Source organism: Muricoprocola aceti, assembly GCF_025567005.1.
GTDB lineage: Bacteria > Bacillota > Clostridia > Lachnospirales > Lachnospiraceae > Marvinbryantia > Marvinbryantia aceti.
On the sequence record NZ_JAOQKE010000012.1, the window covers coordinates 1 to 89,171 of the forward strand.

Below are 89,171 nucleotides of genomic sequence, written 5' to 3' on the forward strand. Positions count from 1 at the left end.
AAAAAGAAGCTCCCTCTTCATGTTCCTTTAACACCTTCAATTTGAATTCCTTGCTATATTTCTTTTTAGACATAAAAATACTCCTCATATGATAGATTTTGGATATTTCCATTGTCTACCATATGGGGAGCATATCAAAATACGGCATTTTTGTTGTTAAAATAAAGATTACGAACTTGTTTCGCAATTATCAGTTTATACTTATAAGATAGCACAAAAAGGGCTTATTATCAACTCTCATGAGAACCTCAAAACTTCTTTCAGCTTTCCCTTTGTCCCTGACTATTGTATTTGCTTTCAACGCCAGCTCTTACTCTCTTATATACGATTGGATCATCATATCCAAATGTCCTCTTCCCATTAATTTCCATGCTTTCAGATACTTCCAAAAAACTATTAGAAAACCTTTCCCAAAGCTTAAATGTCATGACTGGTGAAAACTGGCTTGTGCTGCCCCCTTCCCAAACGCCATTCTTTTCATGATAAAGTGCTGGAGTAAACTTTTCGGATTTTTTCAATTCACTATAATCTACATTTTTCATAGTCTTGTATGAAAATGTATTTTTGTCTTCTCCTTCTGGAATTTCATATGAGGAAAGCAGAATCCCCTCCTCATTTTCAGTAATAAGAAAAAGATGTGGTGACGCATGGCGTTTGCCATTGGTCTCATAATAACTTTCTTCAACAACAAATTTACCATTGAAATCCTTAGGAAGATTTTTTATTTTATCATTACAAACGGTATTTACATGTTCCGCATAAGGATATATTTTTCCTGTAGCCTGCATCATATCAAATTGCTCTTTGTTATCAAAGTGTCCTGTCATCATACTAACAAAATTATCAAGTTGTATCATATAATTTTACCTCCAAATTCGAATTCTCTCATTATCAAACCAGTCACAAAAACCTGCTGTATATAGTGTTGCAGCATCCGCCATGGTAAATGAATCATTGTTCTATATATTTTGTGATGACAGATATTAAAATACTCATATCAATAGATTCTGCTCTTTCCTGTGTATAACTGACACTTCCAAGTATATTTATTTCTCCATCTGCCAGCATATCCAGACACTCTTTAAATGAACCATAAACATATTCATACTTCCAGCCGGTTATATAAGAAATTTTCTGAAGATACTCATAGCCTGCCCCCTGCTTATGTTCCCCATAACCGCTTTCCTGAAAATTGGCATATGGGAAATAGCCAACTCTCACCGTTTTATTTTCTTCCTCCATTGCCTGAGTTGTTTTCTCATCACTTTTCATTTCAGACGCATAAACAGAAGCTGATACAAAAAGCAGCATAATAATTGCAAAAATGCTCAAACATAATCTTTTGTTCTTCCCAGTCTGTCAGTTTTCCTGTTTATTCAATACAGAAAAAATGACCGCTCTCAGTTTCTCCATATCAATCGGTTTTGCAATGTGTCCATTCATGCCGGCATCAAATGCCCTTTTCCTGTCTTCCACAAAAGCATTTGCTGTCATGGCAATGATCGGGATTGTCCTTGCATCCTCTATATAAAAAAGCACTGCCAAACAGACAGTGCCCCCTCATTTCATGCAACTGGCTGCCATTTTACAGGCCCTGTAGCTTTGCGTCCCAGACTTTCATCTGTTTTGCCGATTTCCTTATTATAGCTTTTAAAATTATGTAAAAGAACTGATTTTATTATACTTCCTAACTCCACTTTACACAAGAAAAAGCATCACCGCTTTAAAAAAATGGGCTTGCCTATTCAATTCCCCTACACGGATGACGAGATTAAAGGCAAGCCAACTGCAGGATAATCGCCTCTTTTTCTCAAAGATGATTTGAAAACATCCCCAAAAAAGAAGACCGTCTCCGATCTTCTACGTAAGCAACCGCTATGTGATTTTCCCGTTTCTCTATTTTCCCTTATTTTCGGCGTTTTTCCCTGTAAAATCCGGTGTTCCCATCAGGTTATATGGTGTGATCTGGTATACGTAATAATTCAGCCAGTTGGTATACAGATTGTTGGCATGTGCTCGCCACATCAGCAATGGTGCATTCTGCGGATCATTATCCCGGTAATAATTTTTCGGCAGATCGATTGGCAGTCCCTTACTGACATCTCTTTTATATTCCCCATCCAGTGTCACACGATCATATTCCGGATGTCCCATGATGAAGATCTGGCGTCCGTCCTGTGTCATAGTCAGGAATACACCTGCTTCTTCAGATTCTGCCAGTATGATCAGATCCTTGCATTTCCGAATCTCTTCAATCGGTGTCTCGGTATGTCTGGAATGTGGTGCCAGGAACATATCATCAAATCCACGTACCAGTGGAATCTTCCGGTTCAGGACTTTGTGCCAGAACAGACCGAACATCTTATGATCCAGCATACGCTTCCTGATTCCATAATGATAATAGAGCCCTGCCTGAGCCCCCCAGCACAGATGAATGGTGGAAGTCACATGAGTCTTCGTCCATTCCATGATCTGAGTCAGTTCTTCCCAGTAGTCTACTTCTTCAAATGGCATCTGTTCCACCGGCGCACCGGTGATGATCATTCCATCGAACTTTTCCTTTCTCACTGAATCAAAGGTCTCATAGAATTTATTAATATGGCTGGTGGAAGTATTCTTAGATTCATGCCCTTTCACCATCAAGAATGTCACATCGATCTGAAGCGGTGTGTTAGACAGAGAACGCAGCAGCTGCAGCTCTGTCTCCTCTTTCAGTGGCATCAGATTCAATATGGCGATCTTAATCGGACGGATATCCTGATGGATCGCCCGGTTCTCGTCCATGACGAATATATTCTCCCGTTCCAGGATTTCTTTTGCGGGCAGCTCGCCCTGTACTTTAATTGGCATTATTTCTATTCTCCATTCTTTTACTTACATCAACGGCGCAAACAGTCTCAGCAGGCTGCCCGCCAGTTTTTTCCATAACGGCTGACTTCGATATACTTCTCCTGTAACCTTCTCGCATTCTTTCAATGTATTCTGGAAATCTTCTTCTATAGTATGAATCTCTTTATTCCTGTACAGGAATGCTGCGCATTCAAAGCTGAGATACATACTGCGGAAATCCATATTGATGCTTCCCACTACCGCTTTTTCATCATCCGAAACAAATATTTTAGAATGTACAAAACCTGGCAGGAATTCATAGATCTCCACTCCTGCTTCCAGCAGTTCATTATAAAACGTACGAGCCAGTATAAATGCGTATTCTTTATCCGGAATATGGGGCATGATAATCTTCACATCCACCCCTCGCTTGGCTGCATAAGTCAGCGCTACCATCATATTATGATCCAACACCAGATACGGAGTCATAATATGTACATATTTTTTCGCAGTATTCAGGATATCCAGATATACCAGTTCACCTACCTGTTCATCATCCAGTGGATTATCATCATATGGTATGACAAATCCTTTCCCTGCTTCTTCACACTTTGGAATCGGCATCTGAATATATCTGCGGTATTCATCCAGAAGATGATTCTGCGCATTCTCCCTTTCTGCCCGTGACAGCTTCACGTATTCTACCACATTCCACATCTGCAGGAACATCAGGGTAAAGTCCTGGACTGCATCCCCTTTGAGCATCAGGCAGGCATCCTTCCAGTAGCCAAACCGCTCCTTTTGATTGATATATTCATCTGCCAGATTAATTCCACCGGTAAATGCAGTGTGACCATCCACCACCATAATCTTTCTGTGATCCCGGTTGTTCTGCACAGTAGACAGCAGCGGCACAATTGGTGAAAATACCTGACACTTGATTCCTTCTTCATTCAGGTGTCTGGCATAGTGAATCGGAAGCCTGAAATAATCACTCATGCCATCATACATGATCCGCACTTCCACTCCCTCTTTCACCTTTGCACGCAGAATCTCCAATATGGTCTCCCACATATATCCCTGATCTACAATAAAAAACTCAATAAAAATATAGTGCTTTGCTGCGGAAAGTTCTCTTAAAATCACATCAAATGCACTTTCCCCACTGGGATAATAGCTCGCCGTAGTATTCGTATGCACAGCACTGTTGCTCACCTTTCTCAGATAAGATACCATATTCGCTACCTGAGGGGACTCTTTCTCCAGCGCTGCACGGTCTTCCTCCTTCTGTTCCGAAAGCTCTGCCGTTCTGGCTACTTCCTTTACCACCTGCTGATTCAGCAGACGGCTCTCCATCTGCAGATGAAAGTACAGATAAAACAATGCACCAAATACCGGAACAGTCAGGATCGGTACCATCCAGGCAATCTTAAATGCCGGATTCCCCTTCTGATTAATCAGATATACGGACAGCAAAAACCCCAGTACCATCGCTCCGCCATAAATAGCAAATACATAATTACTCAAAAAACGGAATCCAACCAGCAGCAATCCGATCTGCAACAGGATCAGTATCAGCAAAATACCGGTTCTTCCAAAGATCACGCTTAAAATGCCTCTTTTACCGCGGTTCAGATGCTCTTTCTGCTTCATCAAAAACTGTTTTTTCTTTTCCACTCGAGCTCCTCGATTCTTTCTCTTAACTGCCTTTTATTCGTGTGCTTCTCCGATCATATCCAGGAATTCTTCCTCTGTAATCACCGGAACTCCAAGCTGCTGTGCTTTTGTCAGCTTGCTGCCTGCATTCTCTCCAGCCAGTACATAATCCGTCTTTTTGGAAACCGATCCGGCAGTTTTTCCTCCATACTGAAGGATCTTGTCCGTAGCCTCTTTTCTTCCCATTGTCGGAAGCGTTCCAGTCACTACAAAAGTCTTTCCCGTCAGTACACCGCCTTCTGACGTTACTTCTGTCTCCATCTTCACGCCTTCTGCTGCCATCTTTTCCAGCAGTCTGCGATTGTCTTCATCTGCAAAGAAATCATAGATAGAGCATGCACTGATCTGGCCAATATCCGGTACCTGTTCCAGATCTTCCACAGTGGCCGCTTCCAGCTTCTCCATAGAGCCAAAATACTGCATCAGCTCTCTTGCAGTTGCTTTTCCTACATTCGGGATGCCGAGCCCTGCCAGCAAATGCTGAGGCTCTTTTTTCTTGGATTCTTCGATGGCTGTCAGCAGCTTGTCCGTATTTTTTTCCTTTCCGATCAGCCCCTTTTCGATCAGCTCATCCCGATAGTTTTTCAAAGTGAAGATATCTGCCACATTTTCCAGATATCCCTGGCGTACCAGTTCTACAATATAATTCTCACCAAAGCCCTTAATGTCCATGGCATCTCTGCCCACAAAATTGATAATATGGCGTTCTTTCTGAGCCGGGCAGCTGATGCCGGTACACTTGATATCTGCAGTCTCTTTCTCCCGCACTGCAGGTGCTCCACATACCGGACACCGATCCGGGATCTGGAATCTGACGGTGCCTGTCGGTCGTTTTTCTTTTACCACCGACTTGATCTTCGGAATAATCTCTCCTGATTTATATACTACAATCGTATCTCCAATACCGATATCCAGATCATCAATAAAATCTTGGTTATGCAGTGTAGCTCTGGATACGCTGGTACCACACAGGCGAATCGGATCAAAAATCGCCGTCGGTGTGATTCTTCCAGTCCGTCCTACGGACAGTTCGATATCCCGCAGTACAGTCTCTTTTTCCTCCGGTGGATATTTATATGCCACTGCCCATCTTGGTACTTTGGATGTCTCCCCCACCGTCACACGGTCCTGCAGATTATTCAGCTTCACCACTGCACCGTCAATATCATATCCCAGTTTTCCACGCTGCTCACCGATCTTCTGAATCGCTTCCCAGACTTCTTCTCCTGTGGTGCAGACCTGATAATTTTCAATCACTTTCACACCATTGCTCTTTAAATATTCATACCCTTCTGTATGGGTTGTAAAGGTACGTCCCTGCGTCTCCTGAATATTGAAAATAAACATAGACAGATTTCGCTCTTTCGTGATCTTGCTGTCCAGCTGACGCAGAGTTCCTGCTGCACAGTTTCGTGGATTGGCAAAGGTCTTCTTTCCCAGCAGTTCCTGCTTTGCATTCACTGCATCAAAGGCTTCATTGGTCATGTAAACCTCCCCACGAATCTCAATATATGGAATCGGATGCTTCAGCTTCTTCTTCACATCTTTGATTACCCTGGCATTCTCTGTGACATCCTCGCCCTGGATAATACCATCACCCCTGGTAATGGCTGTCGTCATGACACCGTCCGTATAACGAATCGCCATAGACAACCCATCAATCTTCGTCTCAACTACAAATTCCGGATGATCTAACTGCTGCTGCATACTCTCCACAAACTGCATGACTTCTTCTTTGGAAAACACATCCTGAAGGCTGAGCATCGGCACTCTGTGACGCACCAGCACACCAGCTTCTCTCTTAGCCGTTCCACCCACATGCTGTGTGGGAGAATCTGGCGTAATCCGCTCTGGATGCTCTGCTTCCAGCTTCTTCAGTTCCTGCATCAGCATATCGTATTCATAATCTGTGATCTCCGGATCGTCCTGATTATAATAACGATCAATATGATAATTGATAATTTCCCGTAATTCGTCAATTCTGTCTTTCATGATCTGGATTCCTTTATTCTTTCATATAATTCTTCTATTTCCGCATCGGTCACTTCCCGGTACTCCCCTGTCTTCAGATTTCCAAGCGTAATATTCATAATTCGCACCCGCTTCAGCCGCAGCACTTTACAGCCACAGGTCTGGCACATCCGGCGAATCTGTCGGTTCAGTCCCTGGGTCAGGATAATGGAGAACTTCTTCTCCCCAATCTTCTTCACTTCACATGGCCTGGTCATCTGTTCCAGTTCCTTCAGCCATACCCCCTGCTGCATCTTTCGAATAAGCTTCTCCGTCACCGGGCGGTCAATCTCTACTTCATACTCTTTCTCATGATAGTTTCCCGCCCGCATGATTTTATTCAGAATATCTCCATGATTTGTCATCAACAGCAGACCTTCAGAGTCCTTATCCAGCCTTCCGATCGGGAACACCCGCTTCGGATACTTCAAAAATGCATCAATGGTAGTATCCCCCCACCTGTCATCTGTACTGCAAAGCACACCCCGTGGCTTGTTCACCGCCAACAGGATCATCTCTTTTTCCCGTTCTGCCCTCTGTCCTTCCACGATCACTTTCTGAGTCGGAAGCACCTTCTGCCCTGTGGCAGCCACCTGTCCATCCACCAGAACCTTTCCCATCTCAATAAGCCGGTCTGCTTCTCTTCTGGAGCAAATTCCGGCTTCGCTTAAGTATTTATTCAGCCTGACAGGCCTGTTCTCATCTTTTTGTTCAAACTCTGACTGCATTCGATTGTTATGCATAAGTATTTTTCCACACTCCTCAATAATTTATTAAGTATAACATTTCATTGCAATAATTTCAACACTCGCCTATACTGGTTTTATATGAGAAAATAAGGAGATACGGTCATGAAAGAGTCTATTTATACCATTCCTCTGATGGATGCTTTCCGTTCCGAAGATGAATGTCCGTTCTGTTTTCTGGAACGTCAGATTGAGAAGCATTCCATTGATTTTGTTCTGGGAAGCGGAGCTTCTTATATGGAAGACGATATCCGTTCCCAGACTGATGCAGCCGGTTTCTGCCGCCATCATTATAAGAAGCTTTACGATTATGGCAACCGCCTGGGCGCCGCTCTGATCCTGAGCACCCATTTTCACAAATTAAATGCAGATCTGGATACTGAAATCAGGAAGTTTACTCCTGGGAAAAGCGGCCTGATGAAACGGCTGAAAAAGAGCAGATCGGAAGATACACCCGCCACTTCCATCGGTCAGTGGGTGCAGAATCAGACCTCCCGCTGTTATATCTGTGACCATATCCGTTCTGATTATGAACGTTATCTGGATACTTTCTTTGAATTGTACAAAAAGGATCCTTCCTTTAAAGAACTTTTTGAGCACAGCAAAGGCTTCTGCCTGACTCACTTCGGTGATCTGACTGATCTGGCTGACAGCAAGCTGGGAAATAAAGAAAAGGACGCCTTCTATCCTGCACTTTTTCAGCTCATGCAGGAAAATCTGAAGCGTCTGGAAGAGGAAGTGTTATGGTTTACCGAAAAATATGACTATCGAAATCGAGATAAAGACTGGGGTACCTCCCGTGACAGCATTCAGCGATGCATGCAGAAAGACCGGGGAGGGCATCCGGCTGATCCGCCATATGAATCTGATCGATAAAAAATGAGCATCGAGATTGATCCTGAAATCATTTCCCGATGCCATTATCTGCTTTTCGTGATTCTTTATATTATTTTTTTCAGTTCACGAATGTAGTCCGGTGTAGTGCCACAGCATCCACCTACAATCTTTGCGCCTTTTTCCAGCAGCACTTTCATGCTCCTTCCAAAACGCTCCGGGGTCATATCATAGCTTGCTTCACCAGTATCGGAGATCTTCGGCATACCTGCATTGGGCTTAACAATCATTGGAATATGAAGCCTCTGATTCAGTCCTTCTACGATAGATACCAGCTGTTCCGGACCTACGGAACAATTGATGCCCACGGCATCTGCTCCCATCTCCTGCAGGGTTTCTGCCGCTTCGAAGATATGCCCGCCTGCGTAAATGCTGCCATCTGCATCAATCGTCATACTGCAAAGTACCGGCAGATCACATACCTGCTGCGCTGCTTCCAGTGCAGCCATCGCTTCATCCATGCTGGTCATAGTCTCCATCAGGATCACATCTACGCCTGCATCCACCAGATATCTCATCTGCTCTTTATAGCGCTCCATGGCTTTTTCATAAGTTGCTTCCGGTGACATACCGATCATCTTCACAATAGCCGTCACATCTCCAGCCACATATGCTTTGCCATCCACCGCTTTTTTACTGATCTTTACCAGTTCATGATTCATCTCTTCTACCTGTGCGCCCAGTCCATGACTGCTCAGATTAAAACGATTTGCGCCAAACGTCGGTGCACACAGAATCTGGCTTCCAGCTTCTACATAAGCCTTCTGAAGTTCGACCAACACATCCGGATGATCCAGAATCCACTCTTCCGAACAGATTCCTCTTGGCATCCCCATTACGAACAAGTTCGAACCGGTGGCTCCGTCCAGAAGTATTGCCTTCTCTGCCAGCTTCTGAAATTCTTCTTTTGTCATATATCCTCCTATGCAGCCTTCTTCTCATCTTCAAAGAATACCTGATACCATACCAGGAAAGAATAGATAGTCCAAATCTTACGGCTGTTGTCTTTTACTCCGTTTTTGTGATCATCCAGCAGGCGCATAATCGGTTCGGTATAGAAGTATTTCTTTGCTGCCGGGCTCTGGAATGCTTCTTTTACTTTTCCATATCCGGTATCTTCTTTTAACCATACACGAATCGGCACCGGAAATCCCAGTTTCTTCTTATTTGTAGTGAATTCCGGCAGACATTTTTCAGCCACACGACGGAATGCAAACTTGGTTGTCTTATCCTTCAGCTTCATATTGGTACGAATCTGTCTGGCCACCTGGAACACTTCTTTATCCAGGAATGGTACACGCAGTTCCAGGGAATGTGCCATACTCATCTTATCTGCTTTTAACAGAATATCTCCCGGAAGCCAGTTAGTCAGATCAATGTACTGCATCTTGGTCGTATCGTCATATTTACTCATCTTCTTATATTTTTCAGCCAGAAGTGCTTCCGGTGAAGGTGCATTGGTCTTTATCTTCAGCAGTTTCTTCCGTTCATCTTCAGTGAAAATATTAGCATTTCCAATAAACCGTTCTTCCACAGACTTGCTGGCACGGATAATATAGCTACGTCCCTTCATACCTTCCGGCAGCTTCTCTGCCAGATTGGCCATGCTCTTTCTCCAGCTCTTCGGCAGCCAGCTCATCCAGCGCAGAGACAATGGCTCTCTGTAAATGGTATATCCGCCAAAGAATTCATCTGCGCCTTCTCCTGATGTGACTACTTTTACCTGCTTTGCCGCTTCCCGTGCTACAAAATACAGCGCAATAGCTGCCGGGTCTGCCAGCGGTTCATCCATATGATACATGATCTTTGGCATCTCACCCCAGTATTCCTCTTCCGTAATCTGATGACTGTAGTTCTCAAGACCCAGGAACTTGGCACATTCTTCTGCATACTGTGTCTCACTGTACTGATTATTCTTATCAAAGAATCCAACCGTAAAGGTCTTCTTTCCAGAATATTTTGCAGCAATATAGCTGGAATCTACACCGCTGGAAAGAAACGCACCTACTTCAACGTCTGCCAGCATATGCTTGTCCACAGAATCTTCCAGCACATCAGTCAGTTTCTTTACCAGCTCTTCCTGGCTGTCCTTGGATACAGGCTCCAGCGTCGGATCGAAGTACTGTGTCACATTCATCTCACCATTCTGATAAGTCAGATAATGTCCTGGAAGGAGACGATATACTCCTTTGAAAAAGGTCTCTGTCAGATTGGAATACTGGAAAGACAGATATTCTTCCAGAGCCTCATTATTGACTTCTTTTTTGAATCCCGGGAATTCCAGAATACTCTTAATCTCAGATGCGAATACCAGATTTCCGCGAACCATTGCATAATAGACTGGCTTGATTCCGAAAAAGTCTCTTGCCATAAACAGTCTTTTTTTCTTATTATCCCAGATGGCAAATCCAAACATTCCACGCAGTTCATGCACCAGTTTCTCACCATATTCTTCATAGCCATGAATCAGCGTCTCTGTATCCGAACTGTTCTTGAAGACATGTCCCTTAGCCAGAAATCGTTCTCTTAATTCCGGGCTGTTGTAGATCTCTCCGTTGAATACAATGCCTACTTCTCCATCTTCATTAAACATTGGCTGAGATCCGTTTTCCAGGTCGATAATGCTCAGGCGACGAAATCCCAGAGCCACCTGATCATTCACATATTTTCCTGCGGAATCCGGACCACGATGAACAATCACCTTCATCATATCATCCAGCACCTGTTCTTTATTTCCCTGTTTTCCAACAAATCCAACTATACCGCACATATTTTTTCATTCCTCTTTTACTTGTCTCTCATCAATGAGCTTCTTTTTTCATCGATTTTTTTCTATTTTTTCCAAAATTTCAAATTTTAGTATAGCAAAGATATGGAGGTTTGGCAAATTTTTTATTATGATGAATTCTGATTGCACTACTTTCTTTTTTGCATAAGAAAAAACAGGAAACTGTGGGTTTCCACAGCCTCCTGTTTTACTTTTCTTCTTTTTTATTACAATCTGCGCTTTTATACAATACCCTGTGCGGTCATAGCATCTACTACTTTTTCGAAACCTGCAATGTTGGCACCTGCCACATAGTTGCCTTCCATTCCATAACGTTTTGCAGCATCTACCATGTTGTGTGTGATATTGATCATGATCTGCTGAAGCTTGCTGTCTACTTCTTCGAATGTCCAGCTCAGTCTCTCGCTGTTCTGTGACATTTCCAGAGCGGATGTTGCTACACCACCGGCATTGGCAGCTTTACCTGGTGCAAAGATAACACCATTCTTCTGCAGATATTCAGTAGCTTCCAGTGTGGTAGGCATATTAGCACCTTCGCATACAGCAGTTACGCCGTTTGCTACCAGCTGCTGTGCATCTTCCAGATGCAGTTCATTCTGTGTTGCACATGGAAGAGCCAGGTCTACTTTTACACTCCATACGCCGCGTCCTTCATGATATTCTGAATTTGGACGATATTTCTTGTATTCTGTCAAACGTGCACGATTTACTTCTTTGATTTCTTTTAATGCAGCTACATCGATTCCTTCTGGATCGTATACCCATCCATTGGAATCAGAGCAGGTTACTACCTTTGCTCCCAGCTGCTGTGCTTTCTGAATTGCATAAGTTGCAACGTTACCTGATCCGGAAACAGCAACGGTCATACCTTTGAGTTCTTTACCATTCAGTTTTAACAGCTCCTGTGTCAGATATAACAGACCGTATCCGGTAGCTTCTGTTCTTGCAAGAGATCCGCCATAAGAAAGTCCCTTACCTGTCAGGACACCTTCATACAGACCTGTCAGTCTCTTATACTGTCCATACATATAACCGATTTCTCTTGCGCCTGTTCCGATATCACCTGCAGGAACATCTTCGTTTGCCCCGATGTATTTGCTCAGCTCTGTCATAAAGCTCTGGCAGAATGCCATCACTTCTCTGTCTGATTTACCCTTAGGATCAAAGTCTGATCCACCTTTACCACCACCGATTGGCAGACCTGTCAGAGAGTTCTTGAAAATCTGCTCAAATCCAAGGAATTTGATGATACCTAAGTTTACAGATGGGTGAAGTCTTAATCCTCCCTTGTAAGGTCCGATTGCACTGTTAAACTGTACACGATATCCGGTATTGACCTGAACCTGTCCCTTATCATCTACCCAAGGTACACGGAACTTGATCTGTCTTTCTGGTTCTACCAGTCTTTCCAGTAATGCATCTTTTCTGAATTTTTCTTCATTTGCTTCGATGACTACTCTCAGGGACTCCAGAACTTCTTTTACTGCCTGATGGAATTCAGGTTCTGCTGGATTTTTTTTCACTACCTGTTCAATTACCTCATCAACGTATGACATTTTTCATATCCTCCTTAAATCCGGGCTAATAAAAACAGGTAGACGAAGGTCTACCTGCTCGATCTCTGACGCCCTTGTCTGACATTATTATATACGCTTCGTTTTTTTGTGACAAGCATTTTTCCGTCTCTGGCATACAGATTATTATGATTAGTATTATCGAATTTATGAATTATTACTTTATCTGTTCTTTTGCGATCTGCACATCCATGGCTGCATCGTATTCCTCTTCTTTCGGAGGCATACAGATCTCTTTTCCAGTCCATCCGGAAAGCTGGGCTGCTGCTGCAATCTGATTTTCCAGTAATCCATCCTGGTAATCACTGTACAAAGCTTCTCCGCTCAGAATATGTTCTGCGAAATTGCGCAGTGCTTCGCTGTGATCATTGCCATACGTAGTCTCCACTTCCCGAATTTCCATGTCATATAGGGCAGCTTCATTTTCCCGCTTCATATTCTGGAAAGTATAATGATCATAAGTATGGTTCCATTCCTTCTCATCCTGATGGAAACGGTATATTGTCAGTTTCTTTCCATTTTCCAGAATGATTTTTCCCTTTGAAAAATCCAGTTCCAGACGGTTGGTGCCCAGTGGATCATGAGTACAGGATACAATCGTTCCGGTAACTCCGTTTTCATATTCCGCCACAATGGTAATATCGTTCTCTACCGGAATATCCCGATAAGCTCCCTGAATGCATTTCGCAAAGATCTTTTTCGGTGCTCCGCAGATCCATGCCCACAGATCCAGATTATGAGGAAGCTGGTTTACCAGGATCCCGCCCCCTTCTTTGCTGTAAGATCCTCTCCATGGACCGCTGGTATAATACTGGTCTGGTCTCCACCAGTCATTGATCAGCCAGTTAGAACGACGAAGACTGCCCAGTTCTTTCTTTTCTGCCATTTCTTTGATGGAGCGATATAACGGATTGGCACGCTGGTTAAACATCATAGCCAGCGTAAGCTCCGGATGCTCTTCCTTCACCTGTACCAGTTTTTCTGCATCAGACAGTCGAATACACATCGGTTTTTCACAAAGTACATGCTTGCCATGTTCCAATGCATACATGGCAGGCTCATGGTGAAGCAGATGCGGCAATGTAATGATCACTGCATCACAGCAGTCACTCTCGATCAGCTTTTTCCAGTTTTTAAAAACGGTTATTCCAGGAATCTCCTGAAATGTTTTCGCTGTATCGGAATTGGATGTCGTTACTGCCGTCACTTTACAATTGCCCGGAGCCTTTTTGATCCCATATCGCTCCAGATCCACCCCATCAATAATGTCACGATAAAATTTTCCCTGAATTCCACATCCAATAATACCGATTCGTAATTTATTCATCTTCTTTCTCCCCTCGTCAAATATGTTAAAAAGACCTGCGATCTCTCGCAGGCCTTGTATCTTTCTCTTATGCTGCTGCCTCTGTCTCCGGAGTCGCATCTGCATTATAATCTGGTGAGAAATAATCAGCTTCATCACTCTGATCGGATGCATCAGTGCTGTCAGTCGCATCTGCTGAGGAAAGGAATTCACTCTTTACATAAGCATTCTGACCATAGAAGTCAATCTCTGTCCATCCATCATCTGTCTCACCAAGCTTTGTTACACTGTCACCAATCGTCAGACCACCAATTACGTTATCATCTGACTCTGTGCTCGGCTCAGAACGTACATTACAGGAATCATTGGCAACCATCTCTGCCGGTTCTTCTGACTGAGCTTCTGTCTCTGTCTCTGCTTCTCCATCCTGTGAATTGCCATACTTACTCATAAACTCTTTCAGTACCGGATCGGAGTTCTTCGCATCCTCGCACGCTTTGTTTACGGTATCGATCAGATTCTGCACTTCTGTGCTCTTTCTGGTCTCTTCAATAAAACTCTCTGCAGCCTGGTCTCCTGTAGGATCTGTGATCACATAGCTGCCATCTGCACCTTTCTTCAGATAGAACTGCGTCAGGCTTGGAACCAGTGTATCAATGTTCTGCACCTTTCCATCATAGCATACATAGACTACACAGCTGTCATCGGCAGGTCCCTGTTTGGAGTAGGTCTTGATGTTACTGTAGCTTTCCACGTAACTGCTGTCCAGATTTGCTTTTTCCTCTGTCTCATCCAGTGACGGATCCAGCTTCTTTAATGTCTCAAGATCCTTATTTGTCTTTGCTGTATAATAGGAAGTCATCACGGTAAGTACATCTGCATCATTCTGCACCAGTGTTCCTGATGAAGCACTTCCATCTACAATGGTATCTGTGCTTGCGGATGTTTCACTCTCCGTCTCAGCCTTTGTGGAACTACTTCCCTTACCCAGATGACTGATTGCTCTGATACCTGTCACGGCCAGAATAATCACTAAAATCAAGGCAACTCCTAATAATATGTATCTCAGATTATCTGAGATCCACTCTCTGATATCGTCCATAATAATTCTGCCTCCTGTTCATTTGTTTTAACGCACCTGGAGGGATTCGAACCCCCGACACGTGGTACCGGAAACCACTGCTCTATCCCCTGAGCTACAGGTGCAATATGGACAGTCCACAACAATCATTATAGTACAATAGAATTAATCAAAAGTCAAGACTTATGATTCTCCTTCTGTGGTGCTGCATACCTCTACTCCGGCCAGGCGGTGCATGGCAGTCTGATAATAATAGATCTGATCAGACAGATATTCCTCTACAGATACTTCTTTCTGATTTACTTCTTTTACCAGATCTGTCATCTCATCTGGCGGCATGGCGCATCCGGCCGGAATGATAATGCATTCATGAATACTGCTCGGCAAAATCCAGAAGTCATCTTTCAGTGCCTTTCCGATCTTTTCCAGTACACTGTCAAAGATCATGGCAGACGCCCCAAAATAGTTTTCTTCATTGGTCAGTATGTACATTGGTATGGTTGCTTCCTGGTGATATCCATATGTCTCCAGCATTGTTCCGATTCCAAGGAACTTAACCGGAAGGATTTTCTGTGTGTTTTCTCTGGCACACCGAATTACTTCTTCCTCTTCCACACCCCAGCTTTTACAGTGGCTTTTCCGAACCAGAATAGTCGCTTTGCCAATGATCTCATCCTCTACTTTATAATAGGCTACCACAGCCAGATTCAGGAAATCCTGATACGGCACCTCCCGCAGAAGCTTTTCATTCTTTTTCCGGTTGATCAGCTTGCAGGCCAGATGTTCCTTTACTTTTTCAAAGTCCAGATAATCCTCTGCCCGAAAATTTTCTGTGGTAACGGCATTCTGATACAGACTGACGATCTTGTCCACAATTTCCGGCATGGTCTTTCCATCCTCATACTCTGCATAAAGATCATTCAGGTAAATCGTTGGTGCCATATGATTGTCTTTGCCATAGAAAGAAAGTCCGTCGAGTTCCACAGAATTGTTTTTGATTACCTGATGGAGTTCCACTCGCACCTCCTCTCCCAGTTTTTCTTCGATTTTGGTCTGCACGTAGCCGACAAATTCTTCATACTTCAAATCTTTGTCCTCTTTTCTTATAATCTTTCATAAAACTGCTTGGAAATATTGTGCGAATGCACGAGAATTATTCAGAAGTTTTACATCACTTATAGTAGCATAATTCCATCACATATGCAATGGGTTTATTTTGTTATTATTTGTGGATTTTTGTCAAAAAAAGGATCTCAGAAAATTCTGAGATCCTTTTTTGCGAAATATCATATGTTATTCTATACTCTGGACAGGTACTCTCCTGTACGTGTGTCAATCTTGATCACATCGCCCTGTTCTACGAACAGTGGAACGTATACAACTGCGCCTGTCTCTACAGTAGCTGGCTTGGTCGCACCTGTAGCTGTATCACCCTTGAATCCTGGCTCTGTGTCTGTGATAGCCAGTTCTACGAACAGAGGTGGCTCTACAGCGAATACATTGCCGTTGTGTGAACAGATCTTAACCATTTCGTTCTCTTTTACGAACTTCAGTGCATCACCGATATCCTCCTGGCTCAGTGCGATCTGATCATATGTCTCAACGTTCATGAAGTGGAACAGGTCACCATCTGAGTATAAGTACTGCATATCTACACGGTCGATACGTGCTGCAGGGAACTTCTCAGTTGGTCTGAAAGTTTTTTCTACTACACCACCGTTGATAATGTTTTTTAATTTGGTTCTAACGAAAGCAGCGCCTTTTCCAGGTTTTACATGCTGGAATTCCAGAATCTGGTAAATATTTCCCTCGATCTCCAGTGTTACGCCATTTCTAAAATCTCCTGCTGATATCATTCAAATATTCCTCCTTAGATTACGAATACGGGTTGCATCCTCTTCCCATAGATACGATTAATTGTATAATATAATATCATTCATTTCAAGTTTTTTTTCTATAATTCAATCAATTCTTTCGGAGAATGTGCCAGATTACGGCATCCTTCTGCTGTGACAACTACCATATCCTCAATTCTGACACCACCAAATCCCGGCACATAAATACCTGGTTCTACGGTTTCGATCATATTCGGCAGAATGGTTTCTTTGCAAAGCATGGACAGGCGTGGTTCTTCATGAATATACAATCCTACACTGTGTCCCAGTCCATGTCCAAAATATTCTCCATACCCCGCTTTGGCAATGATATCTCTCGCCACTTTATCCACGTCACATCCACGCATGCCACCCTTTAATGCATCCAGGGCTGCCAGCTGTGCTTCCAGTACTGTATTGTAAATCTCTTTTTGTTTGTCATTTGCCTTGCCAATCATCACAGTTCTGGTCATATCGGAGCAGTAGCCCTGATACAGACATCCAAAGTCCATGGTAACAAAGTCGCCTTTTTCCAGCTTACGGCCAGACGGCATCGCATGAGGCATGGCAGAGTTCGGACCAGATGCCACAATAGATTCAAAGCTTAAATTCTCTGCTCCATGTGTCTTCATAAAATATTCCAGTTCCGCTGCCACTTCCAGTTCGGTAATACCAGGCTTTAATACATCTAGGATGTGGGTAAATGCCTGATCTCCGATTGATTCTGCTCTGGCCAGATATTCCAGTTCCCATTCTTCTTTCACTGCACGAAGCAGATCCAGAGAATCTCCCAGTGGAATATCAATCTTTCCTTCGCAGGCTTCCTGCAGTCCCTGATAAGTCTTGCACAACATATAAGCGTCTTCATAAGCTACATGCTGTGCACCTTCTTCGGCAATCAGTGCATATACCATCTGGCCATAAGTCTGACCGGTAGCAATCTCCTGTACCTCAAAATCTGGTGCTTCCTCTTTTGCCATAGTCGTGTAACGGGAATCTGTCATCAGTACCTGTCTTTTCTTTGAAATGTACAGATAACCGGTAGCTCCGCGAAATCCACTTAAATAACGCATATTATATCCATCAGATACCAGAATCGCATCTGCTTTTTTCTCATCCAGTACGGCATACGCCTTTGTATAATAACCCTTCATTGATCCTTAAATCCTTTCTTTCCTTTTCTCTGCCCGGCACTTTCTCCGGTAGAAAAAGAGTACGATTTTTTCCAGATAACGCTTCAGCACAATCTGGATCTCCTCTTTTGGGTGAATCGGCTTTACCAGAATACTGGTAATCCCGGTTCTCCTGGCTCCATATACATCTGTGAACAGCTGATCTCCCACAAACAACGTATTCTCTGTGGTCGTTCCCAGCTTCTTCATAGCCATCTGATAGCCCTTTCTGGAAGGCTTGTGTGCATCCTCCAAAAACATTGCTCCCACTTCATCAGCAAAAGGCTTCACCCGTGGCAGCTGATTGTTAGAGATCAGACAACACTGAAATCCTATGCTGCGCAGCCTCTCAAACAATACCTTTGCCCGATCATCTGCCGGTGCCCCATGGGGCACCAGCGTATTATCAATATCAAATAGGATCCCTCTGTATCCTCTCTGATACCATTCTTCAAAATCTATATTATAGGTAGAATCCAGATACTCATCTGGATAAAACATCTCTAACATTCACTGCCCGCCTATTTCTGTCTGTATTTACTCAGGAAAAGTTCCAGTTTATTCATGGTCTCTTCCAGCACTTCTTTTCTTGGAAGGTATACCACACGGAAGTGATCCGGATCCGGCCAGTTAAAAGCTTTTCCATGAGTAACCAGTACTTTCTGCTCTCTCAGGAAATCAAAGGCAAACTGCTCATCATCTGTAATGTTGAACCGTTCCACATCCAGCTTCGGGAAAATATAGAACGCTGCCTTTGGTTTCACCGCTGATACACCTGGAATGCTGTTCAATGCCTTATAGATAAACTCTCTCTGTTCATAAACACGTCCTCCAGGTATCAGCAGTTCCTGAGAACTCTGATAACCGCCAAGAGCCGTCTGTACTACAGACTGTGCCGGCACATTGGAGCAGAGTCTCATATTAGACAGCATATTGATTCCTTCCAGATAGCCTTTTACATAAGACTTATCCCCACTCAGACACATCCATCCCACACGATATCCTGCAATACGATGAGACTTGGACAGTCCGTTCATGGTTACACAGAACAGATCCGGGCAGAGGGATGCAATCGAGATATGCTCCACACCGTCCATCACCAGTCTATCATAGATCTCATCCGCAAAAATAATCAGCTGATGTTCCCTTGCCACCTGTACAATCTCTTCCAGAATTTCTCTGCTGTATACTGCACCCGTCGGATTGTTCGGATTGATGATGACAATTCCTTTTGTACGGTCTGTGATCTTTTTCTTAATGTCATCAATATCCGGGTTCCAGTCTGCCTGTTCATCGCACATATAATGTATCGGCGTACCTCCTCCCAGTGATACAGATGCTGTCCAGAGTGGATAATCAGGTGCCGGAACCAGAATCTCATCTCCATTGTTCAGCAATGCCTGCATAGACATGGTAATCATTTCACTGACACCGTTGCCGGTATAGATATCATTCATCCCCACATTTGGAATTCCCTTGATCTGACAGTACTGCATGATCGCTTTTCTCGCAGAAAACAGTCCTCTGGAATCAGAATATCCCTGGGTACTGGTCAGATTCATCATCATATCCTTTACCACTTCATCCGGTGCACGGAATCCAAATGGTGCCGGATTACCAATATTCAGTTTCAGAATAGTTTCACCATTTTCTTCCATACGATTCGCTTCATCCAGGACAGGTCCTCTGATATCATAACAAACGTGGTCGAGTTTTGTTGATTTATTAAATGTTCTCATATTTTTCTCCACTCCTTGTCAGTTTTCCTAACATCGTACTAATTTCCGCCAGAGAAATCAGCACTTTTCTAACAGTATAGCACCATATATGTTAAAAATCAAACAGAGATAGCTGATTTGACTCCGGCAGATCGCCCAGAATGCCCAGATCATCCATCACATCTATGACGCTCTTGCTGACTTTGGTCCTCTGCCAGAAATCATCTTTTGATAAAAATGGTCCGTCTTTCACTGCTGCCACGACCGCTTCTGCAGCCTTATCACCCATTCCGTCAATGGTGGACAGGGACGGCATCAGCTTGCCGTCTATGACCTGGAACCTGCTAGCCTGTGCTTTCTCCAGTTCAATCGGCAGGAATTCAAATCCTCTTGCATAGAATTCCTGCACACTTCGCATATCTTTATATGTGTCCTGTTCCTTTTTTGACAATGTATCACTGCGTTTCTTGTAGTCCCGCATATGCATCTTCAACCGGTCTTCCCCCTGACACATCAGCTCATAATTAAAATCATCCGCACGGATACTGAAGTAAGCCGCATAGTACGCCAGTGGATAGTATACCTTGCAATAGGCAATTCTCCAGGCCATCATAACATAAGCTGCTGCATGGGCCTTTGGGAACATGTATTTGATCTTTTTACAGGACCAGATATACCAGTCCGGTACATCATGCTTCTTCATTTCCTCTTCCCATTCCGGTTTCAGACCTTTTCCTTTTCGTACACTTTCCATGATGGTAAAAGACTGTTCACTGTCCAGACCTTTCTGGATCAGGTAAATCATGATATCATCTCGGGTACAGATCGCAGTGGAAATCGTTGCCTTTCCTTCCTGGATCAGTACCTGGGCATTACCCAGCCACACGTCAGTACCATGAGCCAGTCCGGCGATACGCACCAGATCAGAGAATTCCTTTGGCTGAGTATCAATCAGCATCTGCATAGCGAAATCTGTACCAAACTCTGGAATCCCCAGAGAACCAAGGGGACATTCTACCAGCTGATCCGGTGTAATACCCAGTGCTTCTGTGCTGCTGAACAGAGACATCACCGCCTTGTCATCCAGCGGAATATTTCGGGCATTCAGTCCGGTCAGGTCTTCCAGCATTCGGATCATGGTCGGATCATCGTGTCCCAGGATATCCAGCTTCAGCAGGTTGTGGTCAATGGAGTGATAGTCAAAATGAGTGGTAATAATATCCGTTTCTGTATCATTGGCCGGATGCTGTACCGGTGTAAAGGAATAGATCTCCTCACCATGAGGCAGTACTACGATACCGCCAGGGTGCTGTCCGGTGGTTCTTCGTACCCCGACACATCCTTCCACGATACGGTTGATCTCACAGACACGTTTTCTCTGTCCCCGTTCTTCAAAGTAATTTTTCACATAACCAAATGCCGTTTTATCTGCCAGGGTTCCAATGGTTCCGGCTTTGAATGTATGTCCGGTTCCAAAAATGACCTCCGTATAACGGTGAGCGTTTCCCTGGTATTCCCCAGAGAAGTTCAGGTCGATATCCGGTTCCTTGTTTCCCTTGAATCCAAGGAATGTCTCAAACGGAATATCAAATCCTTCTTTTCGCAGGGAGGCCCCGCATACCGGACATTTTTTATCTGGCATATCACAGCCAGCTCTTCCGGAATAAGCTTTTACTTCCTCCGAATCAAAATCATAATAATGACATACTTCGCAGTAATAATGTGGGCTTAAAGGATTTACTTCCGTGATTCCTGCCATTGTTGCTACGAAAGAGGATCCTACCGATCCACGGGAACCAACCAGATAGCCATCATCATTGGACTTCCACACCAGCTTCTGGGCGATGATATACATAACGGCGAATCCATTGGAAATAATGGAGTTCAGTTCTCGTTCCAGACGTTCTGAAACGATCGGCGGCAAATCCTCCCCGTAGATCTCATGAGCCCGGTTATAACAGATTTCGCGCAATGTCTTGTCTGAATTCTCAATCACCGGCGGACACTTATCCGGCCGTACCGGTGCAATGTGCTCACACATATCTGCAATTTTATTCGGATTGGTAATGACGACTTCCTCTGCCTTTTCCTGTCCCAGATAGGCAAACTCCTTCATCATCTCTTCTGTTGTGTGTAAAAACAGCGGTGCCTGCTGATCTGCATCTTTAAATCCTTTTCCTGCCATAATAATCCGGCGATAGATCTCATCCTCCGGATTCAGGAAATGTACGTCACAGGTAGCCAGAACTGGCTTGTGCAGCTGTTCTCCCAGTTTGACAATCTTCCGGTTCAGATCCTGAAGGTCTTTTTCTGTCTTAATATCTTCCCGGTCTTCTTCCCGGATCATAAATGCATTGTTCCCGATCGGCTGAATCTCCAGATAATCATAAAAGTTGGCAATCCGAATTACCTCCTGTTCTGTCTTTCCTTCCAGAATGGCCTGAAACAGTTCTCCGGCCTCACAGGCTGACCCGAGGATCAGGCCTTCCCGATACTGCTGTATGGCACTCTTTGGGATACGCGGTCTTCGGTTATAGTACTGCAGATGAGACCAGGACACCAGTCGATACAGATTGATTCTTCCGATCTCATTCTTCGCCAGAATAATGGCATGATACGTCGGCAGCTTCTTGATCTGTTCCAGAGATGTACTTCCCAGCTCATTTATACCATCCAGATCAAATACATCCTGTTTTTCCAACATCTCTGCGAATTTCAGGAAGATCTCTGCCGTACATTCTGCATCGTCCACTGCCCGGTGATGATGATGCAGATTAATATGCAGTGCCTTTGCAACCGTATCCAGCTTGAAACGATTCAGCTGTGGCAGCAAAATCCGGGCCAAAGCCACAGTATCCAGATAAGTGAAAGTCTGTTCCTGTCCCAGTCGGCGACAATTTTCTTCAATAAAACTGACATCAAATCCCGCATTGTGAGCTACCAGTACCGCATCTCCCACAAATTCCAGAAACTGCGGCAGAATCTCTTCGATCGCCGGTGCATCCATGACCATATTGTCATTGATACTGGTCAGTTCTTCGATACGAAACGGTATCGGAACCTGAGGATTGACAAAAGTAGAAAAACGGTCTGTGATCTCCCCATGTTCCACCTTTACTGCACCGATCTCGATAATCCGGTTATTCACCGGACTGAATCCGGTCGTTTCCAGGTCAAAAACTACAAAATTTCCCTGCAGATTCTGCCCCTTAGAATGCATAACAACATCCTTGGAATCATCTACCAGATAGGCTTCTACCCCATAGATTACCTTGAAAGGGTCATGGATCAGCTTCAGTTCTTCTTTCGTCACATCCGGGTGTTCCGCCTGATATTTCGTGCGGTATGCCCGGTCAATATCTTCAATAAAATGATTGGCATCCGGGAAAGACTGTAGTGCACCATGATCGGTAATCGCAATTGCCGAATGTCCCCATTTATAGGCCTGCTTTACGATATCTTTCACCTCAGATACACCATCCATATCACTCATCTTGGTATGACAGTGAAGCTCTACCCGTTTCTCCGGCCAGGTATCCATACGTCCGGTACGAAAATCACTGATTTTCTTGATTCCAACCACCGATCCTATCGTCAGCTGACTGTCAAAACGGTCGATCGTGGTGACACCTTTTAATTTCACAAACGCACCCTTTTTCAGATTCTCTGTCAGTTCCGGCACCTGCTCTGTGGCCAGGAATATTTTTACGGTAATAGTATCTGTAAAATCGGTAATGTCCATCATGATAATCGTCTTTTCATTTCGAATATCTCTGGTCTCCAGGGAACGGACGCATCCACGGATCACCACTTCACCCATTTCTCCTTCAATGGTTCGGATCTCGATTGCTTCATCGTCGATATCTCTTCCGTAGATCACATCTGGATTGTCAGAACGCTTCAGAGCACGGCGGTAGTCCCCGCCTCCTTTTCTGGAAAATCCGCCGTTTCCAAACGACTTCTTTTGCTCCTGTGCTGGCTTTTTTACTTCTGCGGCTTTCTTTGTTTCTTCTATTTTTCTGTCTGCTGTCTTTGCCTCTTTTTTCTCCAGTTTTGCAGCCGTGTCGATCATCAGTTCTTCCTTGTCAGCTTCTTCCCCCACTCCTGCTTCCCGGTTTTTACGAAGCCGCTCTGCTATCGCTGCTACTTCCTGTTCAATAAGCAGGTCACTGTTCTTCCTTGCCTTGCTCATCTGTGCTACTTTCTGTTTCAGCGTAATCTTCAGATGCAGACCACAGCGTTCACAAAAGATCTTCTCCAGAATCCGGATCAGTTCTTCCGCCTTACCTTCCAGAACCACCGATTCCTCAATCGTCAGAATCATCTCATCCGGTGCTGTAAATTCATACTCTGCCTGCCTCAGCAGATTGTATTCAAAGATACTGTAATCCCTCAGTTCCAGAAGGACGCTGTCACGGTAGTCCGGGAAGAAATTCTCTGCCGTATACTGACCGGACAGGTGAAACTTCTCAATGATCTTCACATCAATCTCTGTATCGGAAAAGCACTGATCCTTAATGGCCTTTTCCGCCATACGGATATATTTTTTATGAATCCAGGTTTCACTGATGATATAAACGCGCAGAAGCTCTCTGGAAGAAGTCACGGCAACTTTCGTTACCGCGACTTTTTCAAAGAGCTTTTTTACGGAATCTCCTATCTGCAATTCCGGAAATACTTCCAGAAAACGTTTCTCCATACTTATTTCTCCCAGTTTAACAGTTCTTCCCGAAGAGCCTCAAGGAGCTGATCTTCCGGAAGTTTTTTTATAATCTCGCCTTTTTTGATCAAAAGACCTTCTCCTTTTCCTCCGGCAATTCCAATATCTGCTTCTTTGGCTTCTCCAGGACCATTTACTACGCAGCCCATAACAGCTACTTTAATATCCAATGGAATATCCTGCACCATGTTCTCTACTGCATTGGCCAGTCCGATCAGATCAATGCTGGTTCGTCCACAGGTCGGACAGGATACTACTTCAATGCCGCCTTTACGCAGCCCTAATGTTCTTAAAATCAGTTTGGCAGACTTGATCTCTTCCACCGGATCTCCAGTCAGAGACACACGAATAGTATCTCCAATTCCCTGATTAAGAATCAGTCCCAGACCAATGGCTGACTTAATATTGCCGGATAGCAATGTTCCCGCTTCTGTAATTCCAACATGAAGCGGATAGCTGATCTCTTTTGCAATCAGCTCATGGGCTTTCACACACATCATGACATCAGAAGACTTAATGCTGACTACAAGATTATCGTAACCCAGATCTTCAATACTGTGCACCTTATCCAGTGCGCTTTCCACAATGCCTTCTGCTGTTACACCATTATATTTCTTCACCAGATCTTTTTCCAGAGAGCCGCTGTTCACGCCGACACGGATCGGGATATTACGCTCTTTTGCAGCATCCACGACTGCTTTTACACGCTTCACATCTCCGATATTTCCCGGATTAATTCGAATCTTATCTGCTCCGTTTTCTATAGCAGCCAATGCCATGCGATAGTCAAAATGAATGTCTGCCACTACTGGAATGCTGATCTCTTTTTTGATCTCTCTGATCGCCTGTGCTGCTTCCAATGTAGGTACGGTACAGCGGATAATCTCACATCCTGCTGCCTCCAGGTGATGAATCTGTTCCACGGTTGCTTTTACATCTTCGGTTCTGGTATTGGTCATGGACTGTATCAGAATCGGATTGCCGCCTCCAATGACTTTATTTCCGACATGCACTGTTTTTGTATGATCTCGATACATATTCCTCTCCTCCATTTTCTTCTGAACTGCTGCCGTTTACTTCTTCTTTCTTTTATACATCAGGAACTGGTATTCCAGATCAAAATAGGTCTGTTCATCACTGTCAGCCGCAATATACCAGTCTTCCATCTCATCCAGATTCGGGAAATAAGCATCCGCTTCATAGGCATGATCAATTCTGGTAATATGAGCCACATCACAATATGGCAGCATCTGACGATACACACTGTCTCCCCCGATCACATAGATCTGTTCACTATTGTATTTTTTCAGTTCTTCCAGCAGTTCCTCCATAGAATGTACCACAATTGCTCCTTTGACCTGGTAGTCCCTGTTGCCGGTCAGAACAATATTCGTCCGATTCTTCAATGGCATACCGTTCGGAAAGCTCTCCAGCGTTTTTCTTCCCATGACTACTACATTTCCGGTTGTAGTCTCACGGAAAAACTTCATGTCTGATGGAATACTGACAAGAAGCTTATTATTACATCCAATTGCCCAGTTTTTATCTACAGCTACGATAATATTCATTCTTTTTTCCTCTTTTTCTTACACTGCTACCGGAATATGTTTGATCTGCTCTCCGGTTACATAATTTTCTACGATCAGATCCTTTGTAGTGAACTGATAAAAGTCCTTCACATCTGGATTCAGACTTACCTTTGGTGCCGGGTGTTCTTCCCTCTCCAGTAATTCCTGAATCATTGGCACATGCCTGTCATAAATATGAGCATCTGCGATCACATGCACCAGCTCTCCAGGCACCATATCATTGACCTGTGCCACCATCATCAGTAAAATGGCATACTGGCATACATTCCAGCCATTGGCAGCCAGCATATCCTGACTGCGCTGGTTCAGCACCGCATTCAGCACCAGTCTCTGATCTGCATCCTCCGTCCGCGGTGCCGTCACATTGTAGGTCATACTGTAACAGCACGGATCCAGTCCGCCGGAATGAAGATATTCAAACTGATACATATTCGTCATGATCCGGCGGCTGAAAGGATTTTCCTTTAACTGGCGGAGTACATAATCCATCTGGTCTGTCTCTTCCCCTTTATAAAGGAACTTCCTTCGGATCACATCCCCATAGCAGGTTCCGATGCTTCCATTCTCATCTGCCCAGCTGTCCCAGACATGACTGTTCAGATCATGAATATTGTTGGACTTTTTCTGATAAATCCACAGTACTTCATCCATGGCGCTTTTCAGCGCAATCCGTCTTAATGTAATGGCCGGGAACTCTTTTCGCAGGTCATACCGATTTACTACACCAAATTTTTTTATCGTATAAGCTGGTGTTCCGTCTTCCCAGTGTGGCCTTACCAGTTCTCCTTTTGTATCTGTTCCATGCTCCAGAATCTCTCTGCAGGTCTCTTTGAATAATTTATCTGCGTAACTCATAATGCCTCCTTATCTCCAGTTCCAACTGCTTCAGGATTCGCTGGCCAGTGCCAGCTTTGCCACACTGGCATCTTCTGCAAATCCTGCCGCATTATATAATACCAGAATATCGGTATACTCTTTTTCTTTCATATAATCTCCCAGATTCTCATTAAAATAACGCAGATCCACAATATCTATCTGCGAAAAATCCTGCATGGCAAAGCTCAGGAAACAGTTGGCATAAGAATCCTTGATGATCAGAAGCTTCCTGTCTGAAACTGCCCTGGTTCTGGCCTCAATCAGTGGCTGGTTTCCTCCGAAAAAGACTGCGTATTTATCTCTTCCTTCCAGATAAGAATCATCATAAAGACTGGTTCGTTCCTGTGAATGATTGTAAGTCAGTGTATACGGAATCTCTGTTACTGGCTTATAACACTCTATGCTGTCTCCCGGAATCTTAATATTTACCTTGGCATCGATAGTTCCATGAAAATCCTCCGTCAGAGTCTCTTCCCGGTACTCCGAAATCGGCACGATCGGCAAATCAATGCTGTCTGCCCATGCCTCATAGACATACCTGGCTGCCAGTGTTTTCCAGTGATGGTCGGTCTTATAATAGATTGGTTCTTCCTTATGGGCTTCCAGTATCGGTTCAGCATCAAAAAACAGCTTCTCCGGAATCTGCGTACGGATTTCTTTCAGATAATTGCCCTCTTCCTCTGCGACTGCATAATCTGGCAATTTGTCCTTTAATATCTCCACCGCATTGGGAACAATCATGGCTTTCACATGATCTTCGCCGTATTTCTGTGCCTGGGCTTTCAGGAAATTGTCAAGATACGTAATGTTTCTCTTCGCCGTATCCGTGGAGAAAGAACCGGAATGTTTCTCGATCAGATAACCATCCCTGGCAAAATAGACATCATTGATCTCCGTCTTGCCTTCTGCCCGTTCCGCCTGTGTCTTTACCCCAATCCATTTATCCCTCCAGAAAAACTGATCTGATAAATAAGTTTCATAATTTTTTTCAAATGTGCCATTCAGAATATCGGACAGATCCACCTGTGGCATCTGTACCAGCACACGATTCTCTTTTTCCGAAAAAGACGTATCCGGCTTCAGGAGACTGGCTCCGGCACATCCGAACACCATCGCCAGAAACACACCTGTCAACACGCCGCTTTGTATCTTTGTCATGTATCTTTCTCCTCTTAAAAACGGAAGTACAGGAATGGATTATAGGTGGCATCTACCAGATAAGCCACTCCCAGGAAAAAGATTCCTGCATAAAATACCATTCGTACCATAGTCAAAATCCAGCTGTCCGCTCCCATTTTTCTGCTGACCGCTGCTGCCAGCCTCTTTGGCAGATCTGTGGATGCCAGAATCAATATCACCAGCAGTACTCCATAATTATACAGCAGATAAATCGTTGTATTATCCACCAGACCCACACCAGCTCCGCCAAACATGGAACCAATATATTGCACACCGAGACTGATCTTGTCAAAAGCAAAAATCACCCATCCAATCAGTACAAAAAACAGTGCATAAATATGCCGGAATATTGCCGGAAGCTTCTTCAGTATATCCTTTAATACAAACTTTTCCACAATTAACAACATACCGTAATAAACGCCCCACAGTACAAAGTTCCAGCTGGCGCCATGCCAGATACCGGTCAGCATCCAGACAATGGCAATATTTCTAATCTGCTTCGCTGTTCCTTTTCTGTTTCCTCCCAGCGGAATGTAAACATACTCCCGGAACCAGGAACTAAGTGATATATGCCATCTTCTCCAGAATTCTGTAATACTGGTAGATATGTAAGGATAATTAAAATTCTCAAGAAAATGAAAGCCAAACATCTTTCCCAGTCCAATGGCCATATCAGAATATCCGGAAAAATCAAAATAAATCTGAAACGCATAAGCGGCGGCTCCCAGCCAGGCGGTTGCTGCCGGAAGAGTCCCTGCTCCCATGGCAGAAATGGTATCCCAGAGGACACCAATATTATTCGCCAATAATACCTTTTTTCCAAAGCCAATCATAAAACGATGCACACCTTCCGAGAAATCGGACAGATTCTCCCGTCTGGTCTCCATCTGCTGCGCAATGGTCTTGTACTGCACAATCGGTCCCGCAATCAGCTGAGGGAACATAGATACATAGGTACCATATTTGATCCAGCTGGTCTGCACCTCTGTGACCCCAAGATATACATCAATTGTATAGGACATCGTCTGGAACGTAAAAAAAGAAATCCCGATCGGCAGTGGAATTCCGGTAAGGGGAATCGCCGTGCCAAATATCCCATTGACAGATCCAATCAGAAAATCCAGATATTTAAAAAAACATAATACAGAAATATTGTAAATCAATGACACCATCAGCCATTCCCGTGCTGATGCCTGTCTTCCTCTCTTCTTACACCAGTCTACCTTTTTTCCTACGAAGAAGTCTACGGTAATCGAGCAAAGCATCAGAAGCACATACTTTGGCTCACCCCATGCATAGAAAAACAGACTGAATAACAAAAGAATCACGTTCCGCACCTTGCGCGGTGCCATATAATATAGAAGCAATACTGCCGGAAGAAACCGGAACAGAAACAATAAACTACTAAAAACCATGCTATCTCCTGTCTTTTGTACAAATATAAAAACTTTTAATTATTTTGAAAATCTATTTACAATAATTTAAATTATTATATAATAGAGTATGTCAAAAAACAATGTTTTTTCATGACATCTAAAGGGGAAACTAATTCAAAAAAACGAGGGGAATTCATGGCTCAGAAAAAAAAGCGGCCCACCGCCAAAGAACGGCGTAATGGGTTTATTATAAATGTACTTACGCTAATCGTTCTGATCCTTCTGGTATTCGAAGGAAAAAGTCTGATTAGCTTATTTTCATCACAGACCATTCAGGAACGGATCAAATCCGAGGAATCAGAAGTCTTTGCCGGAGCGAATCTGACAGAAGCACAAAGTGAAGTCCAGACAGAAGCTGGCAGTGAAAAACAGACAGATGCCTCTTCTGCTCAGAGCGAAGCTTCCACCGAAGCGCAGACAGATGCCGTTGTCACTGATCTTGCTACCGGACTTCCTAATGACGATGCATCTTACCTGGATGTGGTTGTTCCGGCTCAGGAGACACCAGTAGATGACAGTTATTTTGAAGATGCAGTCTTCATCGGTGATTCCCGTATGCAGGGCTTCCGCAACCTGTCCGGCATTACCAAAGGCAGCTTTGTTACAGCAGTCGGCATGGAGCTTGAGAACTTCTATACAGATGATCAGATTGCCACAGCCAATGGCAATGTGAAAGTTCTGGATGCTTTGAAGAATCTGAATTTTTCCAAGATCTATATGATGCTGGGTACCAATGAACTGGGCGCCTATGATATGAGTCAGGTAGGTGATTCTTACCGTCAGGTACTGAATGATATCAAACAGTTGTCCTCTTCACCAAATCCGATCGTGTATGTTTATTCCGTGATCTATGTGGATGAATCACTGGTCACCACTGGAGATTATGTGAACAATGCCAATGTGGATGCAGTAAATGAAGAGATTCTGAAGATGTGTCGGGAAGAAGGTTATCATTACATAAACCTGAATGAAGTCCTATCCAACGGTTCTCACGGACTGATCTCCGGATCCGCTGAAGATGGTATTCATCTGAATGCGGAATACTGCAAGGACTGGTTGAATTACACAAAAACACACTATATACCAGGTGTTTAAGAAAAGGAGAATATCTATGAAAAACAAAAAGAAAGCACTGATTCTCACAGTTCTGTGTGCATTTGCCGCATTACTACTGACCGCCTGCGGAGGCAAGTCTTCTGGAAATTCTGATATGTCAGCAGATGTCAGCAAGCTCTGCCAGGATCTGGAAGGAACCATTGACAGCGAAGTCAGTGAAGTCAGCAATGAAGTGATTGCTTCTACTTATTTCTTTGATATGGATAAGATCGAAGAAGCTGCTGCAGCACTGAATTCCGGAAGCAATGCCTGCGAAGTGGTTGTTCTGAAATGCAAAGACAGCTCCTATACCGCTGAGGCAGAAGAACTGCTGAAGAAGCGTGTCGAATCTCAGTCCACTCTGTTCGCAAGCTACAATGCACCAGAAGTAGCCAAACTGGATGCCGCTATTCTGAAAACCAAAGGCAATTACGTAGTATTCTGTGTGACAGATGACACAGCAAAAGCAAACGAAATCATAAAAGAAGCCGGATTTTAAAATCCGGCTTCTTTTTGTTCTGCCTCTGCTATTATCCACAAATCCTTACAATCGCATCTGCAAAAATCTTTGCACTCATCAGCAGCATATCGATTACCATGAACTCATCGTCTCCATGCATATGATTGTCTACTTCCGGAACCATGCAGCCAAATGCAACTCCACGTTCCAGATCATGTACATAAGTACCGCCTCCGGTAGACTGGGCTTCTCCTTTTACACCGCTATAGACTTCATAACTTGCCAGAAGCTTTTGTACCAGTTCAGAATCTGCAGGCACATAATGTGGCGCAATCATCTTTCCTTCTTCAATTACAAATCCTTTTCCTGTAAAAGTCTGATCCAGCACCGCTGTCACATTGTCATCAGATCCGCATACTGGGATACGGCTGTCAAATACACCTTTGATCTCATTTCCATCATAATTCAGGATTCCAAGATTCATCGTCAGTTTACCGGAAATCTCATCTTCCATATTCACCTTCAATGCTTCTCCATAGAAGTCATCATCCGGGAACATTTCTGCAATGGCTTTCCAATATCCAACACCGGTATCAAGCGGCAGATCTGCCAGAAGATTTACCAGACCACAGATCGCATTATGTCCTGCTTCTGGTGTGGATGCATGTGCAGCCAGTCCTTTTGCTGTAATCTCAATTCCTTCCGATGTCTCCTTCAGCAGATAAGTAATATGATTCTTTATCTTTTCTGCTGCACACTCTACTTCATCCTTTGTCAGTCCTCTGACTACTGCTACTGCAGTATCCGGAACCACATTCACCTTTGTTCCACCCTGTACTTTCACAACTGCCGCCCCTGTACTTCCAGCATCCAGCTTCACAGTAAAATCTTTCTGAAGGCGTCCCTTTTCCAGGTTAATTACCGGGAAATCTGCATCCGGTGTAAAAGTCATCGGTGCCTCTTTTTCTCGCGCATAATAGTATTCCAGGTCTGCTGATCCGCATTCTTCATCAGAGCCAAGAATCAGCCGCATACTGTTCTTCAAAGGTACACCGCACTCCTTGATTGCTCTCATGGCATACAATGCTGCAATGGCAGGACCCTTATCGTCTGCAGTACCGCGGCCATAAATCTTTCCATCCTTGATCACAGGCTCAAACGGCTGTGTCTCTTTCCAGTTCTTGGTAACTGGTACTACATCCAGATGTGCCAGAATATCCAGCTTTTTTTCCTGATCGCTGAAGTCTGCGGTCACCACATAATGATCATAATTCTGTGTGGAAAATCCATACTTTTTCAGCATCTCTTCCGCTGTATCCAGCACCTTTGCAGGACCTTCTCCAAACGGTTTGCCTTGCTGGCTTTCTCCCTTCTGGCTGTTGATACGTACCAGCGTCTTCAGATCTTCCAGCATGTCTTCTTTATGTGCATCAATATATGCATCCAGTTTTTCTTTGTACATGACATCTACTTCCTTTATTGTTTTTTGCGATCCTGTCTGTGCCTGTTGCTTTGCAGTCATCCTAATCGCCATTCGCCGCTTATTATACCATATCCCTATTTTTTCTACAACACTGTTCCACCTGATATACTTCCACGTATTTGACAGGGCAGACTGCTTATGCTATAAAGTTAATGGTGCTGTGCTCCATTTTATTTACGATAAGGGGGAAATCACTTGAAACTTCAGAAACTTTTCAGCCTGACCAGACAGGCTATAGATGACTATCAAATGATCGAGGAAGGGGACCGAATCGCCATCGGTATCTCTGGTGGAAAAGACAGCCTGACACTTCTCTATGCCATGCAGGGACTGCAAAAGTTCTATCCAAAGCGCTTTGAGCTGGAAGCCGTAACTGTCGATCTGGGATATCCTGGCTTTGATCTGGAACCCATCCGACAGCTGTGTCAAAAACTCCAGGTTCCCTATAACGTCATTCCAACTCAGATCGGTAAAATTGTCTTCGAAGAGCGCCAGGAATCCAATCCATGTGCCCTTTGTGCCAAACTGCGAAAAGGAGCCTTTAACGACCGTATCAAAGAACTGGGCTGCAATAAAGTGGCTTATGCACATCACAAAGATGATATGGTGGAAACTATGCTGCTTTCCCTGATGTACGAAGGACGTTTTCACTCTTTTTTGCCAAAAACTTATCTTGACCGCATGGATCTGACCGTGATCCGTCCACTGATCTATGTTTCCGAATCCGAAGTCATTGGCTTTCGCAATAAGTATCATCTTCCTGTTGCCAAAAGTCCATGTCCTACCGATGGCTATACCAAACGGCAGTACGTAAAGGATTTACTCCGAAAATTAAACCAGGAAAATCCAGGTGTGAAAGATCGTATGTTTTCAGCAATTGTAAATGGACATCTGGAAGACTGGCCAGAGTCATAAAACGGAGTTTTGCAGCTCTCAAAAAGCCACAAAACTCCATCCCCAATGGTCTACACTCTCTGTTTTGGAATCAGCAGTCTTAATGTAACCGGATTCAGCATCACGCCCTTGATCTGCTCTCCCATCATACCTTTTACCTTACTGCTGTCTACTGCAATTGCCTTAAACATCTTATTCTTATTAAATCTCTGGAATTCTGAAGCATCTGCACATACCGGCTGGTAGATGTCGCCGTTATTCAGCTTGATGAACGGGATCTTCATATCCTTCGGTTCTACCTTCTCAGCACCTTCAGGAACCTGAACAGGTACCAGTACTTTGCCTCTGTGAAAGTTCACGATCATCTCTTCTTCCAGATCATGAAGTGCCTCTTTATCTCTCTCTTCTTCCGGCATTTGTCTTTCCTGTGCAAAATAGCATCCGGTCAGCAACAGCTGTGGATTCTGCAACGGACGCTTTTCTGGTGGAATTGCATCAAAATCTGGCTTTTTAACCAGCTGTTCCAGTTCAATCTCCACGGCATTCACGCCCTTATCCAGTACAAACGCATTCACACTCATAGCAAAGAGACCGGTCAGGAATGTGAGGAACTGCTTGTTCTCCATCTTTACCACAATCAGCTCTACATGCTTCTGACGCTGTACCATGGCCAGCTTCTGTGCAAAACGTTCTTCCGTAAACAGCCAGATCTGATCATTACAGCTATCCGGATCACAATATACATAAGGCAGATTCGTTGCCTTTGAAAATACGCAGAATAATGTCTCCATCTTCTGAATACGTCTTAAAATCATATGTAAGAAAAAGGATTCTCTCTTTTCAAAGAACACCCCAACTTTTTCCTGCTCCGGGTTCTTTGTCTTCATGATGGCTGCAGAGTTCTTCAGAATGATCAATTCCTGTATCGGAAGATTTCCGTAACTCTCCTCCTTGAAATCTGCAGATACCAGTAATTTTTTCAATTCTTCCTCGTTAATGTTCGCCATACCCATATTCCTTTCTGACTCGTATTAAATTTCCGGCCACACATTGAAAAAATCTGTCTTAGCCAGAGAATACTCATCTATTATCATACAACTTTGGCGAATAATAATCAAGCAAAGATGGCAATTATCTGTCTTTTTTAGTAACAGTTCAGCCTTGCAGCGAAACTGTTACATTTTATTCAATATTTTTTCAGTTATTACTTGACAATTTGTTTCTTGTATCCTATAATATTTATTGTTCGTTAGGACATGTGCGTTTAGCTCAGCTGGATAGAGCGTTTGGCTACGGACCAAAAGGTCGGGAGTTCGAATCTTCTAACGCACGTATTTAGAAATCCGAAGAATTCAGATTATTGAATTCTTCGGATTTTTGTTTCATATACATACATCCTACCTGCCTGCACCTCTTTTTAAAATCCCATTAAAATTACTCAAAAATACACTCGTTGTCACGGTAGCAGCCAGAATATCACTGACTGGCTCAGCCAGAAATACTGCAAAAACTTTATTTTCAATCAACATCGGAAGCAAAAATATCAGCGGGATCAGCAATATCAATTTTCGCAGCACAGCCAGAAACAGACTGACCTTCGCCTGTCCCAATGCCATAAAACTCTGCTGGCAGCACAACTGAAATCCTATAGCAAATATACCTGCCATATAGATGCGCAATGTCCAGGCTGTGTATGTCACAAGTTCTTCATTGCCAGAGAACATTCCCGCAAAAATCTGTGGTGTAATCATCAGAATTCCCCAACAAATCGTGCTGAACAGCACACATACTTTAAACTGGGTAAAGAACGCTTCTTTTACCCGTTCATTATTGCGGGCTCCAAAATTGTAGCTGATAATTGGCTGACCACCCTGGCAGATCCCCTGTATCGGCATAGTAACCAGCTGGCTGACGCTGTTGATAATGGTCATGGCTCCCACTGCCATATCGCCGCCATATCTGGCCAGACTGGTGGTAAAACTGATCGAAAGAATGCTCTCTGTCGACAACATGGTAAAATTGGAAATTCCAAGTGCCAAACATGGTAATATCACAGTCTTCTCCAGTCGCATATTCTTCTTTTTCAACTGAAGAATTGACTTTTTCCCAGACAGAAACTTCAAAATCCACATGGCGCCAGCAGCCTGACTGATCACAGTAGCCAAAGCCGCCCCGCGCACCTGCATGTCAAATACAAAGATAAATACCGGATCCAAAAAAATGTTGATAACTGCACCAATCACGGTAGTCAGCATACTGATCTTTGCGAATCCCTGAGTAGTAATAAACGGATTCATTCCCAGTACCACCAGCACAAACGCACTTCCCAGAATATAGATTCTTGCATATTCCACTGCATATGGCAAAGTTACCTCGCTGGCTCCAAATGCCTGTAACAGCTGCGGTGCAAACAGATAAAATACGGTTGTCAGTATTACCGACAGGACGAGAATCAACGCAAAACAGTTTCCCATGATCTTTTCTGCTTTTTCTTTCTCCTGTTGCCCCATGGCAATCGCTGCTCTTGGTGCCCCACCAGAACCTGCCAGCATGGCAAACGCATTCAACAACATCAGAATCGGCGTAAACAGTCCTACTCCCGTCAGTGCTGATGCTCCAATTCCACTTATATGTCCAATATAGATACGATCCACGATATTATACAGAAGATTCACTACCTGAGCCACCACTGCGGGGATCGCCAGCTGCGCCAGTAACTTTGGAATCTTCTCCGTTCCCATGGTCTGCGTATTTGAATTTGCTTTCATGATTCACACCTCTTTATAAATTTCCTTTCTCATTGCAACAAAAAAATCCGGAACTCTCAAATGAGAATCCCGGATCAGGTACGTGCGTTAGAAGATTCGAACTCCCGACCTTTTGGTCCGTAGCCAAACGCTCTATCCAGCTGAGCTAAACGCACATCGTTCTGACGAACAAATAATATTATAGGCGGTAAGTGTCAATTTGTCAAGTGTTAAATTAAAATTTCTGTATCGGAAGATAAAAGACTGTTTTACACAGCTTTTTTCTTCCGGTACAGGCCAAGACAGACAATTGCAAAAATCACTGCTGCTGCCACAGTAGTTCCTATCACCCATACATTTCCGGCACCCATCAGCATTTCCAGTCCTTCTCGTAATGTCAGGATCCCAAATACAAAGAAGATACAGAATGCCACGCTATTTAATACACCCTCCGGCATTTTGTTTTTCAGCAGATACCCTACCAGCATACCAATGATATCTGCTGCAAAAAGTCCAATGGAACAGGCCAGCCATACAATCAATGCTGCTTCCATTCCTTCATTGGCTCCAAAGGTAATCGCTGTCAGCTGTGTCTTATCTCCCAGCTCTGCCACGAAGAAAGTGGAACAGACAGATAATGCTGCAATTTTGCCTTTTCCGCTGTCTTTTACCTCTTCTTCGTCATCCTCACCTTTTAAAGTCGTCACTGCAAAAAACAAAAATGCTCCAGCTGCAATCAGTCGGATCAGCCAGGTCGGGATCACTTCACTGACCAGACCTCCGGCCAGTACTGCCAGACCATTCAGAATCAGTATGGCTACACCGGTTCCCAGCAGGATATCTTTCATTTTATACTTAGAAGTCATGGCCACCAGCATCAGCTGTGTCTTATCTCCCATTTCCGCAATAAATTCTGTCAAAAGTACTTTCCAAAACAATAACATAACCGTTGCCCCTCATTTATCTTAAGATAATATAAACTGCATACACCAGATACAGTCCAGCCATGGCAATCCCTTCTTTCCGTGTGATCTTTCTTTTTGTTGCAGCAAATGCCCACACCAAAATCGAAAATCCCACCAGGATCATGATATCGACCAGATTCTCAGTTAAAATACTGATTGGATTGATAGCAGAAGCGATTCCAAGCACCATCAAAATATTAAAAATATTGGATCCAACCGCATTTCCTACCGCCATATCTACTTCATCTTTTCTGGCCGCTACAATGGATGTTACCAGTTCCGGAAGAGACGTTCCGATAGATACAATGGTCAGCCCTACCAGCGTCTGGCTCATTCCCAGCTCTATGGCAATCCGGCTGGCGGTATCTACCGTGAGATCACCGCCTGCTGCAATGGCGATAGCTCCGCCTGCAATAAAAAGAAAACTTTTTGGATAAGACAATACTTTTAATTCTTCTTCGCATTCAATGGCGACTTCTTTGCCTTCTGCTCTTGCTTTTCGTGCGCTTCGGATCATCATGACGATATAGCAGGCAAACAGTGCCAGGAAAATCACACCGTCCAGATGTCCCAGAATATAAGGGCCTTTATCTCCTATAGCCAGTACTCCCAGGCCTGCCAGCAGCAGTGCGCAAATCACGGATAACGGAATATCCCGTACAACGGTATCCCGCTGTACTGCAATGGGAGTAAGGATCGAACAAACTCCTATTACAAACATCAGGTTGAAAATATTCGATCCAACAACATTGCTGATAGCTAACGCATTATTATTCACCATGGATGCAGTGACACTGACAGCAGTCTCCGGAAGGGATGTTCCCATAGCTACAATCGTCAATCCGATAATGATGGATGGCACTTTCAGCCTTTTGGCAATACTGGAGCTGCCTTCTACAAAGCAGTCTGCCCCCTTGATCAGAAGGAAAAATCCCACAACCAAAAGTAATACTACCACTGGGAGCGCTGCTCCCTGAATAAATTCCTGCATATAATTCCTCCTTTTCTTTGCAAATACAGTTTCCGCAAAATTTTTCTTTTCATTCATGCAATAAAAAAGACCCACGCATGCCTTATCATTAAAGCATACATGAGTCTCATTCTTTAAGATTTGCCAGGTCTGCTGACCGGGTCTGTTGACAAATCACGCTTTCACGCGAACTACTCCCTCACGGAATCTGTTTTACTTTTATTCTTATTGTATTTCTTTTTGCATTGTTCTTATGATAACAAACCATCTGGCAAAAGTCAACGCTCACTTTTCACAAAATACTCTTCATACCATACCAGGAAGGTGTAGATAGTCCAAACCTTTCTCCAGTTATCTGAATTGCCTCCTACATATTCGTCAAAGATTTTCTGAATCTCTTCTATATTGAAGAATTTAGTAGCCATTTCACTGTGGAACTTCGCCTGTACATCCTGATTGTAACGTTCGTCTGCCATCCAGATACGGATCGGTACAATGAATCCCAGCTTTTTACGAAAAGCGATCTCTTCTGGCAGAACTTTGGCAGCTGCGGTACGGAATGCCACTTTATTCTGCTCCCCGTTCACTTTATAGCAGGATGGCATTCTGGATGCAATATCAAAGACACGGCGGTCTGTCAATGGCATACGAATCTCCAGACCTGCTGCCGTACTCATCTTATCTACATTCAGGTAAATATCTCCTTCCAGCCAGATCTGAATATCAATATCAGACATCTTCGCCAGTGGATCCAGTCCCTCGATTTCTTCATAAATATCTTTTACCAGGTTAATTGGCAGTACATCTTCATTATAATGTTTCAGAATCCGCTTTTTCTCGTCTTCTTTCATGATATTTGTATTGCCTACATAGAAGGTCTTTAGGTTGTCACCATAACGTGTGGCATTGCGATACATATTATATCCGCCAAAAAATTCATCTGAGCCTTCTCCAGAATAACAAATCTTTGTATGTTTTGCCGTTTCTTTGCAGGCTATCGCAAAGGCAATCGCTGAAGCATCTGCCAGTGGCTGCTCCATCTCATACATAACATATGGCACGATATCAAAATACATTTCCGGTGTAATCAGACATCTGCTGTTCTCTCTGTGTAAAAGATCTGCAGTCTGTTTTGCCAGTCCGGATTCATCAAAGCGTTCTTCTTCATACCCACAGGAATCTGTCATTTTCACATTAGATACCGCCACTACATAAGATGAATCCACACCACCAGACAGGAATGCTTCTGCACTCTCATCCCTGGCCAGTACTTCCGGCATCACATTCTGAACAGTGGTATGAATCTCATTCGCCCAATCCTCCAGCGTTTTACTCTCGTCCGGATGAAATTCCGGTGTCCAGTATCTGGTGATCGTCAGTGTTCCGTTTTTCCATACCAGGAAATGTCCCGGCATCAGTTTTTTCACGCCTTTGAAGAAAGTATCCTCTCCGCCCACATACGTCAGCGTCAGATAAATCTGGAGCATTTCTTCGTTCAATTCTTTCTCAAAGCCTGGCTGTTTCATAATATCCCGAATCATAGTTCCATACAAAAGCTGTCCATCTTTTGTCATATAATAATAAAATGGCTTGGTTCCAAACTGGTCTCTTAAAGCAAACAGCTCCTCTTTTTCATCATCCCACAGTGCAAAAGCAAACATACCATACAGATGGTCTGCCATGTCATGTCCCCACACTTCATACGCTTTGATCAAAATCTCTTTTTCTCTTTTCTCTCTTGTAAGGGATGCATCAATCTGCAGTTCTGCGCACAGACTCTCCCAGTTTCTGATATGTCCTCTGTATTCTTTGATGGTTATCATAAATGTTCACACTCCTTTTATCCTTGGTTTACCTGATCAAAATTCCATTCACTTCTACTTCATCATTCAGTTCAATGACCAGGCATTTCTTTCCATCAATCTCTCTGGTCTCCACCAGATCTGTCCGTTCCGGATTCACCTGAATTACAATATCCGGTGTCTTAATTTCAAACTTTCGTCTGTTCACCACATTGGCTGCCATAAACGATGCATTTTCTCCAGCAGTCTCCTCATAGTGACTGTCAAATTCCTCCAGCTTTTCATTGGTTACTTCGCTCTGCTCCAGAAGACGCTTCACATCATTCTTTTCCAGCTTCAGAGGCTCTGGTTCTTCTTTCTGTTCTTCCAGCATCTCATTTAAATTGTCATAGATTGTTCTGACCATCTCATAACTGCAGTCATCCCCAAGTGTCTGTTCCACCAGCTCCTGAAAGATCTCTTTCTGGTCTCCTGCTGTCATCGGCAGAACACATCCAAGCACTGCGTCCACAAAATCATTTGCAGGTTGTTCTGCTTTCTGATTGTAATATAACAGACTATGTATATCTGCACTGCGGTCATGAAAGGCCGGGAACAAAAATCCCAGCATTGGCATATCCACCACCCAGTCCTGAATATTGTTTTCAAAGCAATGGTCTTCTGCATTGTAAGACAGACATGGCTTCGACAGATTCACCGGGCAGATACAACAAATAATATGTTCATAGATCTCATCGGATGCATCAAACATCTCCAGATTATCTGAAGATTTTCCAGGGATATCATAGACACCATAGATCAGCAGAATCAGATAATTTCCCACATAATAATAAGAGTCTATGATTTTATCATAGAATTCTTCCAGTATTCCGTCATCTTTCAGTTCTGTCGCTTTCAGCTTCATAAGCAGTTCCTGGGTTCCGCCTTCCATCTCTGTATCCAGCGGGAATTCCATAGTCAGCAGATTCTTTCCGATGGTTCCGGACATTGCCTTACGGAAAATATTCAGATATTTAAAAAACTCTTCATCCGGAAGTGACAGAAACGCCTGACGGAATTCTGCCTGCTTCTTTTTTTCTCCATCTACGTAACAGCCACAGATTTTGGTGGCAGGGCATTTTTCCTGCGTATATTGCTTTTTGATCTCTGCAATTTCTTTTTTGTTCATTCCAATTGTGGGACTTTTGCCCCACCCCTCCGTTTCATTCGTTTATTTCGACTTTCATTATAGTTGTTTTTCCATCGTTCAGCAACTATAATCATCCTATAACCTGACATTTGATATTCACGAATTTCGGGATGATTACGGAGGCTGAACATGAAAACTGATTATTTATTTCTTGGTGACAGTATCACTGATTCTAACCACCTCTGGATGCCGGAAACAGGCAGCCTGGGAGATGGCTATGTAGCTATGCTGGCCAAACAGCTTGGTCCAGATGCACAGATTGTAAACAAAGGGATCGACGGTTTCACAGTTGCCGCTCTTCTGGAACGGTTAAACCGCGGATTTCTGAAGGGACATCCTGATGTTATCTCCCTGATGATTGGTATCAACGATATCGGCGTAGCGCTAAACACCAATGTCACTCTGAATGATCTGCGCTTTGCCGAACATTACCGGGAAGTTCTGATGCGACTCCATGACTCTGGCGCCGCTGTGTTGTGTTCCGGTCCTTTTATTTTTCCACATCCGCAAAAATACCAGCTATGGATCCCTTATGTGCTGGAACTGGAACAGATCATGGGCGAGATCTGTGCTTCTCTTTCCCTGCCATTTGTTCCACTGCACGCTTATATGACTTCTCTGGTTCAAAATGAAGATTATGATGCCGTCACCGTAGACGGTATTCATCCAACCACCTATGGTCATGAAGAACTGGCTGATTATCTGCTCCCGCATCTTCTGGATCTGGCTCGTACTCACTCCGTCTGATCCTGTTTATTCTATAACTACCGGCAGCGGCTGATCAATTCGGATACTGTTTTCTGTCATCTGACAGTCATAAGCCAGCAGATGCACACCGGCATCTGCTGCTTTTCTGAGTGCATATCCAAACTCCGGATGTGTATTCCAGTTAGGCTCCACATAACGGATTTGCTTCATCTGTACCACAAAAAACAGATATGCCTCGTAATCATCCGCCCGGCAGGCAGCCAGTTCTTCTACATGCTTCACACCTCGCAGTGTCGGCGCATCTGGAAATCTTGCTATCCCATTCTCTTCCAGTGTTACACCTTTCACTTCTATGAATGCTTTTTTTCCATCTCCGTATTCTACATACAGATCAAATCTGGACTTTCCACAGGTCACTTCCCGCTTTACTTTTGTCAGATTCCGGAAATAGCCACTTTCTTTTACCCATTCTTCCACTACTGTATTGGTCACCTGTGAATCCACATTGATCAACTGCCCCTTTTTATATACTGCAATCAGATCGTATCTTGTCTTACGATTCGGATTGCCGCTTTCCTGAAGAATCGCTTTTACTCCGGGTATAAACAATTCCCGACACCTTCCTGTATTTTTTACATGACACAGGACTACTTCCCCATCCAGCTCGATCTCGGCAATAAAACGATTCTTTCTGGAACGAAATATTCCGGTTGTCACATTCTCATAATGCATGCTTTCCATCTCCTTTTGGTGAGTGCATCTATACACGATTTCTGCAAAAAAGAAAACCGGTGTTTCACATTTACTGATCAACACCGGTCTTTTTTATTTTGCGTAATCCACTGCACGTGACTCACGTATTACACTTACTTTAATCTGTCCAGGATATTCCATCTCAGCTTCTATCTGCTTGGAAATATCTCTTGCCATCAATACCATATCGGCATCGCTGACTTTTTCAGGAACAACCATAATTCGAATCTCTCTACCTGCCTGAATAGCAAATGATTTATCAACACCCTTGAATGAGTTTGATATATCCTCTAACTGTTTTAATCTGTTGGTATATGTTTCCAGAGTCTCTCTTCTCGCACCAGGACGAGCTGCTGAAATGGTGTCGGCAGCCTGTACGATACATGCAATCAGAGTTTCCGGTTCTACATCGCCATGATGTGATTCCACCGCATTGATAACGGTTGTAGATTCTTTGTATTTCTTACAGAGATCTGCACCAATCTGCACATGAGATCCTTCAATTTCATGGTCAATGGACTTGCCAATATCATGTAATAAACCGGCACGTTTTGCCATACGGATATCCACACCGATTTCCCCTGCTAAAAGACCTGACAACTGTGCAACTTCGATAGAATGCTTCAATGCGTTCTGACCATAACTGGTACGGAACTTCATTCTACCAAGCAGACGGATCAGTTCAGGGTGAATTCCATGTACTCCTACCTCTAATGCTGCTGCTTCGCCTTCTTCGCGAATCATTGTCTCTACTTCTTTTTGCGCTTTTTCTACCATCTCTTCGATTCTTGCCGGATGAATACGTCCATCCACAATCAGCTTCTCAAGAGCAATTCTTGCTACTTCTCTTCTGATTGGATCGAAGCTGGATAAGATGACTGCTTCTGGTGTATCGTCAATAATCAGATCCACACCTGTCATCGTCTCCAGTGTACGGATGTTACGGCCTTCTCGACCGATGATACGTCCCTTCATCTCATCACTAGGGAGCTGTACCACAGAAATCGTAGCTTCTGCCACATGATCAGCAGCGCAACGCTGAATTGCAGTTGCCACATATTCCTTTGCCTTTTTGTTTGCGTCTTCTTTTGCTTTACTTTCCAGTTCTTTGTAGAGTCTGGCAGTATCGCTTTTCACTTCGTCTTCAACAGTTTTTAACAGATAGTCTTTTGCTTGTTCGGAGGTTAAACCTGAGATTCTCTCCAGTTCCTGCACTTTTTTCTCATGAATTTCTTCAATCTCTACGCTTTTTATCTTTAATTCTTCTTCTCTGCTGGCCAGATTGCTTTCCCGTCTCTCCAGTGCATCGGACTTTTTCTCTATGGCTTCTTCTTTTGCCAGTACGCGTCTTTCATACTTCTGCAGCTCTGCTCTACGCTCTCTGGTCTCTTTATCAAGTTCATTCTTTCGATTCATCGACTCTTCTTTTGCTTCAAGCAGTGCCTCACGCTTTTTCGTCTCTGCAACTTTCAATGCGTCATCTATTATGTCCCGGGCTTTTTCTTCCGCACTTCCTATCGTCTTCTCTGCTACGTTCTTACGATAAGCTATTGCTGCCACCCAGCTAATAGCTGCTGCAATCAAGGCGACCACAATACAGATAACAAACGTCATCGCATTCACAGGAGCACCTCCTTATTAAATTTTCATTGTACAATACAACACTTCTATTCTATACTGGATTTATTGTTCTGTCAAGCAGATGAACATAAAAGCCGGAATAAGTGATAAAAATTCTTGTCCCTCATTCCGGCTTTTCATCATTTTTATACAAATTCCGCCTTTAATGCTCTCTGAATATTCTCTGGGCAAAATCCCTTTCTTGCCAGGAATGCATACATCTTCTGCTTCTCTTTCAGATCTGCAGATTCTGGATTATAATGTCTCTTTTCCATCCATCTGGCAATCTGTTCTTCTTCAGGAACCTCTCCCGTCACCTCGAAAGCTTCCTGTATCAGTTCCTTATCAACGCCCTTCTGATACAGTTCCTGCTCAATCTGTCTTCTGCTCTTTCTGGATCTCATTGCTTCTATGTACTTACAGGCATATTTGCCATCATCCACATAACGAAAGCTTTTCACATAGTCAATGGCGATATCCATCTCTTCCTGTGTATACTCTGTCTTACCTGCTGTCAGCTTCTGCCGAAGTTCTTTCTCCGTATAGTCCCGTTTCTCCAGCAGATGCATACAGCGAAGCTTCGCCCTTTTTTGCATATCATATGCCATCGCGAATTATTCCTCTTCCGCTTCTGATACAGTGGAAGCCGATGCATTCTGTTCCGCAGCTGCTCCCTGAAGGCCATAATGTTCACGAACCTTGCTCTCTGCATCTGCCATCACGTCTGGGTGATCTCTTAAGTACTGCTTCGCATTCTCACGCCCCTGGCCAATCTTCTCACCATTGTATGCATACCATGCACCACTCTTGTTAATAATTCCAAGATTAGCCGCCAGATCCAACACATCTCCTTCTCTGGAGATACCTTCTCCGAACATAATATCAAACTCTGCTTCCTTGAATGGCGGAGCGATCTTGTTCTTCACCACTTTGATTCTGGTACGGTTACCAATCATCTCTCCAGCCTGCTTCAGTGTCTCAATTCTACGTACATCCATACGTACAGAGGAATAAAACTTCAGTGCACGGCCACCGGTAGTCGTCTCCGGATTACCAAACATGACTCCCACCTTTTCACGCAGCTGATTGATAAAAATCACGGTGCAATTGGTCTTGCTGATACATGCAGTCAGCTTTCTCAGCGCCTGTGACATCAGACGTGCCTGCAGACCCACATGGGAATCTCCCATGTCCCCATCAATCTCTGCCTTCGGTACCAGTGCTGCCACAGAGTCCACAATGATGATATCTACCGCTCCGGAACGCACCAGTGTCTCGGTAATCTCCAGGGCCTGTTCCCCATTGTCTGGCTGTGAAATATATAAATTGTCAATATCTACTCCTATCTTGGATGCATAGACAGGATCCAGTGCATGCTCTGCATCGATGAACCCGGCTACACCACCCCTCTTCTGTACCTCAGCCACCATATGAAGTGCTACCGTCGTCTTACCACTGGACTCCGGACCGTATACTTCAATCACACGTCCCTTCGGAATTCCCCCAAGTCCCAGTGCGATATCCAGGCTCAGGGAACCGGTAGGAATGGTCTCAACATTCATATTATTGCTGGAATCTCCCAGTTTCATAACAGATCCTTTTCCAAACTGCTTCTCTATCTGTGACAGAGCGGCATCCAGTGCCTTCTGCTTCTCATCATTCATTCTCTCAACGCTCCTGACTCGAACCTATGTTCGTTTTTCTAGATTTATACTATATGATTTCCCGTCAAATGTCAACTGGAAGATCTGATATTTTTTCTGTAACTTTCTCTCACAAAAAACATCCTGCAAAACCGTGGCAGTGAACAGTAACATATAGAAACTGACTGCTCTTATCTTCTTATTCTTTTACATCTGATGGAGAACCTGCGGCGAATGCCGCGACAGAATTAATGTGAATTGCATTTATCATAGCAATCTTTTCTCCGTTCTGTCAAGGAGTTTCCATCGACAGGATTCGATGCGCTCTATCTCTTTTCTACAATTTCTCCCTGTTTCTTGTAGATGCTGTTCGCTCTGATCACCCCACGCACACAGGAGGTTGGATAAATCTGTGCATTTCTGCCCACTACAGTACCAGGATTCAGTACCGAATTACATCCTACTTCCACACAGTCTCCCAGCATGGCACCGAACTTCTTCAGCCCGGTCGGAATCTGATCTTCCCCGTCCTTTACTACCACCAGTGTTTTATCTGATTTTACATTGGAAGTAATACTTCCTGCTCCCATGTGTGCACGGTATCCAAGAATGGAATCGCCCACATAATTATAGTGCGGAACCTGTACTTTGTTAAACAATACCACATTTTTCAGTTCTGTAGAGTTGCCGACTACAGCGCCCTCTCCTACAATGGCATTTCCACGGATAAATGCGCAGTGACGAATCTCACTCTCTTTTCCAATGATCGCCGGTCCGTTAATGTAAGCCGTTGGTGCTACTTTTGCACTTTTGGCAACCCATACGTTTTCTCCCCGTTTTTCATATTCCTCACTGCTTAACTGATTGCCCAGCTCCACAATAAATGTGCTGATCTTTGGCAGCACTTCCCATGGATAGGTCGCACCTTCAAAAAGCTTTCCCGCAATCGTTTCTTCCAGATTGTATAAATTACTGATCTTTGCTGCTTCGATTTCCATTTGTTTTTCCTCCTACTACTATTTCTTTTTTCGTGTAACGGCAGTCTTCTTTACAGTTCCCTGCTTTCCACCGGCAGGATAATACTGTGCAGATGCATCAAAGTATTCCCGCAATGCAATGTGTTGGTTCATATGTAATACCGCATCGGTTCTGGTGCGGACAAAATGATTCAGCTTCGTCATATACTCGTCTGATGTGATGGTTCCTTCTGCCACATAAGTCAGCCCTTTCTCCCAGCTTGCCGTCAGCTCCGGATTCAAAAGCGAACGAATGGATACACTCACCACATCAAAGATCATTTCACCCAGAAGTGTAGGTGTCAGAATCTGTGTCTTTTTGTTTAATGCTATATACTGGTTGGAGATCAGTTTTTTCAGAATCTCCGCACGGGTGGCACTGGTTCCGATTCCACTTCCTTTGATCTGCTCTCTCAGCTCTTCATCTTCGATCAGCTGTCCGGCATTTTCCATAGCAAGAATCATAGAACCAGAATTGTACCGCTTCGGCGGTGCTGTCTCCCCTTCTTTGATCTCCAGACCTTTTACCAGAAGCACACTGCCCTTTTTCAGATTCTGAAGCCGGGTCAGCAGATGCTGGTCTGTCTGTTCTTCCCCGCTTTTCTTTCCGTTTATCACTTTCAGATACCCTTCTTTTTCCAGTACACGACAGGCAGAAAAGAATCGTTCTTTTCCAATCATCGTCACCAGCGAGACTTTCTTATAGACTGCTGCCGGATAAAAAATACTCAGAAAACGTCTGGCAATCAGCTCGTATACCTTTGCAGAACGTGCTGACACACTTCGCAGTGCTCCCAGCCCCTGACCAGTGGGAATGATCGCATAATGGTCCGTGATCTGTTTATCATTAACATATCTGGTGGATGCAATTTTTTTATAATTCCCCTGTTCCAGTACTTCCGCTGCAAAGCTTCCGGTTGGTTCAAATCCACACAGTCCCTTAAGATTCTTATGAATCTCTTTTGCTACTGCAGTCGAAAGTACTCTGGCATCGGTTCTCGGATAGGTCACCAGCTTTTTCTCATATAGTTCCTGCACAATCTTCAATGTCTCATCCGGACTGATCTTAAACAGCCTGGAACATTCATTCTGAAGTTCTGCCAGATTAAAAAGCAGCGGCGGATTCTTATTTTCATTTTTCCGTTCGATTTTTTCCACAACTGCCTGAAATGGCTGTGCCTGGGAAAGTACACGAATCAGTTCTTCCGCATCGTTTTTCTCTTTGAACCCATTTTCTTTGTACAGCTTCGGTGACTGATACCAGGCAGATCCTTCCACTGCCCGGAATTCCCCTTCCAGGGTACTTCCCTGGCAGTCTAATGTACTGACTACACGATAAAACGGAGTCTTGACAAACTGTCTTATTTCCCGTTCTCTTCGCACAATCATTCCCAGAACACAGGTCATCACCCTTCCCACTGAAATTACCGTATAACGGGTATTCAGATAATTCGAAATCACATCTCCATATTTTAATGATAAAAGTCTGGAAAAATTGATACCCATCAGATAGTCTTCTTTTGCACGCAAATAGGCTGCATCCCCCAGGTTGTCATATTCAGACAGATCCTTTGCTGTCTCTATTCCACGCAGAATTTCTTCTTCAGTCTGAGAATCGATCCAGACACGTTTTCTCTTTTTCTTCTGAATATCTACTTTAGCCTGTTGTTCTACCAGACGGTAAATATATTCTCCTTCCCGTCCGGAGTCGGTACAGACATAGATGGTATCTACATCTGGCCGGTTCAGCAGGCTACTGACGATTTTAAACTGCTTTTCCACCTGTGGAATCACTTCATACAGAAACTTTTCCGGTAAAAAAGGAAGTGTCGCCAGGCTCCACTTCTTATACTTTTCATCATAGACTTCCGGATAACTCATAGTGACCAGATGTCCAACACACCAGGTCACTATAGCTGTATCACTCTCCAGGAAGCCATCTTTTCTTGTGGTATTTACTTTCAGTGCTTTTGCAAATTCCTGCGCAACACTTGGTTTTTCAGCGATAAATAACGCCTTTCCCATTTTTCACCCCTATTCTGGAAAAATATGATCATAACTGTTCCGTACCTTCACAGTGGATTCTGAATAGTTACTTAATATCATTAAAAAATTCCCTGTTTCCGAAAAAGAAACAGATCAGCCCGATTGCCAGCAAAACTGCGCTTCCGATCAGTGCCAGTATGGATTCCTGTGCAAACCATGCCTGACAGTACAGACTGAATATCGTTACATACTTTAAGAAAAACAGCTGATTTACCCAGTAATAGGCTATATAAATGCCATACATTGCCAATGGAATCAACACCGCTGTTCTGATATAACTTTTCAGGTTGCTGCAACGGGCCGACATCCAGTAGCTAAAGCCTGACAGACCTATCTGTAAGCAGCATGCACCTATATTTAACAGGATATACTCTTTCTGATTCCACTCTCCGGTGAGCCTGTATACACGAGTCAGGCATCCGAGAAGTGCCGAACACAGAATCAGACATGCACCACTTCCATAAATCACCGCTGCTTTACTGCGCAGGATCTTATCAGGCTTTATTCCGGTTGCCAGAATCAGATCCATCGTGCCATCTTCTTTACATTTTGTTATTGTTTCATATGCAAGGATCATCTCCAGCAGCATTGGAATCAAAATCACCGGAATGGTATCCCAGAAAATATCAGAGATCTCTATCAGATTCATTTCGCAGATACCAATAGCCAGCAGCATGCTGCACATCTGCAAAAGAAACAGAACCAGAATTCTGAATTTATTAATCTTTAGATCCTGTCTGATAATCGGATTACTAAACATGAAGTCTGCCTCCATAAATATGTTCAAATGTTTCCTTTAAGGATGTAGGAACCGGCTCGATTTCCGTCACTTCATAGGCTGTTAATGCCTGCAGCAGCGGCTTTACCGCACCTCTGATCGATACGACTACATTCCGATCCTTCATACTTTTGATCTCAAAATCCTCACCTGCGAACTTCATTGCATTTCTTTCGTCATGAAACTGAATCATATATTCTCTGCACATGTTTTCCCGCAGATCCTCGATATCACCAATATATACCATATTTCCATGATCCAGAAGCCCCACTCTGTCACAGGTCATATCTATGCAGTTCACATCATCCGATGCCAGCAGCACCATATGCTCCTTTTCTTTTTCTTCCAGAATAATGTCAATCAGTACACTGCGGCTCTTGGGATCCAGATGATGAAAAGGCTGATCCAGCAGCACCACCTGAGGATTATGCTGCAAGGCACAGATAATCCCTGTTTTTTTTACATCTGACGAGATCATCTTTCCGATCTTCTGATCTACATCCAGGTTCAGTCTGGCTGCCAGTTCAAACAGCCGTTCCAGATTCTTCACCCCTCGCATCTGTGCCATAGACTTCAGGAACTGTCTTCCGGTCAGCTCTGACGGTAATCTCAGATTCTGCGGCAGATACCCTGTAATCCTACGAAGGGAAAGGCTGGCTTTCGCACAGTCTTTCCCATTCATTGCACATCTTCCCTTAGTTGCTTCTTCAAATCCCATAAGCATACGAAGCGCTGTGGTTTTTCCGGATCCAGCCGGGCCAAGCAGCCCAAACACTTCTCCTTCTTCTACTTCAAATGAGAAATCATAGATTCCTTTTCCAGGTCCATAACTTCTGGTAAGATTTTTAAATCGTATCATTGAACCATCTATGCTCCATACTTTATGCTGACAGGCGCGAACCTGTCTGCGTTTTTATTTTCTGGTTATATAACCTAATGCTTTCAGACTTTCTGCGCAGAGAACAGCTCCTCCTGCTGCTCCTCTTACGGTATTGTGTGACAGACCGATGAACTTATAGTCATATACCGTGTCTTCACGAAGACGTCCGATCGAGATTCCCATACCATTTTCATAGTTCACATCTTCCTTAACCTGTGGACGGTTGTCTTCTTCCATATAACGGATGAACTGTTTTGGTGCACTTGGAAGCTCTTTTTCCTGCGGAAGCCCCTTGAAGTTCACCAGTTTTTCAATCAGCTGTTCTTTGGTCGGTTTCTTTCTGAATTTTACAAATACCGCTGCGGTATGTCCGTTCAGAACTGGTACACGTACGCACTGGCAGGTAATCACTGGCTCTTCTGCCTTTACAATCACACCATCTTTTACTTCCCCTAAGATTCTCAGTGGTTCCTGCTCGGACTTCTCTTCTTCTCCGCCGATATATGGAATCACGTTCTCGATCATTTCCGGCCATTCTTTAAAGGTCTTTCCTGCACCGGAAATCGCCTGATATGTGGTAGCTACCACTTCATACGGCTCAAACTCTCTCCATGCAGCCAGACATGGCGCATAACTCTGGATTGAACAGTTAGGTTTTACTGCAATAAAGCCTCTTGTAGTTCCCAGACGTTTTTTCTGGGATTCGATTACTTTAAAATGCTCTGCATTGATCTCCGGAATCACCATTGGCACATCGGGAGTCCATCTGTGGGCACTGTTATTGGAAACAACCGGTGTCTCTGTCTTTGCATATTCTTCTTCAATCGCTTTGATCTCGTCTTTGGACATATCTACTGCTGAGAAAACGAAATCTACGCTTGCAGCTACTTTTTCCACATCGTTTACATTCATAACAACGATATTTTTTACTGCTTCCGGCATCGGTGTATCCATTTTCCATCTTCCACCAACTGCTTCTTCGTATGTCTTTCCGGCACTTCTTGGGCTGGCTGCCAGTGTTACTACTTCAAACCATGGATGATTCTCCAGCAGCGAAATAAATCTCTGTCCTACCATACCGGTAGCTCCTAAAATGCCGACTCTTAATTTTTCGTTCATAATATTCTCCTCTCCTGTAACCTGTAGTATCATCATTGCTCTGTGTGCATCGCAGGATACTCTTTTAAATATGCTTCGTTTATTGCAATCACTTTCTTCATGGACTCTTCCGATGGTGCGCCAATGGTCTGACGTTTTTCTACACAGGTCTTCATACTGATTGCCTCATAAATATCATCTTCAAATACCGGACTGATCGCCTTGTATTCTTCCAGTGACATGTCATCCAGAGAAATATTCTTATCAATGCAGTACAATACCAAACGTCCTACAATACCATGTGCATCACGGAATGGTACCCCATGGTTTACCAGATAATCAGCCGCATCTGTTGCATTGGTAAATCCGTTTTTCGCACTGTTTTCCATTACATCCTTACGAAACTTCATCGTGGAAATCATGCCGGTAAACAATGCCAGACAGCCTTTGGTCGTGTCGATTGCGTCAAAGGTCAGTTCTTTATCTTCCTGCATATCTTTATTGTAGGCAAGCGGAAGTCCCTTCATTGTTGTCAGAATAGAAGTCAGGGCGCCATAGACACGTCCGGTCTTTCCTCTTACCAGCTCTGCAATATCCGGGTTCTTTTTCTGTGGCATGATACTGCTTCCTGTACTGTAGGCATCGTCAATCTCCACAAACCGATACTCATTGGTATTCCAAATAATAATCTCTTCACAGAATCTGCTCAGATGCATCATGATCGTAGATAATGCAGATAACAGTTCGATTACATAATCTCTGTCTGCAACGGAATCCATACTGTTCCATGTAGGTCCATCAAATCCCATCAGTTCTGCTGTATATTCACGATCCAGCGGATACGTGGTACCTGCCAGTGCGCCGCTTCCCAGCGGGCAGTAATTCATACGATGATAAATATCTTTCAGTCTCTGACGGTCTCTCTTGAACATCTCAAAATAAGCCCCCAGATGATGAGCCAGCGTAATTGGCTGCGCCTTCTGCAGATGGGTAAATCCTGGCATATAAGTGCCGATATGTTCCTTCATCATCTTTAATAAGGTATCCAGAAGCTTCTTTACCAGACCATCCATCTCTACAATCTCATCTCTGGTGTACAGCTTCATATCCAGTGCTACCTGATCATTTCTGCTGCGTCCGGTATGCAGCTTCTTACCTGCATCTCCGATACGGTCAATCAGATTGGCTTCCACAAAACTGTGGATATCTTCGTATTCTTCTGTAATCTGCAAAGTGCCATTTTCTACATCTCTTAAAATAGACTCCAGTCCCTGCAGAATCTGTTCTTTTTCTTCTTCTGTCAGAATTTTCTGTTTAGCCAGCATCTTCACATGTGCCTTGCTGCCTTCGATATCCTGACGATAAAACTTGCGGTCAAAAGAGATAGATGCATTAAAGTTATATACCAGCTTATCGGTCTCTTTTGTAAATCGTCCGCCCCAAAGTTGTGCCATATTTCTTCCTCTTCTATTGTTTCTTTTTTATTTTCATTTCTGATACACGGCTTGCTTCTCTGTTTCACAGTTTCCACAGTCCTTGTATCAGAATAGCATACTTTTTTTCCCGTATCAAGCCAGAGTCTGGAAAATCACTGATTTTCCTCCCGTTCTCTTTTCGAAAATACGCATCCGCAATAATTCTGCCTGTACATACCATACTCTGCTGACAGCTCCACCGAACGCTTATATCCGTTCTTCTTCTTAAAATCAGATGGCAGCCAGGTAACTCCCAGCTCTCTGCTTATCTGTTCTCCCACTTCATTTAAGACTTCCGCATTTTTCAATGGACTGATGGTCAGTGTGGTCGTCATACAATCTGCCCCGATCTTTTTTGCTTCTTCGGCTGCCCGCCGCAGTCTGAGTGAAAAACAGACACGACACCTCTTCCCTCCTTCTGGCTCTTTTTCCAGACCTTTGACCGCCTCATAATATTCTTCGGGATGAAATTCTCCTTCCAGAAATGAGATCGGATGCTTCACCGGAAGCTGTTCGATAAAATGCTGCTGTTCTTTTACCCGTTTGTAATACTCTTCTTCCGGATAAATATTCGGATTATAATAAAATACGGTGATGGAAAAGTATTCCGACAGATACTCCAGCACATAACTGCTACACGGAGCACAACAACTGTGCAGCAATAGGACCGGAATCTTCTCTTCTTTCTGGTTTTCTGTAAGGATCTGATCCAGTTCTTTCTGATAATTTCGTTTATTCATAGCAACTTTTCTTTCTTTTATATTCTCCACCCCAGTATAGACATATTTCCTGCAAACTGCAAGAAACATATTTTTATCTTGACAATTATTTATTCCTGCGCTATTATAATGTCCGTTTTCTAACAATTAGATTTCTAACAATTAATTTTTCAGGAAATGAGGTGATTTTATGCCAATGCCCGAGCATATTGGTATCTATATCAATGCAGCATCCAAGCATATCCGTCGGCATCTGGATTCCATATTTTATGAATATGAGCATCTGACTGGCACACAGGCCTGTGTTCTCGGCGAAATCTCCCATGCAGATCAGGAGGGGTGGCCCTATTATCAGAAAAATATTGAGCATCATTTTGGTATGCGCCGTTCTTCAGCTAACAGCCTGATCTCCTCCATGGAACAAAACGGTTATCTCACCAGAGCCCCGGTAAAAGAAGATGCAAGGTTAAAGCGCCTTGTTCTCACAGAAAAAGGACAGAAAACCAGCAATAATATTAAGCAGCGTCTTGATGACTTTGAGGCTTCTCTTTCTGCACTGTATACGACAGAAGAGCAGGCAGAGCTTCTGTCCCTTCTAAAGAGGCTGATTGATCAGGTTCCTGATCCCAAATGCACATCATGCTCAAATTCAACTCATCAGGAAAGGATGTGACGTAATGTTAAAAAATGTTTTAAAGTCTGTGGGAGAATACAAAAAAGAGACTATTCTCTCCCCTGTTACAGTTGCTCTTGAAGTCCTTCTGGAGGTACTGATTCCTTATTTTATGGCAGTACTAATCGATAAGGGCATCAACACCGGCGATATGACAGAAATCATAAAATACGGTATGTTACTTGTTGTTCTTGCCATGGCTGCCCTGGCCTTTGGCGCTCTTTCCGGTCATTATGCCGCAGTAGCCAGTGCCGGATTTGCCAAAAACTTACGCAAACGAATGTTTTATAAGGTACAGGATTTTTCTTTCCTGAATATCGACCATTTTTCCACATCCAGTCTGGTCACCCGTATGACCACCGACATTACCAATGTCCAGAATGCCTATCAGATGATCATCCGTGTGGCTGTACGTGCCCCGATTATGCTGATCATGGCCTTTTTCATGGCTTTCAAAGTAAACAGTGAACTGGCCACAATTTATTTGTGGGTTATCCCGATCCTGGGTATTGCCCTTGCGTTTATCATGACTCATGTGCACCCGATCTTTGTCCGTGTATTTAAGACCTATGATAAACTGAACAATGTGGTACAGGAAAATGTACACGGTATCCGCGTGGTAAAATCCTTTGTCCGTGAAGATTTCGAAGAACAGAAATTCAAGAAAATCTCTTCTTCCATTTATAAAGACTTCACCAAAGCTGAAAAAATGATTGCTTTTAACGCCCCGGTCATGCAGATCTGTGTCTATACCTGCATGATCCTGATTTCCTGGATCGGTGCCAATCTGATCGTTGGAGGCACCATGACCGCTGGAGAACTGACTTCCATGTTTACTTATACGATGCAGATTCTCATGAGTCTGATGATGCTGTCTATGATTTTCGTTATGACTATCATGTCCAAGGCTTCTGTGGAACGTATCAACGAAGTACTGATTGAAGTTCCGGATATTGCCAATCCAGAGAAACCTGTAACAGAAGTCGCCAATGGCTCCATTGATTTTGATCATGTATCTTTTAGCTACAGCCAGAATCCTGAGAAACTCTGTCTGAAAGACATTGATCTGCATATTAAATCAGGTGAAACCATCGGTATCATCGGCGGCACCGGAAGTGCCAAGAGTTCTCTGGTTCAGCTGATTCCGAGACTCTACGATATCACCAGTGGAACCCTGAAGGTAGGTGGAAGGGATGTCCGTGATTATGATCTGGAAGTTCTCCGTGATGCCGTATCCATGGTACTTCAGAAAAATGTGCTGTTTTCCGGTACGATTAAAGAAAACTTACGCTGGGGAAATCCTAATGCCACAGAGGAAGAGCTGATCCATGCATGTCAGCTGGCTCAGGCTGATGACTTTATCCAGACCTTCCCTGATCAGTATGACACTTACATTGAACAGGGAGGTTCCAATGTATCCGGCGGACAGAAACAGCGTATCTGTATTGCCAGAGCGCTTCTGAAGAAACCTGCTATCCTGATCCTGGATGACAGTACTTCTGCTGTGGATACCAAAACCGATGCCATGATCCAGAAGGCATTTATTGACGAGATTCCAGACACGACCAGGCTGATTATTGCACAGCGTATCTCTTCTGTTCAGAATGCTGACCGTATTGTCGTCATGGACAACGGCCGCATCACAGATGTGGGAACCCATGAAGAGCTGTTAGCTTCCAGCAAGATCTATCAGGAAGTATATTATTCTCAGGTAAAGGGGGCTGCTGACAATGAATAACGAGAACAAACCAATCCAGAGAAAATCCAATAACGAAATGAAAAACATGGCAAGAGGCATGTCCAAAGAACAGCGCAAACAGATGATGAAGGAACAGAATCCGATGATTCCATTAAAACGTCTGATGGGATATATCTGGAAAGATTACAAATTCCAGATGCTGCTGGTTCTGGCAGGTATTCTCATGAGTGCCATTACCGGAGTCATTGCATCCCTGTTTCTGCGGACTCTGATTGACAGCTATATCACACCGCTCCTGCAGTCTGCAAATCCAGACTTCGGACCGTTATTCCATACACTGGTCCGCATGGGCTGCATTTATCTGGCCGGTGCACTGGCGACTCTCGTATATTCCCGCGTGATGGCCAATATTTCCCAGGGAGTTCTGCGAGATATCCGTGATGAATTGTTTACTCATATGCAGTCTCTGCCGATTAAATACTTTGATACCCACTCTTTTGGTGATATCATGAGCCGTTATACCAACGATACCGACACTCTGCGTCAGATGCTTTCCCAAAGCTTAACCCAGATGCTCTCTTCTGCTGTGACGATTATCTCAGTTGCAGTGGCTATGCTGATTACCAGTATTCATCTTTCCCTTGTTGTGGCTGTTTCCGTTTTCTTTATGCTGAAGGTTACCGGCAAAGTTGCCGGCAACAGTGGCCGTTACTTTGTCAAACAGCAGGAATCCCTGGGTGCTGCCAATGGTTACATTGAAGAGATGATTAATGGACAAAAAGTTGTCAAGGTTTTTAATTATGAGCATCGTTCTGAAGAAGCCTTTGACCGCCTGAATGAAGAGCTGTGCAGCAATGCCACTAATGCTAACCGTTTTGCCAATATTCTGATGCCAATCATGAATAACCTTGGTAACCTCCAGTATGTCGTTCTGGCTATTGTCGGTGGTATTCTTGCTTACAACCATATTGGAAATATCACCATTGGTGTAATCGCCAGTTTCCTGCAGCTGAGCAAATCTTTTACCAACCCAATTGGACAGATTTCTCAGCAAATGAACTCCATCGTTATGGCTCTGGCCGGTGCCGGACGTATCTTCCAGCTGATGGATGAGACACCAGAAGTCGATGACGGATATGTAGAACTGGTTCGTGCAAAAGAATCTGCTGATGGCTCCCTTACCGAATGTAAAGAACGTACCGGTACCTGGGCCTGGAAACATCGCCATGGCGACGGCACCCTGACTTATAAGAAAATGGCTGGTGATGTGCGTTTCTATGATGTGGATTTTGGATATAATCCGGATAAGATTGTTCTTCACGATATTTCCCTGTATGCCAAACCAGGTCAGAAGATCGCCTTCGTTGGTGCTACCGGCGCAGGTAAAACCACCATTACCAACCTGATCAACCGTTTCTATGATCTGGCTGATGGTAAAATCCGTTATGATGACATCAATATCAACAAGATCAAAAAGGCTGATCTGCGTCACTCTCTTGGCATTGTACTTCAGGATACCAACCTGTTTACCGGAACGATTCGTGAAAATATCCGCTACGGAAAACTGGATGCTACAGATGAAGAAGTGATCGAAGCAGCAAAAATCGCCAATGCCCATGACTTTATCGAAATGCTTCCAAATGGCTATGACACTGTAATTGACGGAACCGGTTCTTCCCTGTCTCAGGGACAGAGACAGCTGATCTCCATTGCCAGAGCAGCCATCTCCAATCCACCGGTTATGATCCTGGATGAAGCAACATCAAGTATCGATACCCGTACTGAAGCCATTGTTCAGAAAGGTATGGATGCTTTGATGAAAGGACGTACCGTATTCGTCATTGCGCACCGTCTCTCTACCGTCCGCAATGCAGATGCCATTATGGTTCTGGAACAGGGACATATCATTGAACGTGGTACCCACGACGAGCTGATTGCCCAGAAGGGTAAATACTATCAGTTATATACCGGTGCTTTTGAGCTGGAATAAAATATATACAGACAGCAAAAGCCAGTCGGATATGTGATAATCCGACCGGCTTTTGTTATATCCTGTTTCATGAAGCACGGGCATTTTCTTCTCTTTTTAGAATCCATTGGTAATTCCAGCTGTATAATAAGAATTCATTTTATCCTGATCCTGCTGAGAATGGATAGACTGTGCAATCAGACCAATATTATATTTCCAGCACTCTTTCAGCATATCGGCACTGAGGTTCCAGGTTTTTGGCATCAGATAGACCTTATTCGTTGGCAGCTGAATGGCTCTCGCTCCGGCAATTGTGCTTGGATTGATCAGACCACTTCTCAGCCAGCCAAGTTCTGCTGTCGGCGAAATATGCTTCATTCTATTCAGTAAATTAATATCAAATGAAATCCAGGTCACCTGATTCTGCATTCCCATGGATACTGTCATCGAATACAGCAATGGCAAGTCTCCATTACTCTTCAATTCAATATAAGGATGTAGTCCATACTGCTTGCAGAGCTCCAGAAATTCCTGAAAACTTGGTATTTTCTCTCCTACATAGGCTTCCGACTTCCAGGATCCAAAATCCAGCTGCCGTACTTCATCAAAAGTTAATTCTGACAGCTTTCTTTTTTTGGCACCAAATAACTCTGTCTCCACAATAGCTACATTCGATGTTCTGGTCACTGAACTGTCGTGGATCACCACTGGCACTCCATCTTTGGTAAACTGAATATCACATTCTACCGCCTTAAACCCCATCTCTGCTGCCAGTCGAAAAGCCGCCAATGTGTTCTCCGGCGCTACTTTATTATAACCACGATGCATGATCAGATATCCGGAAAATGGTCCAGGTTCCGGCATCTGTGGCTCAGTCTCCGGTTCTGGCTGAGGTGCCGGCTCCGGTGCTGGTTCTGGCTGCTTTGGTGGTACATATGGCTTTGGCACAGTTACCCGGCACTGATATGTCTTTTTATTACTGCCACGCACGGTAATCGTTGCCATGCCGGCAGTCTTCGCCCTGATCTTTCCTTTCGATGTTACGGATACTACAGAAGATTTAGATGATTTCCAGGACTTTGCTTTAGTTCCTTTCAGCTTCAGCGTGGCTGTTTGTCCTTTTTCCAGCTTCAGACTTCTCTTGCTGATATATGGTTTTTTCACAATTACCTTAAACTTTACCGTTTTTCTCTTCTTTTTTGCTTTGATGGTAACTGTTCCAGGACGTTTTGGCTTAATTTTACCATTTTTCTTTCCAATCGTGGCAATCTTTTTATTTGAAGTTGTCCATTTTTTTACACCAGACTGCTTAATCCGATAAGTTTTCCCTACATACATGGTATACGTCTTTGTTGCTGCACCAGCCTGCATTCCAAAGGCTAATATCAATACCAGCAACATTGCCGCTGTGATAAATCTCTTCATTCTCCTCATTTTTCTTTGTTTCTCTTTTCTTCTTTACTTTATGCGATTTGCAGCTACTCCGTTTCCTGATCATGAAACAGAATCTGTGAAAAAAAGCGCATCTTATCATCATCATTCCAGCAGATCATCCCTGCTGCATCGGCCATTTTCTGTGCATTCACACAGTATGCAGACATACAGGAATGATGTTTATACGGACCGGCACTCATAATCAGAAGATCACCCATTCCGGCAGCTTTCATTTTTTCTGCCAGCTGTTCCGTCATTTTATTCTGCTGTAACTTATCTTTTCTTGGATCTGTGCTTCCATCCCTGATTGTCTGCAAAACCAGTGTCTTTTCATAGCTCCGGGCTCGCTGGTCCATCTCCTCTACTGTTCCGCTCTGTGGAGGACAGGCCGGATTCACATGATAGCAGCCACATAAGTTTTCCTCACAGAATCTCCGGTATTCCGGTACGAATACCAACTTGCTGGTATCCATCACTGCCGCTCCTGAAAATCCTATTTTTTTTGCTTCTTCTATCCAATCCATTATTTTTCTCCTTTAGTTCTAAAACCATTAATATCCAAGAATATCATTGATCAAAATCACATGAATTCTTCCTTCATGACGGGAATATCGTGTGGTCAGAATCTGACAGCATATGGTATCCGGCGATTTGCAGTCACAGCATCTTCCGGTTTCTTTGCAAGGTGTCTTAATGTCAAATCTCTGCGCATTGGCCGGTGCTGCCACATTTCTTGCGCGCTTCATGGCACTGTCAAGATCACTGCATACTTTATTCATCCCTACCAGAAAGACTACTTTTTTCGGTCCCTGAGCAATACAGGATACCCTGTTGGAATTGCCGTCAATGTTGACCATGATTCCATCACTAGTAATTGCATTGGCGCTGGAGAGAAATACATCTGCATCGTAAGCTGCCATCAGACTGTCTCTCGGTGTCATCTTGTCACGGTCTATATAGTGATATTTTTCATTTTCCAGTGCATGAATCAGTCCAATCTCATGGGCTGTCATACATCCGCCCATGGCAACGGTACTTCCCTCCGGGATCAGTTCCAGTGCCAGCTTTACAGCCTCTTCTTTATCTGCGGCATAGCAGCCGCTCATATTACGTGAATTCAGTCCCCTGATCACCATCTTTGCCAGTTGCTCGTTTCTCTTTCTCATATTTTCGTTCATTTGATCCTTCTCCTTTTTCTTAACCGTCTGAAGGCGTTTTCATTTTACACTTCTGCCTGGCTATGTTCGCTTAAGTATTCTTTTCTTCCCTCTTCATACAGATTATTTCCTTCTCTGTCGATGATGACTACCAGCGGCATATCTTCTACATATAATTTGCGAAGCGCTTCTGCTCCCAGATCCTCATAGGCAATGAGTTCTGCTTTTTTGATACATTTTGCCAGCAAAGCACCGGCTCCTCCAATCGCTCCAAAATACACACCATCATATTTCTTCATAGCCTCTACTACTTCCGAAAGGCGTGCTCCTTTTCCGATCATTCCTCTGGCACCGACAGACATCATCGTCGGCGCATAAGCATCCATTCGACCACTGGTGGTCGGCCCGGCGGAACCAATGACTGTACCTGGCTTTGCCGGCGTCGGTCCTACATAATAGATCGTCGCATCGGTCGGGTCAAACGGAAGCGTTTCTCCTCTTTCCAATGCTTCGCACATTCTCTTATGTCCGGCATCACGGGAAGTATAGATCGTTCCGGTTACCAGTACCTGATCTCCTGCATGAAGCGTTCTGGCAAGTTTCTTTGTCAGTGGGAGTGTAATTTTTCTTCTTTCCATCTCTAGATCACCTCCGATTTGTGACGTGTCACATGACAGTTGATATTGACCGCACATGGCATTCCTGCAATATGAGTCGGCATAGTCTCAATATTCAGACCAATCGCAGTGGTCTTTCCGCCAAATCCCTGCGGTCCAATCCCCAGTCTGTTTATTTTTTCCAGCATCTCTTTCTCCAGATCTGCATAAAATGGATCCGGATTCTGTATATCCAGAGGACGCATCAGTGCTTTCTTGGCAAGCAGAGCACATTTGTCAAAAGTTCCACCGATTCCCACTCCGACTACCATCGGCGGGCATGGATTTGGTCCTGCCGTCTCTACTACTTCCAGAATAAAATCTTTGATTCCCTGTAATCCGGCAGATGGCTTAAACATACGGATCTGGCTCATATTCTCACTGCCAAACCCCTTTGGTCCTACCGTTACTTTCACCTGATCCCCCGGAACAATCTCAGTGTAGATCATGGCCGGAGTATTATCTCCTGTATTTCCACGGCGTACCGGATCTTTTACTACGGACTTTCTTAAATATCCCTTATCATATCCACGACGAACACCTTCATTGACTGCATCTGTCAGATCTCCTCCAACGAGATGTACATCCTGCCCAATCTCCAAAAATACACAGGCCATTCCTGTATCCTGACAGATCGGCACATTTTCCCTGTCTGCAATCTCATAATTTTCGATAATATTGTCCAATACCCCTTTTGCTATTTTTCCATCTTCACATGCACGACAAGTCTTAATTGCATCTTTTACATCCTCTGGAAGATGTTCATTGGCTTCAATACAGAGTCTTTCGATTACCTCTGTCAGTCTGCTTACTTCTATCTCTCGCACTTTTCTAAGCTCCCTTCCTTTCCAAGAGCAATACTCTTCACCAGGAATGTCATATTTCTGGCCAGTGTACGCATGGTCTGCTTTCCTCAGTTTTTTCTTCCTTATGATACCACGAAAATTCCTGTCCCACAATTTCATTTTTTCATTGCTGTGAGCAATAACCTTTTTTCCTTCTCTCTTCCTGTTTCGTTTATTTTCCTAACTTGAATCTTTACGCTATTTATGTTACGATTTTTTATAAAATGAATGCAGAATTTATGTATCTGTTCCGTACTTTCGCAGATACAATTTATTATTTTTCAAGGAGGTTCTTTATGGAAAAAGGATTATGTACCCATGTATCAAAAGGAGATGTGAAAAATCTTCCGGGCCGTGATGCCATCTGGCTTCAGACACCAGAAACAACAGGTGGAAACTATACTACCGTATCCACTACTTTCTATCAGCCAGGTGTGAAGGTAGCCCCTGCACACTCTCATCCATACGGAGAAGAAACTGGCTATGTCGTATCCGGACACGGAAAAGTATTGATTGGCGATCAGGTATTCGAAGTCGAACCTGGTTCTGTTTTCCTTTTCCCACAGGGCGTTCCACATATGGTATGGAATTCCGGTAATGAAGTGATGCAGCTTCTGTTTGTCTATGCCAATGGACCAAAGGCATCCGAAAGCATTCCTCACGAAGATGTTGATTTTCCAGAATAAGATCGTTGCAAAACCCGCACAAAATTGCTCTGTGCGGGTTTCCTATATACCACTTGTTTTACAGCCACTGTTCCAGGCTCATCTGCTCATTCACCCATTTTGGGTTCTTTACATCATGAATGTATTGTTCCCTGGCTCCTGCTCCATGACATTTTTTATAACTGATAATCCATCTCATGCCAGGCTTCCCCGCCCCAGGTGGAATTAGCCATTCCCAGATCCCGGAAGCCAAACTTCTGATACATCTCTACTTTATTCTCCAGGCAGGTCAGAACCAGACGCCTGCGGCCTTTTTTCTTTTCCCGCTCTGCGTACTGCCTTACGATCTCGCGGGCAAGTCCCTGTCTGCGATACTCCGGTCTCACATCCAGTCCCAGCAGCATAATATTGCCGCCTTCCGGATCATAAAGACGAATGTCTGTAAAGAATTCATCCCGGAATATTGTCTCTTTTGTGGACAGACCATTTAAAAATCCGGCTATTCTTCCTGTCTCGATATCTTCAGCCACCAGAAACAGTTCCGGTGCAGCCTCTATTCTTGCTTTCATAGATCTGGCGGAACAGGCTTCATTCGGAGGAAAACAGATCTGTTCAATCTCCGTCACTTCTTCTGTATCTTCCCTCCGAACATCCCGAAAATGGAATCGTTCCGGCCAGATACTATCTTCATCCAGTCCTCTCTCTGTCAGCCATGCATCCGTAACAGATACATACCTCTCCTCTCCATTCTCATTGATCAGTGTCAGGGAAAGCTTTCCTGTCTGCTCCTCTGCTGCTTCCTCACAGCCATAATTTCCATCAAAAATATGCTTTATCTTCCACATAATAACCTCTCTGTCTATTTTACCGTTTTTTCTGTTAATTTTTTTATCATAACACGATTTTCCATGTCTCACAAGCCAGTATACTTTTTCAGAGTCTGCCCCTCTTCGCACTTTTCCTGATTCTACTGACGAAAACGGGTACTTATTTCCGCACCCGTTTTTCTACCATACTTAAAATTCCATACAATACCATAGCGATGACACACAGGATCAAGATAGCCATGATCAGACGGGTCAATTGAAAGACCTGACTGCTGTAGATAATCAGGTACCCCAGCCCCCGCCTGGCTCCCATGAATTCTCCAATGATGACGCCCACCAGGCATAATCCGATATCTACTTTCATAATACTGATGATAGATGGGATATTACTTGGCAGGATCACTTTTGTCAGTACATGGTGCTTTTTTCCTCCAAGTGTATAGATCAGCCTTGCTTTTTCACTCCCGGATTCTCTGAAACCAGTATACAGATTCAGAATCGTTCCGAAGATCGCCACTGACATACCCGCCACAATGATTGTCTTCTGATTGGCTCCCAGCCAGACAATCAGAAGTGGCGCCAGCGCCGACTTCGGAAGACTGTTTAATACCACCAGAAATGGTTCAGTGATTTCTGCTGCGCTGTCACTGCACCATAACAGTACTGCTGTCAGGATTCCAAGCAGCACTGTCAGGAAAAAGCTTAGCAAAGTTTCATAAAGAGTCGCTCCGGTATGCATCCACAGACTGCCATCTTTTGCCATGCTGATTAATGTCTCCCATATTTTCACCGGACTGCTGAATATGAATCCATCGATCCATCCTGCCCGGACAGATACTTCCCATAAAAAGAAAAAGGCAATTATGATACTGATCCTCATTGCCTTTACGAACTTTCTGTGTTGGCTTTGCTGCTTTAAATACGCCATCTGCGCCTCAGATACCTGACCGGTATCCGAAGCAGCACTTATTTTTTCATTCACTGACATTGCAGCACCTCCCAGATCTCATTGAAATATTCCTTGAATCCAGCCATATTTCTTGCTTTCATAGGGGTACGCTGTTCCATTTCAAATGTGGTTTCCACTTCTTTTAATACTGTTGCCGGACGCTTTGATAAAATCACTACCCGGTCTGCCATACTGACTGCCTCAGACAAATCATGGGTCACCAGAATGGCAGTTTTATGTTCTTTTTTGATAATCTGATAGATATCATCTGCCACAGACAGTCTGGTCTGATAATCCAGCGCAGAAAACGGTTCATCCAAAAGCAGCAGTGATGGCCTCAGAACCAATGTACGAATCAGCGCCGCTCTCTGTCTCATGCCCCCGGATAGCTGACTGGGTCTCACATGCCGGAATTCCCACAAACCGTATTCTTCCATCAGTTTTCTTGCATAAGATTGATTTTCCTCTGTCAGTTTTTTCTGTATTTCCAGCCCCAGGGTGACATTCCCATAGATATTTCTCCACTCAAACAGCTGATCCTGCTGTGGCATATACCCGATATGAAAATCGATATGTTCTCGCAACGGTTTTCCACGAAACAAAATTTCTCCTGTACTTTCCGTAAGCTGTCCGCAAAGCAGCGACAGCATCGTTGTTTTTCCGCATCCGCTTGGTCCCACGATTGCCACAAACTCTCCCTCATCTACCGTAAAACTGATATGCTCCAGGGCATTTGTCTCACCGTTCAAACTGTGATACGTATAGCCCACATCCCTGCATTCCAAAAAAGACGGCATCTCACACCTCCACTTTCTCTTAGTGTTAATGTATGAGACACCGTCTTATTTGTTGCTATATTCGTATCTGTTCAGTAACTTCACAGGACAGTGGGTTCTGAACAGTTACCTGTATTCCATTTACTGTGCGCCATCAATTGCTGCCCACTGTTCTTCGATTGAAGCACAGGTAGCATCTTTATCTGCTGTTCCGGCTACATAAGCCTGCATCAGTTCACCAAATACCTGATGCCAGCAGAACGCACCTGAGCATTTTGATTTTAATTAAGACTTACAGAAAGAAGGATTTTTGCCTTGTGGAAAACGTTGATTATTGACGATGAAAAACCAGTTCGAATTGCCATCAGTAAACTTGGAAAATGGTCTCATTTTCAGATTGAACCGCCTCTTATGGCCTTTAATGGAAAAGAAGCATTGACAATTATGCGAGAAATCCATCCAGATCTGGTATTTGTCGATATATCTATGCCGATTATGGATGGCATCGCATTTTTAAAAACTGCCTCAGCAGAATTCCCGGACAGTTGTTTTATCATTATCAGCGGATATGATGATTTTTCCTATGCACAGCAGGCGATCCGTTATGGTGTCATGGACTATCTGTTAAAACCTATCGTGGAAACAGATCTGAATACCGCCATCCAGCGGGCAGTGGAATCCCTCTGTCCTGGTTTCACACCTGCTGATGCCAGAAAAGAAGAAACCAATCTGGACTCCGATACCGTCACCACGATCATCCATGATTATATCGACAATCACTATAGCAGCAACATTAAGATCTCCCAGTTTGCCGACAAATATTTCTTTTCCAAGGAATACCTGACCCGCCAGTTCAAAGCCAGATATCACTGCGACATCTATGAATATGTTCTTCAGGTACGCATGGAACGTGCCCGGGAACTGCTTCTGAATCCTGAAATCAAGATACTTGCTGTAGGTGCTTTTTCTCTGTTTATCTATTCTATTATGCTGTTACTTCGTTTCCGTTCTTTCTTCCTTCCATGAAGGCCAGTGCATTGTCCATAGTTGTCTTACTGATGGCCTGCAGTGCTTCTCTTGCGAAGAATCCCTGATGTGAGGTTACCATAACGTTCGGGAAGTTGAGCAGTCTGGCTACAGTAGAGTGTTCCAGGATCTGATCGGAACGGTCTTCGTATACGTTGGCATTTTCTTCTTCATATACATCCAGTCCGACAGCGAAGAACTTACCTTCACGGATTCCCTGAATCAGATCATCTGTCTTGATCAGACCACCTCTGGAAGTGTTGACCAGAATGACACCATCTTTCATTTTATTAATTGTATCGATATTGATCATGTGATGTGTAGATTCCATCAATGGGCAGTGCAGAGAGATCAGATCCGACTGTGCCAGAAGGGTATCCAGATCCACGTATTCTGCAAAATCCAGATCCGGATTCTGATAAACATCATACGCCAGAACTTTCATGCCAAATCCATGACAGATGCGGGCCATAGCTGCACCAATCTTACCGGTTCCCACGATACCTGCGGTCTTTCCATGCAGTACCACACCCATCAGTCCGCCAAGACTGAAGTCATTTTCACGAACTCTTACGTAAGCTTTGTGTGTATGACGATTTGCTGTCAGAGCCAATGCCATCGCATGTTCTGCGACTGCTTCCGGTGAATAACCAGGTACACGCATAACAGTGATACCATTTTTCTGCGCGGTCTTCAGATCTACATTATTAAATCCTGCACAGCGCATCAGAATCAGCTTCACGCCGCACTGTGCCAGCGTCTCGATAGCAGGTGTGCTCAGATCCATATTTACAAAAGCACAGACCGCATCATATCCATGTGCCAGTCTGGCTGTATCTGGTGTCAGAAGCACGTCTACATAATCGATCTCGATCTGTTCGTATACTTTTTCCTTCCATGTTTCATTAAAAAATTGTTTATCATAGCTTTTCGTTCCGAAAAATAAAATCTTCATAATAATTGCATCTCCATTCTTATTTTTTGCAGAAGTGTTCCCGGATCTGACTTTCTCCCAGCCAGATTCTTTCCTTCACGCCTGCCTCATTATACCCCAAGTTCGTTAAAGTTTCAACTAAGATTTTCCTTTCCCATAAAATACCATCTCCATGGGGAACCAGATAAGCACCTGCATCACTTCCTGCTGCTATGTTTACGCCCTTTCCATAGCCATAGGCCAGATTCTCACATTCTTTTTCATAGATCTGCTCCAGTACCTGTTCTGGATATCTGCCACACCCCAACAGTGCCCCTGTTGTCACAATGGTCGGCACCCAGACACAATCACTTTCTGCCATGGCATCCAGACATTCCGTATCGATATAATTGCCATGTTCGATGCTGTCTGCCCCTGCTTCTACTGCTGCCAATACAGCATCCCGCCCGTTGCCATGCACCATGACAGCCATACCTTCTTCATGTGCAATATGGATCATCTCCCGGATCCATTCTTCCTCCAGCCCCGGTTCACTTAATCGTCCAAACTCCTCATATTCCATGATACCGGAAACCATAATCTTGATAAAATCACCTTTTCTGCACTTTACCTCTGCGACCAGATCTGCATATTCCTTTAATGTCTCAGCCGCTTTTCCTACGATTCCACCATAATGTCCTTTTCTGTGGATGGCAAAGATGGGCGTACGATACTCAATGTCGTATTCTGGTGCCAGCTCTCTTGCCAGCTCTGACACCCCATATTTATCCCCACCATCTCGAACAAAAGTAATTCCATTCGTCTGATAAGCAGTCAGTTCTTCTCGTACTTTGGATATGTTAACTGAATTTTTATGATCGCGCACCGCCTGACGGTAATCTGTACCGTTCATAAACAAGTGTGCATGACATTCTCCGAACATATTTTTCCTTTCTCCCACCATTTACTACGCGATTACACGAATTGTTACGCGCTGCGCACTCTCACAATTCGCTACATGCTCACCCTTTCCGCAATTTCTGCCATTTTTGCAGCGTTTAATCTGGTATCTCCATGAACCCGGCTGTAGGACAGATATCCGTTCATACGGTCGATCTTAGTCAGATTCTTGGATCCACATACCGGGCAGACATCCATGTCCAGTTCCTGGTGGCCACAGTCATCGCAGTAGGCCAGGGACAGGTTCACACCTTCATAATACCCCAGTTCCATTGCACGCAAGACCAATTTTCTGATAGCTTCTTTGTTGTAGTCGATCGGGTAACGCACATACTGAATCTTGCCACCGTTGCACAGTTCCCAGAAACGGCCTTCCAGATCCTGCTTCTCGATCGGAGTCAGATTCTCAGTCACATGGCAGTGGAAACTATTGCTCACATACGGGCGATCCGATACATTCTCTACGATACCGTAAAGCTTACGGAACTGCTCTACCTGCAGTCCGCACAGACTCTCTGCCGGTGTTCCATAGATCGCATAGAGCCATCCATCTTCTTTTTTAAACTCATTAACTTTTTTATTAATATACTGCAATACTTCCAGCGCAAACTGCCCGTCTTCTGCAATGGATTTTCCATTATACAGCTCCTGCAGTTCGTTCAGTGCGGTGATACCAAAAGAGGCTGTCATCGGCTTCAGCAGCTTCTTAATCCGTTCTCCCGGCTGCAGATGTCCCCCATAAAATCCCCCTTCACAGTAGGCCAGTGGATTAGTGGAAGCGTGCATATTTCCAAGATAATCATAGGTACGGATATGGATCTTACGAATCATCTCCAGATAATAGTCCAGCACTTCGTAAAAGTCCACACTGTCCTGTCTTGCTTTTGCCAGAATCATCGGCAGATGAAGACTCACTGCTCCAATATTAAATCTTCCCACAAAGACCGGCTTGTCATCTTCATCTGCCGGTTCCATACCGCCCCTCTCATACCACGGGCTTAAGAACGCACGGCATCCCATCGGGCTGATGACACGGCCATATTTTTTATACATATCGCAGATATAACCCTTTCCGGTAAGAGAAAGCCAGTCTGGATACATGGTCTTTGAAGAACAGTCGATACCTGCTTCAAATACATCTTCACAGATCTTTCCCGGTCCATGGAGATTCTCATCAAATAAGAATACAATCTTTGGGAACAGAACCGGTTTTTTATTGCCCGGCTTTCCCTGTCCTCCCTTGTGCACTTCCAGAAGGGAGATGTTACACATCTTTTCAAAGCGTTTGGTACCAAGTCCCATGGTCACGGTCACAAACGGATAGTCTCCACGAGAAGAACCTACTGTATTCAACTTATATTCGATACCCTGCCAGCCCTGATCAAACTCCCGGCGCAGCTTATTCATAGCATATTCTTCAGCCTTTTCTTCCCCCCCTGTCCAGGATGGATCTACATATTTTAAAAATTCTTCTTTATGCTTCACGTAGCTTTTTTCTGCATAAGGTCCCAGAATCTTATCCACCTCTGGCACCGTAAATCCACCATACTGCTGAGCCGCTGTACTTAACACAATATCTCCCAGCACATCAAAAGCAGTATCCAGGCTCTTCGGCTCGTTGTACCAGACATTTCCCATCTCAAAGCCGCCCTTTAATACGGCGCCGGCATCAAAAAGACAGCAGTTCATAGTATCCAGTCTTGCTGACTGGTCATGAATATAGATATAGCCATCCTTGCATGCCTGCCGCTCATCTCTGGTCATAAAGAACTTCTGGTACAGATTCTTATTCAGTTCATTGAAAATCAGACTTCGCTTCGTTGCAACCAGAGCACTGTCCGTATTAGCATTGCTCTTGTCCCCAATATAACGGATGGACTGGCTTTTGGTATACACATCATCCATCATATGAATAAAGTCTACTTTGTAATTTCGATAATCCCGATAGCTTTTTGCCACATCTGGATTCACTTTCTCCAGGGCGCTTTCCACAATATTATGCATCTCTGCAATGGTAATCCCATCTTTTTTCAGTCCTTCTGCCCGCTCTGTGGCATAACGGCAGAGCTCTTTCGTCTCTTCTTCCGAAAAAGTGTACATAGCTCTGGCAGCTGATTTATTCACTGCACGTATAATCTTCTGTACATCAAACTGTTCCCTTGTTCCATCTTTTTTGATTACGTACATACACTGTCCCTCCTATTCAAAATCTGGTCTTACAGGATCCAAAATTGCCCTGGCATCAAAGAAGTCTGTCAGACTGTCCCCATAATAATGCAGATCATAGCCATCCAGCACACGTCTGGACTGAATCACATAGTCACTGTTGACCTCCAGATAATCTGCGGTCGCCCACAGATTAAAGAAGAAACGATATCCGGCATCAAATAGCTGACTCTGCTTATAGCTTCCGGCTGATACAGAATCCCCAAATGGATAGAACAACAGATCCGTATCTCCCACCAGGGATGCCACCTGTTCCTGCCAGTTATCCAGATCCTCCTGAAGTGCATTGGTGTCCATTTCACTTTCCATCATTGCATTGCTGTAGCCATTGCAGGCAATCAGCCAGCCATTTTCCTTCAGACTGTCCGCAATTCCTTTGATCTCTTCTGCATCGGTACTCAGATCATGTCCAAAAACACCTTCATATCCGGTCAGCGAGATAATTCCCCTGGCGCCTCTTAAGGAAAAGTCCGGGTGTTCTTCTACGAATGCATCCACCACCGGCACCACATCATAAGCCCCAATCTGCACATTTCCTGCTTCATCGATATACTCATTCTGGACACTGCCGTCATCCGCCAGCACCATTTTATCAGAATATGCACCGTAATTGGTATCGCTGTAATAGTTTGCCTCTGCAAAGGATAAAATAATCGGTGTTTTTCCATTTGGCACTGTCGGTGTGTTCAGAGCAAAACTGACGGTTCCGTCTTCATTTTCCACCTCCACCACCAGGTCATACACACTCATCAGAATATAATTATTGTCATATAAGGACTGAAGGATCTGTTCAAATTCATCAATGGTCAATGACCAGTTATTATAATAATAAGCCATATCTGCATCTGAAAAAGCTCTGTCTTTGTCCGCAATCAGACTTTTCACAGAAAAATGTGCAAAGTCTCCACCATAAGTTGTCAGCGTTACCTGCTGTCTCTGGTATTCCACCTTGGCACTGATCACCCGTTCATCATCCTGATATTCCTCATTGATGGCAGCCAGTTCTGCCAGGGCATTGGTATAATCATAAGAAGCCGCCAGTCGCTGTGCTTTTTCCAGATGCTCATTGACATTGTCCTCTTCTTCCTGCTTCGTTGCCTGTATTTCTTTTTCTGCTTTCATCTTCGGAGTCTCCACTGGTTCATTGTTCTCATACATTCCCAGTGTTCCGATGCTCTCTGCAATCTCTGCATTCATCTGTGCTCTGCTGCATCCCGTCACTCCAAACGTCACAGCCAGCAGACATAAAATAAGAGTAGATAACTTTTTCTTCATGGATCTCTCCTTTCCATGTTTCTAAGTATATCTACTCTCAAAGAAAATTACAAGTAAAAGCGTGGCTTACTGATCCAGGATCTCTTTTAATAATTTGTTTACCGCTGCCGGATCTGCTTTTCCTTTCATGGCTTTCATCGTCTGTCCTACCAGGAATCCAATGGCTTTCTGCTTGCCACCCTTATAATCTGCCACAGACTGCGGATTGGCTGCCACAATCTCCTCTATGGTGCTGCGCAGAGCACTTTCATCATTCACTGTCTTTAATCCGTGGGACTCTACGTATTCAACAGGATCTACATCCTCTTCAAAGATCTTTTCAAATACCTCTTTGGCTACACTGCTGTTGATGGTACCTTCTTCTGTCAGTTCCACCAGCGCTGCCAGATGCTCCGGGGAAAATGCGATATCTTCCGGATCCTGTCCGTTTTCTTTTAACAGACGCAGAGTCTCTACCATCAGCCAGTTAGATACTTTCTTTGGCTTTTTACAGATGGCTGTTGCGGCTTCAAAAATATCTGCCATATGCTTGGATGAAGTAAGGATCTCCGCATCATAATCCGGGATCTCAAATTCCTTCTTATAGCGTTCCAGTTTTTCCGTACGAAGTTCTGGCTGTGCTGCCTTGATCCGGTCAATCCATTCATCACTGATGATAATCGGAACCAAATCCGGATCTGGAAAATAACGATAATCCTGAGCGTCTTCCTTAGATCTCATCGCATAAGAATATTCTTTGTTATCATCCCAGCGTCTGGTTTCCTGTATCACAGGTTTTCCCATTTCCAGAAGTTCAATCTGACGGGCACGTTCTCCTTCAATGGCTCTGGCAATAGCTTTAAAAGAGTTGATATTTTTCATCTCAGTACGGGTACCGAATTTTTCTGCGCCCACTTCCCGGACAGACAGGTTCACATCTGCACGCATAGAACCTTCCTGAAGCTTGCAGTCAGAAGCTCCCAGATACTGAATAATCAGACGCAGTTTATCCAGATAAGCAATGACTTCTTCTGCACTTCTCATATCCGGTTCTGACACGATCTCAATCAACGGCACACCGCTTCGGTTGTAGTCTACCAGTGAACAGTCTTCCCATTCATCGTGTACCAGTTTGCCAGCATCTTCTTCCATATGAATCTCATGAATGCCGATATATTTTTTCCCTGCTGCTGTCTCGATCTCCACTTTTCCATCATGGCAGATCGGCAGATAAAGCTGTGAAATCTGGTAGTTCTGTGGATTATCCGGATAGAAATAGTTCTTCCGGTCAAATTTACAGTACTGATTGATCTCACAGTTAGTTGCCAGTCCTACTGCCAGTGCATACTCTACTACCTGTTTGTTTAATACTGGAAGCGAACCTGGCATACCGGTGCAGACCGGGCAGGTATGGGTATTCGGTGCTCCTCCAAATGCGGTAGAACAACCGCAGAATATCTTTGTCTTTGTGGCCAGTTCCACATGTACTTCCAGTCCGATGACTGTCTCATATTGCTTTGCCATTTACTCCACCGCCTTTTCTAACACTTCACTCATATCCGGGCAAATGATTTTTTCCTGTCTGCTCTGTTCATAGGTGTACGCTGCACGGATGATTTTCTTTTCCTGGAAACAGTCTCCCAGGAGCTGTACACCGATCGGCAGTCCTTTGCTGTCAATACCGCATGGTACCGTCATGCCAGGAAGCCCTGCCAGATTGCAGGAAATGGTGTAGATATCACCCAGATACATCTTCAGTGGATCTCCCAGGCTCTCTCCCAGCTTCGGTGCCGTAGTCGGCGCTGCCGGTCCCAGAATCACATCATAAGTGGCAAATGCCTCGTCAAAGGCCTGTTTGATCAGTGCCTTGGTACGCAGTGCTTTCAGATAGTAAGCATCGTAGTAACCTGAGCTTAAGACAAAAGAACCAAGCATAATTCTTCTCTTTACTTCTGGTCCAAATCCTTCAGAACGGCTCTTTTTGTACATATTGTGAAGTCCTTCATATTCTTTTGCACGATAGCCGTACTTCACACCATCAAAACGTTCCAGGTTGGAGCTGGCTTCTGCTGCTGCGATGGTGTAATAAGCCGGAATCGCATAATCCACCAGACTTAAGTCAAATTCTTCCACAATGGCTCCGGCTTCCTCCAACACTTTTGCTGCTGCCAGAACTGCTTCTTTTACTTCCGAATCCAGGCCTTTCCCCAGATAGTCTTTTGGAATACCGATCTTCATGCCTTTTACATCTTTTACCAGAGCTGATGTAAAATCACAATCTGTACGTTCCAGAGAAGTACTGTCTTTTTTATCATGGGAGGCAATCACTTCCAGAATTGTAGCACAGTCAGTTACATCTTTTCCAACCGGTCCGATCTGATCCAGAGAGGATCCATAGGCGATCAGTCCATAACGGGAGACGGTTCCATAAGTTGGCTTAATTCCTGTCACGCCGCAGAAAGAGCTTGGCTGACGAATGGAGCCGCCGGTATCAGAGCCCAGTGCATAAAAGCACTCTCCTGCTGCCACAGCCGCACAGGAACCGCCGGAAGATCCTCCCGGCACATGCTCCGGATCCCATGGATTCCTTGTCACTCCATAGGCTGAAGTCTCTGTGGTACTTCCCATGGCGAATTCGTCCATGTTCGTTTTTCCAAGAATGACCGCACCAGCCTGTTCCAGATTCTTTACAGCCTCTGCGGTATAGGTCGGTACAAAGTTATCCAGTATTTTGGAACTGCAGGTGGTACGCATTCCTGCGATACACATATTGTCCTTGATGGCCACCGGCACTCCGACCAGAGGCCCGGTCAGTTCACCTTTATTGATCTTTTTCTGCACTTCTTCCGCTTTTTTCAGGGCGCCCTCTCTGTCAATAGTCACATAGGCATGAATGGTGCTTTCTACTTTTTCGATCTGATCCAGACAAGCGGTGACCGCTTCCTTTACGGTCACTTCTCCGGATTTTATTTTCTTTCCCAGCTCTACCGCTGTATCATCCAGTAATCCCATATTACGTTCTCCTTTACTCCACCGTCTTTGGAACCATAAATGCGCCGTCCTTCTTTGCCGGGGCATTCTTCAGCATATTCTCGCTGTCATCACCATTTGTCACCACATCCTCCCGGAATACGTTGTGTACCGGAAATACATGGGACATTGGCTCCACCCCTGTGGTGTCCAGTTCATTTAACTGATCAATATAATCCAACATGGTTTCCATGTCTTTTTTGGCCTGTTCTTTTTCTTCTTCAGACAATTCCAGCTTCGCCAGAATGCCTACATATTCCATTGTTTCATCAGAAATGATATTTGCCATAATTGTTGCTCCTCACTTTTTACTGATAACTTTGCATGCTCACTGAAATTCTTCATTTCATATTTTCTATGGTTCCAGTCTGGATAGATCTCTTGGGAACAGTGTGGTCTCTCTGACGTTGTCTTCTCCTACCAGCTTCATGGTAAGTCTCTCCAGTCCGATTCCCAGTCCTCCGTGAGGCGGCATGCCGTGTTTGAAGGCCTCCAGATAGGAGTCCATACCTTCTGTGGTCATTCCTCTTGCTGCGATCTTATCCAGCAGCATCTGGTAATCGTGAATACGCTGACCGCCTGTGGTGATCTCCATTCCGTGGAACAGCAGGTCAAAGCTTAAGGTAAATTTCGGATCTGCCGGGTCATCCATTGCATAGAACGGACGTTTTTTCGATGGATAATGGGTAACAAATACAAAATCTGCATCGTAATCTTCTTTAAAGAGCTGACCAATCAGGGCTTCTTCTTCCGGTTCCAGATCGTATGGGTTCTTGATTCGTCTGTTGTATTTTTCCGATACCATTCGTTTGGCATCATCAAAGCGTACCATTGGGATGTTGTCTGTCTTTGGAAGGGTGACATCCAGGATCTTCAGTTCTTCGCTGTAATGTTCCTGAAGGAACTTCATCGTGTACTGTAAGAATCCGGTCTCCATACCACAGATATCCAGGAAACTGTCGATATAACCCATTTCAAAATCCAGGCTGGTGTATTCATTTAAATGGCGCTTGGTGTTGTGTTTTTCTGCTCGGAATACCGGACCGGTCTCAAATACACGATCATATACGCCCACCATCATCTGTTTGTAGAACTGTGGGCTCTGGGCCAGTACTGCAGGCTTGTGGAAATAATCCAGACGGAACAGGTTTGCCCCGCCTTCTGCTCCTCTTGCACCAATCTTTGCGGTACGAATCTCTGTAAATCCCTGCTCGTATAAAAATTCACGGAAGCCTCGTTCGATGCCTTCCTGAATCTTAAATTTGGCACGTTCACGGATATTCCGAAGGGAAATCGCACGCATATTCAGTTTTGCATCCAGAGATGCGTTCATCTTCCATTTTGAGATGGCCAGTGGCATCGCTTCGGCTGGCTGTCCCAGAATCGTCACATCTGTCATACTGATCTCAATACCATGAGGTGCCTTTTCTTCCTCTTTGACCGTTCCGGTAACCTCCAGAGTGGTACCTTCTTTGATCTCGGAAAGCGGTACATTCACCTTTCCCGCCTCATAGACACACTGAAGAAGACCTTCTCTTTTTCGTAAAATCACAAAGGCAATCTCTCCCATATCACGAATGACATGCACAGCACCGTTTACTTTTACCGTCTGACCTACCAGTTCCGGCTCCACTAATTCACTGATCTCTTTTGTTTCTTTTTTGATTACTCCACTTACATGTTCCATGTTCATGCTCCTTCCTTTTCGTATTGTATTTCCACGAATCGTATTGGATCCTTGATCCGCTGGAAATACAAAAAGTCCCGGAACAGAAACTCTCATTCCTGTTCCGGGACGGTATATTCTCATATAGCCGCGGTGCCACCCGCAGTTGCACGCGCCTTTGCATGCCACTTTTGTACTTAACGCGTACCACGTACCGACTTACTTGTCTGAATACCAGATCTGTTCAACCGGTCTGCTCCAGAGTGTTCCCCATTGGTGATTCCCCTAAACAGCGTTCTCAGTCGGTGACGCTGTATTCCTGTCAGGTTCCTCTGCCGGAGTCTCCTTCATTGCTTTACATCTCATTTATGTCAGTCATATTAACACAGTGATTTGTAAATTACAAGTCTATATTTAATGAAAAAAATGCATGAGTATAATGCAAGAGACTTATTACTGCCTTTTCTATATTTCTAAAAGTTCCTCACGGTATTTTGGTATTTTCATGCCAAAACACCTTGCGGGACAGTGGGTTCTGAACAATTACCTGTATTCAATTATCTGTATCACATATTCTATTTTTGTATGATATCCCTTATATTCCAACCTGTTATTTTTCATTTCTATTCTATAATTTCCCCAACTCAGTTAAAAACTCTACCAATTCTTTTACTGCTCCGCTTTTCATCGTATCTTCTGGATGTGGCTTGTGCAATAATATCATCCTCTTATCTTTCTCTCTGTAAAATTTCACTCTTGAGCCAGATGTTTTTCCATATTCAAGTCAATCATTCTTCTAATTTTTATAGCAAAAAAGACTATAGAATTTCATTTCTGAAATCCCACAGTCTTTTTTTAATTTTATTGCCAAAAGGGACAGTCATAAAGCCAGAAAACACCGTCCCCAATGGCTACAGTAGCTGTATTCCAGCCTTTTTTGCTTCTTCTGTCACATCTTCCGGCCACAGGGATGCCTGTACCTCTCCGATATGTGCTTTTCTTAAGTAGAACATACAGATTCGTGACTGGCCGATACCGCCACCGATAGTGTATGGCAACTTTCCATCCAGGATGGCTTTCTGGAATGGCAGCTCTTTTCTTTCCGGGCAGCCGGCTTCATCCAGCTGTTTTAACAGAGCCTCTTCGTCTACACGGATACCCATGGAGGATAATTCCAGTGCAATGTCCAGCACCGGATAGTATACGATGATATCTCCGTTCAGGGACCAGTCATCGTAGTCCGGGGCACGTCCGTCATGCTTTTCTCCAGATGCCAGCTTGCCGCCGATCTGCATGATAAATACGGCACCTTTTAACTTGGTGATTTTGTATTCCCGTTCCTTCGGAGTACAGTCCGGATACATGTCTTCCAGCTCCTGCGTGGTGATAAAGAAGATATCCTTTGGCAGAATCTCCTCAATATAATCATACTGCAGAGACATATAGGTCTCTGTAGCTTTTAATGCCTTATACACATTTTTTACTACATTTTTCAACGTTTCCACATTGCGTTCTTCTTTGTAGATGATCTTCTCCCAGTCCCACTGATCCACATAGATGGAATGAATATTGTCCGTATCTTCATCTCTGCGGATAGCATTCATATCGGTATAAAGACCTTCCCCATGAGAAAAACCATATTTCTTTAACGCATAACGTTTCCACTTTGCCAGAGAATGTACAATCTCTGCCTGGGCATCGTTCTGCTCTTTGATTCCAAATGATACCGGACGTTCTACGCCATTTAAGTTATCATTCAGACCAGACTGCGGTGTAACAAATAATGGTGCTGTCACACGCAGAAGATTCAGTCTGGTGGTCAGCGCCTTCTGAAAATAATCTTTTACTACTTTGATCGCTACCTGTGTGTCATGCAGGTTCAAAGCGGAAACGTAATCTTCCGGAATAATCAGGTTGTCCATGTCCATATCCTCCTCGTATTTCCTAAAATCTTAGTATAGCAGATTCTGAAAATTATACAAGCGTTCTTATAATGCTTTCATTCGTTCAATGGCCTCTACCGTATTGTCGTAGCTGCCAAATGCAGTCAGACGGAAATATCCTTCTCCACTTGGTCCAAATCCGGATCCAGGAGTACCTACGACATTTGCTTTTTCCAGCAGATAATCAAAGAATTCCCAGGAGGTCATCTTGTCTGGGGTTTTCAGCCAGATATATGGCGCATTCACACCACCGGATACTGTATAGCCTGCAGATTTCAGACCTTCATAGATAACTTTGGCATTATTCATGTAATAAGCTACCTGTTCTCTCAACTGAGCCTTTCCTTCCGGTGAATAAACGGCTTCTCCGGCTCTCTGAACGATGTATGGTGCACCGTTATACTTGGTGCCATGTCTTCTCGCCCAGAGAGGATGCAGATTAGTCTCTCCTGCCTTTAATTCTTTTGGGATTACGGTAAATCCCAGACGTACTCCGGTAAATCCGGCATTCTTGGAGAAACTGCGCAGCTCAATGGCACAGGTTCTGGCTCCCTCACATTCATAGATGGAATGTGGTACATTTTCTTCGGAAATATAAGCTTCATAGGCGGCATCATAGATAATGATGGCCCCCACTTTATTGGCATAATCTACCCATACCTGCAGCTGGTCTTTCTTGATGGTAGAACCAGTCGGGTTATTCGGGAAACAAAGGTAAATCAGATCCGGCGTCTCCTTTGGCAGTTCCGGTGCAAAGTCGTTCTCTGCGGTACACGGCATATAGATCACATCGCTCCAGGTCTCCGTCTTTGGATCCCATGTTCCGGTTCTGCCAGCCATAACGTTGGAGTCCACGTAAACCGGATAGACTGGATCGCAAACAGCGATCTTATTGTCCAGACTGAAAATTTCCTGAATGTTAGAGGAGTCACACTTTGCTCCATCGGATACAAAGATCTCATCTGCTGCAATATCACATCCACGATCCTGATAATCATTTTTTGCAATAGCATTTCTTAAGAATTCATAGCCCAGATCCGGTGCATAACCATGGAAGGTAGCTGCGTCTGCCATCTCATCTACTGCACCGTGAAGCGCCGTGATAATGGCCGGAGCCAGAGGCTGGGTTACATCTCCGATCCCCAGACGAATGATTTTCTTATCTGGATGCTCAGTGGAAAATGCTGCTACTTTTTTGCCGATTGTAGAAAACAGATAACTGCCTGGCAGTTTTAAATAATTGTCATTTACTTTTACCATTGTCTTTTTCTCCTGAAATTTTATCTATGTTACACTTCACTGTCGCATTCTGCAAACAGCTGCATATTTTCTTAAAGGTCAATCTCTCCGTCAAATACCGTTGTGGCACTTCCAGTCATATAAACTTTATTTTCAATCCGGTCCCAGAAGATCTTCAGATCACCACCAAGAAGCTTAACCGTAACTTCCTCTTCTGTCAGTCCATTCAGAATGGATGATACTGCTACGGCGCAGGCTCCGGTTCCACAGGCCAGTGTCTCTCCTGAGCCTCGCTCCCAGACACGCATCTCCACAGTATTCCGGTCAATCACACGAACAAATTCTGTATTTACACGATCCGGGAAGATCTCATGATTCTCAAATTTCGGACCGATCTTCTCAATTTCCAGATTCTTCACATCATCTATGTAAGTGATGGCATGAGGATTGCCCATGGATACACAGGTAATCTTCCATTCTTTTCCATCCACCATGACCGACTCATCGATCACCTTCTCTTTTTCAGAACGTACCGGTATATCAACAGCCTTTAATATCGGTGTCCCCATATTAACTTTTACAGTATCTACTTTTCCATCTTTGATCGTCAGATCCAGATATTTGATTCCACTTTTGGTTTCCACACTGATGCTGGTCTTATCGGTAATTCCATAGTCATACATATATTTGGCCACACAACGGATTCCATTTCCGCACATAGCTCCCTGAGATCCGTCTGCGTTATACATCTCCATTTTTCCATCAGCCACTTCAGATGGTTTGATCAGAATCAGTCCGTCTGAACCGATGCCAAAATGCCTGTCACTGACTTTGATCGCCATTTCGGACGGGTGCTCTACCGTCTCTTTAAAACAATTCACATATACATAATCATTTCCGATTCCATGCATTTTTGTAAATTTCATAATTGTTTATCTCCTTTTAATTCATCATCAATGCAAATACCATTTCCGCCGTCTCTACCAGATTGGTTCCGCTGTCCATGCTGCATTTCTGCATATAGCGATGTGCCTCCTCCTCTGTCATACTGTTCCGATCCATCAACAATTTCTTTGCTGCATCAATCATTTTCTGCTCTTTTTCAGATCTCACCTTCGGCATCTTTTTCTTCTTTTTCTGCCTGCGGATGATCGCTGACTGCATGAACTCTATGGTATCCATCAGATCATGTACCTTCAGCGGCAGGCAAAGCCGCACAATATCCGGAGCCACACAGGTATCCAGAATTTCCTCAGATGCAACCAGAAGCATTTCAAAATCTCTGGGAAGGCACTCTTTCAGATGATCATACTGCATATCCCGGAAACGATAACTACAGATGACCATACCTTCTCCCAGATTGTCGGCGGCCTGCAGTACCTGTGCCCCGCTGACACAGACGGCTGCTACCTGGTATCCATTGCGTACGATAATATTCCTGATATTTTTCGCATCTTCCGCTTTTGGGAAAGCCACAATGATACTGGCCATTTTTACGCACCTCCTGTTATTGTAAAGTCATGTCTCACTTCAGCTCGACTTGAGTTTCCAAAACAGGGCTGTCAGATTCTGTAAAGATACTGATCCAGTTCCCACTGGGTTACCTGATTCGTATATTCTTCCCATTCTGCTTTTTTGGCCTTGCAGAAATTCTTTACAATATGTTCTCCAAGAATCTGGCAGATAAATTCACTCTTTTCCAGTTCTTCTACTGCCTCACTCAAATTCTCAGGCAGACGTTCCAGACCGATTTTTTTCTTCTCTTCTTCTGTCAGTTCATAGATATTACTATTTACACAGGCTGGTGGCTCAATCTTATTCTTAATGCCATCCAGTCCTGCTGCCAGGCAGACTGCCAGCACCAGATATGGATTGCTGGCCGGATCAGGACTTCTCAGTTCTACGCGTTGTCCTTCCCCCCTTGTCACTGGAATACGGATCAGAGGAGTACGGTTCTGAGCGGACCAGGCAATATAAACCGGTGCTTCATATCCTGGAACCAGACGTTTATAAGAATTGATCAGCGGGTTGGTAATTGCCGCTATTCCCTTCATATATTTCAGCAGTCCACCCATGAAATAATAGGCTTCCTGGCTTAATTCTTTCTCGTCTTCCGAATCCGCAAAGATATTCACTCCATCTTTGGATAAAGACATATTAATGTGCATACCAGATCCATTGATATTCTGCTTCGGTTTCGGCATAAAGGATGCATGCAGACCGTGGCGCTTGGCGATAGTCTTTACCGCCAGTTTAAAGGTCATCAGACTATCTGCTATCGTCAATGCATCTCCATACTTCAGGTCGATTTCATGCTGAGCAGGTGCCACTTCATGATGGGATGCCTCAATTCCAATTCCCACATCCTCCAGTGTCATCACCATATCTCGTCTGGCATTTTCCCCAAGGTCCACCGGACCTAGGTCAAAATAGCCTGCCTTCTCATGAGTGATGGTCGTTGGCTGACCATTATCATCCAGATGATACAGGAAAAATTCACATTCCGGTCCTACATCAAACTGATATCCCATATCTGCTGCTTCTTTGATCACTTTCTTCAGCACATAGCGAGGATCTCCCTCAAATGGCATACCATCCGGTCGATAAACATCACAGATCAGTCTGGCCACCTTTCCCTGCTGTGGTCGCCATGGAAAAATGGTAAACGTACCCAGATCCGGATGCAGATACATATCAGATTCTTCGATCCTTACAAACCCTTCAATCGAAGATCCATCAAACATACACTGATTATCCAGTGCTTTCTCCAGCTGACTTGCCGTAATGGCAATATTTTTCAGGGTTCCGAAAATATCCGTAAACTGCAGTCGGATAAATTCCACGTCTTCTTCTTCTACCATGCGAACAATATCTTCTCTGGTATACTTCATAAATAATCACTCCTCCAATGTTCTATATCCTTTTTTATATGAAAAAAGGCATTCTACACCTGTGGTCGAACGCCTTTGCTCTGAAAAAATCATAACAGCGGCATTTTTGTTTGTCAACCAAAAACCCGCTGTCTCATAATGATACTTAATCATTAAATCTATTTACTATTTCGATTAATCCATCCCAATTGATTTCTATTATTCTTTGATCTCTCCTTTACTTTTAGACACTGAGTGTCTAAAATGAAATTAGAAGCAAACATCATTACAGGAGGTATATTATGGACCATACTTTTACAGACCAGGAACTTGCACGGGCACTTGCTCTTATCGCCATGGCTGAAACAGATTTTTGTCAGAGATTTCTTTTCTCTGCTACTTCTCTTCCTGAAGAACCTCAATCGCCTTTTGAAGCTGATTATCTTCTTCATGACTGATGCTGGACTGATTTTTCAGCTCCTCATCTAATTCTATCTCCACGTCCGGTGTGATACCTTTTTTGTGTATATCATGCCCTTTTGGTGTGTAATATTTCGCCACTGTCAGTTTCACTCCCGTACCATCAGACAGATAAAAGGTTCTCTGTACAATTCCCTTTCCAAAAGTTGTAGTTCCCACAATGGTTCCAATTCCATAATCCTGAATTGCTCCGGCAAAGATCTCTGAAGCACTGGCACTGTTCTCATTTGCCAATACCGCCAGCGGTTTGGTAAATTGATGTTCTTCGTCTGACGTATACTCTTTCCGATTCCCGTTCTTATCTTCCGTATAAACAATCAGACCTTCCGGCAGAAGCTGATCCAGCATATCACACACTACCTGCAGCACGCCGCCTGGATTGTTCCGCACATCAATGATCAGCTTTTCCATATTCTGGTTCTCCAGATCCTCAAGGGCCTCCTTAAACTGGTCTGCCGTCACTTCATCAAATTCCACCAGCCTGATATAACCAATCTGGTTATCCAGCATCTCATATTCCACTGTCGGGATCTGTACTTCCCGCCTGGTCAGTTCCACTTCCAGAGTCTCACCATCCCGCTCTATTTCCAGAGTCAGTTGCTCCTCCGGATCCGTCTTAATCTTCGATACCAGTTCCGAAAGTTCTATTCCTTCTACGGACTTTCCATTCCAACCGGTGATCACATCGCCTGGCTGCAGCCCTGCTTCCTGAGCCGGTGTTCCGTCAAAGCAGGATACGACTGACAGTTCTCCGGTATCCGGATCCTGGGTAAGGGTAGCTCCTATGCCAGAATAAGCTCCTGATATGGATTCCTCCATACTCTCCAGTTCTTCCTTTGAATAATAAACAGAATAGGGATCCTCCAGACCGGCCACCATTCCGGTATACATCGTATCCTCCACTTTCTGTCCATCTATTTCATCCAGATAATAGGCATTGATCAGTTCTTCGATCTCTCCTGTCTTTTTCTTTACCTGACTCAGATTCATATCCAAAGTCTCTGTCTTCTCTGAGCCTGTGCTGACTGCTGCACGTCTGGTCATCTTCCACTGCAGATGCAGCAAACATCCCGCCATACAGATCAGTACCAGAAAGACTCCACAGAAAAGTCCCTTCAAAAACTTTTCATTTTCATTTTTCTGTTCCATATATGCTCCCTTCTATAAAAAACAAGAGGGTCTGGTATGCTCCCATACTCAAACCCCCGTTTCTTTTCTTTTTACCTAAAAATCTGTGGTCTCCATATACTTCATATATTTTACAACCATCAGTGCAATCTTAAATGTGATTGCATCCTCGAATACTCTCAGGTCCAGTCCTGTACTCTTCTGAAGTTTATCCAGGCGGTATACCAGTGTATTTCTATGAATATACAACTGTCTGGATGTCTCAGATACATTCAGACTGTTCTCGAAGAATTTATTAATCGTTGTCAATGTCTCTTCATCAAAATCATCTGTCGATTTTCCACCAAAGATTTCTTTGATAAACATTTTGCAAAGTGGTATCGGCAGCTGATAGATCAGACGTCCAATTCCCAATGAACTATAGGCAATCACATTTCTCTCATCAAAAAAGATTTTTCCCACATCCAGTGCCATGCGTGCCTCTTTATAAGATCTGGAGACTTCCTTAATCTCGTTCACCACCGTACCATAGGCCACATGTGCGATCTCTCTTAACTCCGGTTCCAGACTGCCGATAATCATGCGAGCAGTCTGCTCCAGTTCTTCATTACCATCAGACTCTTCCAGTTCCTTTACCACAATAATGCTCTTCTCATCTACCGCTGTGATAAAATCGCCAGAACGATTTCCCAGGTTCGTCCGAATACTCTCCATGGATACTGTATCTTTTTCATGATTTGTCTCCAATATAAATACCACTCTTCTGGAATCTGTATTAATATGGAGCTTTTTTGCTCTGTTATAGATATCAATCAGCAGCAGGTTATCCAATAACAGATTCTTGATAAAGTTATCCTTATCAAATCTTTCTTTATAAGCAACCAGCAACCCCTGTATCTGAAATGCTGCCATCTTGCCGATCATATAAGTGTCATCTGTACTTCCACTTGCGAGAAGGATATATTCCAGCTGAGTCTCATCATATACCTTAAAAAACTGGTACCCCTGCACTTCCTGACTGTCTGCAGGCGAATTTGCAAAAATTCTTGCAGGCTCTGAAAAATCTCCTGCCTCCGGGAATGTAGCTGCCAGTACATTTCCCTCTGTGTCAACAATTCCCAATTCCACTCTGCTGATCTGTTTCAAACCTTCTACCGTATTTTGCAATATTTGATTAGAAATCATACCGTTCACCCCAATACATAGTATATCTTTTACTATCATACACCAATTTTAACAAAAAAGAAAGGTGTTTTTCATATTTTTTTGTAAGGATTTCAGGCATACCTTTTCGTCATATTTACTGTTTTTCAGAATCGACGGATCTCATCCTGACTGTCATCATTCTCTTTACTGATTGCTTTGATCTCTACATAATATCCTGCATTTTCATTGATCTTTACCAGTACCCGATCTCCCACTTTATGTCCACGGATCGCTTTTCCAAGAGGAGATTCAATACTGATCATTCCTTTCATGGAATTTCCTCGAATAGAGGTCACCAGCTTATAAGTTTCTGTCTCGTCTTCATCTTCAAAATATACTTCTACTGTATTATTTAATCCCACTTCATCAGAACGTGACTGATCTGACACGATTCTTGCATTTTTCAGCATTCTCTCCAGATAACGAATACGACTCTCATTAATATTCTTATCCTTTTTAGCGGCATGATATTCAAAATTCTCACTGAGGTCTCCCTGCGCTCTGGCCTCTTTCACTGCTTCCAGTGCTTCTTTTCGCACAACCAGTTTGCGATATTCGATCTCTTCCTGAATCTTTTTCACATCGCTTTCCGTTAACTGTTCTCCCATGTTATCTTCATACTCCTTTACTGTTCCTGTTACTCAGGATTCTATAGATCTTTAAAATGAAACGTTCTTTTTCCGCTGGCATAGTCTCCTACCACATGTCCATTTCCAAATAATTTATACTTGTAGCTGACCAGGCCTTCCAGGCCCACCGGTCCTCTGGCATGCAGTTTTCCCGTACTGATTCCCACCTCTGCTCCAAATCCGTAACGGTAACCATCTGCAAATCGAGTAGAACAGTTCTGATAAACACCCGCTGAATCCACCAGCATCATGAATTCTTCTGCTGCCCCGCTGTCTTCTGTCAGGATACAATCTGTGTGATGTGATCCATAAGTATTAATATGATCAATCGCCTCTTGAATAGAATCTACTATTTTGGCCGATACAATATAATCCAGATATTCTTTCCGATTATCCTCTTCCGTTGCCTCTACGCATCCTGTCAGCTCCTGCACTTCTCTGGTACCTTTCAATTCTACCCCATGTGCTTTCAATTCCTTTGCCAGTTCCGGCAGGAATTTTTCCGCTATCGCCCTGTGAATCAGCAGTGTCTCTACCGCATTGCAGGCAGACACATACTGCGTCTTGGCATCGAGAATCACTGGTATTGCTTTTTTCAGATCTGCCTCTTTATCCACATAAATGTGGCAGATTCCATCTGCATGTCCCATAACAGGAATTCTGGTATGATTCATAATATACTGTACAAACTGATTTGAGCCCCTTGGAATCAACAAATCTACATATCCATAGCAGTCCAGCAGTTCACTGATCTCCGATCTGGCTTCCAGAAGCAACATACTATGCTCTGGCAGTCCAGCCTCCAGTGCAGCTTTCTGTATAATCTGAAATAAAATCTTATTGGTTCTGAGCGCTTCACTGCCGCCTTTCAAAATCACGCAGTTTCCACTCTTGATACACAAAGCAGAAATCTGCACCAGTGCATCCGGTCTGGCTTCAAAAATAACTCCAATCACGCCAATTGGGCAGGTAACACGATAAAGAGTCAGTCCCTCATCCAATTCCCTGGCCAGCTGCGTCTGACGCAGTGGATCCTTTAATCCGATCAGGTCACGAATACCTTCTGTCACATCATGAAGCTTTCCCTCATCAAACTTCAGGCGTTTCAATACCGGAGCCGCGATTCCTTCTTTTTCTGCCTGCCTTCTGTCTTCCTCATTTGCCGCAAAAATCTCTTCTTTTCTGGCAGCTAATGCATCAGATACTGCCTGTAGCGCCTGATTTCTCTGAGTTTCCGATAATGCAGCCATCTGAGGTGCTGCCGCTTTCACTTTTCTGACTTCTTCTCTGATCTCCATATCTGTCTCTCCTTTGCCGAATGAACAGGCAGGAAGTTTTCTTCTCTTCCCTTCCTGTCTGTCGCTACATGCTTCATTATAAAAGAGTTTTTCTGTCACCGCAAGTTCTATTCCTACATCTTTCGTATATAAAATGCAATCTGATAGGGCAGCCTCTCTTCCGGTGTCTCCAGACTGGTATTCAGTAGTTTTTTGATATTTCCGATACGGTATAACACCGTATTGCGATGGGTATACATCTCTTCTGCCACCGCCTGAATGCTCCCATTATGCCTGAGATAGCATTCCAGCGTTTCCACATAACTGGCATGATGTTTTTCATCATATGCTTCCAGCACTGCCAGTGTCTCCTCTTCCATTTCCCTTAAAATATCCGGATCTGAAGTCATATACAGCAGACGATTCAGACCACACTCATCAAATTGCACTACAGAGCACTTCTCTTTCATAGCGATTCTGGCTGCTGCTCTGGCCCGATAATAGCTGACTGACATCTGTGAAATATCCATGCGCAGACTGCCAATCCCCACATAAAGTGACAATCCCGGCATTCGTTTTTCCGCTCTGCGCACCGTTCCTTCAGCCAATCTTTGCATAAAGGCTTCTGGAACTGCATTCGCCACCAGCACAAAATCTGAATTATAATAGAAAAAACTGGCGTTATGAGTAATTTCCTCCAGATATACCTGAATCCGATAGGACAGTTTCTTACGTTCCACTGTGTCCATCGCATCCAGTCCTTCGCAGGTAAAAAGCATCACCTGAAAGCTGCCATCCACATCAAAGTAAGGCAGCAATTCTTTTCGGTATGCATCCTGATTATCCGGTGCCTCGATCGCTGAAATCAACGCTGATACAATCTGTTCGTCTGCACTGTCCTGCAAAAACACCCGGATGCTGAAATCTTTGATCATATCTGACAAATGCACTTCCCAGGGAACCGTCAGAAGCGGCAGATCATTTTCGTCACAATACTGCTTCAGTTCATCCGGAATTTCCAAAATATATTGTCCTACATTCACTATCAGGCCGGCAGAATGGTGATGCACCAACTCCTTTGCCAGATGCATCCAGTCGATAAGCTCCGGGAAACCAAGTCCTGTGGTTACTGCCAGCTCCTTTCCCCAAAAGTTCTGTATAATCGTGGTATCCTCCAGTAAGTGCACCCAACTGATCGAATTAGACCAGCCATTTCTTCCTGCCAGGAACTTCATATCATATTGTTTCTCTGATGTCAGCATCATATCCTCAATGGTAAAGCTCATGTTGTTCACTCCTTTTCCCGTTTCGGTAACGCCTGTATACTTCTCTTTTTTATTCTATCATAATTTGTTTATCGTGTCTCGTTTTTTGTGCTTTCAGCACATAATATAGGCTGCATTTTTAGAGTTATAAGCCATATGATTTTTTATTTTTTGTGCTAAAATATAATTACATCAAGGAAATACAAACATTCCTGATAAACAATACAAGGAGGCGAGAATTATGAGATTCACTACTTATACTAATTCCATGAACACACTTTCCATGCCAGAATGGATTCGCACAGAGCGTTATATGTACTGTGACAATTTTGTAAATGATTATATGAATTCAGATCGATTCAGTCTTCTTTCCTTTATCAAACATCTATTTCACAGATAGTTATAATATACTCTCTTTCTCATCACCAGAGGCAGCTGACGCTGTTTCTGGTGATTGTATGTAACCACCAGGTTACGTAATCGAGTAGGAGGGGATTTTAATTAAATCCCCGACCTCTCACACCACCGTGCGTACCGTTCGGTACACGGCGGTTCAACCA

The 89,171-nt window shown here is 43.9% G+C and carries 78 protein-coding genes, 3 tRNA genes, 2 pseudogenes and 1 riboswitch; of the genes and pseudogenes, 12 read left to right on the forward strand and 71 right to left on the reverse strand.

Features of this window, described 5'->3' with window-relative positions:
• Positions 1–260 precede the first annotated feature (260 nt).
• The 7 genes from OCV47_RS09785 to OCV47_RS09815 form a co-directional block, all read right to left on the reverse strand.
• Positions 261–857 carry a hypothetical protein gene (locus OCV47_RS09785; RefSeq protein ID WP_262654904.1) on the reverse strand — a complete coding sequence of 199 codons (597 nt, stop codon included), beginning with the start codon at positions 855–857 and terminating at the stop codon, positions 261–263.
• A gap of 94 nt (positions 858–951) precedes the next feature.
• Positions 952–1,332, reverse strand: coding sequence for a transporter substrate-binding domain-containing protein (locus OCV47_RS09790; RefSeq protein ID WP_262654905.1), 381 nt, complete (start codon positions 1,330–1,332; stop codon positions 952–954).
• Positions 1,333–1,359: 27 nt separating this feature from the next.
• The gene (locus OCV47_RS09795) at positions 1,360–1,539 is read right to left on the reverse strand and encodes a response regulator (protein ID WP_262654980.1); all 180 of its coding nucleotides are present in this window, start codon (positions 1,537–1,539) and stop codon (positions 1,360–1,362) included.
• 26 nt (positions 1,540–1,565) lie between these two features.
• Positions 1,566–1,641, reverse strand: a riboswitch (cyclic di-GMP riboswitch).
• A gap of 255 nt (positions 1,642–1,896) precedes the next feature.
• Positions 1,897–2,850, reverse strand: coding sequence for a homoserine O-acetyltransferase MetA (gene metA / locus OCV47_RS09800; RefSeq protein ID WP_117447557.1), 954 nt, complete (start codon positions 2,848–2,850; stop codon positions 1,897–1,899).
• A 24-nt stretch (positions 2,851–2,874) separates the two neighbouring features.
• Positions 2,875–4,482 (reverse strand): cardiolipin synthase, encoded by a 1,608-nt coding sequence (gene cls, locus OCV47_RS09805; protein ID WP_256299435.1) that lies wholly within the window; start codon positions 4,480–4,482, stop codon positions 2,875–2,877.
• A gap of 57 nt (positions 4,483–4,539) precedes the next feature.
• Complete coding sequence (ligA, locus tag OCV47_RS09810; protein WP_262654906.1) at positions 4,540–6,537, reverse strand: NAD-dependent DNA ligase LigA; 1,998 nt, start codon at positions 6,535–6,537, stop codon at positions 4,540–4,542.
• Positions 6,534–7,298: a pseudouridine synthase gene (locus OCV47_RS09815; protein ID WP_262654907.1), complete on the reverse strand. Its 765-nt coding sequence runs from the start codon at positions 7,296–7,298 to the stop codon at positions 6,534–6,536. The genes ligA and OCV47_RS09815 overlap by 4 nt, the downstream gene beginning before the upstream one ends.
• A 108-nt stretch (positions 7,299–7,406) precedes the next feature.
• Here OCV47_RS09815 and OCV47_RS09820 point away from each other — a divergent pair, with 108 nt between their 5' ends.
• Entirely contained in the window at positions 7,407–8,177 is a 771-nt protein-coding gene (locus OCV47_RS09820) for a DUF6062 family protein (protein WP_262654908.1), read from the forward strand.
• A gap of 65 nt (positions 8,178–8,242) precedes the next feature.
• Here OCV47_RS09820 and OCV47_RS09825 read toward each other — a convergent pair whose 3' ends face one another.
• The 17 genes from OCV47_RS09825 to OCV47_RS09905 form a co-directional block, all read right to left on the reverse strand.
• Positions 8,243–9,109 carry a homocysteine S-methyltransferase family protein gene (locus tag OCV47_RS09825; protein ID WP_262654909.1) on the reverse strand — a complete coding sequence of 289 codons (867 nt, stop codon included), beginning with the start codon at positions 9,107–9,109 and terminating at the stop codon, positions 8,243–8,245.
• An 8-nt stretch (positions 9,110–9,117) separates the two neighbouring features.
• Positions 9,118–10,965, reverse strand: a complete 1,848-nt coding sequence (asnB, locus tag OCV47_RS09830; protein WP_262654911.1) for an asparagine synthase (glutamine-hydrolyzing) — start codon at positions 10,963–10,965, stop codon at positions 9,118–9,120.
• Between the two features lie 239 nt (positions 10,966–11,204).
• On the reverse strand, positions 11,205–12,539 hold the full coding sequence (gdhA, locus tag OCV47_RS09835) for an NADP-specific glutamate dehydrogenase (RefSeq protein WP_117447562.1): 1,335 nt from the start codon (positions 12,537–12,539) through the stop codon (positions 11,205–11,207).
• 175 nt (positions 12,540–12,714) lie between these two features.
• A complete protein-coding gene (locus OCV47_RS09840) occupies positions 12,715–13,884 on the reverse strand; it encodes a Gfo/Idh/MocA family protein (protein WP_262654913.1) in 1,170 nt (389 codons plus the stop codon).
• A 67-nt stretch (positions 13,885–13,951) separates the two neighbouring features.
• Positions 13,952–14,965 carry an SH3 domain-containing protein gene (locus tag OCV47_RS09845; RefSeq protein WP_262654914.1) on the reverse strand — a complete coding sequence of 338 codons (1,014 nt, stop codon included), beginning with the start codon at positions 14,963–14,965 and terminating at the stop codon, positions 13,952–13,954.
• Positions 14,966–14,996: 31 nt separating this feature from the next.
• Positions 14,997–15,069 (reverse strand) — tRNA-Arg (locus OCV47_RS09850).
• Between the two features lie 58 nt (positions 15,070–15,127).
• Positions 15,128–16,030: a DUF5688 family protein gene (locus OCV47_RS09855; RefSeq protein WP_117447565.1), complete on the reverse strand. Its 903-nt coding sequence runs from the start codon at positions 16,028–16,030 to the stop codon at positions 15,128–15,130.
• Positions 16,031–16,242: 212 nt separating this feature from the next.
• Positions 16,243–16,800 (reverse strand): elongation factor P, encoded by a 558-nt coding sequence (efp, locus tag OCV47_RS09860; protein WP_117447566.1) that lies wholly within the window; start codon positions 16,798–16,800, stop codon positions 16,243–16,245.
• Positions 16,801–16,898: 98 nt separating this feature from the next.
• Positions 16,899–17,972: a M24 family metallopeptidase gene (locus OCV47_RS09865; RefSeq protein WP_262654916.1), complete on the reverse strand. Its 1,074-nt coding sequence runs from the start codon at positions 17,970–17,972 to the stop codon at positions 16,899–16,901.
• 6 nt (positions 17,973–17,978) lie between these two features.
• On the reverse strand, positions 17,979–18,500 hold the full coding sequence (locus OCV47_RS09870) for a YqeG family HAD IIIA-type phosphatase (RefSeq protein WP_262654917.1): 522 nt from the start codon (positions 18,498–18,500) through the stop codon (positions 17,979–17,981).
• Positions 18,501–18,511: 11 nt separating this feature from the next.
• Positions 18,512–19,729 carry an aminotransferase class I/II-fold pyridoxal phosphate-dependent enzyme gene (locus OCV47_RS09875; protein ID WP_117447567.1) on the reverse strand — a complete coding sequence of 406 codons (1,218 nt, stop codon included), beginning with the start codon at positions 19,727–19,729 and terminating at the stop codon, positions 18,512–18,514.
• 91 nt (positions 19,730–19,820) lie between these two features.
• Positions 19,821–24,407, reverse strand: coding sequence for a PolC-type DNA polymerase III (locus OCV47_RS09880; protein ID WP_262654918.1), 4,587 nt, complete (start codon positions 24,405–24,407; stop codon positions 19,821–19,823).
• Between the two features lie 2 nt (positions 24,408–24,409).
• Positions 24,410–25,480, reverse strand: coding sequence for a flavodoxin-dependent (E)-4-hydroxy-3-methylbut-2-enyl-diphosphate synthase (gene ispG / locus OCV47_RS09885; protein WP_262654920.1), 1,071 nt, complete (start codon positions 25,478–25,480; stop codon positions 24,410–24,412).
• A gap of 21 nt (positions 25,481–25,501) precedes the next feature.
• On the reverse strand, positions 25,502–25,996 hold the full coding sequence (locus tag OCV47_RS09890; RefSeq protein ID WP_117447569.1) for a dihydrofolate reductase: 495 nt from the start codon (positions 25,994–25,996) through the stop codon (positions 25,502–25,504).
• A gap of 18 nt (positions 25,997–26,014) precedes the next feature.
• A complete protein-coding gene (gene thyA, locus OCV47_RS09895) occupies positions 26,015–26,872 on the reverse strand; it encodes a thymidylate synthase (RefSeq protein ID WP_262654922.1) in 858 nt (285 codons plus the stop codon).
• Between the two features lie 30 nt (positions 26,873–26,902).
• Positions 26,903–28,051 (reverse strand): DHHW family protein, encoded by a 1,149-nt coding sequence (locus OCV47_RS09900; RefSeq protein ID WP_262654924.1) that lies wholly within the window; start codon positions 28,049–28,051, stop codon positions 26,903–26,905.
• A 14-nt stretch (positions 28,052–28,065) separates the two neighbouring features.
• On the reverse strand, positions 28,066–29,487 hold the full coding sequence (locus OCV47_RS09905) for an MBOAT family O-acyltransferase (RefSeq protein ID WP_117447571.1): 1,422 nt from the start codon (positions 29,485–29,487) through the stop codon (positions 28,066–28,068).
• Between the two features lie 156 nt (positions 29,488–29,643).
• On the opposite strand from OCV47_RS09905, the gene OCV47_RS09910 reads away from it, so the two are divergent.
• Both OCV47_RS09910 and OCV47_RS09915 read left to right on the forward strand, forming a co-directional pair.
• On the forward strand, positions 29,644–30,603 hold the full coding sequence (locus OCV47_RS09910; RefSeq protein WP_117447572.1) for a GDSL-type esterase/lipase family protein: 960 nt from the start codon (positions 29,644–29,646) through the stop codon (positions 30,601–30,603).
• Between the two features lie 16 nt (positions 30,604–30,619).
• Positions 30,620–31,102: a DUF4358 domain-containing protein gene (locus OCV47_RS09915; protein WP_262654925.1), complete on the forward strand. Its 483-nt coding sequence runs from the start codon at positions 30,620–30,622 to the stop codon at positions 31,100–31,102.
• A gap of 31 nt (positions 31,103–31,133) precedes the next feature.
• Here the strand turns inward: OCV47_RS09915 and OCV47_RS09920 are convergent, their stop codons facing one another.
• A complete protein-coding gene (locus OCV47_RS09920) occupies positions 31,134–32,525 on the reverse strand; it encodes a Sapep family Mn(2+)-dependent dipeptidase (protein ID WP_262654926.1) in 1,392 nt (463 codons plus the stop codon).
• A 216-nt stretch (positions 32,526–32,741) separates the two neighbouring features.
• Here OCV47_RS09920 and OCV47_RS09925 point away from each other — a divergent pair, with 216 nt between their 5' ends.
• Positions 32,742–33,461, forward strand: a complete 720-nt coding sequence (locus OCV47_RS09925; protein ID WP_262654927.1) for a tRNA lysidine(34) synthetase — start codon at positions 32,742–32,744, stop codon at positions 33,459–33,461.
• Between the two features lie 50 nt (positions 33,462–33,511).
• Here OCV47_RS09925 and OCV47_RS09930 read toward each other — a convergent pair whose 3' ends face one another.
• Positions 33,512–34,447, reverse strand: coding sequence for an SseB family protein (locus OCV47_RS09930; protein ID WP_262654928.1), 936 nt, complete (start codon positions 34,445–34,447; stop codon positions 33,512–33,514).
• A 251-nt stretch (positions 34,448–34,698) separates the two neighbouring features.
• On the opposite strand from OCV47_RS09930, the gene OCV47_RS09935 reads away from it, so the two are divergent.
• A tRNA-Arg gene (locus OCV47_RS09935) sits at positions 34,699–34,772 on the forward strand.
• A gap of 65 nt (positions 34,773–34,837) precedes the next feature.
• Here OCV47_RS09935 and OCV47_RS09940 read toward each other — a convergent pair.
• The 6 genes from OCV47_RS09940 to OCV47_RS09965 form a co-directional block, all read right to left on the reverse strand.
• Positions 34,838–36,208, reverse strand: coding sequence for an MATE family efflux transporter (locus OCV47_RS09940; protein WP_262654929.1), 1,371 nt, complete (start codon positions 36,206–36,208; stop codon positions 34,838–34,840).
• 81 nt (positions 36,209–36,289) lie between these two features.
• A tRNA-Arg gene (locus OCV47_RS09945) sits at positions 36,290–36,363 on the reverse strand.
• 93 nt (positions 36,364–36,456) lie between these two features.
• Positions 36,457–37,131 carry a TMEM165/GDT1 family protein gene (locus OCV47_RS09950; RefSeq protein ID WP_262654930.1) on the reverse strand — a complete coding sequence of 225 codons (675 nt, stop codon included), beginning with the start codon at positions 37,129–37,131 and terminating at the stop codon, positions 36,457–36,459.
• A gap of 16 nt (positions 37,132–37,147) precedes the next feature.
• The gene (locus tag OCV47_RS09955; protein ID WP_262654931.1) at positions 37,148–38,143 is read right to left on the reverse strand and encodes a calcium/sodium antiporter; all 996 of its coding nucleotides are present in this window, start codon (positions 38,141–38,143) and stop codon (positions 37,148–37,150) included.
• A gap of 257 nt (positions 38,144–38,400) precedes the next feature.
• Complete coding sequence (gene asnB, locus OCV47_RS09960) at positions 38,401–39,945, reverse strand: asparagine synthase (glutamine-hydrolyzing) (protein WP_262654932.1); 1,545 nt, start codon at positions 39,943–39,945, stop codon at positions 38,401–38,403.
• A 28-nt stretch (positions 39,946–39,973) separates the two neighbouring features.
• Positions 39,974–41,092 (reverse strand): DUF4317 domain-containing protein, encoded by a 1,119-nt coding sequence (locus OCV47_RS09965; protein ID WP_262654934.1) that lies wholly within the window; start codon positions 41,090–41,092, stop codon positions 39,974–39,976.
• Positions 41,093–41,242: 150 nt separating this feature from the next.
• Between OCV47_RS09965 and OCV47_RS09970 the strand changes: the two genes are divergently transcribed.
• Positions 41,243–41,860, forward strand: a complete 618-nt coding sequence (locus OCV47_RS09970; RefSeq protein ID WP_262654935.1) for an SGNH/GDSL hydrolase family protein — start codon at positions 41,243–41,245, stop codon at positions 41,858–41,860.
• A gap of 6 nt (positions 41,861–41,866) precedes the next feature.
• Here the strand turns inward: OCV47_RS09970 and sfsA are convergent, their stop codons facing one another.
• The 11 genes from sfsA to OCV47_RS10025 form a co-directional block, all read right to left on the reverse strand.
• The gene (gene sfsA / locus OCV47_RS09975) at positions 41,867–42,553 is read right to left on the reverse strand and encodes a DNA/RNA nuclease SfsA (protein ID WP_262654936.1); all 687 of its coding nucleotides are present in this window, start codon (positions 42,551–42,553) and stop codon (positions 41,867–41,869) included.
• A 93-nt stretch (positions 42,554–42,646) separates the two neighbouring features.
• Entirely contained in the window at positions 42,647–44,188 is a 1,542-nt protein-coding gene (gene rny / locus OCV47_RS09980; protein WP_262654981.1) for a ribonuclease Y, read from the reverse strand.
• A 152-nt stretch (positions 44,189–44,340) separates the two neighbouring features.
• Positions 44,341–44,802, reverse strand: a complete 462-nt coding sequence (locus OCV47_RS09985; protein ID WP_262654938.1) for a regulatory protein RecX — start codon at positions 44,800–44,802, stop codon at positions 44,341–44,343.
• A 6-nt stretch (positions 44,803–44,808) separates the two neighbouring features.
• Entirely contained in the window at positions 44,809–45,858 is a 1,050-nt protein-coding gene (gene recA / locus OCV47_RS09990; RefSeq protein WP_117447590.1) for a recombinase RecA, read from the reverse strand.
• A gap of 305 nt (positions 45,859–46,163) precedes the next feature.
• Positions 46,164–46,835, reverse strand: coding sequence for an acyltransferase (locus OCV47_RS09995; protein WP_262654940.1), 672 nt, complete (start codon positions 46,833–46,835; stop codon positions 46,164–46,166).
• An 18-nt stretch (positions 46,836–46,853) separates the two neighbouring features.
• Entirely contained in the window at positions 46,854–48,878 is a 2,025-nt protein-coding gene (gene topB / locus OCV47_RS10000) for a DNA topoisomerase III (protein ID WP_262654941.1), read from the reverse strand.
• 67 nt (positions 48,879–48,945) lie between these two features.
• Positions 48,946–49,659, reverse strand: coding sequence for a hypothetical protein (locus OCV47_RS10005; protein WP_262654942.1), 714 nt, complete (start codon positions 49,657–49,659; stop codon positions 48,946–48,948).
• Complete coding sequence (locus tag OCV47_RS10010) at positions 49,652–50,536, reverse strand: ABC transporter ATP-binding protein (protein WP_117447594.1); 885 nt, start codon at positions 50,534–50,536, stop codon at positions 49,652–49,654. Before OCV47_RS10010 ends, OCV47_RS10005 begins: the two co-directional genes overlap by 8 nt.
• Before the next feature lie 54 nt (positions 50,537–50,590).
• The gene (gene asd / locus OCV47_RS10015) at positions 50,591–51,676 is read right to left on the reverse strand and encodes an aspartate-semialdehyde dehydrogenase (RefSeq protein WP_262654943.1); all 1,086 of its coding nucleotides are present in this window, start codon (positions 51,674–51,676) and stop codon (positions 50,591–50,593) included.
• A gap of 32 nt (positions 51,677–51,708) precedes the next feature.
• Positions 51,709–53,109: an argininosuccinate lyase gene (gene argH / locus OCV47_RS10020; RefSeq protein ID WP_262654944.1), complete on the reverse strand. Its 1,401-nt coding sequence runs from the start codon at positions 53,107–53,109 to the stop codon at positions 51,709–51,711.
• A 134-nt stretch (positions 53,110–53,243) separates the two neighbouring features.
• On the reverse strand, positions 53,244–53,870 hold the full coding sequence (locus OCV47_RS10025) for an epoxyqueuosine reductase QueH (protein ID WP_262654946.1): 627 nt from the start codon (positions 53,868–53,870) through the stop codon (positions 53,244–53,246).
• A gap of 169 nt (positions 53,871–54,039) precedes the next feature.
• Here OCV47_RS10025 and OCV47_RS10030 point away from each other — a divergent pair, with 169 nt between their 5' ends.
• The 3 genes from OCV47_RS10030 to OCV47_RS10040 are packed head-to-tail and all read left to right on the forward strand — an operon-like array spanning position 54,040 to position 58,211.
• Positions 54,040–54,522, forward strand: a complete 483-nt coding sequence (locus OCV47_RS10030) for a MarR family winged helix-turn-helix transcriptional regulator (RefSeq protein WP_262654948.1) — start codon at positions 54,040–54,042, stop codon at positions 54,520–54,522.
• A gap of 4 nt (positions 54,523–54,526) precedes the next feature.
• Positions 54,527–56,260: an ABC transporter ATP-binding protein gene (locus tag OCV47_RS10035; RefSeq protein ID WP_262654949.1), complete on the forward strand. Its 1,734-nt coding sequence runs from the start codon at positions 54,527–54,529 to the stop codon at positions 56,258–56,260.
• Between the two features lie 58 nt (positions 56,261–56,318).
• Complete coding sequence (locus tag OCV47_RS10040) at positions 56,319–58,211, forward strand: ABC transporter ATP-binding protein (protein ID WP_262654982.1); 1,893 nt, start codon at positions 56,319–56,321, stop codon at positions 58,209–58,211.
• Between the two features lie 96 nt (positions 58,212–58,307).
• On the opposite strand, the gene OCV47_RS10045 is transcribed toward OCV47_RS10040, so the two are convergent.
• The 6 genes and pseudogenes from OCV47_RS10045 to OCV47_RS16050 form a co-directional block, all read right to left on the reverse strand.
• Positions 58,308–59,615, reverse strand: a complete 1,308-nt coding sequence (locus tag OCV47_RS10045) for a glycerophosphodiester phosphodiesterase family protein (protein WP_262654950.1) — start codon at positions 59,613–59,615, stop codon at positions 58,308–58,310.
• Between the two features lie 53 nt (positions 59,616–59,668).
• Positions 59,669–60,148: a DUF2284 domain-containing protein gene (locus OCV47_RS10050; RefSeq protein WP_117447599.1), complete on the reverse strand. Its 480-nt coding sequence runs from the start codon at positions 60,146–60,148 to the stop codon at positions 59,669–59,671.
• 27 nt (positions 60,149–60,175) lie between these two features.
• Positions 60,176–60,802, reverse strand: coding sequence for a lactate utilization protein (locus OCV47_RS10055; RefSeq protein WP_117447600.1), 627 nt, complete (start codon positions 60,800–60,802; stop codon positions 60,176–60,178).
• Between the two features lie 44 nt (positions 60,803–60,846).
• Positions 60,847–61,419: a Fe-S-containing hydro-lyase gene (locus OCV47_RS10060; RefSeq protein WP_262654952.1), complete on the reverse strand. Its 573-nt coding sequence runs from the start codon at positions 61,417–61,419 to the stop codon at positions 60,847–60,849.
• 2 nt (positions 61,420–61,421) lie between these two features.
• Positions 61,422–62,264 (reverse strand): fumarate hydratase, encoded by an 843-nt coding sequence (locus OCV47_RS10065; RefSeq protein WP_262654953.1) that lies wholly within the window; start codon positions 62,262–62,264, stop codon positions 61,422–61,424.
• Positions 62,252–62,350: pseudogene (locus OCV47_RS16050) on the reverse strand (flavodoxin family protein); the annotation flags it as partial. The pseudogene OCV47_RS16050 and the gene OCV47_RS10065, both read right to left, overlap by 13 nt.
• 228 nt (positions 62,351–62,578) lie before the next feature.
• On the opposite strand from OCV47_RS16050, the gene OCV47_RS10075 reads away from it, so the two are divergent.
• On the forward strand, positions 62,579–62,968 hold the full coding sequence (locus OCV47_RS10075; protein WP_262654954.1) for a cupin domain-containing protein: 390 nt from the start codon (positions 62,579–62,581) through the stop codon (positions 62,966–62,968).
• A gap of 155 nt (positions 62,969–63,123) precedes the next feature.
• Here OCV47_RS10075 and OCV47_RS10080 read toward each other — a convergent pair whose 3' ends face one another.
• The 3 genes from OCV47_RS10080 to OCV47_RS10090 all read right to left on the reverse strand — a co-directional run bounded on the left by OCV47_RS10080 (position 63,124) and on the right by OCV47_RS10090 (position 65,520).
• Positions 63,124–63,657 carry a GNAT family N-acetyltransferase gene (locus tag OCV47_RS10080; protein ID WP_334308167.1) on the reverse strand — a complete coding sequence of 178 codons (534 nt, stop codon included), beginning with the start codon at positions 63,655–63,657 and terminating at the stop codon, positions 63,124–63,126.
• A 277-nt stretch (positions 63,658–63,934) separates the two neighbouring features.
• On the reverse strand, positions 63,935–64,762 hold the full coding sequence (locus OCV47_RS10085; RefSeq protein WP_331481291.1) for an ABC transporter permease: 828 nt from the start codon (positions 64,760–64,762) through the stop codon (positions 63,935–63,937).
• The gene (locus tag OCV47_RS10090; protein WP_117447604.1) at positions 64,753–65,520 is read right to left on the reverse strand and encodes an ABC transporter ATP-binding protein; all 768 of its coding nucleotides are present in this window, start codon (positions 65,518–65,520) and stop codon (positions 64,753–64,755) included. The genes OCV47_RS10085 and OCV47_RS10090 overlap by 10 nt, the downstream gene beginning before the upstream one ends.
• A gap of 294 nt (positions 65,521–65,814) precedes the next feature.
• On the opposite strand from OCV47_RS10090, the gene OCV47_RS10095 reads away from it, so the two are divergent.
• Positions 65,815–66,525 carry a response regulator transcription factor gene (locus tag OCV47_RS10095; RefSeq protein ID WP_262654955.1) on the forward strand — a complete coding sequence of 237 codons (711 nt, stop codon included), beginning with the start codon at positions 65,815–65,817 and terminating at the stop codon, positions 66,523–66,525.
• On the opposite strand, the gene OCV47_RS10100 is transcribed toward OCV47_RS10095, so the two are convergent.
• The 19 genes and pseudogenes from OCV47_RS10100 to OCV47_RS10190 form a co-directional block, all read right to left on the reverse strand.
• Positions 66,485–67,480 carry a 2-hydroxyacid dehydrogenase gene (locus OCV47_RS10100; RefSeq protein ID WP_262654956.1) on the reverse strand — a complete coding sequence of 332 codons (996 nt, stop codon included), beginning with the start codon at positions 67,478–67,480 and terminating at the stop codon, positions 66,485–66,487. The two genes, OCV47_RS10095 and OCV47_RS10100, sit on opposite strands and share 41 nt — an antisense overlap.
• Before the next feature lie 19 nt (positions 67,481–67,499).
• Complete coding sequence (locus OCV47_RS10105; protein WP_262654957.1) at positions 67,500–68,381, reverse strand: amidohydrolase family protein; 882 nt, start codon at positions 68,379–68,381, stop codon at positions 67,500–67,502.
• Positions 68,382–68,452: 71 nt separating this feature from the next.
• Complete coding sequence (gene nrdD / locus OCV47_RS10110) at positions 68,453–70,585, reverse strand: anaerobic ribonucleoside-triphosphate reductase (protein WP_262654958.1); 2,133 nt, start codon at positions 70,583–70,585, stop codon at positions 68,453–68,455.
• A gap of 12 nt (positions 70,586–70,597) precedes the next feature.
• Positions 70,598–71,899, reverse strand: a complete 1,302-nt coding sequence (locus tag OCV47_RS10115) for a polysaccharide deacetylase family protein (RefSeq protein WP_262654959.1) — start codon at positions 71,897–71,899, stop codon at positions 70,598–70,600.
• 66 nt (positions 71,900–71,965) lie between these two features.
• Positions 71,966–73,402: an Asp-tRNA(Asn)/Glu-tRNA(Gln) amidotransferase subunit GatB gene (gene gatB / locus OCV47_RS10120; protein WP_262654960.1), complete on the reverse strand. Its 1,437-nt coding sequence runs from the start codon at positions 73,400–73,402 to the stop codon at positions 71,966–71,968.
• A complete protein-coding gene (gene gatA / locus OCV47_RS10125) occupies positions 73,403–74,890 on the reverse strand; it encodes an Asp-tRNA(Asn)/Glu-tRNA(Gln) amidotransferase subunit GatA (RefSeq protein WP_262654962.1) in 1,488 nt (495 codons plus the stop codon).
• 13 nt (positions 74,891–74,903) lie between these two features.
• Complete coding sequence (gene gatC, locus OCV47_RS10130; RefSeq protein WP_117447614.1) at positions 74,904–75,197, reverse strand: Asp-tRNA(Asn)/Glu-tRNA(Gln) amidotransferase subunit GatC; 294 nt, start codon at positions 75,195–75,197, stop codon at positions 74,904–74,906.
• A 66-nt stretch (positions 75,198–75,263) separates the two neighbouring features.
• Positions 75,264–76,595, reverse strand: a complete 1,332-nt coding sequence (gene aspS, locus OCV47_RS10135; RefSeq protein WP_262654964.1) for an aspartate--tRNA(Asn) ligase — start codon at positions 76,593–76,595, stop codon at positions 75,264–75,266.
• A gap of 607 nt (positions 76,596–77,202) precedes the next feature.
• A pseudogene (locus OCV47_RS16200) lies at positions 77,203–77,331 on the reverse strand (type II toxin-antitoxin system HicA family toxin); the annotation flags it as partial.
• A 154-nt stretch (positions 77,332–77,485) separates the two neighbouring features.
• Complete coding sequence (gene asnA, locus OCV47_RS10145; protein WP_262654965.1) at positions 77,486–78,496, reverse strand: aspartate--ammonia ligase; 1,011 nt, start codon at positions 78,494–78,496, stop codon at positions 77,486–77,488.
• A 66-nt stretch (positions 78,497–78,562) separates the two neighbouring features.
• Positions 78,563–79,777, reverse strand: a complete 1,215-nt coding sequence (locus OCV47_RS10150; RefSeq protein WP_262654967.1) for an LL-diaminopimelate aminotransferase — start codon at positions 79,775–79,777, stop codon at positions 78,563–78,565.
• Positions 79,778–79,848: 71 nt separating this feature from the next.
• Positions 79,849–80,682, reverse strand: coding sequence for a diaminopimelate epimerase (gene dapF / locus OCV47_RS10155; protein ID WP_262654969.1), 834 nt, complete (start codon positions 80,680–80,682; stop codon positions 79,849–79,851).
• A gap of 16 nt (positions 80,683–80,698) precedes the next feature.
• The gene (locus OCV47_RS10160) at positions 80,699–81,247 is read right to left on the reverse strand and encodes an ANTAR domain-containing response regulator (RefSeq protein WP_262654970.1); all 549 of its coding nucleotides are present in this window, start codon (positions 81,245–81,247) and stop codon (positions 80,699–80,701) included.
• A gap of 71 nt (positions 81,248–81,318) precedes the next feature.
• Complete coding sequence (glnA, locus tag OCV47_RS10165) at positions 81,319–82,647, reverse strand: type I glutamate--ammonia ligase (RefSeq protein ID WP_262654971.1); 1,329 nt, start codon at positions 82,645–82,647, stop codon at positions 81,319–81,321.
• Positions 82,648–83,022: 375 nt separating this feature from the next.
• Positions 83,023–84,255: a S41 family peptidase gene (locus tag OCV47_RS10170; protein WP_262654972.1), complete on the reverse strand. Its 1,233-nt coding sequence runs from the start codon at positions 84,253–84,255 to the stop codon at positions 83,023–83,025.
• Positions 84,256–84,330: 75 nt separating this feature from the next.
• Positions 84,331–85,419, reverse strand: coding sequence for a PucR family transcriptional regulator (locus OCV47_RS10175; RefSeq protein ID WP_262654973.1), 1,089 nt, complete (start codon positions 85,417–85,419; stop codon positions 84,331–84,333).
• A 125-nt stretch (positions 85,420–85,544) separates the two neighbouring features.
• Positions 85,545–86,048 carry a transcription elongation factor GreA gene (gene greA, locus OCV47_RS10180; protein ID WP_262654974.1) on the reverse strand — a complete coding sequence of 168 codons (504 nt, stop codon included), beginning with the start codon at positions 86,046–86,048 and terminating at the stop codon, positions 85,545–85,547.
• 41 nt (positions 86,049–86,089) lie between these two features.
• Positions 86,090–87,367: a glutamate-5-semialdehyde dehydrogenase gene (locus tag OCV47_RS10185; RefSeq protein ID WP_262654975.1), complete on the reverse strand. Its 1,278-nt coding sequence runs from the start codon at positions 87,365–87,367 to the stop codon at positions 86,090–86,092.
• Positions 87,368–87,480: 113 nt separating this feature from the next.
• Positions 87,481–88,632: a PucR family transcriptional regulator gene (locus tag OCV47_RS10190; protein ID WP_262654977.1), complete on the reverse strand. Its 1,152-nt coding sequence runs from the start codon at positions 88,630–88,632 to the stop codon at positions 87,481–87,483.
• A gap of 220 nt (positions 88,633–88,852) precedes the next feature.
• Here OCV47_RS10190 and OCV47_RS10195 point away from each other — a divergent pair, with 220 nt between their 5' ends.
• A complete protein-coding gene (locus OCV47_RS10195) occupies positions 88,853–89,011 on the forward strand; it encodes a hypothetical protein (RefSeq protein ID WP_262654979.1) in 159 nt (52 codons plus the stop codon).
• Positions 89,012–89,171 lie beyond the last annotated feature (160 nt).

Bases quoted from the DNA above. Each gene is read 5' to 3' on its own strand.
- OCV47_RS10045 (WP_262654950.1), bottom strand. From the start codon at position 59,615: ATGAAGAGATTTATCACAGCGGCAATGTTGCTGGTATTGATATTAGCC.
- OCV47_RS10100 (WP_262654956.1), bottom strand. From the start codon at position 67,480: ATGAAGATTTTATTTTTCGGAACGAAAAGCTATGATAAACAATTTTTT.
- greA (WP_262654974.1), bottom strand. From the start codon at position 86,048: ATGGGAGAACAGTTAACGGAAAGCGATGTGAAAAAGATTCAGGAAGAG.
- sfsA (WP_262654936.1), bottom strand. From the start codon at position 42,553: ATGCATTATGAGAATGTGACAACCGGAATATTTCGTTCCAGAAAGAAT.
- OCV47_RS09920 (WP_262654926.1), bottom strand. From the start codon at position 32,525: ATGTACAAAGAAAAACTGGATGCATATATTGATGCACATAAAGAAGAC.
- efp (WP_117447566.1), bottom strand. From the start codon at position 16,800: ATGATATCAGCAGGAGATTTTAGAAATGGCGTAACACTGGAGATCGAG.
- OCV47_RS09955 (WP_262654931.1), bottom strand. From the start codon at position 38,143: ATGCAGGAATTTATTCAGGGAGCAGCGCTCCCAGTGGTAGTATTACTT.
- OCV47_RS09820 (WP_262654908.1), top strand. From the start codon at position 7,407: ATGAAAGAGTCTATTTATACCATTCCTCTGATGGATGCTTTCCGTTCC.
- OCV47_RS09815 (WP_262654907.1), bottom strand. From the start codon at position 7,298: ATGCATAACAATCGAATGCAGTCAGAGTTTGAACAAAAAGATGAGAAC.
- OCV47_RS10075 (WP_262654954.1), top strand. From the start codon at position 62,579: ATGGAAAAAGGATTATGTACCCATGTATCAAAAGGAGATGTGAAAAAT.
- OCV47_RS09870 (WP_262654917.1), bottom strand. From the start codon at position 18,500: ATGTTAGAGATGTTTTATCCAGATGAGTATCTGGATTCTACCTATAAT.
- OCV47_RS10090 (WP_117447604.1), bottom strand. From the start codon at position 65,520: ATGCCGTCTTTTTTGGAATGCAGGGATGTGGGCTATACGTATCACAGT.
- OCV47_RS09880 (WP_262654918.1), bottom strand. From the start codon at position 24,407: ATGGAGAAACGTTTTCTGGAAGTATTTCCGGAATTGCAGATAGGAGAT.
- OCV47_RS10185 (WP_262654975.1), bottom strand. From the start codon at position 87,367: ATGGAGATCAGAGAAGAAGTCAGAAAAGTGAAAGCGGCAGCACCTCAG.
- OCV47_RS10115 (WP_262654959.1), bottom strand. From the start codon at position 71,899: ATGAAGAAAAAGTTATCTACTCTTATTTTATGTCTGCTGGCTGTGACG.
- OCV47_RS10190 (WP_262654977.1), bottom strand. From the start codon at position 88,632: ATGAGCTTTACCATTGAGGATATGATGCTGACATCAGAGAAACAATAT.
- OCV47_RS09890 (WP_117447569.1), bottom strand. From the start codon at position 25,996: ATGAATATTATCGTAGCTGTAGATAAAAACTGGGCAATTGGATGTAAT.
- metA (WP_117447557.1), bottom strand. From the start codon at position 2,850: ATGCCAATTAAAGTACAGGGCGAGCTGCCCGCAAAAGAAATCCTGGAA.
- asd (WP_262654943.1), bottom strand. From the start codon at position 51,676: ATGAACGAAAAATTAAGAGTCGGCATTTTAGGAGCTACCGGTATGGTA.
- OCV47_RS10025 (WP_262654946.1), bottom strand. From the start codon at position 53,870: ATGAATAAACGAAATTATCAGAAAGAACTGGATCAGATCCTTACAGAA.
- OCV47_RS10175 (WP_262654973.1), bottom strand. From the start codon at position 85,419: ATGATTTCTAATCAAATATTGCAAAATACGGTAGAAGGTTTGAAACAG.
- OCV47_RS10005 (WP_262654942.1), bottom strand. From the start codon at position 49,659: ATGTTTAGTAATCCGATTATCAGACAGGATCTAAAGATTAATAAATTC.
- OCV47_RS09970 (WP_262654935.1), top strand. From the start codon at position 41,243: ATGAAAACTGATTATTTATTTCTTGGTGACAGTATCACTGATTCTAAC.
- OCV47_RS10085 (WP_331481291.1), bottom strand. From the start codon at position 64,762: ATGTCAGTGAATGAAAAAATAAGTGCTGCTTCGGATACCGGTCAGGTA.
- topB (WP_262654941.1), bottom strand. From the start codon at position 48,878: ATGGGAAAGGCGTTATTTATCGCTGAAAAACCAAGTGTTGCGCAGGAA.
- OCV47_RS10010 (WP_117447594.1), bottom strand. From the start codon at position 50,536: ATGATACGATTTAAAAATCTTACCAGAAGTTATGGACCTGGAAAAGGA.
- OCV47_RS10035 (WP_262654949.1), top strand. From the start codon at position 54,527: ATGTTAAAAAATGTTTTAAAGTCTGTGGGAGAATACAAAAAAGAGACT.
- OCV47_RS10060 (WP_262654952.1), bottom strand. From the start codon at position 61,419: ATGGAAAGAAGAAAAATTACACTCCCACTGACAAAGAAACTTGCCAGA.
- rny (WP_262654981.1), bottom strand. From the start codon at position 44,188: ATGACGTTTGTTATCTGTATTGTGGTCGCCTTGATTGCAGCAGCTATT.
- gatC (WP_117447614.1), bottom strand. From the start codon at position 75,197: ATGGCAAATATCATTTCTGATGAAACAATGGAATATGTAGGCATTCTG.
- cls (WP_256299435.1), bottom strand. From the start codon at position 4,482: ATGAAGCAGAAAGAGCATCTGAACCGCGGTAAAAGAGGCATTTTAAGC.
- OCV47_RS09985 (WP_262654938.1), bottom strand. From the start codon at position 44,802: ATGGCATATGATATGCAAAAAAGGGCGAAGCTTCGCTGTATGCATCTG.
- glnA (WP_262654971.1), bottom strand. From the start codon at position 82,647: ATGAAGTATACCAGAGAAGATATTGTTCGCATGGTAGAAGAAGAAGAC.
- dapF (WP_262654969.1), bottom strand. From the start codon at position 80,682: ATGAAATTTACAAAAATGCATGGAATCGGAAATGATTATGTATATGTG.
- OCV47_RS10150 (WP_262654967.1), bottom strand. From the start codon at position 79,777: ATGGTAAAAGTAAATGACAATTATTTAAAACTGCCAGGCAGTTATCTG.
- OCV47_RS09950 (WP_262654930.1), bottom strand. From the start codon at position 37,131: ATGTTATTGTTTTGGAAAGTACTTTTGACAGAATTTATTGCGGAAATG.
- OCV47_RS09965 (WP_262654934.1), bottom strand. From the start codon at position 41,092: ATGAACAAAAAAGAAATTGCAGAGATCAAAAAGCAATATACGCAGGAA.
- OCV47_RS09865 (WP_262654916.1), bottom strand. From the start codon at position 17,972: ATGAAGGGTTATTATACAAAGGCGTATGCCGTACTGGATGAGAAAAAA.
- OCV47_RS10160 (WP_262654970.1), bottom strand. From the start codon at position 81,247: ATGGCCAGTATCATTGTGGCTTTCCCAAAAGCGGAAGATGCGAAAAAT.
- OCV47_RS09900 (WP_262654924.1), bottom strand. From the start codon at position 28,051: ATGACAAAGATACAAAGCGGCGTGTTGACAGGTGTGTTTCTGGCGATG.
- asnA (WP_262654965.1), bottom strand. From the start codon at position 78,496: ATGGACAACCTGATTATTCCGGAAGATTACGTTTCCGCTTTGAACCTG.
- gdhA (WP_117447562.1), bottom strand. From the start codon at position 12,539: ATGTCATACGTTGATGAGGTAATTGAACAGGTAGTGAAAAAAAATCCA.
- asnB (WP_262654932.1), bottom strand. From the start codon at position 39,945: ATGATAACCATCAAAGAATACAGAGGACATATCAGAAACTGGGAGAGT.
- recA (WP_117447590.1), bottom strand. From the start codon at position 45,858: ATGAATGATGAGAAGCAGAAGGCACTGGATGCCGCTCTGTCACAGATA.
- OCV47_RS09840 (WP_262654913.1), bottom strand. From the start codon at position 13,884: ATGAATAAATTACGAATCGGTATTATTGGATGTGGAATTCAGGGAAAA.
- ligA (WP_262654906.1), bottom strand. From the start codon at position 6,537: ATGAAAGACAGAATTGACGAATTACGGGAAATTATCAATTATCATATT.
- OCV47_RS10050 (WP_117447599.1), bottom strand. From the start codon at position 60,148: ATGGATTGGATAGAAGAAGCAAAAAAAATAGGATTTTCAGGAGCGGCA.
- OCV47_RS09825 (WP_262654909.1), bottom strand. From the start codon at position 9,109: ATGACAAAAGAAGAATTTCAGAAGCTGGCAGAGAAGGCAATACTTCTG.
- gatB (WP_262654960.1), bottom strand. From the start codon at position 73,402: ATGGCAAAGCAATATGAGACAGTCATCGGACTGGAAGTACATGTGGAA.
- OCV47_RS10195 (WP_262654979.1), top strand. From the start codon at position 88,853: ATGAGATTCACTACTTATACTAATTCCATGAACACACTTTCCATGCCA.
- argH (WP_262654944.1), bottom strand. From the start codon at position 53,109: ATGGCACAACTTTGGGGCGGACGATTTACAAAAGAGACCGATAAGCTG.
- OCV47_RS10040 (WP_262654982.1), top strand. From the start codon at position 56,319: ATGTCCAAAGAACAGCGCAAACAGATGATGAAGGAACAGAATCCGATG.
- OCV47_RS09915 (WP_262654925.1), top strand. From the start codon at position 30,620: ATGAAAAACAAAAAGAAAGCACTGATTCTCACAGTTCTGTGTGCATTT.
- gatA (WP_262654962.1), bottom strand. From the start codon at position 74,890: ATGGGATTACTGGATGATACAGCGGTAGAGCTGGGAAAGAAAATAAAA.
- OCV47_RS09930 (WP_262654928.1), bottom strand. From the start codon at position 34,447: ATGGCGAACATTAACGAGGAAGAATTGAAAAAATTACTGGTATCTGCA.
- nrdD (WP_262654958.1), bottom strand. From the start codon at position 70,585: ATGTACGTAATCAAAAAAGATGGAACAAGGGAACAGTTTGATGTACAG.
- OCV47_RS09905 (WP_117447571.1), bottom strand. From the start codon at position 29,487: ATGGTTTTTAGTAGTTTATTGTTTCTGTTCCGGTTTCTTCCGGCAGTA.
- OCV47_RS09785 (WP_262654904.1), bottom strand. From the start codon at position 857: ATGATACAACTTGATAATTTTGTTAGTATGATGACAGGACACTTTGAT.
- OCV47_RS09875 (WP_117447567.1), bottom strand. From the start codon at position 19,729: ATGAGAACATTTAATAAATCAACAAAACTCGACCACGTTTGTTATGAT.
- asnB (WP_262654911.1), bottom strand. From the start codon at position 10,965: ATGTGCGGTATAGTTGGATTTGTTGGAAAACAGGGAAATAAAGAACAG.
- OCV47_RS10030 (WP_262654948.1), top strand. From the start codon at position 54,040: ATGCCAATGCCCGAGCATATTGGTATCTATATCAATGCAGCATCCAAG.
- OCV47_RS09910 (WP_117447572.1), top strand. From the start codon at position 29,644: ATGGCTCAGAAAAAAAAGCGGCCCACCGCCAAAGAACGGCGTAATGGG.
- OCV47_RS10055 (WP_117447600.1), bottom strand. From the start codon at position 60,802: ATGAACGAAAATATGAGAAAGAGAAACGAGCAACTGGCAAAGATGGTG.
- OCV47_RS10170 (WP_262654972.1), bottom strand. From the start codon at position 84,255: ATGGAACAGAAAAATGAAAATGAAAAGTTTTTGAAGGGACTTTTCTGT.
- OCV47_RS09845 (WP_262654914.1), bottom strand. From the start codon at position 14,965: ATGGACGATATCAGAGAGTGGATCTCAGATAATCTGAGATACATATTA.
- OCV47_RS09995 (WP_262654940.1), bottom strand. From the start codon at position 46,835: ATGGAAATCGAAGCAGCAAAGATCAGTAATTTATACAATCTGGAAGAA.
- thyA (WP_262654922.1), bottom strand. From the start codon at position 26,872: ATGAGTTACGCAGATAAATTATTCAAAGAGACCTGCAGAGAGATTCTG.
- ispG (WP_262654920.1), bottom strand. From the start codon at position 25,480: ATGGAGGAGAGGAATATGTATCGAGATCATACAAAAACAGTGCATGTC.
- OCV47_RS09940 (WP_262654929.1), bottom strand. From the start codon at position 36,208: ATGAAAGCAAATTCAAATACGCAGACCATGGGAACGGAGAAGATTCCA.
- aspS (WP_262654964.1), bottom strand. From the start codon at position 76,595: ATGGAACATGTAAGTGGAGTAATCAAAAAAGAAACAAAAGAGATCAGT.
- OCV47_RS10105 (WP_262654957.1), bottom strand. From the start codon at position 68,381: ATGTTCGGAGAATGTCATGCACACTTGTTTATGAACGGTACAGATTAC.